This window comes from Pedobacter suwonensis, assembly GCF_900111825.1.
GTDB lineage: Bacteria > Bacteroidota > Bacteroidia > Sphingobacteriales > Sphingobacteriaceae > Pedobacter > Pedobacter suwonensis.
The window spans coordinates 1-115343 of sequence record NZ_FOJM01000012.1; the positions used below are offsets into that span (position 1 = coordinate 1).

The window sequence follows — 115343 nt, forward strand, 5'->3', positions numbered from 1 at the left end:
AAGGTAGTTCGCTATCTGATTGCTTCGCTGGTCTAGTTCGGCATAGCTCATCACCTGTTCTTCATCCCTCAATGCCACAGCATCAGGTGTTTTACCTGCCTGCCGAGAGAATAAATCAAGGATGGTCAGCTCATCCGGATAAGCAACTTCCGTAGCATTAAAACCATAAAGCAACGCCTCCTGCTCACCCGAACCCAATACTGCACCTATCCCTATACCCCCCTCTGGTTCCCTTAACATCAGCTCCAGGATCCGGTGGTAATAAACCATAAACCGTTCAACCATATCACCGCTCACAAAATTACTCTGGTAACATAAAGAAAGGTTAAGCCCGCCTCCGGTACGGTCGACATTCAGGTTGAACAGCGAGTTGTTCCTCGTTTCACCCATAACGGCTTCACCACCATCAGCACCTTCCTGTTCAGATAAGGCCGAGCCACCACCATCACTCAGCTCTTCATGCTCCAAAGCATCGTAAACATGGAAATCCACATAATTGAACAGCACATCGGTGATCGGGTTCTGCTCACCGGCCGACTCTTTCAACGCTGACACGATCTTCGAAAAAGATAAACGCTCATAAGCTTTCTGACCGTTCAGCTTTGTATTGATCCCCTCTACAAAAGAAAGCCAGCTCCCCTCACCAGGAACAGTGACCCTAAAAGGTACCGTGTTTAAAAAACAGCCCAGGATCTTGTCACCGTCCTCCAAAGCTGGCCGGTTGTTCGTTACCATCCCAACCGTCAGGTCGTTATCATAGCTCAGCATATACAGACCATACACAAAGGCCGAAAAACAAAGTGCTCGTACACTCACCCCCGAAGAATGGTTCCAGGCGTTTAAACCCGCAAGCAGGCTTTCATCCAAACGCGAATAGTGTGTCCGGTAAACCAATTCCTCTTCCACAGAAGAAAATGAAAAACGTTTATAACCCTTCAGCTCATCCTGCCAGTAAGACCGCAAAACCGCATCCCGGGATGCAAGTTCCTGATCGATCACAAAGTCAAGGTAACTGTGCGCTAAGCCCGAAGGGCGGAAACCAGGATCCGATGAAAGGCTCACCAGTGTATTATGGAGTTCTGTATTAAAAGAGGCCTCACTCCAGCCGTCAATAATCGCATGGTGGCAAACCAGGCATAAGCAGCTCCGCCCATCCCCAAGACGGAAAACAAGCAGCCGGAACAGCCCCGACAGTCCAAGCCCAAACGGCTCATCCCTGTCCCGCTCCAGTGCCTCACGGATAAAAGCCTGCTGGGCTGGCACAGACAGACTGCAAAGGTCATGGTGGCGGATATCGGCAACACCCTGTGAAAAAACAACCTGTAACAGTTCAGCACCATCACCCTGGTAAAAACCGGTCCTCAGAATCGAATGCTTATCGATCAGGAGCGCCAACGCATGGTCCAGCAGCGAAAGGTAAGCATCAGGGTAGCGCACCACATGCACCATCTGGTCATGGTAAAGCCCGCGTTCTTTCATCGAATGGTAAAGCATGCCCTTCTGGATATCACTGGCAGGGTAAACCGCGGTGACCATGGAGGCATCCAGCGAAGGGTTTGAAGCCAAAAAGGACAAACGGAGACCGGCATAGGCAGACAGCAGTTCCTCAACCGCATCCTCTTCTTCTACCAAAGCAGATACAGGTACCAGCCTCGGGCCAAGCTCTGCAACACTCTGGTAGGTAAACAGGTCGGCAATGCTCATCTTCAAACCCAGCTCACGGTTGATCCGGCTAACCAGTTTCAGCGCCAGCATCGAATCACCCCCAAGACTGAAAAAGTTACTGTTCAGCCCAACTTCATCAACCTGGAGTACCGAAGACCAGATCCGGCACAGCGCAATATCAGCTGCACGCCCGGGGGCAACATACAAACCGTCACCATGGTAGACCGGGGCAGGAAGTGCCTTACGGTCCACCTTCCCGTTTACCGTCTGGGGAATAAAATCAACCTGCACAAAGTGCGAAGGAACCATATAATCGGGCAGCAGCCCCGAAAGGTAAGCGCGTATCCCGGACAGGTCTATCTCCTGCAGACCAACCAGGTAGGCACACAGGGAAAGGTTGTTCCCATCATCCTCCCGTACAATTACAACCGCATCGGAAACCAGCTCATGTTCCAGCAAACGCCCCTCTATCTCGCCAAGCTCGATCCGGTGACCACGGATTTTAACCTGGTGGTCAATACGCCCGATGTATTCCAGTTCCCCGTTCGGGCCCTGGCGGCAAAGGTCGCCTGTACGGTAAAGCCGTTCACCCGCACGGTAGGGGTTGTCCACAAAACGGGAAGCGGTCAGCTCCGGACGGTTCAGGTAACCACGGGAAACCCCAGCCCCCCCGACATAAAGCTCACCGCTTACCCCACGGGCTACCAGACGGCGCGATCCATCAAAAATATATGCAGACAGTGTGGGGATAGGCACCCCGATATTGCTCACATTGCCACGGATGTCTTCTGCAGTGATCAGCTTATAGGTTACATGGACCGTAGTCTCGGTGATCCCGAACATATTCACCAGCAGGATATCGCTGTATTTTGCATACCAGTCTGCAAGCTTTAAGGGTTTAAGTGCCTCCCCGCCAAAAATAATATACCGCAGCCGCAATGCCCCGGGCGCCAGCCCGGATGCCGATTCTGCAGCAATCAGGTTATAAAATGCCGATGGGGTCTGGTTCAGTACCGTAACACCCTGCTTAACCAGCAACGAAAGGTATGCGGAAGGGTCGCGGGCAACCATTTTGGAAACCATAACCAGTTTGCCCCCGTAAAGCAGCGCACCGTACATCTCCCAAACACTGAAATCAAAATACGGGTTGTGGAACATCGTCCAGACATCTTCGGCACCGAAATCAAACAAAGGATCCTCATGGAAGAACAAACGCACCACATTCCTGTGCTCTACCAGCACCCCCTTGGGGTAACCCGTAGTACCGGATGTATAAATCACATAGCAAAGATCCTCAGGCTGGTTTACCAAGGGCAGCCTTTCGTCTGTGCTTTCCTCCTGCCCCAGCACATCCTGCACAACCAACGTTTCTATCCCATGTGCCACTTTATAACCGGCAGAGGTAACCAGCAGCAGGACAGCTTTACTGTCGTCCAGCAGGTAACTGATCCGGTCTGCAGGATAATCAAGGTCCATCGGAAGGTAGGCTCCACCGGCTTTGAGGATACCCAGCATACCGATAACGGTTTCATGGCTCCGCCCGGTTAACAGGCCTACAATGCTGTTGCGCCCAACACCATGTGTACGCAGCACATGTGCCAAACGGTTGCTCAAACGGTCAAGCTCACGATAACTCAGCTCCAAATCATTGTCAACCAATGCAATACGATCCGGACACAAATTAACCTGCTCCTCAAAACAACCTGTAACACTAGCCGATAAGGGATAACTAACTGTGGAATGATTAAATCCTGAAAGTAATTTTTCTTCTTCCGCAGCATCCATATAATGAAGATCAGCGATCTTTTCATTTCGAGGATTTACAATGGATTCAAATAGCATGGTTAAATGCGTAATCATCATCTGCACGGTTTCAGGTGCCAGCAGTTCCGTATGATAATTAAAATCTATGGCAATCGTTTCACCTGTTGTAACACATAATAACAAAGAGTAGTGAGTTTGCTCCTTGTTATGTATATTTTCAATTTTGAGATCCGTTTCCGCTTCCGTTATAGAACTGACAGGATAATTTTCAAAAACAAGCAAACTGTCGAAAAAATCTTCATCAAATCCGGTAATTGCCCGGATATCCGATAAAGGTGTATGGCTGTATTCGCGGGAAACAGCATGCTCTTCCTGTATGGTTGCCAACCAGTTGATGATATTTGAATCATTCTCTACTGTAATACAAACCGGGATCGTATTGATGTATAAACCCACACGGTCTTCAACATCATGAATTTCAGCTACCCGGCCAGAAACAGTCGTGCCAAAAACAATCCGGCTTGTTCCCGTATATCTTGAGAGGAGATAAGCCCATGCACCCTGAATAATAGTATTTAAAGTCAGGTGATTACGCTTTGCGAAATCCTCAAGTCCCTGCGCCAGGTCTTTCCCTGCAACGAATGGCGTGAGCTGATTTCCCAGCTGTTTATTTCTAAGCGCTGTTTGATGTATAAAAGGAATTAGGGTTGGCGATTCCAGCCCTGCCAAATAATGTGACCAGTGTTTGGCCGCATCGGTTTTGCTAATTTTTGCCTGATGCATGATCAGGTCTTTAAAATAATCTACCCTAAACGAACCAGATAAAGATTCGCCTGACCTGAACTGTTTATATAAAATAAGGAATTCTTTAATCAAAACGGACATAGACCATCCATCCAATATAATATGGTGGTTCGTCCATACCATTTTTACCCGGCCTTCAGCCAGTAAAATAAGGCTGATACGCATTAATGGTGGATGCTCCAGATCAAAAGGTTGTTGGCTATCTTCCTTCAGAAAATTATTTAATGCCTCTTCAAGAACTTCTCCTTTTAAACTGCTGTAGTCAACAATATTCAATGGCAGCTTGGCATTTTGAAATACACACTGCACCGGTTCATCAAATACATTATAAAAAAAAACTGTTCTTAATATACTGTGCCTGGCAATCAGCTGTTTCCATGCATTTTCAAAGTCGCCTATCCCCAGTCCGTTCACAAAGTCGCAAGCGAACTGAACGATGTAAGCCGCAGAATCTTCCTGGTATAAACTATGAAAAAGAATACCGCTTTGTAAAGGACTAAGCTTGTATATATCCTCCAATTCGGGCTTTTCTTTGATAAAAGCATCAAAAGCGGGATAATCTGTTACTTTATCAAGGCCGTAATCTGATGGCGTTTTTACCGGTATATCTATTGAACAGCAATGGTCTATAATTTCATTCAGATAATCACTGTACCTGCTCACCAGAAATTCAACAACAGAATCGTCATAAAGTGATGTATCGTAACTCCATACTAAATTAAGATGTCCTTCTGCAATGTTTATACTGACTTCCATCGCATTCAGGTTATGATTGTCGGGGCTATTGTTTTTTCCGGCATATTCAGAAGCAAGGCTAACGAATTCGTTTCCATTCATCGCTGCATCAAAATTCCCCAAATAGTTAAAAATCAGTTGCCCAAAATCAGCATGAAGAAATTCTTCTATTTCTGCATTTCCACTCAGGTAACGCAACACGCCATAACCTATACCTTTATTAGGAATATTGCGTATCTGTTCCTTTAACCGGATTATAAAAGCAGATAAAGATTCTCCACCTTCCTTAAACAGTTTAACAGGAAATATAGTGGTAAACCATCCAACTGTTTTACTTAAGTCAGCATTTTCAAATAGAGATTCCCGGCCATGCCCCTCAAGGGCAAGTACAAATTCACTTCTTTCGGCCCATTCACAAATAACCAGTGTTAAGGCACAAAGAAGTAAGTCATTTATTTCTGTATGGTAAGCCTGGTTAGCCTGGTGCAACAAACGCTGCGTTTGCGAACCAAAAAACTTAAGTTTAATACTGGCGTACCCAGGAGTAAGGCTATTCGCAGGGGAACCAGCTGGCAAGGGTTCAAATTCTTCTAAAATACCCTTCCAATAAGCAAATTCATCGCGAAGTACAGGTGATTCAGCATAATCATGAAGAAGCTTTCCCCATTGTCTGTAAGAAGTGGTTTTCGATCTTGGATTTATTCTTTTCCCCAGCGCAATTTTTCTCAACATGACACACAGATCATCCACAATAATCCGCCAGGAAACACCATCTACAGCCAGGTGGTGCACAACCAAAAATAAGCGGTTAAACTCTTCTTCATCGGGCGATTTAATAAATACCATCCGAACAAGTATCCCTTCTGTTACTGATAATTTTTGGTGGTAAAATTCACACAGCTCAGAAACATCATAACTGAATTTAATACTGTCTGATAAATCATTGATATCGGGCACGGGCATGTAATCTCCGTAAGATTGGATTGGCGCCTCATTCTCAGAAAAAGTATACCTGAACCTTAAGGCATCGTGCTGATTAATTAACTGATCAAGACATGCAGCTAAAGAAGCACTGTCTACTGATTTATTTAAGTTTAGCAGAAGTGACTGATTAAAATGGTTTACATTCCTGAAATCAGCTTCAAAAAAATATTTCTGTATAGGGAGTAAAGAAGCGCTTCCCGCTAACCGTCCTTGTTCACTCCATATTAAACTATTTTGATTTAACTGTTCCGCTAACCTTGAAATCGTCTGGTAATCGAAAACATCCTTAACCCTAAAGATTAATCCGGCTTCCTTCGCCCTGCTCACAAATTGAATGGCTATGATTGAATCTCCCCCGAGTTCAAAAAAGTTGGTATGAATACCAACTTCCTTAATATTCAATAATTGGCACCATAGCATAGCCAGTTTTTCTTCAATAGGATTTGTTGGTGCAGCATAACCTTTTGTTAACAGGGATGACAGATTAGGATCTGGCAGGGCTGACCGGTCTATTTTATTACTCGATGTTAGCGGGAATTCTGCCATCCTAATGTACAATGATGGCAGCATGTACTGAGGCAGAATTGATTTCAAATGGTCATATAAAGCACTTTCATGCCATTCTGTATCAGCGATTACGTAGGCTACAATTTTTTTATTTTCCTGTTCATCGGCATGGATTTTTACCACAGCCTGGTTAATTGTCTCATATCGCTCCAATGCAGCTTCTATTTCGCCTAATTCAATTCTGTATCCCCTTATTTTTACCTGATGATCTATCCTGCCGACATATTCAATATTGCCATCAGGGAGCCATTTTGCAAGATCTCCGGTACGGTATAAAACAGGACAATCTGCTTTTTCACTTTCAAAAGGATTTGGGATGAATCGTTCAGCTGTCAGCTCTGGTCGGTTAAGATAGCCCCTGGCTACCTGTATTCCGCCTGTACATAATTCACCCGTAACACCTATTGGAGCAGGCTGATTATTCTCATCCAGTATATAAATCTTTACATTATCAAGTGGTTTACCGATTGTGCTTTTATAACCATCTATAATAGGATGATCAGACATGGTAATATAAACGGAACTCTCTGTAGGTCCGTAACCATTAATTACAGTAACTCCTTTTTCCTGCAAAAGTGCTGTCAGCTTAATATTGATGACCTCTCCGGCTGAAATAATCGTCTTTAAAGAGAAAAGATGATCAATTAAAAGTACCTGGTAAGAAGGAGGAATTGTTGCTATGGTAATTTCATATTTTCGGATGAAATCCTTCATATCATCCATTGATAATTGGGTACTCCTGGTTGGAATACAAAGTTTTGCTCCTGCGCCTAATGTTGAAAACAGCTCTGCACAAAAAATATCGAAAGTGGCTGCAGCAAATTGCAGCACATGGTCTTCGGTATTTAGTTTCAAAATCCGGATTTGCCCTGCCGCCAGGTTATAAATACCTCCGTGTTCGATCATAACCCCTTTGGGTTTGCCGGTTGTTCCTGAAGTATAGATAATGTAGGCTAAATCCGACTGATGAGTAACAATCCCTGGCTTCTCCTCTGAAAACTTATTTTTTCTGGCAACAAAATCCCTGATAACCGAATCGTCGATTATAATTTCACACTGACTGTCTGATAATATATAAGCGATTCTTTCTTCCGGAAAATCGGGGTCAATGGGGACATACGCTGCGCCAGCTTTCAATATGGCCATAATTGCTGTAATTAACCATTCACTTCTGGGTAATTTTACGGCAACAAGGCTATCCTTCTTAAAACTTTTGTTTGCCAAAAGGTAATTCGCAAACTGATTGGTTAACAGGTGAAGATCCTTATAACTTAATATGGCCTGCTCATAAACTACAGCTATAGCATCAGGAACAATTTCAGCCTGTTGCTGAAATAAATCAATCACCGTTTCAGTTTTGCTAAAGCTAATCCTGGTATCATTGAATGCGGATAACAACTGATTTTTTTCAGCAGAGGAGAGCATCTCTAATTTTCCTATGGGAACATCTGTCTTTTCACAGATAGAAGAAAGGAGCTGCAGGTAATGTTGCCCCATATTTTCTATAGTTGATGGCAGGAACAGATCTGTACAATATTCCAGAACAAACTGAAGGTCATCGGGTAACTCGTTTACAGACAAGGTCAGATCAAACCGGGAAACAGGGTAAGCATAAGGTTCTGCCGAACAATCCAGATTTCCAATAAGAAGATCCTGCATATTTTCCTGATGCTGAAAGACGAACATCACCTGGAAAAGCGGGCTACGGCTTTTATCACGCTGTTGCTGAATTTTTCTGACCACCTTTGCAAAAGGAACATCCTGGTTTTGATAAGCCTGAAGCGTTAGCGTTTTAACTTCATTTAAGAGTTCTTCAAACGTCATTTCGCCACTTAGCTTTGTTCTCATCACCACCGTATTTACAAAAAAGCCAATCAGCGTATCCAGTTCTGGTAATGCGCGGTTTGCAACTGGTGTTCCAACCGCAATATCTGTTTGATTGGTATGACGATAAAGCAAGACATTAAAAGCACTTAACAGTAACATATTCATGGATACGCCCTGTTTCCTGGCCAGCACACGAAGTTTTTCTGTTAAAACCGCATCTGTTTTCAGGAACAATTTCATACCATTCGAACTTTGTTCGGCTGGACGCGGAAAATCAGTTGGCAGTTTAAGCGTGCTTAAATTTTTAAGCTGCTTTTGCCAATAGGTTAATTTATCTTCAATGTTTTCTGCCGTAAATGTTTGTCTTTGCCATACCGCATAATCGGTGTATTGTAACTTAAGTTCATTCAGTACAGGCAGGTTCCCAGCAATTTTAGCTGTGTAAATCTCTTTCAACTCCTGCACCAATAAAGGGATGGACCATCCATCACAGGCAATATGGTGGATAACCAGGGATAATAAATATTCGTCAGGCCCGACCGGACATATAGCGGCCCTGAGCATATGATCACGGCCCAGATCAAAAGGTTGCCGAATAAATGAATGCAGGTAATGATTTAGCTCGCCTGGTTGCTGATCTCCATCAATGCTTAGCTTCCAACTGTCTTCGGGAAGCAATTCCTGGTAAGGGCGGCCATCAGATTCCATAAATACTGTTCTTAAGCTCTCATGTCGGTTAACGATCATATTCAGCGCATCACCCATGGTTTCAGTAGCAACTGCCCCCTTAAGCCTTAAAACCAACGGAATGTGATAGTGCGAGCTACTTTCAAACTGATCTATAAACCAGAGATCTTCCTGTGTAAAAGAAAGTGGCAATTTATAACCAGGCACCCTGCTAATTGGCGCTATCTTTTCCCGGAGTGCATTGTCTTGAAAACGATCAGATTCAGTGGATAAAAATGCCTTAATTTCGTCTTTATGGCTTTTAATAAGCTCTAGAAATGATGGTTCAATAGTTACATCTTTAACAGTAGAAATCATCAGTTTACCTTCTTTTAAGAAGATAGAGATTCCCTGTTTTCCAGCCTTACCAAGTAGTGAAATAATATGTTCAATCTTGCCAGAGCTAACATTTAATTCATTTATCATTTTTTAAAGCTCAATAGTGTTTACATCCTCCTGTACATTCAGTATTTTTGCCGACTGCAATACCTCAAGGTACTCGCTCAACTTTTCGATAGTTCCCAGTTGAAAAAACAGGGTTATTGAAATATTAGCAGAAAATTCATTGCTTATTTCCGATAAAACGCGCATAGCCATCAGTGAATGCCCACCCAGTGCAAAAAAGTTATCGCGAACGCCTACCTTATCTGTTTTTAATAAATCTTTCCAAATCCTGGTCAGTCTTAATTCTATTTCAGTTTCCGGCGCTTTAAAAACACCTGTTGAGGATGGCGCGGCCATCGCATGCAACTGTCCCTTATCAATTTTACCATTCAGGGTTAATGGGAAATCATCTACCCTGACCATTATTGACGGTACCATGTAAAAAGGGAGGATATTTTTTAACTGATCGCTTAATGAATCGGTCTCCAACCAGTTTTGAAGTTTTACGAATGCGGCCAGATACTTATCACCATTATATTCCTTAACTAATACAACTGCACGTTCAACACCGGCCAGTTGTCCCAGCAATACTTCAATTTCAGCAGGTTCAATACGATAGCCCCTTATTTTTACCTGGTCATCTATCCGCCCGAGAAATTCAATATTTCCATCAGGCAACCAGCGTACAAGATCTCCGGTACGGTATAAAAAAGGATATTCATGGGCTTTACTAAACCTATCCGGAATAAATTTCTGTGTGGTCAGTTCGGGCTGGTTCAGGTAGCTCTGTGCCACCTGCACACCGCCAATCAGCAATTCACCGGCTACCCCGCTTGGCTGTAACTGATGATGCTGATCTACAATATACAAACAGGTATTCGCGATCGGTTTCCCTATTGGAATATGATGGGTATAATTTGATACTGGTTCTAATTTGATTGCTGTAACTTCGATCGAAGCTTCAGTAGGTCCATAAAAATTATACAAATGTGTTTTCTTAAATACTTCCTGAAAAGCATTAACCGTAGCGATTTTAAGCTCTTCCCCGCTGCAAATAACAGCATTCAGGCTCCGGCATTTTTGTTCATCTGCCCTTAACAAAAATACATCAAGCATGGAAGGCACAAAGTGAATAATACTTACCTGATGTTTTTCAATAAGTTCCTGAAGATAATCAGCGTCTTTATGCCCTTCAGGTTTAGCCATCACGATCACTGCACCACAAAGGAGCGCAGATAACAGTTCCCAAACAGACACATCAAAGCAAAATGTTGTTTTTTGCAGGATGATATCCCCTGCGGTCAGGCTTAAATAATCCTGCATCCACAGCAGTCTGTTAAGTATCCCCGAGTGACGGATTTGTACGCCCTTTGGTTTTCCGGTTGTGCCGGATGTATAAATGGTGTAAGCCAGGTATTCGGGTAATACCACAACGGCTACCTCATCATCAGTGTATGATGTAAGCAATCCCGGATCATCAACGGCAAAACATTCTATGGAATTCTCCAGATTCAATACTTCCATCACCGCCATAGTACTCAGCAATAGCGACGCGCCCGTGTCATCGAGAATAAAGTGAATTCTGCCAGCAGGAAACTCAGGATCAACAGGTACGTAGGCGGCACCTGTTTTTAATACACCAAGAATTGCAATAACCATTTCAAAAGAGCGTTCAAGGCAAATTGGAACAAGCATACCATTTGATACTCCTTTCTCGATCAGGAATCTTGCAAGTTTGTTCGATCGCCTGTCCAGTTCCTTGTAAGTAATTGATTGTTCCTCAAAGATCAAAGCTGTTGCATCAGGGCTTCTTTTTACCTGTTTACAGAAAAGATTGATCGCCGTTTTTTCTTCTTTATAATCGGCAACGGCACCCTTTCCGATATGAAGTAATTCCTCCCTTTCCGCTCCCGACAAAATATTCAGTTCACTTATTTTATGGTCAGGTGTGTCCGCTATCGACCTGATTAGCTGAACATAATGGTTCAACATCCGCTTAATGGTATCTTCACTAAAAAGATCAGTGAAATAATTAATCGCTATTTCTGTACCCGCCGTGCCCGGGGTAACTTCAAATGTCAGTTCAAATTTAGTAAGGTCACGGTCCAGCCATTCTGGCGTTCCATTCCAGTCTTCAAATTTCAACTGTTGTATGGGTTCATTTTCAAGGATAAACATGACCTGGAATAATGGACTATAACTAAAGTCGCGTTCTATTACCAGCCTGTCTATTACTTTTTCAAATGGTACATCCTGGTGCTCATAGGCTTCCAGTGTCGTATCTTTGATCTGCTGAATAAGTGCTTCAAAAGACATCTCATCACTGAGTTCTGATCGTAAAGCAACCGTATTTGCAAAGAAACCAATCATATGTGCTGTTTCCAGTTGCTCCCGGTTGGCCACAGGCGTACCGATACAAATGTCATTCTGGGCAGAATAACGATATAACAGCACTTTCAGAACAGCTAAATACGTCATGAACAAAGAACATCCCTGTGCACCTGATAAATCTGCAATCGCCCTACTCAGAGACTGATCCAACATGATTTTATATTCACCACCCTTATAGGAAATTTGTCCCGGTCTTACAAAATTGGCTGGCAAATTCAACGGAAGCACGCCCTTTAATTTATTTTCCCAGTAGATAAGACCTTTCTCCAGTAGCTCCCCATTTAAATAGGTCTGCTGCCATAAGCTGTAATCTGAATAGGTGAACTGAAGTTCAGAAAGTTGGTGAGGGGTATTTAATTTAACGGAGCTGTATAAAGATGATAATTCCTTTAAAAAGACAACTGCCGACCATCCATCAAATGAAATATGGTGAAGAACGATGACCAGTTTTTGAAATCCGCCAGCATTTCTCAGTAATCTGACCCTGATCATATGATCCTGCGAGAGATCAAAAGACTCCTTTGCATACCCATTGATGAGTTGACTGGTTTCTTCAGTAGCTAAGCCCTGAATATCTTTTACGGCAAAATCATCCCACGAATTTTCAGGAAGAACAACCTGAAATGGTACACCTCCTGAAGACCTGATCACTGTTCTTAAAGGCTCATGCCTGTTAATTAATAAAGAAAGGCTTTGAAAAAGCACATCCGGATCCAGTGCTCCATCAATTTTTAATACAAGGGGTAAATGATAATGTTTAGATCCGTCCATCTGATCTAAAAACCATAATCTTTCCTGCCCAAATGATAAAGGAAGCCGGGCTGGTTTCTCTACTGCTTTTGAAATCCGTGCTACGTTGTTTCTTTCCAGATTTCCGATATAAGCCGCAAGAGACTTTATATTTTTATATTCAAAAAAAGCATTAATGGATAGCGATACGGCCAGTTCATTTTTCAATCTGCTAATCAGTCGAATTGCGGTAAGAGAGTGGCCACCAAGTACAAAAAAATCATCATTTAGCCCAACCTTCTCTACACCAAGTACTTCTTCCCAGATAGAAGCCAGCTTTTTTTCCACAACCGTAAGCGGTGGCAGGTAAGACTGGGCTTTCACATTACCGCGGGGATCAGGAAGTAATTTTAAAGCGGGTTTTCCATTAATTGTAAGTGGGATTTTTTCAATAACAATATAGTTTGATGGCACCATATAAGCCGGTAGCCTTTGTGCCAGGAAATATTTTAGTTTCTCCTGATCAATTTCAGACGCCGAAGTATAGTAGCAACATAAATTTTTTCCGTCGGTATGATCATATGCAACTACAACAGCGTTATTTACCAACGGATGGGCCAATATATGGTTTTCGATATCCCCTGGTTCGATGCGATATCCCCTGATCTTTACCTGACTATCAGCTCTCCCAATGTATTCCAGATCACCTGATGACATTCTAACAGCTAAGTCACCGGTTTTATACAACCTCTCTCCTTCTACAAAAGGATGCATGATAAATTTTTCATCAGTCAAGTCTTCACGGTGAAGATAACCTCTGGCCAAACCAGCTCCTGAAATATACAGTTCTCCTGTAACGCCTTCAGGCACTAAATTCATTTTTTTATCTAACAAATAAATCTTTGTATGGTCAATTGCCCGTCCTATAGGCACGGCTTCGGAGATAATTGAGGGATTAAACTCATAAATCATACAGCCAACAGTTGCCTCTGTAGGACCGTATTCGTTATAGATAGTGGCTTTACCTTTAAATTTTGTATAAATATCGGCCGCCAGCCCGGTTTCCAGTTGTTCTCCTCCTATGATCAGTACTTTTGTATGCTTTTCATCTACATCAAACGCTCCATCTCTCACCAGTTTCAAATGAGAGGGGGTAAATTTGATGATATCACAATCCTCATCAATGATGATTTTTTTCAAAAGGATATCTATAGCATCATCCTTATAAACGATGATTTTTCCACCAGTTACCAGAGGGATAAAAATAGAGGTAATCGTCAGGTCAAAAGAAATAGAGGTATACAGAGGGCAATTACGTTTTTCTCCCCGGGCATATTTTTTTACCGCCCAGGAAATGTAGTTTAATAGCGCAGCATGTTCGATCATTACGCCTTTAGGATCACCTGTAGAACCTGAAGTATAGATCACATAAGCAAGATCACAGCTTCTGGCCAATTTCAGCGTCGGCATTTGCGGATATTTATGCTCATCAAATTCCAGATCTGCTATAAACACAGTTCCATCATAGAAATCATTTTCAAGAACATAGTATGCTTCTGAAACCAATAGTTTACTACGGGAGCTGGTGAGTATGGCTGCTTTTCTGTCTGCCGGATAATCAGGGTCAATTGGGATAAATGCAGCGCCGGATTTTAAGATCCCGAGAATACTGATGATCAGCCAGTCATTTCTTTCCAAAATAACCCCCACAATATCGTTGGCTACGATCTGATAATCCTCAATGAGCTGATTGGCGAAGCGATCTGATAACCTGTCCAGTTCTTCGTAAGTTAACGTTCTGTTGTCTGCACAAACAGCTGTGGCTAACGGATTTAAACTCACTTGTTTCCTAAACAGATTCAATATTGTTTCCGCTGTATCCTGATCTGCCTTTGCATCATGATGATGGCATAGCAGGTTTTGCTTTTCCTCGTCTGTAAGGTAATTAAAAGTCTGGGCGTCCTGTTCAGGGTGGTTGATAATTGCGCAAATAACCTGGTTAAAGTGAGCAGCAAACCTTTTCACAAAACCTTCATGAAGCAGCTGGCTTTGCCAGATCACCTCTATTTCAAGCTGTTCTTTAAAGAAAACGTGAATCACAACAGGTATCCCTGTGTCACCATAAGCTGATCTGAGTTTGATCTCAAACTCTTTATTGTAATTTATTGCTTCAATATCCAAAGGATAGTTTTCAATAACAAGAATGGAATCGAATAAGGTATCGGAAGGATTAAGGGAAAGCAGTGTTTTAATATCGCTGTAAGAGGTACTGCTATATTCGGCTCTGTCTAACAGTTCATGATTAACTTTTTTGACAACATCCATCAGAGATGTGCCATCTGTTGTGCTTACCCTGAGCGGAATTGTATTGATAAAATTCCCCATTACATCCCCACTGCCTTTAACCGATGAGCTTCTGTTTGAAACAGGAGTGCCGAAAGCGATGTCTGCAGTGTCTTTATATCTTTGAAGTAAAAGCCCGTATGCAGCGTAAACTACCGATGCTTTTGTGATCCGGCTGGATGCAGAAAACTTATCCAGGGCCTCAATAGGATGTTTTGAAATGTATGTGCTTAGCTTTTCATTAAATACTCCAGGCAAAGACTTTAGACTAAACACAGGTGTTATCTCATAGTTATGGAGATAACTTGACCAGAAAGATTCAGATAAGGCCTTATTATCTTTATGCTTTAATTCCTGAAAAACGTGTTTATAAGAAATCTTATCTCCTGTATCAGCATCCAGGTTATGATAAAGTGTAAATAATTCTTTTAGCAGGATACCGGTACTCCAACCATCATACAGAATATGATGATGGGTGATATTAAGAATATATTCCTGCAGCGAAAGCTTAACCAAAGTAATCCGGAAAGGCGTTTTTCTCAAATCAAATTTCGCATGCCTGTCCTGGGCAATAATATCAGCAGATAACTGCCCGATAGCAGAAATTTCATGCGATGAAATATCAATAAAAGAAAAATCCAGATCAGATTCTTTAAGGATGATTTGCAACGGCACTTTTGATTTTTCCCACTCAAAAACCGACCGGAGGACTTCGTGCTGCTGCTGCACAAGCTTAAAAGCCTTTTGCAGCTTGCCGGTATTCAATTCCCCCCGAATATTAAAAGATAATTGGATATTATACAAATTCTCACCGGTATCATGAAGGAAATGAAATAGCATTCCTTTTTGAATATCACTTAGCTCCAGAATATCCTGGACATTTGCTTTTTTAATTTTTCCTTCCATATAAATTCTGTTGGGGATTATTTAATCAAAGAGTGAATCAAGTTCATTCTGATCAATTGCAACTGCATCAAAATCAGAAGGGCTAAAATGTACGTCGTTTTCATTTCTGGTATGTTCCAGAATCAGGTTCAGGTATTGATTAAAAGAATCCAGTAAAATGGTCATTGTAGACACTTTATGCGCTTCTGTATTAAAGGCCATTTCGGTATGAAGGCTGCCATTCATAATCATTAGATTAAAATCAAGCTTAGCCGTTAACTGATTCCCTGGTGCTGTATCTTCAGTATGATAATCCCCTGTATAACCAAAAAGATCATTATCGAATTCGGCATCAAAATTCCCGAGATAATTGAATCTCACTTCCGAAATCTTATTAGCAAACTCATTATCAGCAGCATGCCTTAAAATCCCATACCCGATTCCATCATCCGGAATGGCCCTGATCTGTTCCTTAATATTTTTAATCTGGCTTCCAATACCTGAATCTCCAGTCTCGAGTATTAAAGGATACATAGCAGTAAACCAGCCAATTGTACGGGAAAAATCAGCGAACTCAACATTTCTTCCATGATTTTCCATTTCAATCACAACCTGCGTTTTACCAGTCCAGTTTTTAAGCGCAAGTGCTATAGCAGTCAGCAAAAGCATCTGCGTATCAGTCTTGTATGGTCTGTTTGCTTTTCCGGTTAAAAAAGCGGTCTCTTCCTGCTCAAGAATACAATTAACCTTTCCTTTAGTACCTATTGTCCATTGATCAGTTTCAAAGTCAAGAGGGACAGAAAATGTAGCACTTTCCTGTATCTTCCAGTATTCTTCCTGTTCCTTGTATTTCGGGATGTTTCGAATCTTATCCCAATCTATGGATACTGTGGTTTTCGAAGGCAATAGTACTTGTTGCTGAGTCTGTAACTGATTATACAACGTATACAGATCATCCAGAAAAATTCTCCATGATACCCCGTCAATAACCAGGTGATGTGCTGTAATAAACAAAAAATCGTTAGTAGAATAATCGCTAAAAACAGCTGCTTTTATCAGTAAAGAGGTTTCCAGATGAAAATTACTTTTTAAACTCATCAGTAAGCCTGGTTCAGCCACCCGCTCGATAAGAAAGGCCTGATTCAGGTGTTTATCATTAATAAAAGGTATTTGTTTTTCGCCGGCATAATTCGATCTTAATCCATCGTGATGGGCAATCAGATACTGGAATGCTTCTTCCAGCAGTTTTATATCTGCTTTTTTCTTAAACTTCAGCACAACTGACTGGTTAAAAAATTCGGGAGTTTTAAATTGCTGTCCAAAAAACCAGGAAGCTATAGGCGTTAATCCTTTAACCGTTTCATCGTTATTTTGCAGCTTCTGGTCTACAGTTATTTCAACGTATTTACTATTTTTACTTATTTCCTGAACTGTTTGATAGGTGAGGATTTTTTTTGCCTCGACTTTGATTCCCTTCTCCAATAAGCGCGAGGCTATCTGGACTGCCTTGATAGAGTCTCCTCCCACTTCAAAGAAATTATCTGTTATTGAAAAATTATTCTGGCGTAAAACTTTTTCCCACACTTCCAATATGGCGCTTTCCATTGGAGTTGTTGCTCCATGTTTTACCTTCACACTTTGTTCCTGTATATCGGATTTTTGCAGTGCCTGGTAATCAATTTTACCGTTTTTTGTTAATGGAATGGCATTCAAAACGATAAAACGCGCCGGCACCATATAGTGTGGCAACTTTAATGACAGGAAATCCCGGAGCGCATTTGCTGCTACCGGATCATTAATATCTTTGCATACAAAGAAAGCACTTAAAATTTTCGCAGAACCACTATCGGTTAGTACAACAACAGCATCGCTTATATTTTCATGGGAAGCTAAATGAAATTCTATTTCTGATGGTTCTATTCTATAGCCGTTAATTTTAACCTGTGAATCTGTTCTGCCAACATATTCAAGCAAACCACCGTCTATCTGTCTGACAAGGTCACCTGTTTTATACATCAGCTCCCCATCTAAAAAAGGGTTAGCGATAAATTTTTCGTGGGTTAACACTTCATTGAATAAATATCCCTGTGCAAGGCCTTCTCCTGAAATGTACAACTCTGCAATAACACCCTCAGGTACAGGCATTAAATATTTATCGAGAATATACAATCTTGTATGGGGAATAGGAATGCCTATTGGCACTGACAGATACTTTTCTTCAGGATGATAACGATGAATCATACATCCCACAGTTGCTTCTGTAGGGCCATATTCATTAAATAATTCAACATTGCCATTAAACTTATAAAAAATATCTCTTGCAAGCTGGCTATCAAAATTCTCTCCTCCAACAATGAATTTTCTGAGTTTGCGCTTCATTGCCATGGGTTCATGCAAAGGCAACTCTCTTAAAATACGGAGATGAGATGGCGTAAGCTTTACTACTCCTGCCTTATTGTCTTTAACAATCTTTTCAATCAACATTTCGCCGTCTCCATCTCGATAAATGATGATCTGATTACCGGTAATGAGCGGCACAAAAACAGATGTTAAGGTAAGGTCAAATGAAACAGATGTAAATAATGGAAAATCAAGCTCTTCAGTACCAACATAAGTTTCAGCAGCCCAGGTTATATAATTAAATAAGGAATAGTGTGCAATCATTACCCCTTTAGGATCTCCTGTTGTTCCGGATGTATATAAAATATAGGCCAGGTTTTTAGTTTCCGGCTCCTCGTTTCCATTGGTATGTTGATTGAATATTATACCATGCTCTTTATTGATAATAAAGCGGGCTTTACTGTTTTGAAGCAGGTAATTTATCCTTTCTTCAGGAAGTTCCGGATCTATAGGTACAAATATTCCTCCGGCTTTCATTACTGCCAGCAAACTAATTACAAAATCCGCTGATCCACCCAATTGGATACCAACAACATCATTTGTTTTAAATCCTTTTCGTTCCAGCATTTTTACCTGCCTGCTGACCGCTTCGGCCAGCGCAGAATAGGTCATTTCATTTTCATTATCTGAAATGGCAATATGATTAGCCTTCGTATTGAATTGTAATTCAATTAAAGGCCATATGCTATTATTTTGACGGAATGATTCTTTTGAAAAATGGCTTTCATCAGGGTATTTTTTTTCACCGCTTATCATACGCAGTGCCGTTACCTGCTTAAAGGGATCTTTCAAAATTTCAGCGACAAGGTTTTTGAAATGATCTGCAATGCGTAAAGCCGTTTCCTTCTTAAACAGGCTTTTTGAATATTCAAGAAAGCAGGTAAGGTTATCCCCTCCTTTGTAATGAATTTCCATCGAAAGATCAAATTTTGAAATCTCCGGATCGAAGAAATAAGTCGCGCTTAAACTTTCCCGTCCACCTATCTTTTCCAGATCGATTTCTTGGAACATAAACATGGTGTCGAAAAGCGGGTTTCTACCAGCATCCTGTTTGACATTCATTTTGTGGATTAGGTAGTCAAATGGATAAACCTGATGACTCAGGCCAGCGTTGGTTGAATTCGTTACGCTTTCAAGATATTCAATAAATCCCTTTCCTTCCATCAATGGACCTTTCAGCGCCAGATTATTTACAAACATGCCTTGCAGATGCTGTAAATCAGGATGGTTCCTGCCGGCAACCGGTATACCTACGATCAGTTCCTGTTGTCCGGAATATTTAAAAAGCAGTATTCTGTATATAGCAAGTAAAAGTGCATGAAGCGTTGACTTGTTAGTCAGCGCAAGTTTTTTTAAAGCCGGAACAACTTCACCTTCCAATTGAAATTTAACCCTGCCTCCATTTGTATCAAAAATCACGGGTCGTTGAAAATCTGTCGCCATTTGCAATACAGGAAGCTCACCTTTAAGGTGATCCAACCAGTACTTTTCGTGATTGGTCAGATCCATGGCAGAAACTTCCTTAACCGCATAATCTTTATACCCAATGGGTAATTCTTCCAATTCATGACCATGATAGAGAAGAAACAATTCGTTAAGGAACATATAAACAGACAATCCGTCAGAAATAATATGATGAAAATCTGTGAACAACAGGTATCCTGAAGCCATTTTAATCAGCTCTATTCGAAACAATGGCCCCGATGTGAGATCAAAAGGCTTTACCATACCTCTAAGCAATTCTTCAATAAGCTCATCTTTAGCTGCCTTCTTAACCTTTAGCGTAAATACTATATCTCCGTTAATCTTAAACTCTGGTTCATCAGTAAACAGAAAGGTCATTCTTAGCGAATCGTGCTTGGTAATCAGTTGATTTACTGCCTTCTCTATTTTTTCCGGATCAGGTTCTTCTGCCAGACTGAAAGCAGATGGCAGATTATAAGCCAATGAACTTTTATCCATTGCCCAGGCAAAATAAAGTCGCCGCTGAACCGGAGAAACAGGATAAGAAGGATATTCTGGCGCTACCGGGATAGGATGATATTCTTTTAGTGCAGAAGAGCCAATGACCATGGCCAGCTCTTTTATCGTTCTTTTTTTATAAATAACCTCAAATGAAAGCTCTACATTAAACTCTTTTAGCACATTCATCCCAAATTCGGCTGCCCTTAAAGAATTACCACCTATGGCAAAGAAATCATGTGTTATACCGAAATTCACGCTACCCAGTAGTGATTTCCATATGGTTAATAAGCGATGCTCAATTACTGTCTCAGCAGGAACAATCTTTTCATCAGTCGCCGTATTTAACATTGAAACTAATGAGGCCCCTATTGCTTTGTATGTACCCTGTATATAAAACTCAATTAACCTGAATCTTTGTAATTTTCCACTGGTAGTTCTAGGAATATCCTTAACCGGTATAATGCTGTCCAGCTCGATCCCTGTTTTACTGTTAACATACGCTTTGACTTCGTGGTAAATCGGTACAAATTTATCGAGTGCACCACGATGGAAAATAAATGCGATTATTTCATTTTTTTGAGCTGAATGATTAAAAAACCCGGCAATAACAATTTTATTAAGTTCTATTCCTTTAACAGAGTGGGCGATATTTTCAATATCATGCGGATAATAATTTTGACCGTTAATGAAAATAACGTCTTTAGATCTTCCTGTAATATATAACGATCCGTTCATGATAAAACCAAGGTCGCCGGTATCAAGCCAACCGCCTGGCTGCACAACTTTATCCGTTTCCTCTTCGTTATTATAATAACCAGCGGTAACACTTGCGCCCTTAATGTAAATCTTACCTATTACCTGATCTTTAAGCGGTAAACCATGAGGATCAGCAATTATTATACTAAAGCTCTCAATAGCCTTACCAACATTAACAATCGGTACGGCATGATGGTCTGAACGATTTACAATCAAGATTTCATCCCCTGCTTTCATTTGGGTTCTATCCAGGTAACATGTAATTACCTCATCTTCCAACTCAGAAATGGAAACTGCCAGTGTAGCCTCGGCCAAGCCATAAACCGGACGGATCCTATTTTCTTTTAAACCATAATCGGCAAGAAACTCAGAAAAATCATGGCAGAGTTTTTCAGATATGGGTTCTGCTCCATTATAAATAAGCCGTACGGCTTTTAAATCCCACTTAGCCGCTTCAACTTCTGTACAGTGCTTAAGTACATACTTATAGCCAAAATTTGGAGAACAGAGGATACTTACAGCATGTTTAGTTGCTTTATCCAGCCATAAGGATGGTCTTCTAACAAAAGCATCTGTAGGGATCAGGTAGTGATTAACCTGCATGAACAAAGGATTAAGGTGAAAGCCAATCATTCCCATATCATGGGTTAATGGCATCCAGCTCAACATCGTATCAGTAGCTGAATACGCTGCAGCTTTACTGATAGCCGCTATATTTGTAAGTAAATTCTGGTGTGTTAAAATAATGCCCTTCGGATAACCGGTTGATCCGGAAGAAAACTGAAGAAATGCAATATCATCTTCCTGACATTCAAATATAACAGCGGCTTTATCTGACGAATAAATATCAGCAATTGCTATACTACTTTTTTCTACATCAAGATATGAAGATGCCAAACCATTTTGTTCGGCAAAGATTTTCAATTTTTCTAAAACCGAAGCGCTGGCAATTAGGTATGGTTTTTTTAAAACTGTCCAGACCTGAAACAATTTTTTCTTATGATCATCTTTCTGTCCGATAGATAAAGGAACAGGTATTATTCCTCCGAGGATGCAGGCCCAGAAAACAATGAGGTATGTCTTATTGTCTTCCACCTGCAGAATCATTTCATTACCGCCTTCTACACCTTCTGCCTGAAAAAATGAAAGAACTTTAAGTGCTTCCGCATAAAGTTGATTATAAGATAAGAAATCTTCTTTTATACTGTCTTCAATAAAAGTCACACCAATTGATTTCAATGCTGCACAACGCTGCAGCATTCGGACAAGAGTTCTTTCTGACATATAATATTTAAGCCTTAACTAAAGCAGTTAGAAATATGATAATTAAAAGGGGAATAAGATTTAAGTTCATGTTTTTGAAATGATTATAAAATCATCGTCCGGGGAAACAAGAACAACCGTGAATTGATTAGAATACCGTTTAACAAGGGTAATTCGAGGTCCGCTAAGGAAAAAGTTTACAGCTCTGCTGAAAGCAGTCACAAAACGGCTTTGATACTAATAAATACTGCAATAAACAATATTCAGACTACAATAATATGTAAGACAATTATAACTTATTAATGTGTAAAAAACAATATTTTTAAGTATTATATATTAAATACATAAATCAATTAATATACACACACATATTTTTATTTTCCGAATTAATAAAAATGATATTAAATGATAATTAAATCTGTGCTATCTATTTATTAATACATAAAAATTAAACCATATACAATCGGCATCACGCTTACAAGATCTGATATAGTATTGAAAATAAACGTCAAATGTTATTTATAATACAAGTACCTAATGCTTTAATCCCTTAAAACATTTTATTTATTTTTAAATCAAGAAGGCTAATGGTTTATTTATTATATATTAGCGTAGTAATGAAAATGCATAATTTACATAAAATAAGCGATGAAGAACTTGTTAATCTTCTTACAAAAGACAATCAAAAAGCTTTTACTGAGATTTATAATCGCTATGCATTAAACCTGGCGGACTTTGCAATTTCAAAACTTAACCAGGTAGAAGACGCCCAGGACATCATACACGACTTATTCATTAAACTATGGGAAGGACGTCGTTCTTTAATCATTACCGCTAATCTTAAAACCTATCTTTTCACTTTAGTCCGCTATAAGGTAATTGACAAAATACGTCATAATATTACACGAAGAGAATATGCAAGTACTGCTCAGCGTATCGCTGACTACTTCGACCATGGAACAAATCAGCAACTGGAAGTCAGAGAACTAAATCTTCTACTTCAAAACTCGCTGAAAGAAATGCCACCAAGGGTACAGCAAATTTATCAGCTAAGCCGTCATCAACATCATTCTGTTGCTGAAATTGCAAAATCCCTTAACATATCCACACAAACCGTTAAGAACCAATTATCTAAAGCCCTTAAACATCTAAAAAAATCAATAGGTAATGTGATCATTATCATTGCTATCTTAATCAATAACAGTTTATAATCCTAACCCAATTTAAAGGGTAGCAATTATTTTTCATTTTCATGTAGTACTACCACCATACTTATCCGACTACTGGTAAATCTGAAAAGAATGAATTATCAGGATATTAAATTGTTGCTGGATCGATACCAGAAAGGAGCAACAACAGAGCACGAAAATGAAGTTATAGAGAAATGGTTCGTAGAAACCAAACATCAGAATGCGCAATGGAATCAGCTAAATAAAACTGATAAAGAGGAATGGAAAGATAATCTTTATAAAAAGATTTTACAAACTGCTCAATTAGATGAACCAAAAAAAATAATATATCCCGCAACCCTAACCAAAAAAAACTATCGATTTCAGGCGGCTGCTGCAATTTTATTCTTCATCTTTCTTGGTGTATTTTTCTTCAAGGCTTCATATAAACCTGCAACGCTTACCGCATTGAATGTTCCAAAAAATCAAAAACAACAAATAAAACTCAGTGATGGAAGTATAGTATGGATAAATGCAGATTCTAAATTAAGTTATCCTAAATCTTTTAATCAGAACAAAAGAGAGGTTTACCTGGAAGGTGAGGCTTATTTTGATGTTCATCATGATATAAAAAAGCCTTTCATAGTACATACAGCTACACTTAAAACAACGGTACTGGGAACCGCATTCAATATCAATACCAGAAATAACGCCGATAAAATTGTCATTACCGTAACGAGAGGCAAAGTAAGTGTTAGTGACGGCAGCCGGGTGATAGGCATTATAACACCAAATAGCCAGATTAGCTTTAATAAAAATAACCATCAGTATATGCTGCATGAAGTAAACGCAAAAGAAGTAATTGCATGGCAGGAAAGTGACCTGCATTTTGATGAGATTACCTTCGAACAGGCCGCTCAAATGCTTCAAAAACGATTTAAAATTTCTATTAGGTTCAATAATGAGAAACTGAAAAAATGCCAGTTTTCCGGAATTGCATTAAAAGATAAAAGTTTAAACGAAATCCTTAATGTAATCTGCGCATTCAATAAAGCTACCTACCATTACGACACCGAAAAAAACATCATTATTGATGGTAAAGGATGTGATTAGCCCCGCATAAGTCCTTATTAAATTTATACAATATACAATTAACTTACATACACAGATGCGCAGCAGTTTATTTATTCTTATCATTACCATTATAGGCCTAAGTACATTAGTTGCCCCTCCGCTAAAAGGACAGGATATTTCTACTGAAAAAGTAACGCTGGGACTTCTAAATGAAAATCTTTTATCTGCAATAAAAAAAATTGAAGGCCAAAGCAGTTTCAGATTTTTTTACAGAAAATCTGCCATCGACAGTATTACCACGCTTTCTATTTCATCGGGAACACGTACAATCGAAAACACATTAATAGAATTACTTAAAAATTCAGCATTATCTTTCCGCCAGATAGATAAAAATATTTTACTCGAAAAAAGTAGTCCTCAAACCAATTATGTTATTCAGGGAAGGGTAAGCAGTACAGGGCGTAAGCCAGTGGTTTTTGCATCAATTAATATCAAAAAAATCAATTCGGATAAGATTATACAATCTACTTTAACCGATAGTGCAGGATATTTTCAATTAAAGATCTCTCAAAAGGGAGATTATCAGATTAGTATCTCATCCATAGAAACGCTTCCTTTTTCAATAAAAGTATCATTAGGAGAACAACAAAATATTACATTACCCGAAGTTACCCTTCCTCCTATTGTTAATAATCTCAAAGAAGTTGTTATAGCAGGAAAAAAAGTATACATGGAACAACGATTAGACCGCACAATAATTAATGTAGGTGCATTGATTTCAAACGATGGAGCCAATGCTTTAGAAGTGCTCGAAAAATCACCTGGTGTGGTTGTTGATGGAAATGGCAATATTAGTTTCAAAGGGAAATCTGGTGTTACGGTTTTTATAGACGGTAAACCTACGTATTTATCCGGAAGTAATCTTTCGAGTTACCTCAAATCACTTCCCTCATCTGCACTGGACCAGATTGAATTAATGGATAACCCTCCTGCAAAATATGATGCAGCAGGAAACTCCGGGGTAATTAACATTAAGACAAAAAAGTCAAAAGCCCAGGGATTTAACGGTGCTTTCTCCTCAAGTTTGGGCCAGGCACATTATACACAGAACAGTGAAAGTTTGAATTTAAACTACCGCGTTAATAAAATAAATTTCTTTTCTAATGCCTCTTACAACCTGAATCAAAACTACCGAAAATTAGATTTAGACAGAAATTATTTTAATAACAATGGAAATCTTAATTCAGTTTTTGAACAAACGCAATATATCAAAAGCAGAACCCATGCAATAAACTTAAAGCTTGGCATGGATTACTACTCATCACCCAAAACAACATGGGGGATAGTATTTATAGGCTCGGCTTCCCCGGGCAAAACAGATAATCCTTCTATTAATCAATTACTGAATCAAAATCGCCAGATTGATTCCATCATCACAGCTGATAATAAGAGCAAAAATCGCTTTTACAATACAGGTGTCAATCTAAACTACAGCCATCAGTTCGATAGCCTGGGCAAACAACTAACATTTGACCTGGACTATTTAAATTATAATTCACGTATTGATCAATCTTTTATCAATCAATCATTTTCATCAAATGGAATGCTTGCAAATATCCAGACAATTTCAAGTAATTTACCTACCAATATTAACATTTGGTCTGCAAAAGCAGATTATTCCCATCCTTTAGGTAAAGATGCTAAACTTGAAGCAGGTATAAAAAGCAGTTATGTAAACACTGATAATGAAGCCAATTACTTCAACCAGATAAATGAAACACTTACAACTAACTATAACCTAACGAATCATTTTCTTTATAAAGAAAACATTAATGCAGTGTATGCAAATTTCACCAAAAAATTCAAAAGACTATCTCTGCAACTAGGCTTACGTGCAGAAAACACCAACGCAAAAGGTAATCAAATAGGTAACCCAACGCGTCAGGATTCATCATTTGTTAGAAACTATACTAATTTATTTCCTACAGCATATTTTTCCTACAAACTCGATACTTTAGGAAAAAATGTCTTGATTGCTTCTTACGGCAGAAGAATACGCAGACCTTATTATCAGGACTTGAATCCCTTTATTACAATTTCCGACAAATTCACCTACTCTTCAGGGAATCCATTTTTAAAGCCGCAATATTCTGACAATTACAAATTATCTTATAATTATAAAAGCATATTTACTGTTGCACTTTATTATAATCGCATCAGTGATATTCAAAATGAAGTGATCAGACAGGAAGGAAACATTTTCATTGACGGGACTGGAAATATTGGCAGAGCCACCTTCCTTGGAGCATCGGTAAATATTGGGTTGCAACCAAATGACTGGTGGTTCTTTAACACCTATATCCAGGTATTCCGTAATAACTTTAAAGGACAGTTATTTTCCACTTATCTTGATCAGTCTTCCACTTTTGGAGAACTCAATTTAACAAGTCAATTCACTTTACAAAAGGGCTGGAGCGCAGAAATCAGTGGTTTTTATATCACCAGACGGGTAAATGGACAGTTTATCAATTACGCCAATGGTCAATTGAACGCTGGTATTCAGAAAAAAATATTCAATAATAAGGGATCAATTAAGTTCAATGCAAGAGATATTCTCAAGACCTACAGAGCTGATGGATTAACAAACTTCATCCCAAATGCTACTTCTTCTTTTAGGAACAGGTTCAATTCACAGGTATTTACGCTTGGATTCACTTATAATTTTGGCGGACCTAGTGGTGCAGAGAAAAAGCGTAAAACCGGAAGTGCAGACATTGAGAAAGACCGTATAAAAACACAATAATATAGAAATCCCATGAAAAATTTATTAACACTTGTATTGCTGCTACCAATTATTGTAAGTGCTCAGAAAGTTGTTTTTCCGACAGATAGTGTAACAAACCTGGTCTCGTATTCTTTTACAGCACAGGTACCGGAAACCGCTCAAAATATTCTTTTTAACCGTGCAAAAAACTGGTTTGATCAAGAAAATAAATCCGGCCAGCTTCTTTCTGTACAGGAGCGGGAGGAAGCTGGCCTATTATCCTCAAAAAAAAACCTTATCAGAAAATATAGCTACAATACAACAGATACCATACCCATCGCTTACCAGATAGAATTTACAGTAAGGTTGATAGCACAAAACAACATATATAAGATAATTTTAACTGATTACAGTACTAAAACCACTATCCTAGACATCACATCTGTTGCTCCTATAGAAGAAGTTTTTTCTTTAAACAGGCAAAAGAAAACCAGAAGTACTCTGCCTAATAAAGATGAACAGGAAACGCTTAGAATCAGAAATGACCTAGCCAAATTCGTTGATGAATCAAGCAAGGATTGTATTTCAAAATTAAAAACAGCAATGGCGCAATAAAGCGACTGTAAGTAATATAACTTATCAACAAGATGATTCAAAAGTAGTAAAAAGCATTTATTTCAACTTGACTAAAATCTATAATTTTGATCCATATTTTCTGATTGAGGACAGATTAACTTCAATAGATACAAATTGATTAATGCCATGAATTTTAACGGCAAATCTTGATTTGCTACTTTTTTTAAAAACAATACCTTTTAGTCCATTAAATGCACCATCAGTTATTTCGACAAGATCGCCAGCCTCTATATGCTGTTCTACAGTCATTCCGGGAACAACTATCATTTTTTTTATTATATCTATTTCATTTTCCGAAATGGTGACAGGACTTCCATTGGAAGAAACGTAGCGTGACACGCCGTACACATTTAAAGCCTGATATTTGGTTTTATCATCGGCATACACGAATATGTAGTTGGGAAATAATGGTATTTCAACGGTTTTTTTCCTGTCACTCCATTTCCTAGTTACCTTGTGTACAGGCAGGAAACATGTAATATCTAATTGTGAGAACATATTTCTAACCTTCTTTTCATAATTTGGGTATGTGTAGATAACATACCACTTGGCAGTAGTGACATAAAAAATACTCATATAAAAAATTAAATGTTTTAATCTAAACTGCTTAAAATATCATAATAGTGCTTAAATCATACCAATTATGTATATCAAAGCATTCAGAAAAATCATAGGGATATAGATGTTTAGCAATCGCTATACTTGTTCTAGCACGGCAATATGCCCGAAATATTTTCAATTTCACGAATTTCTATTTAACTAAGCCAACAAGGAATAACAGATACAGATTCCGGAACCGAACGCAAACAAATGCATTAATAAAAAGGCTTATGTTTTAAGATTAGTTACATAAAAATACTTTAGGGTCGGATACAACTGGAGCTAAAACCGGATAATCACTTTTTCAAATTAAAATCAAACCATAGACAACCGTGACAATAATATTTCAATCGGCAAGTAAATCAATTTTGGCACTCAGATTATCGAGGCGCAGGGATACCCAAAGGTTAATTTATTTCCTCACTAATAGCTTCTAGATGTGATATAAACGTAGATTTTCTCTTTTTTTTCGATCCGATTTCCTGCTTTCATTTTTCTCGATAACATATTCGATCTCAAGCTCGCCAAGCTGTGAGTTAACTTTCTTGTTGAATATAGGTTTTGTATAATCAACATACCTTGTCTTTGCAAATTCATTCATAAATACTATTGAAATTTTAAGAATCTATATCATTATTATTCAATTCCTAAATTACTATAAATCAAGCACGAAAACATATCGAAGGTTACAAATTACACCAAACAAACTACAAACTATGTAAACCCATATTTTATTTATGTAAAATTTATTTATATATTTCAATACTACATTTATAAATAAATAACACATTTAACTAATAACAATTTAGTAAATTAAATTATACAATAAATACATATAAAACATTATAAGAATATTATGGTTGTTATGAGATATTGATAATGTTTCAGCAATATAAAGAGAGGGTTTAAAAAACTATTCAAGAAGATTTTGGTAATAAGATTAAAGTAGTCCAAATCTCGATAATAAACCTAATGGCAAACAGAGAATTTGAAGCCAACTCTATTGGCTATAAACATGTTATAAATTCGGATAATTAAAATCTAAAATTATGTAAACTATTTCGCTATATACCATCAACAATAAATTTAACCAATATGAAAGTTCTCAAATCAATAAATAAATCTATTAAAGAAAATTAAACCAGTAAAATCTACGTACAAACACCAATTACAACGTTAAAAGTTTTAATAAATTTATGATAAAATCCTGCTATATAATTGATGATGAACAACATGCAATTGAAATTCTTTCGGAATATATAAAACAGACCCCTGGACTCAAGCTAATAGGCACCGAAACCAATCCCTTAATAGCGTTAAATAAAATTTCCAAAAAAGAAATTGAGCCAGATATTACCTTTCTTGATATTAATATGCCTGAACTTTCAGGTATAGAATTATCTTATCTAATTAAAGGTAAATCAGAAATTATATTTTCAACAGCATTTAAAAGCTATGCCCACCAAGCTTATGATGCAAATGCAGTCGACTACCTACTTAAGCCATTTAGATATGAACGATTTCTTCAAAGTCTTGACAAAATTTATTCGAAGATCAATGCAACTTCAGCTGGTCATCAAAATAATTTTAAGTTCATTCAGATAGATAACAATAAAAATCATTTAAAAATAAACATGGATGAAATAACCTATATCCAGGGACTAAGCAATTATATCAGGGTTCATACGCAATCAGAAAAAGCTTACACAATATACACTAGCTTAAAATACATACTTGGAAAACTAGATCCACATTTATTTTTTCGTTCACATAAATCTTTTATAATTAATTTAAAATATGTTGAAGTTATCATTGGAGATGAAATCGTAATTAAAGGCAATAAAACAATTCCTATTGGAGGCTTTTTCAGAAAGGATTTAATGAGCAAAGTAAGTGTTGATTTATTTAATTAAGATATTTTGTTTGCTCAAAAAGAAAATAATGAGACCCTTCTGCACAAACTCTCCACTTAGGAAAAACAGAACAATTAACTCAATTTATGATAGATAGCTTAATGATTGAAACGGGAAATTCATCAAGTATAAAAACCTGCTAACCAACAATTCGGCTTAAACAAAATTATTACAGCCCTATTGAAGCTGGCTAGATTGCATTTTATTTCATTTATGATAAAATATTACTATCAGAAGGCAAAAAAATACTTACTTTCAGAGGGACTAAATCGATTTTGATATTTACCTCTAAGCCACTTATCGATTTTACCGCCACATGGCATTTGTAATTTTGAGAAATATTCACTTCTTGCAATAAATATTCATCATTTTTGATCATTGCTTTGTTTTCTATAATTTCAAATGATTTCAAATCAACCCCGGTCAAACCTTCGCCACACGCCTTTAATGCGGCCTCTTTTTCTGTCCAATAACTAAAAAATTCGCTTTGTTTATTATGGGCTGAATTTATCCTGTTCCATTCCGAAATGGTCATTTGACTTCTAAAATCCTCTATATCAATATCCTGCATCAATTCTACATCAACACCAATATTTCCATTTGTGCTCAATGCACATACCACCAAATCTCCAGAATGAGATATATTGAAATCTAAAGCCATATTTTTTAAATATGGCTTTCCATGTTTATTATTAAGCAAATCAACATCTTTTGCATTACGGCTAAATTTTTTTAATCCCTCCAAAAGAAGTAACCTACCCAGTAACGATAGCTGAGCATCCTCCCACTTTCTGAATTTTGAAACTTTATATTGAAAATCATCAGAAAAATTATGTAAAGTATATTTCAATAATCTTTGATGAATATCCCTTTCGATATATGTGTATAATAAAGTTATCACACTCTCTGCTCCGTGAAATCTAAATACTATTTAAAATAAGAAATAAATATTTCATTACCGTTTTAACGCTAATATTATCTCACATCCAAGATTTCTTAGCCAACATTTATCATGATATTAATTTTAGAAACTAAGCTTAACTCATAAAAACCAGTTTAACAATTTTTAATAGTTAAGAATAATTCAGCTAATGTAAAAAGTAATTTAAATTTTTATATTTCCTATGTCAATTTGCATATTTAATTGTGTAAACCAAAATTTATTTAACTAAAGTTGTCATACCCATATATATTTATCACCAACCTGCTATGGAATTATACAGTTATAGACAAATAAAGCCTTAAAACAAAAAATGGCGACAAAAAGCAAAGACTAAACAAACATTTTAATTAGGAAACACTTGGGTCGGTTAAGCGATGATGTTAAGGAAAAAATATTTAGCGAAGTTAAATCTGGCAAAATTAGCCTGCGAACAGCAAGCAATAAGTACTGTAATCTTAAAGCACTATAGAACTTTGGCTTGACAAGCGTAATTTAGCTATCTTGCTAGAAGCTAAGACTTCAAATTTACTTTCAGCAATTAACAAAAACTAAGACACATAATCTTCAAGAAAGGATTGATGAGCTGATCAAAGCCCTGCCGACGTTCAACTTAAGAATGTCGGTTTAGAAGCTATGATCGAAGTGCTGAATTACTCTTATCAAATTTCACTTCTGATCATCGTCCCAACAAATCATAGCTAATCTGTATTACCTTTTCTTATAGATAACAGGTAGCTGGCGGTCTTATTTCGAAATTTTCAAAGCCGCCAATACGCATCAAATCTTCGATAAATAATACACTAATGAATCATCTTGTCAAGTGCACCTCACGAGACAAATCAGTTTCTACACTGTTTGTCTCGTTTTTTATTTCACGTAATTCGTTTGTGATTAAATATATACCCTCAACCCTTTTATCTATTTGAGATTTTTGATAACCATCTTCATGAGACATCTGGTTTTTCGACAAAACTGCCGCTACGAAAAATTGGTTAAAAAATTACAAAGACTGAGGTATTCGGGCTTGAGAGAGGTTGTAGCCAAATTTGGCAAAAAGCTAAGCCCAGGAAGTATGCAGTTGCAGTTCATGCGATTATAAAAGATGTTTTTCATCTATCGCGCCTGTCATTATTCTAACCATTGATGCACAATGATTTGCGTGCAAAAATACAAATCACGATAGAAAATTCAGATAAATTACTGGACAGATATGAAACTTAGGGCTTTTTTCAGGAAAAACCGCTTAAGGGTATCTGAACGCTTGATTCCGGGATAAAAGGAAAGATCTCTTTAACCGGGCTCAGGAACGATTTGAGACCACAATAACATGCTTCAGTTAAAAACCTCCTTAAATAGCCGAAACCAAATAAGAGAACTGATGTTAGTTTAACAGGCTATTGAGCCGGAGAAAGATCCTCTATTGACAACTGTACGTTAAGCCCTACAATATTGAAAATACATTTACATATCGCCTCCATTAACCTTAATATGATTTTATCGGCTATATCCGCCTGCTCTATTAATATTGGTTTTCTGAACGCTTCTGGAGCGCTTTACAGCTGCAAAGCGAGCGCCTTAATAAACGACGGCCGGTTATTCCATCCTTTTTTGTGTCTTATCCCTTTATATAAACAGCTAAGATGAATGAATATATCATATTAATGCTGATAGCGGGCATTGCCAGTATTGGTATGGCTTTTATTCCATCCATAGCCGGTAAAATAGGCATATCGTATTCTATTGTTTATGTAGCTATAGGTGCCTTGATTTATTGGGTATGGCCGGCAGCCCTGCCCTCCCCGCTTCCACAAAAAGATAACAGCCTGGTGGTTCATTTCACCGAGCTTATTGTAATCATCTCGTTAATGGGAACCGGCATCAAGATAGACAGAAGTTTTTCATTCAGGAAATGGTCTACAACACTAAGGTTGATTTTTATCGCTATGCTCCTTGCCATATCCATCTCAGCCTTACTGGGCGTTTTTGTGCTGGGTTTAAGCCTTTCAGCCGCATTATTGCTCGCGGCAGTGCTAGCCCCGACAGATCCGGTGCTTGCCGCCGATGTACAGGTTGGCCCGCCTAATGAGCGTGGTAAATCTGAATCGCGCTTTGCGCTAACCTCAGAGGCGGGGCTAAATGACGGACTGGCATTTCCTTTTACCTGGCTGGCTATTGTAGTGGCTTCACAAGGTATCGATGCTTCTTCTTTATGGCATTGGAGCTGGTATTACCTTTTATATAAAACAATCGGAGGTTTGATCATAGGCTGGCTTTGCGGCAAATTAGTTGGATTTCTGGTATTCTCTATTTCCGAAAAATATCGGTTGTTAAAAGCTTCTGACGGTTTCCTTGCGATATCACTTACCCTATTCACCTATGCCATTACCGAATCGTTACATGCGTATGGTTTCATTGCAGTATTTATTGCTGGCCTAACCCTCAGGCACTATGAAAAAGAACATAAATATCATCAACAATTGCATTCATTCACCGATCAGATGGAACGTATGCTGCTTGCTGTGTTGCTCATCTTTTTTGGCGGATCCCTGGTTGGGGGAATACTCGCTCCATTGACCCTGAAAATGGCTTTAGTTTCACTTGGCATTGTTGTGCTGGTACGGCCGATTGCCTGCTATCTGGCCCTTTTAGGAAACTCTACCGCTTTGAAGGAAAAACTCGCGATCAGTTTCTTTGGTATACGCGGGATGGGATCTATATATTATCTGGCCTTTGCTCTAGGTGAAGTAAACTTTGAGCAACAGGATGTACTCTGGGCCATTGTAGCCTTTACCATTTTGATTTCCATTATTCTTCACGGGCTCACCGCAAAACCTGTAATGGAGGATATCAATAGCAAAAAGGGATAAACAGACCTAGTGTTTCCTGATCTTGGCTCAAAAAAGACTGTACTGATTGGGAACTATTGATGCCGAGGCTTACGATAGCAACTGCTATTTTAGGAACATTAGTTCCATTCTTCAGCGCTAAAGATTTTCTTTTATTAGTAATCATTAAGGTGCATATGGTGTTTATTCCAAATACTCACAATTGAATCATTATATCTTTCAACGCAGACAAAAACATCTTGAATCTGCTTTATTTACTGCGGCTGAATCTGCTAGGTAGCAGCTGTTTCATCAGCACCAATTGTTGCCCTATCAATTTTGACCATCCTGATGTTAAATTGAATAACACATATTATGCTATCACTTCAAATCAAACTCAACTGAATATCATGCCGTGAAACTATTAACAGAGCACAATTGTTAGTGATAGTAAATATGAACAATGAGTGAAAAACATTCTACAGGTGCCCCGGGAGACCACCTGGCCAATGAACGTACTTTTTTAGCCTGGATCAGGACCAGTATAGCAGTTATGGGTTTTGGATTTGTGGTGGTTAAATTCTCCTTATTCATCAAGCAGATCTCGTTAGCCCTTGGAACTAAAGTTTCTGTGCACCAGACCGGCGATTCGAGAAAGATTGGGATATTGTTGGTTGCGCTTGGTACCATCACCATTATACTATCGTTTTTAAGGTATCAGAAAACAAAGTATCAACTGGAAAAAGGGCTTTATTATCATTCTACAATGTTCATTAAGGCAATTACCGTAATGATCTTTGCTGCCAGTATCGCGCTGCTTATTTATCTGACAAATGCTATTTCCTAAAACGTTATCTTGTTTTCCAGCGATTAAAACTCTAGCTACCATCTTGAACGTATTGCTCGTGCCATACTCTTCTGTTTGTATGATATATAAGGATAAAAAATTTGCCGGACGGCTTATATCCGTCCGGCTGTGCGTTAAAGTGTCTCGCCATTTTTAATCTCATCGTTGGCAGGCGAAATGATCTCTGTACCGGCTTTGATCGCACCAAAAACCTCAGTCATGGCTGTGCCTTTCATTCCTTCTTTAATGTCAACGAGCAAGGCTTTTCCGTTCTTCACTTCTACGATATACTTTCGTTCGGTAGACCGTACAATAGCGGAGTTGGGCACCAGTAACGAAGTAGCACCTGATTTTAGCGGAATCTCTACCTCAGCGTACATTCCAGCCTTCAGCCTGTTATCTTTATTGGCTACATCAATTTCCACAATTTCCTGGCGCATATTGCCCAAAGAATTTGCAGAGCGGCTGATCTTTGCCCGATGCTCCTCCCCTGGCAAGGCATTAAAATAAAACCTCATCATCTGGCTTAAATCTACTTTATCAACATAATCTTCAGGGATGGACACTTCAAGCCGCATGTGGGTCAGGTCTTGCAAAACCAACATTGGCAGATCAGAAGATTTCCCTGCTGATACCAACGCTCCGGGTGACACATTTCTGTCAACTATTACGCCGTCAAATGGGGCATATACCTTTAAGTAATCTTGCATGGTACGTACAGAAGATACATTAAATCGTTCGGCCTCCACAATGGCCTTATCTCCTTTCATCCTTGAAAGTGCATTATCAAGCTCCAAGGGGGATACAGAACCTGCTTCCTTTGCAGCTTCTTTTAACCTCCGGTATTTTTCACTGCTTGCGGATGCCGTTTCACGAGCCTGAAGGTAACGGGAATTTACTGACTGTAACTGGGATTCGAGTTCTGGTGCCTCCAAGATCATCAAGAGCTGACCTTTGGTCACTTTTGATCCTAAGTCGACCAATATGGCCTTCACAAAGCCATTGGCCTTTGGGAAAATGTTTACCTGATTACAGGGTTTTAACGTTCCGGGTATGCGGGTGTAACTGGAAAGGGCCTCTTCTGCTACCCTGGCTGTTTCGTATTTAGCGTCTTTGCCCTCTTTTGCCTTACTGATATCTACTGGTTTCTGGTTACCACTACAGGCGGCCAGCAAACCAATTATGATGATGAGCGAATAAATCCGGTTTTCATATTGTTTAATTAAAGTTTTGTTTTTTTTGACATGAGGGTCGGTTCTGTCAAACTGCTATCTTACGGTATCCAGGCGAGAAACTGCGGAAAGATGAATAATGCTGTAAGGTTAGGAAAAAATAGCCTACCAAGAACAACTCTTCTCAGCGGAAGCATTAGGAACTATTTAATTATCCATCTAAATGTATTAACTTAGCAATAGTAATTTAATAATTAAGACATGAGGGTATTAATTGCTGAGGACGACGAGTTGATGCTTAGGATAGTTGAATTTCGTTTAAAAAAAGATGGGCATGAGGTTGTTCTTGCTCGTGACGGAAATGATGCATTGCAAAAAGTAGAGGATTATGAACCTGACCTGATTATTTCTGACGTAATGATGCCTTATCGTTCAGGGCTGGAAATTGTAGCGGCAGTAAAAGAAAAACACCAGACACCTATAATAATTCTTTCTGGAATGGGGCACGAGGATATGGTACTTGAAGCCTTTCGTTTAGGTGCGGACGACTATTTAACAAAGCCGTTTAGCCCTAGTGAACTTTCTGTACGGATAAAACGGTTTGGAGTTGTTAAAAGATGATCTATTTTGAAATCCTCCTATCCGTTTTCCTAGGGCTTGCGACCTTCTTGATCACATTTCTTTCTTTTTATTTATTTATTCGTAAAATCTGGAGAAGAGCATATCTGAAGTGGGACAGGATGATAGATATGTTACTTCGTAAAGCTATATTTTTTCATGAGGGCAATAATGGCCAACTGACCTCAATTCCAATAACTCGACGATTGAAGGACAATTTAAACAACAGGAGATTTTCTAATCGGTTGGTAAAAAAAATTATCTTAGCAAAGCGTAATGTATCGGGACAATATGGAGATAACCTTCGCCAATTATACATTCAGCTTGGTTTGGATAAAAAAGCACTTCGCTTATTGGAAAGCCGTAAATGGCACTTGCAGGCTTATGCCATTCAGCAGATCGGAACGATGGGTCTCAAAGAGCATCTTGCCCGGGTATACCGTTATACCAACTGCAAAAATAACCTAATTCGTATGGAGGCACAAATTGCCGTACTGAATCTTATCGGGTTCGAGGGGCTTCGTTTTCTTGATATCATCTCTTATCAAATAACAGATTGGCAACAAATCAGACTTTTAAAAGAATTATCGACAGTACCACAAACTGAATTAACGGGGATAGACAAATGGCTAAGCTCCGAAAATGCGAGCGTTACCATTTTTGCGCTTAAACTGGCCCGAAATTATCGCAGGTACGAGCTTTATGAAAACATCGTGAGTTGCCTTGACCATAACAACCCCAATGTTCGTAAGCAGGCGATTGCGACATTAACCGACATATATGTAGAAAACACATCTGAAGTGCTGCTGGCCAGGTTCGAAAGGGAAACTTATCAAAATCAAATAGCCATCATGAATGCAATAGCAGTTATTGGAGATGTGCAAAATGTTTCCACTTTGCTTAGTTATCTGGATACTGAGAAGGCCCAGATGAAATTTGCGGTTGCACGTGCCATTATTAATGGAAATAAAACTGGTCTGGAATGCCTTGTAAATGATCAAAGATCGAAAACTTACCCGCTAATAGACATGATTCCTCAATTAAAAACCGAAATTAGATAGTGAGCTGGCAGTCATTTTTAGTAGATATTTTTACTTATGGGTTATTAGCCTATTCAGTATCGCTTTTATCTTGCTACTTGCTTTTCGCAGGGTTCTCGATTGGGGAAATTCGTAATTATCTGCGTAAAAATAGTTTTACAGATTATGGGGTACTAGCTGGCTCAACACAGGCTCCCAGTATTAGTATATTAGCACCAGCCTATAATGAAGGGGCAAACATTATTGAGAATGTTCGGTCCTTGCTATCCATAAATTACACCAATCTTGAAGTAATTATTATTAATGATGGGAGTAAAGATGATTCACTGGCGAAGCTGATTGAAGCTTATCATCTTTATAAGGCTGACTTTTTTATTGACGGCCAGATTGAAACGAAAGAAGTAAAAGGCGTTTACAGAAGCAGAAAGATAGTTTATAAAAAGTTAATCGTTGTTGACAAACAAAATGGCGGAAAGGCAGATGCCTTAAATGTTGGCATAAACGTTTCAAACAACAACTATATTGTTTGCATCGATGTCGATTGCATTTTAGAGCAGGATGCAATTCTCAAGCTAGCAAAACCCTTTTTAGAAAACACTAAAGAACGTGTTATTGCAACGGGTGGGGTGATTCGGATTGCCAACAGTTGCATTGTTGAAAACGGACGTTTGCTCAAAGTTAAGCTTCCCAGACAGTTTCTACCGCGTGTTCAGACGCTGGAATATATTCGGGCCTTTTTACTAGGTAGGATGGCCTGGAGTCGTTTAAACGGTTTGCTGCTTATATCAGGAGCTTTTGGGGCATTCGATAAAGACATTGTGATTAAGTGCGGAGGGTATAATCATAAAACAGTAGGCGAAGATATGGAGTTGGTAGTAAGAATGAGGCGATACATGCAGGAAAATAGGATTCCGCACAAAGTGAGTTTTATCCCCGATCCACTATGCTGGACAGAGGCGCCATCTACCTTTAAAATACTTGGGCGACAGCGAAATCGATGGACCCGTGGCACAATAGAGACTCTTCAGATGCATAAAATCATGTTTTTAAATCCGAAATATGGCATTTTGGGCATGCTTAGCTATCCCTATTGGTTATTCTTCGAATTTTTAGCTCCCTTAGTGGAATTTTTCGGATTTATCGCCTTTATAATCTTTGCCTGCTTCGGACTGATCCAATGGTCATTTTTTTTCGGCTTATTGCTTTTCATATTTAGCTTCGGATTTTTGTATTCAGTTTTTGCAATATTAATGGAAGTGTTCACTTACAATCAATACAAAACAAACAAAAACCTGCTACTTTTAATTCTAACAGCCTTTTTGGAACCATTAATTTTTCATCCGTTTGTAGTATGGTCTGCTGTAAAGGGCAATATTGACTTACTGCGGAAAAAGAATTCCTGGGGAGAAATGACCCGGCAAGGATTTACAAAAGAAAAAGTTCAACAATGATTAATCGTTTTAAATCAGCAAGTCAGGTTTTCCTGCAAATCGCAATAGTTTGGCTTATTGCTTTAATTGTGATCAGAGCGGTGGAAGTTCTGGTTAATGGATTAATTCATCAATTTCCGGCTAATCTATGTAGCTTTATGTTATGGTCATGGCTTGCAGATATAAGCTTTTGGCTTAAATGGATAATCTTTGAACTGATTTTATTTATACCACTATTTTTTGTGAATCCCAGATTGGCAACAGTCAGCTTTAAAGTGTTCGTTGCTATTATTATTTTCATTCAATTGGCCCTTTGCACGTATTTCACTACTGCCCTGGTACCATTGGGAGCCGATTTTTACGGCTATTCTTTTGCCGATATAAAACAAACTGTTGGCGCTTCCGGCACGATAAAACTTCCTATAATGCTAAGTTTTGCAGGCATGATTATAGTATTAGTGATTGCACTTAATCAATTGCCAAAACACATCAAGGTTCCATTGTGGTTGGCCTGGTCCTTACCCATACTATCTGTTTTTTACTTAATGATCAATGGCGAAGAACATCTTTTCAAAAAAAACTTTGAAAACCTTTTTGTCAATAACCTTGCGTTAAACAAGGTCGATTACTTTTTTATCAGTTCTTATATTCATTTTTATCCCACAGACGAGGATTTGGATATTTATGCCGATTCCTATATTGGAGATTATGGCAATGATAGTACTGCATCCAATACCTTCACCTATCTGGGTGGATCGGAATACCCGTTTTATAGGAAAGCGAATGATACTGATGTGCTAACACCATTTTTTAATAAAGCGAAAAACAAACCAAATCTTGTAGTTATTATCATCGAGGGGCTTGGGCGCGCATTTACCAACGAAGGCGCTTATCTGGGAAATTTTACTCCTTTTATTGATTCATTATCCAATAAAGGTCTTTACTGGAGAAATTTTCTAAGTGCCGGTGGTCGCACGTTTGCAGTCCTGCCCTCTTTAATGGGATCTTTACCTTTCGGTAAAAATGGTTTTCTTGAACTTGGACAGCAAATGCCAGATCATCTTTCTTTGTACAGCTTGTTAAAATTTAATGGATACAAGACTTCATTCTATTATGGAGGTGACGCAACTTTTGATAATATGAACTTATTTCTTCAAAAGAACAGCGTTGATGAAATCAGAGACCTTAAGTCCTTTTCCGCGAACTATTCTAAACTGCCTGAAGAAAATGGTTTTTCCTGGGGATATGGAGATCAGGAGTTATATCAGTATTATCTGGCAAACACGTCTTCAAAAGCCACTAAACCACCGGAGTTAAACGTAATTTTAACGGTAACTACCCATAATCCTTTTCTTATTAATGAACAGGAAAGATACAATTTGAAATTCGAGCAGCGCATGGCTGATTTAGGATTTGATGAAACTAAGAAAGATAGTTATCGAAACTACAAACACCAGTATGGTACTATTTTATATGCGGACGATGCGCTAAGGCACTTTTTTAATAATTATAAAAAACGAGAAGATTACAATAGTACCATTTTTATAATTACAGGAGATCACCGTATGCCAGAGATCCCGATGAGTAACAAGATAGATCGCTATCATGTGCCATTGATTATTTATTCTCCGCTGTTAAAGCGTAGCGCGCAGTTCGCATCCATATCTACACATTTCGATGTGACTCCAAGCTTGCTTGCGTATCTTCATTCAGGCTATGGTTTAAACTTACCAGACGCTGCAAGCTGGCTCGGATCTGGGCTTGATACTGCCCGCTCATTTAGAAATGTTCACAGTTACCCCCTGGTACAGACCAAAACAGAGATGATTGATTTTATCCAAGGTCAGTACCACCTCAATGGTACATCCCTTTATCAAATAGGTGATAATATGCAAGAGGAGTTAGCAAGAGACGAAGTGAACTACAATAGAATAAAAAATGCCTTTGAGAACTTCAAGCGAAAGAATGCCAGTTTGGATTCCAAGACTAGATTGCTGCCACCGTCCGTAATTCAAAAATATAGTCCGATAAAGAAATAGCTATTTGTTGTTGAATTCGCGTTCCTGTTCGAGGATAGTAGTCATCATCGGGCGATAGAAATTCCAAAAGAAACTGGATCGTTCCATTGGATCACTGGTGTTGTAAAACAGCCATTTGAAGGCACTAATTCCTTTAAAATAAGAGGTTGACAGGCTTACAGTATTGTCACAGAAATCTCCAGAAAAGTAATAAAAACGGTAATCGGCTTGCTTATGCATCAACACTGCAGGAAAAATAGCACTGAGGCCGTTCGCATTCAAAAGCGACTGCCCGCTTTGGTTAACATCTATTCGGAAGCTGGCAACCTGTGTGTTTATTGCCTTATCTGGTTGAATGACGTCAAACCAGAATGGATATTTAATTTCTTCAGGCAAACCCAGCACTTTTTGTCCGTATTCACCACTGATAATATGTGGCATTGGATTCTTCAGGTCCCGGCCATCCTCTAGGATGATGACCTTGTCTTGATCGCTGACCAAAGCAACACCCGACTTTTTAAAAGGCCAGTTGTTGTTATTTGCAAGTTTATAATTGTTAATAAGCCACCTGGGCAGCTCTTTATTTCTTGCTGTATCAAGGCTTTCAAAAAAGCGACCTGTCCAGCCGGTCCAACGCATTGCAAACATATTCTCGAATTGCTTTCTGGTTTCTTTGCCTGTTGGACTTCCAATACTATTAAATTCTGTGATAATGAGTTTTCTTTTCTGCTTCATCTGCTTTAACAACTCAATATCCTGACCGCTCATCCCTCCATAAACCATTCCTGATCGCTCATTATTATTCTTTTTAGCATACCATTCATTTCGATAAATGCCGTAGGTATCTGTAAAATAAACCAGGTTAATGTCTTCGCTTAATTGATGTAATTGATCATTATTAAAACGCTCCAATCCCTTAAGCCGAAATTTTTCTTGCGCCAATGGAAAGAAGCCAAAATAATCGTGGTCAATTTTATATAACTTGCTTGCTGTTTTTGTTAGTTTCTCATGATTTAGCACCCATAAGAAAGAGATATGTTCCTGCCCGTCGGATGTGAGAACTGTTTTATCGATTATAGCTGCAACCATTTTGGTTTTGGGCTTTAAATACCAGCAGAACCACATCATTAATGGAATGCTGGCGATAATAGCCAGGGTAATCCATATTTTTTTTGTCCTTTTTGTCATCAGAAACGTCTTATATAGCCAATCCCGAGATCAAATTGATTGCCTTTGGTATTAGGCCTATATTCCTGGTGCTCCAATCCCAGGTTAACGATGATAACATTAAGCGATTTAAATGCTTTCCTATAACCAAGCGTAATATTGTTAGAGCGTAGCTTATAAGTCGTGTTTCCAATTAAAACATTATTTTGGGGATCGTCTGGCGATAAACCAGTACCCATGCGAAGGCTAAAATAATCATCAGCGCCACCGAAATAGTACCGGGTGGTGAAAGCAAACGATTGAGATACCTGATCGTTTGAAGGAGTTAAAAAAGTCCAAAAATTAAACCAAAAGCTTTTGTAATATTTCCCTATTGATGCCGTGTAGCTCCAGGTTGATTCGCCAAAGGTTAAATAACGAAATCCAGCTTCCGCTTCAAAGCTTTCGGGCAGGTTCGCATACAATGAAAAGCCTGCACGGTAGTGAGGGAACACACCCACGTCGCTAGAATAACCGCCACTAATATAGGCCTGAAAGGTACCTGATATGCGGGGATATGCGTCTACCTCAAACTGAAGGCCATTGCGGTTAAAACGATTGGCATAGTTTACTCTTCCGGTAATAGAACCCAATTTGGTTTGCCTGCTATAATCCATATTCACAATGTGCCAAGGATTATCGAATTGTTTATCGAAGTATACAAAATCGTAATTGAGCCCTATTCTGTTTTTAGAAGAATTTTCCCGTACTCTTACGGCTAGTGTACGTGCCTCGGTTAGCTTTGGTGATCGTTTTAAGACCTCTTCAATAGTAATGTTTGCTTCTTTCCATTTTTTTAAACTGTTAAGTATTTTAGCTTTCAACAACAGAAAATCGTCGTCTGAAGGATAGAATGTAAGACCTTTATTTACATTGAGCAACGCTTTTTCATTATTGTCTTCCCAAAATTCGAGAGTAGCATTAGCCAGCTGAGCATCTTTGTTGTCAGGATGTTTTACTAAGACCAGAGCGAAAGCTTGCCTCGCACTATCTGGCTCCTTGGTCCAGCTGTAAAGCCTACCTAAAAAAATCCTGACGTCGGCATAATCCGGACTTTTAGCCAGTGCCTTCTTGCTAAGTGCAATGGCTTTAGGGTAGTCTTTTGATTCGAATGCAGCGGTCCTTGCTTGGGTAAACAGCTCGTCTGCACTGCCATCCTGCGCTTGTAACAATTTCGAGAATAGTAGACCTGAGAATAGCAATAAATAAAATTTGGGCTTCATGATAGTAAAATTAGATTTTAGCAAACTAAAAATTACGACTGGCGTTGAGGAAGTTCAATTCGGAAGACTGTTCCCCGTCCCTTTTCAGATGTGATGAACATTTCACCATTCAGTTTATCAATTAGGTGTTTTACCAAAGATAAGCCAAATCCGTAACCTTTTTCACCCGCTGTTCCTTGCGTTGTGCCGATGCCTCCTGTTAAAATTTGACCAATCTCGTCTTCACTTATTCCCACGCCGCTGTCGGCTACAACGATTTTTAAAATATTAGCATCCCGTTTAAATACCAAGTCAAGATCTACAGTTATTGTACCACCTGGAGGAGTAAATTTCACCGCATTTGAAATCAGGTTTCCATTAATCTGCAGCAGCTTGTTTTTTGAAAACACTATATTTTTTTTGTCCGGATTAATATTGATATTTAGCTTGATCTTTTTGTAAGTTGCCTGTGGTTCGTAAAGCTCCAGAAGTTTGGCGCGAAAGCTGCTCAGGTCAAACTCGTTGATGCCTGGGGCTTTCACTTCGTCATTATCGGAAAGTATATCATCGGCAAGATCCAAAAGTGATTTGCTTCCACTATGAATCAATTTGATAAACTCAATCACCTGATCAAAATTGGCACTTTTTCCCTGCTCAGTAATAATTTCAGATAAACCTATTATCCCCGCAATTGGTCCCCTAATGTCATGAGCGACTTTTTTTTTCGATTCACTGGCATCTTTTAATTTATTTTGTAACAACTCCATTGTCTGATAGGTTTTTACCCTATTCATGATCTCTAAAGCGATGATCTTCAGCAATTCAATCTTCTCGGGGCTCAAGATTTTCAATCCGCGATCCAAAACACATAGAGCACCAATGTTTAACCCATCATTATCCCTAAGTGGCACCCCAAAATAATAGCGAAGCGACAATGGAGCACCAACATAAAAATTTTTATTAAAGCGGTCATCTGCCGAAAGATCAGGTACTTCAAACTGGTCCGTTTGTGTAATGGTGTATTGGCACACAGATTCTTCCCTTGTCATCTGCTGTAAATCAAGACCGTGACTGCCTACTGTCCACTGTGTATAGGCATCGATGAGGTTGACTAATGAAATTTCTGTACCGGCTACCTTAGCGGCAAGGTGGGTAAGATCTTTAAAGCTTTCATTCATACTTCCGTAGTCTATATCGAAATCTGACAATTTTAAAAGCCGCTCGGGTTCATTATATGGTACAGGATAATTTAATTCAGACATATTTTACTTATAATTTAAATGACAATTTATTCTACGTACACGTAGTACTGCTCTATAGAAAACATACCCAAGATACGATTTTGCCTATAAAAATTCGTAAATACAACTTAAATGTTTTCTTAGTTAGAATCTTATTATTACTTTTTCATAAGACAATTAAAAACCTAGATGCAAATACTCAATCATAAGCTGAAGGATCGCTTTTATATATTGAAACAGTGAAGCTACGGCAATTTCAAAACTGTTTCTGAAGACTTAAAAATACCAAAATACAACTATTGAATCGACCTTGTCCAACTATACCTGAAAGCATGATTAAAGCTTGAAAAAGTAATAAAAAGCTCGATGTTATCACCTGCACCAAATCAATTTTAAATATCCTATTGGTAAAATTTTTTGCAGGTTTTACCGAATTTCCTGCAAACAATATAACGGGAATCCAGTTTTTTACTGGTGAACAATCTGAGCTGACATTCTTGGCCATGGAAAAGAGATATAAGATTTTGCGGCTTATCTTGGGTGATCAGCTTAACATACAGCATTCGTGGTTTAAAAAACCATCGCCCGATACGCTGCATGTATTGATGGAAGTAAAAACAGAAACCGATTATGTTTGGCACCACATCCAGAAAGCATGTGCTTTTTTTGCAGCAATGGAAAATTTCGCTGAATTGCTGAATAGTAAAAAAATTGAAACCATTTACCTTCGACTTGATGACCCGAAGAACAAACAAAATTTTTCAGATAACCTGAACGATTTAATAGAAAAGTTTGACGTAAAAGAATTTCATTATCAGTTGCCCGATGAGTATCGGCTAGATCAGGAACTAAACAATTTCTGCAAAAGCCTGTCAATTAATCACTGCGCTTTTGATACAGAACATTTTTACACCAGCAGAACCGAGCTGGCGGATTTCTTTTCCGGGAAAAAAGAATTGTTAATGGAAAGTTTCTACCGGGCAATGCGCACAAAACACCACATATTGTTAGATGATGACCATGATCCGGTAGGCGGCAAATGGAATTTTGATGAGGAAAACCGGAAGAAACTTCCCAAAAACCACAAACCAAACCCTCCGCTGTTATTTGATAACGATGTAAGGCAACAATATAATAGAATAAGTGCTACGAAGATAAAAACTATCGGTAATATTAATCCAAAACATCTCCTTTGGCCTGTAAACAGAGATCAGTCTTTAAAACTGCTACATTATTTCTGTGAAAACTGTCTCCCACTATTTGGCACCTTTCAGGATGCCATGCAAACCAACGAATGGTCTCTTTATCATTCGCGTTTATCATTTAGCATGAATACCAAACTTATTTCTCCGGTTGAAGTGGTCAGTTCAGCGATTAAATATTGGAAGGAAAATAAGAAATCGACCACAATGAATCAGATAGAGGGATTCATCAGGCAGATTTTAGGCTGGCGTGAATACATGAGGGGTATTTATTGGATGAAAATGCCCGAATTTGAAAAAATGAATTTCTTTGACCACAAAAGGAAACTTCCTGAATGGTACTGGACGGGAAAAACGGAGATGAACTGTTTAAAGCATTCCATTAATCAGTCTCTTGAATATGCCTACGCACATCATATTCAGCGTTTAATGATCACAGGAAATTTTGCGCTGCTTGCCGGCATCGATCCGGATGAGGTCGATTTTTGGTATCTGGGTATCTACATCGATGCAATACAATGGGTAGAAATTACCAATACAAGGGGAATGAGCCAATATGCAGATGGCGGCATTATCGGCTCCAAACCCTATACTGCCACTGCGAATTATATCCATAAAATGAGCAATTATTGCGATAATTGTAAGTACGACCGCAATGAAAAAACCGGAGAAAATTCCTGTCCGTTTAACAGCCTGTATTGGGACTTTCATGACAGAAACAGGGCTAAACTTGGCAAGAACCACAGGCTTTCTATGGTTTACCGGATCTGGGATAAAATGAATCCTGATTTGAGATCTGAAGTGCTGACAAGAGCAGACTTTGTCTTAAAAAATCTCAATAATCTCTGATATATTTGGAAGTACTTTACATGATATACAGTAAAATAGTTCGCCGCTTAATTCAATATGCCGTTAATTACTTTAGGGGTAGCGAGTTACATTTTATCTAATCATTCGCATACTTCCAGAACTTTTACGTATTTATTAAATATTAAGATATTTTTAATAAATTAACCACGTTTTATATAACAGTCGTTTTAGCTTTTAAGTGGATTTAAATTTAAGACGCTTAAAGGCAGGATCTATACGAATTTAGATGTATAAATTTACACTTGAAAAGGAGCAGGAATTACTTGGCCGTCTTTTATTAGATGACGAACAGGCCTTTGCTACTCTTTTTAACAGTTATAGAAATAAACTCTATGGTTTTATTTTTGGAATAACGGGATCAAGCGAAATTGCGAAAGACATTGTCCAAGACGTTTTTTTAAAGATCTGGAAAACACGCCATAATGCCCACAAAGTAGAAAATTTCAATGCATTGGTTTACCGCATGGCTAAAAATGCCGCTCTCGATCAACTAAAGCGGGCTTCGCGCGAGTCAACAGCCCTTTCAACCCTTAGCTTGGTTTCTGACGGGCGTACGTCCAGCGATCCGTTTGAGGATATGAAAGCGACAGAAATTCAATTGAAATATGAACTTGCACTAAAGAAATTACCTAGGCAACAGCGTATGGTCTATGAATTACGTCATATTGAAGGTGAAGACTACGGAGAAATCGCAAAAAAACTTAATCTTTCTATTCCAACTATCCGAAGTCACTTCAGAAATGCACTAAATACTTTAAAAGGAAGCCTATTTTCGTTCTTGCTAATAATATTATTCCGCTTGTAAACTAAAAATATAAAAATATTTATTTTTCTTTTGCACATTCTTACCACTTCGTCGTCTTACAATTAAAAACGCACTAAAAATTACGCTCAATTAATTGTTATGTATGTCGAAAAATAGAATAAAAGCTTTACTAGCTAAATATGTAGATCGCAAGTGTGATGAAAAAGAGCTGGAAGAGTTATTTGCGCTGCTGAATGTATTAGACCGACAAAAGTTAGACGAACTGCTAAACGATATTTGGCTGGAATATGAGTCTGACCAGGAACTCCCTGAAGAAGATGCGCAACAAATCCTGAATTCAATTTTAGTTAAGCGCAGCAGGTTCACCCTTCGTTATGTCGCTATAGCAGCATCTGTGCTCATCTGCGTTTTTGCAGGCACCTATCTGTTATTGAATTCGAGAAAATCCAATCCTGTTGAGCAGTCTGTTAATCTGGAAATTAAACCAGGTAGCAATAAGGCCGAACTGCTGATGGCAAATGGTAAAAAGGTAGTACTTGGCAGTGGCCTTCAAAAAATTGAGATCCCCAATACTGATCTGGTACTTCAACAGGATTCAAACGGATCGTTGACTTATCACAGGGGCGCAAATACATCACTTGCAAAAATGTCCTATGATACCCTGCGGACGCCAAAAGGTGGTGTTTACCAGATTAACTTGAGCGATGGCACCAAAATCTGGCTCAATACTTCAAGTGCAATCAGATTTCCTGAAAAATTTGCGAACAACAAACGCGATGTAGAACTTCTTTATGGTGAAGCGTATTTTGAAGTGAAACATAGGCCAGATGCTCCATTCACAGTTAAAACAGCTGCCGGGGTAGTTCGGGACCTTGGAACCAGTTTTAACATCAACAGCGCATCTAATAATGGCCATGTTGCCGCCACTTTACTAGAGGGCGCTATCGAAGTGGAGTCGGGCGGGCAATTTAAAAAGATAAAACCTGGTCAACAGGCCTTATTCAGTAAAAAGAAAATTGTGGTTAACGATGTAGACGCTGAGAACATGATTGCCTGGAAAGACGGCTATTTTATGTTTGATGAACCGATGGAAAGTGCCATGAATAAAATTGCCATGTGGTATGATGTAAAGGTTGAATACCAGGATGAAGCGCTAAAAAGCATCCCGGTTCTGGCCACTATTACACGCCACGGAAATATTAAAAATGTGCTGCGGATTTTAGAAATGACCAAAAAGGTCCGCTTTAATGTGCAGGGAAGAACAATCAAGGTTGCGCATTTTACACCATAAACCAATACCAATTAATTATCAACCACCAAACCAAACTTAACTAAACCAAACCACATGAAGAGTAACTAATTTCCACCATTTAAAAGAGAAAAAGGAGTGCTGGAACACCCCTTTTGAAACTCTTAAATCTTTCCGATCAGATCGGAAATGAACGTTTCTTACCAGATAATTCACGATTTAAAAGAATGTAAATGTATAAAATTTCTTCGATAGATTTTATGCAGCTTCCACGCTGCGCGCATAAAATTTTAAGGCTTATGAAGCTAACTTTTACCCTCCTACTGATCTCGCTTTTACATGTAAGCGCATCCAGTTTAGCACAAAATATTACCCTCAATCAAAAAAAAATTGCCTTAGTAAAGGTGTTCAGGGAAATCCGGTCACAAACCGGGTATAGTTCTGTTTGGGCAGATGTGGGCGAGAAGAACAAAATTATAAATGTCAGTTTCACTAACGCCCCCCTGGAAACTGCCCTTAAACAAATACTTGCCCAAACCAATCTTTCCTACAGCATTGATAAAGAGAGCAAAGCAATTCTAATCTTCAACAAACCGATTGCAGCAATTGCTAAGCCCACAGCGTTGATTGATGTAAAAGGTATTGTGCTAAACATGTTAAAACAACCATTGATGGGCGCCACCGTTAAGGTTAAAAACAGTAATACTTCCGTACAAACTGCGGCTGACGGCTCATTTCGTTTGGCCGGTATTGCCAGTGATGCGGTTTTAATGATCTCTTATGTAGGCTATGCAGTTAAAGAGATCAATGCATCGCCAGATATGGGAACCATTCAGCTCGAATTTGCATCTAATGAGCTGGAATCAGTAAATGTGACCTTTTCAACAGGGTATCAAACACTGTCAAGAGAACGGAGTGCAGGTTCATTTTCAAAGCCCAGCCTGGCTGTTATGAACGAGAGATCAGGCAGTACAAATGTATTACAACGGCTGGATGGTTTAGTACCCGGCTTAGCCGTAAATAATGCTCCTGATGCGGGCAACAATCCTTTTTTAATTCGTGGTTTATCATCCATTAACTCCAACAGAGGCCCGCTCGTAGTTTTAGACGGTGTACAGGTACCCGATAATGCTATTCAAAACATCAATATGCAGGATGTGGCAGATATCACTGTACTTAAAGATGCAACTTCTTCCTCTATATGGGGTGCCAAAGCGGCTAATGGTGTAATTGTAATTACTACAAAAAAAGGATCTGCAGATGAAAAATTAAAAATTGACTATGATGGCTATCACAATTTTCAGGGCATGCCAGATCTGAACTACATCCAGAAGATGAACAGTAGCCAGTTTATTGCTGCAGCAAGGGAACTATTCCCTCAATATGTTAGCAGCAATTCCTTTAATTCAGTTCAATTGATTGCACCCGTTACCCCCCATCTGCAATACCAATATGATGCAAACCGGGGTTTAATAAGCCAGGCCCAGGCGAATACAAAATTAGATAGCCTGGCTGGGATTGACAATCGCGATCAGCTTAAACAATATTTCTACAGGCAGGCTGCAACCACCAACCATACCATCTCTGTAGCAGGAGGTAGTAAAGTCCATTCTTTCTATGGCTCTGCCAATTATATTGGAATAGTTAACAATATACCCGGCCAAACAGATGATCAGTATAAAATTAATCTGCGCCAGGACTTTAAATTCAGCAAACGCCTTCAGGTTTACCTCATTACCGACTTTACGAACAGGCTTACCAGGAGTAATAATATAACCGTTCCAGGTTTAGATCTGGTTCCCTATCAGCTATTTGCCGATCCATCTGGAAATCCGTTGACTGTTAACCATATGGGGGATTATAGCGATGATGTACGCAAAGACTATCAGTCAAGAAGCCGGATCAATCTTGATTACTCCCCTTTACAGGAGATCGAAAATGGATATACCAAAGGTAATGCATTATCTACAAGGGTTGTAGGGGGCGTAACATTAGAGATTATAAAAGGGCTTCGATATGAAGGGACATTTGGCTATAACATTAATTCCTTTAAAAATCGCGTGGAACTGGATCAAAACAGTTATGCCGTGAGAAATGAGGTAATGACTTTTACCCAGGCGCCTACTGTGAACAGTACCCCTATCTATAATGTGCCCGCTTTTGGTGGTAGGTTAACTGCTACCGATGAACTGCTTAAAAGCTGGACCATCAGAAATCAGTTTTTATACGATCACAGCTGGCTTGAAAAGCATCAATTGACGGTTATGGCAGGACAGGAAGCGACAAGCATTTCGCCACTTTCAACAACAAGTATTTACCGGGGCTGGGATGATCAGCTTCAGGTAGCAAGACCTGTAAATTATCAGTTATTAGGTGAGGGTATCACGGGAACAGTACCAGGAGGAACAAGGACATTAGCCAACAATGTAACCGGTGGCGAAGGTATAATAAGCCGTACATCCTCTTATTTTGCCAATCTAGGTTACACATTTAACCGGAAGTACACCCTAAACAGCAGTATCCGTATAGATAAAAGTAATTTGTTCGGCTTTGACCGTTCAGCCCAGAACAGGCCAGTGTGGAGTGTTGGTGCGAAGTGGGCACTTGGGAGAGAAGATTTCATCAAACCGGTTAATTGGCTAAGCCGATTGGATTTAAGGCTCACTTACGGTATTACGGGTAATGCCCCGACTCCGGGTACGGCGGCATCATGGGATATTTTACGTGCTGAAACCAATGTTAATTATCCAAACGGCATTGGCCTGATCATTAATGCACCTGCAAACAAAAAACTGACCTGGGAACTGACCAAAAACTATAATCTGGGTATGGATTTTGAAATCCTGAATGGCATATTTTTCGGTTCGATAGATGCTTATCTCAGAAAAACAAATGATTTGATCGGCAACCTGACAACTGCTCCGCTAACAGGCTTTGCGTCAGTGATCGGGAACTTTGGCGATCTGCAAAACAAGGGTTTGGATGTCTCGCTCGGTTCGCTAAACATCAGCAATAGCAATTTCACCTGGAGTACCTCATTTAATTTGGGTTATAATAAAAATAAGATATCGAGGCTTGCGAACGCTACACCGATTACTACAGGCCCAGGCATGATCAATACCAGATTCCTGGATGGTTATCCTTCTTTTGCAGTATTTGCCTACAATTATGCAGGTTTAAATACTTCAGGAGATCCCCAGGTTAAACTTGCCGATGGAACGGTTACCTCAAACCCGACAGCGACTATGGCTCAGGATGTATTGTACATGGGAACTTCACAACCTGTTTACAGCGGTGGCTTTTCCAATAAATTCCGCTATAAAAACCTCACATTGGGCATTAACATCATTTACAACGGTGGAAACGTCATGTTTCGCGATGTAAATACATTCTGGTCGGGCGTACCTTATTTAAATTATATGACCAGTGAGTTTGCCGAGCGTTGGAAGACAGCTGGCGACGAAAATAAGACTAACATTCCCAGATATGCTGCCACAAGCGCAATCAGTGGCAATAGAAACACCAACTATTACACCTACTCAAATAGCAATGTGTTTAACGCCTCTTTCGCAAAGGTCCGGGATATCACATTAGCTTATGATATTAGAGGTGGAATAATCAAAAAGCTACATGCACAGGCCATAACGTTCAGGGCACAGGTTTCTAACTTAATGTTGTGGAAAGCCAATGATTTGGGGATCGATCCTGAATTCCAGTCTTTAGGAAATGTTGGTGCAACGCAAACGGCAGGCAACACCGGTGCGACAAGAAATCTGCGCACCGGACAGGGAACAATAACACTAGGTGCCCATATCACACTTTAAACAGAATTAACAGTTATGAAACTTACAACGAAATACTTTTTAACGCCATTGGTGGCCTGTATAGTGCTTTTATCGGGCTCCTGCAAAAAAGACTTTTTGGAAATACAGCCTAAAGGATCACTGATAGCAAAAACAACAAATGATTATGAACAGATCCTGAATGGTTTGTATTTGCAAAATACCGTTTCCGCTTCCATATATCTTGGAGACGATATTGCATTGCAAAATAGCTATTTGGATGGAGTACCCTTAAGGGTTCAACGCCTGTTTAGGTATGAAGACAGGGTTTACGAGCAAAACGAACTCCCTCAGGAAATTACCGCAGCTACGGGTTACATCCAAAGACTATACCTTTTTAACAAGATTATCAATGAGGTGACAACATCTACGCAAGGAACAGATCAGCAGAAAAAGCAGTTATTGGCTGAAGCGAAAGTTGGAAGGGCCATTTGCAATCTGGCCTTTTTAAATGATTTTTCACTCCCTTACAACCCTGCATCGGCTGCAACTGATTTGGGGATTCCTCTTATTACTGCAGCCGATGTTACCCAAACATCCTTTACCAGGGCAACAGTAAAAGAGTGTTATACTGCAATCATAAAAGATTTAACAGAAGCCTTTCCAGGCCTCGGACCAGTTGTGCATCGCAGAAGGCTATCTAAAATGGCTGCCGAATTCTTTCTCACCAGAGTATATATGAATATGCTTGATTTTTCTTCCGCTAAAACACATATTGATGGCGCATTCGCAGAATTGTCTAAATCAACCATACCGCTCTCACTTTACGACTACAATACTGTTTTGGATGAAAATGCAGCTGGTTCCTGGTTTCCGCTCAACTTCCTGGGTGCGTTAAGCAATCTGCCTCTTGCAGCAAACAACAGCCAGGTCATTTATAATATTTCTACCACAGTCTGGAATTTCAATTTTGCTGATTGTCCGGTTTTCACGCCTCAGGTGGCTACCCTTTACGGTGATGATGATAAAAGATTACTGCTTTATTCAGACATGGAGATGTTTGGCGACCTGATTTACCCCAAAAAAGTACGTCGTTATCCGAATTTCTTTCTGGATATCGGGCCGTCGCTGCCCGAAATGTATTTAATGCGTGCAGAAATCAAGGCTCGGGAAAATGATCTGAGCGGCGCAAAGGCAGATGTTGAGGCCTTGCGGTTGAAAAGAATGACTGCTGCAGCTGCGAGCGTGCCGGCAAACGTAGCTTCCAACCAGCAAGCCATGGTTAGATTTATTCTAGACGAACGCATCAGGGAATTTGCCCTTTCGGGTTTGCGTTGGTTAGATATGCGTCGTCTTTCAGTGGATCCGATTTATAAGGATCACATTAATCCTAACCACTATCTATTGGATGCAGATGGCAGCATTTTAAAAACTTATACACTGACCCCAAAACGCTATGCGATGAAATTCGGGGAACTTATGGTCAATCAAAATCAGGGATTAGCAGATAATCAATAAATCATTCCACCTGGGCGGCCCTTAGGCTGCCCAATATTACACATCAATTAAATAACAGTTATGAAAATCAACAAATTAATAAACTGCTTTACCGCTTTAAGCATGATGCTGATTATCAGCTATGGAGCTAAAGCACAACAGCCTAATCCTTTGGCTGAAAAATATGAAGAATTTACGCTTATTGGCAAAGTACAGGATCAGGAAAAATTTTATAAGGACTTAATAAAGAAAATACCTGAAACGGAGAAAAACAGAAAAATTTACGACCGCATTAAAGGTGTAATAGCCATTAACTGGCTTCATGATGAAAATTTAGAAAAGTTCAAACATTATGACAAGTCAGTTAAAGATGGTTTATCGTTATTTGAATTAACCAACATTCTTGAAAAGTGGTTAGATGAGCAAAAACACCTGGAATGGGTTGATGTAATTTCCAAACAATATATTAAAGATATTGAAAACGGATTGCGTAAGGATGATTTTGAACATGCACACGAACTTTTACTGGAAATTTCAGCTACGGTAGATTGTATCAACGGTGATAAAAGTTCTGCATTAGCAAAAATCAACGAAGCACTTAAAGATGCTAAAATGAGGAACATGAATTACTTTAAAGATTCGAAGCCAAATTTCATCAGTCGTTATGCATTCATTTTAGATGCAAATGGCCAAACGCAAAAGGCAATTGATACATTAACCGTTTCCGTTAAAGAAGCAGAATCTAATCCTAAACTTTTATCTACGCTTAAAACCATCTGTGCCAAAATAAATGGAGAAGACAATGCTACGAAATATGTCACTTCATTACAGGACGAGGCGTACCAGCACTATTATAAGGCGCTTGAAAGCAAATGGGATCCAATTGGCAAACCTGCGCCAACCATTGCCATTACCAAATTAAATGGTCAGGAATTTAAAGTATCTGATTACAAAGGAAAAATCATGGTAGTCGATTTTTGGAGCACCACCTGTACGCCCTGTAAAGCCTGCTTTCCTGCTTTCGAAAGAATAGTTGCAGACTATAAAAATGAACCATTTCAACTATTTGTAGCCGGAATAGCTGAGGACAAAGAAACCCAGCAAAAATATGTCGACAAATCCAAACTGACTTTAGATGTATTGAGAGATCCCGATATGGAATTCTACAAAGCAATTGGTGCTAAAGGCACACCGCATAAGTTTATCATCGATCCTAAAGGAATAATAAGAATGGAAGGAATTGGCTACGCTGGCTCCACAGATCGGGAATATTATGAATTAAAAGCAATGGTAGAAATCACTAAAAAGCATGCTGCCGACAATAACTAATATCAATATGAAAAAAAATATCATTCTGCTGTTACTCTGCTCGTTTTTCACAATAAAAGGATTCGGGCAAATCTACCACCCCATCAAATGGAGTTATGCGGCCAAAAAAACAGGTAAAAATGAAGCGGTTGTATATGTAAAAGCCACCTTAGAAAAAGGCTGGCACTTATACTCACAGTATGTAGAAAAAGGTGGTCCGCAACCGACAAAATTTACATTTGAAAAATCAGATGGCTATACCGTCGTAGGTTATACAAAAGAACCTCAGGCCATTGTGCGCTTAGAGCCCACTTTTATGATGGAAGTCGGATTTTTCGAAAATTCAGTCATCTTTCAGCAAAAAGTAAAGCTAAAAGGCAAAACAGCAACTGTTAAAGGAAAAGTTAAATTTATGGTGTGTAACGACAAGATGTGCCTTCCGCCGGATGAAGTCGATTTTACCATTAACATCAATTAATATCCAGAACGATACAATAAAAATATGAAACGATTAATGATCATCGCCTTATCCATACTACAATTGAGTGCTTTTGCACAGGGCGGAAAAAATACTTTTACCATCACAGGAAAATATGGTGAATTTAATGCACCGGTAAAGGCCTATTTAGACTATACTTTAAATGGCAAAGATATTACCGATTCGGTTATATTGAAAAACGGGGCATTTAAATTCACCGGCACAGCGACTTCTTCGCCAGTTTCAGCCGAACTGAGTTTTGACACAAAAGGTGTTGGTAGAGATAAAAGCCTGGAGCGCGGTACCGTAATTTTAGAACCTGGTAAAATAATGGTCGCTATTAAAGAAGGAAGTTCTTTTGACGGATTAGAAGTAACCGGTACACCTATGAACAATGATTATACCGAATTTAATAATCTTGTGGACGAATCGCTGGCAAAGATGTCTCCGGGAGATAAGGCTTTCATGGAAGGAAAATCAAATCAGCAAAACACGCCTGATTTTGAGGATAAGCTGGAAGAATTCAAAAAAAGATATAGCAAACTAACAAACGAAGCTTATGCAAAATTCGTAAGAACCCACCCTGATTCTGATCTTGCGCTCAACCTGATGTCGAAATTAGCTTATGACGGTGAATACGCTGAAGTAAAATCTCTATTTGATGGTTTTTCTGACAGGATTAAGAAAAGTACTAAAGGTATAAACTTTGCTAAAACCTTGCTTCAGATGAAAGCTACAGCCATTGGACAAACGGCACCTGATTTTGAGTTGGCTGATACAGAAGGAAAATCGGTAAAACTTTCTTCTTTTAAGGGTAAATACGTTTTATTAGACTTCTGGGCGTCATGGTGTGGCCCTTGCAGGGCAGAAAACCCAAACCTGCTCAGGATTTATAACAAATTCAAAGATCAAAACTTTACCGTAGTTGGTGTATCGCTCGATAAGCCAGAAGCAAAGAATCTATGGCTGGCTGCGATAAAGAACGATGGTTTACCATGGCTGCAACTATCTGATCTTAAGGCCTGGGATAGTACCGCAGCAAAATTGTACGGCGTTAGCGCCATACCGCAGAATTTCCTGATTGATCCCAATGGAAAAATTGTAGGCAAAACTTTAGTTGGAAAAGGACTTGAGCATAAACTCATTGAAATGATTGGTCAGCCTTCACATTAAGATTAAGGATTTTTAGCAATTAACATCTTTCTAGCTGCGTACAGACGCTGTATCAGAAATGATTTTTTAGATTTTTAGCAGAATAATATTTTGAAAGGTCGTCATTCCCAATTTAATTGGAAATCTTAATGCTATCGCAAAGCGCTTTAAGATTCCCGCCTGCGCGGGAATGACTAAAATTAAAATAAAATTTCGGGTTTAAATGTTAGATTTTACTTCTGATACAGCCTTTTTATATTTTCAACCGTGTATAATGTCTAATAAACCAATTCAATGCCTCATTTTTATTTGATTCTTTATAAGCCAGTACCACCTCTGTATTAATGGGAATATCGCTGATTTCAATAAAAGATACGTTCAATTGTCCGTATTGCTTTTTTAACGACAGTGGCAAAATAGATACACCCAGACCCGCCTCTACCAATTGTAGTATAGAATGTACATTGTTAGCCTCGTGTGTAATATCCGGACTAAAGCCCAACCTATGGCAAATCTCTACAAGTTTCTGGTTATACTGTGGTGCAAATGTTTTATTAAAGAAAATAAACGGGCTCGTCCTTAAAAAATCTGCGAGTTCATGTTCATTGCCTATTTTATGTGTTCCTAAAGGGGTAACCACCACAAAAGGATCAAAAAACAAAGATTCTACTTTCAATTTTTCAGACAATACAGGAGCTCTCAAAATCCCAACATCTAAATCGCCATGTTCCAGCGCTTTAATCTGCGCCAGTGTAGGTACTTCAAACAAACTCGTTTTTAAGTAGGGAAATTCCTGATGCATCAACTTTAAAATTTCGGCAAGCTGCGACTGATAAACTGAACTGATGTAACCGATCTTAAATTCGCCGCTAACACCTTCATGGATTTTACGCACCACTTCTTTACTTTCTTCAAGCCTGGTAAACAAGTTATCTACTTCATTCTTAAAATATTTACCGGCATTTGTTAACGCAACCCGCTTATTATTCCGGATAAACAACTTTACGCCGAGTTCTTCTTCCAACTCTTTAATCTGCCTGCTTAAAGGCGGCTGTGAAATAAAGAGTTTCGTTGCTGCCTTGGTAAAGTGCAGTTCTTCTGCAACAGTTTTAAAATATGACAAATGTCTGAGCTCCATATCTACAATACTTATAAGGTATTAATTTATGCTAAAATTGATATTTTACAAATATGATCAACTAAGGTAACTTTGCAAAAAACTAAAAACAATGAATAAAGATTATTCGCATAAAGCAACAAACGATGAGATAAAAACAAGGTTCGACAGTGATGTAGAACGTTTCTCTAATTTAGAAAGCGGCCAGCAAACCACTATTGATGCCCCCCTTACCATGGAACTTTGCACCGAAGCTGCCAAATACATTAATTCAACCGCTACAGAACTGTTGGATATTGGCTGTGGTGCTGGTAATTATACATTGAAAATGCTCAATAAAATCCCAAACCTAAACTGTACCTTAAACGATTTAAGCCTACCTATGTTAACACGCGCAAAAGCTCGGATATCGGCGCAAACCACTGGAAAAATAACGCTAATACAGGATGATATGCGAAACCTGGATTTGCCCTACAACCATTTCGATATTGTACTGGCCGCGGCTACATTTCATCATTTACGTACCGATGCCGATTGGGAACTTGTTTTCACTAAGATTTACCAGGCTTTAAAACCCGGTGGCAGTATCTGGATTTCAGACCTCATTGCGCACGATTCAGTGTTGATCGACAAACTTTTTCAGGATCAATACGGAGCATACCTGAAAACACTTGGCGGTGAAGCATACAAACAAAAAGTATTAGATTATATTGAATATGAAGATACCCCGCGTTCGGTTAATTATCAGCTGGCTTTGTTAAAAAAAGTTGGGTTTACCACGACCGAGATCCTCCACAAGAACGCTTGTTTTGCAGCATTCGGTGCGATAAAATAAAAGATGCCTGCGATTTTCCAAAAACGATCTATTACATCTTTATTAAACCTTAATGATTTATTTAAGCAAAAGATCATGTTTTATTTTAAATCAGTCCCCCCTATTGAATTAGGCATAGCCGGGCTTGAAATTTTTACTTAACGCAATTAATTCGTCAAGGTTAATCAGATTGGGATCTGCTGACTGTCGCCTTAAGAGGTTGATCGGAACCGTTATAATACCATTTGTAGTACGCAATACGCAATTTTCATCATTAGCATTTGAAGATACGTAATCGCCGATTCCGGAGTCGATTTCAGATAAACGGATTAGTAATTCGTAGTAGATATAAAGCGGAAAATTCACAGCGCAAAGTTAATGCAATAAAACGCGAATGTTTAATTATTGTTACGTTAACATTAAATAAGCCTAAAATGATAATTTAACACCGGGAACCATTCTTTCCAGGCCTATATTTGGTAGATTATGCTAACTTGAAAATTAATGCCGGGTTAACAATAGTAATTTTAAGTTTGTTCTAAAACCAGGAAAGGCAATGACCACGTCCATAACAAACTTAAATAAAACAACTTATCAGTTTATTTATATAGTTATTCTATTTTTAACTATCCTGTCGGGCTGCAAAAAAAGCAGTCAAAAACCTGATTATCCAATAGGAAGCAACGAGCATATCAACACCTGGATACTTGATAGCCTTAAACGATATTATTATTGGAATGACCAATTGCCTGCCTATCCGAATCTCAGTTTGGCACCAAAAGATTTTTTTAATTCCATCCGCAACTCGTCGGATCGTTTTTCATACATCACTATCCCTAATGACCCCGCCACTGCAATACCAGGCAACAGAAATTTTGGTTTTGATTATACCGTGGTGAGTGACCAAAACAGTTCAAAAGCTATCGGAATTATTAAAGTGGTACTAAATGACTCTCCGGCTTCGAGGGCCGGTTTAAAACGTGGAGATTATATCAGTAAAATTAACGGCAAAACAATAACGGTTGATAATGCACAGGTTTTGCAAACTGAAATATTAAATAGCGATCACTTTTCTTTGGGTTTAGCTGAACTGAAAAACAATATCTGGGCAGACACCCGCACTGTTCAGTTAAATAAAAGTATCATACTCGATCAGCGTGAGATCAGCAAGGTGATAGAAAGTGATGGAAAAAAAATCGGTTACCTGTATTTTCTGGATTTTAATGGTGGTTTGGCCAGTTCGCTTACTGCTGCCTTTAGTAATTTTAGATCAGAAAGCATCGCTGAACTCATTCTCGACCTCCGTTATAACGCAGGTGGCCAGGTAGCAGAAGCAGCCGGCTTATGCGCTATGATTGCTAAAAATGTATCTTTCAATAAACCCTTTATTATCTACAAAGGCAATAAAAACGGAGGCACCAAAACCGAATCAATCGGGACTGCAGCTACATTCGATGGCACTTTAAATTTTAACGCCATCTTGCAGCAAAACCTTGGCTTAAGCCGGGTTTATATCCTATCAACAGCAGCCACCGCATCTGCTTCAGAAGTCATGATTAATAATCTTAAACCTTTCATTCAGGTGATACTGATCGGCGAAAAAACAAGGGGAAAAGATGAAGCGTCATTTAGGATCTTTGATAACCGAAGCCCTAAACAGGTAAACTGGGAAATACACCCGATTGTTTATAAACTTTTTAACGCACAGGGCATTGGCGGTTACAGCACAGGCATTGCCCCCGATATCAAGGTTAATGAAATGGATAATCTGCCTTTGCTTCAACCTGGCGATACTGCAGATCCATTGGTGAGAGCAGCAATTGCTGCCATAACCGGTAAGGCTATCAAAACTTCTACTGTGATAAATAATGTATTGACTAGCAGCTTTCAGCCTGACCGTGTATTAATGGATTCGAGGACGTTGTCTGCACAGCAAAGCATAGTCATCAGCCATCAGTTAAGGTGATAGAAAAGGTTTTCATTGCGTTAACATTAACTTTATACGCAACTACTAACTTGCCTACATAAACGCTACTTATGGAACAGTTGGAAGATTTTAAAAATGCAAAACTCCTCAATGCAGTAAAAGCTGGCGATTCTGCCGCTTTCAATGAAATTTACCATCAGTATCGAAAAAAAATATATGGTTATGCCTACCATTTTAGCCGTAACAGTGAAGAAGCCGAAGAACTTACCCAGGATGTTTTTGTAAGGCTTTGGGAAAACCGATCAAAAATTGATATACAAAAGAATTTTGAGGCATTTCTTTATACCCTTATCCGTAATAATTTTCTTTCTATACTTCGTAAAAAAGCCAGAGAGAAGGCTTATAGCAACGAAAACCTTAAATGTGAGCCATCTTTCAATACCATAGAAGAGGAACTCAATGCCAAAGAAACGAAACAAATTGTAAATAAAGTGATAGAAAGTCTTTCTCCGCAGGTTAAAAAAATATATTTATTGAGTCGTAACGACCACCATACCCACGAAGAAATTTCGCAACTGATGGGCATCTCTAAAAACACGGTAAACAACCACCTCAAAAAATCACTTGGCACTTTGCGGAAATACTTCAGCACCTATTCCCCGGAAACGATATTATCATTGGCTATAGTGATCTTTTGTTGAAGGTTGCCCCATAAGAAAAGTACTTATGGCTACCTGCATGGTTTCTGAATATACTCTGCCAATTGATCATTATTAAATTCATTTACATTCTCCCATCTTAATTTTCTTTAGCGAGGATGCCTCCCGTTAGGTCACCGTTGACGAGCAAAAAAAAATGCGATGGTGACAAGAAAAAAGCCTTCTTATAATAACGTTTATACAAGCAGCTCATCGTTAATATATCTTGCTACTATATAAGCGCATATAAGTTTTAAGCGTTATCATCATTTTCAGGCAAGAGCGGCGATGAATACCTGCATAAATCAATCGAGGAGATTTACTTTTAGTTAAATCCTAAAATTATTTCTCAGGATAACAAGCAAATAAAACTGCCTAATAACTGCCCCTATTCGCTTTTTAAAATAAATTTCATTTTCCGATAGCTATATCACCACGCTCGTGCATATATACATTAGTGCGCAGCGCTAAAGCTTACAAATAATAAAGTGAAAGAAAACATTAAAATACTATTTGAATATTACTTAGCAGGTAAAACCACTCCAGAGCAAGAAAAAATGTTAATGGAGTACCTTGCTGACCCAGAGAACGCCGATAGTGAATTTTATGGTATAATGGAAAGCGCGTGGACAGCAAAAACAACAGAAACCGATTACTCTTTAACTGCTGTTAACGGACTTACAGAAATATGGGAAAAAGTAGAAAAACGCCGATCTAAAAGCAGATTATTCTCACCACTATTAAAATATGCTGCGGCAGTTATCGTCATTATTTCTGCATCGCTTGGCTGGTATCTGTACCGGAACGTACAACAAGCTACACAAACATCGATCACCTTTTTAAGTAAAACCACTCAAAAGGGTGAAAGACTAAAGTTGATTTTACCTGATAGTTCTGTTGTATACCTTGGTGCCGAAAGCAGGCTAACCTGGCCATCCCGGTTCGTAAAAGGTAATTTAAGAAATATCCAGCTGGAAGGAGAAGCTTTTTTTGAAGTAAAACATGATACCACCAGCCCATTTATCGTACAGAGCGGAGAGATGCAGACCAGGGTTTTGGGTACTTCATTCAACATTTATGCTTATCCTGAAGATGAAACTTTCAGCGTCGCTGTTCGTACCGGTAAAGTAGGCGTTTCGGAGAACAGTACCGGAAAATTAAGGCAACTTTCGCTACTTACTCCCGGAATGAAATTATCATATCATTTGAAAGCACATCACTATGATATCCGTAACGAACGTATCAGCGAAATTAATGCATGGATTAAGAACAGATTTGCCTTTAAAGATGTAAGCCTGGCTAATATGTTCCAGTCACTGGAAAGATATTACAATGTCCGTTTCGAACTGAAAACCAATAAATTAAACGATTGCAGGTACAATGCCACATTTACCAGCAAAAGCATCAGCGATATAATGGAAGAAATCCGGATCATGAGCGGCAAAAAAATGAGATATAAAATAGACAATGCAAACAAAATAATAACCGTATGGGGGGAGGGCTGTCAATGATGAGTTAGCAAAATGCTATAGCGCGGCAAAAGGTGCAAAAAACCAGATTTATACCTACAAAAAACAGATTAAACCTCTTTACATCAACAAGGGGCCGGATTGCTCGAACAATCCAGCTCCTAAAACAAAAGTTTTTAACCCGTGAAAATTAAAAAACATCTTGAACCTATGAAAATAGGAATTTATGAATATATAAAAGAATATATTATCAATTTAGATTACCGCCCTTTGGTAACCTTCATCATACTATCTACTTTTTTATTTAACGAGGCAGTGGCAAACAGTTTTGCACAAACGCCAAAAGAAGGCATACTGAGCATTAAGATAGTTGAAATGGGCATTCCTGATGCGCTTTCATTGCTCGAAGAAAAAGCAGGCTTGTCAATCAATTATAATAAATCGATTTTCAGCAAAAACGGGAAAGTAAGCCTCGAAGTAAAAAACATGGCCATTGAGCTGATCTTAAAAAAAATACTTTCAGGAACCAGAGTAGCCTACCGGTTTGCTGATGCCAATACCATATTGCTATATAAACTTCCGGATCTGGTAAAACCAGGAAACATATCAGGAAAGGTTTTTGACGAAAAAGGTGAAACCCTGCCCGGTGCATCTGTTAAAATTAACGAAACGGGCAAAGCTACACAAACGGCCAGCGATGGTAGTTACACATTAACTGCCGAACCCGGAAAATATACAGTAGAAATTAGTTATATATCTTTCATTACACAACGCATAAGTGATGTAGAAGTCAGGGCAGATAAAAGCACACCGCTTAACATTGCCCTAAAACCCGATGCAAAAGGTTTGCAAGATGTGGTGATAACCGCCAGCTATAAAAAAGCTTCCGTTGAAGGCTTACTGACCCGTCAGAAAAACGCTGCTGAAATGAGCAATGGAATTAGTGCCGACCAGATTTCCAGAACACCGGATAAAAACATTGGTGAAAGTTTGAAACGCATTAGCGGGGTAAATTCGGTAGACAATAAAATGGTACTGGTACGCGGCATAGGTGAACGTTATAACACTGCACAGCTGGATGGGATTACGCTACCTAGTACAGAGGCACAAACCCGTAACTTCTCTTTCGATTTAATTCCCTCGAACCTGGTTGATAACGTTGTGGTGAGTAAAACCGTTACGCCTGATATGAATAGCAGTTTCGGGGGTGGGTTAATACAGATCAATACCAAAGATATCCCTACCGAGAACTTTATGTCGTTTACAGCAGGTACTTCGTATAATGATCAAAGCACAGGAAAAGATTTTTTAAGTCATAAGCGAGGCAAATACGATTATTTTGGGTTTGATGATGGAAGAAGAAATTTTCCGGTCGGTTTAGAACATACTGAACGTACAACGGCACCCAACAATACGCTTACAGACGAGCAGTACCAGCAAATGCTGATTGCTCAAAGCCAGAAATTCGTCAATGATAATTTCACGATGTACAGGTACAAAACGGCACCATCTCAAAATTATCAGTTTACCATAGGCAGAACCATAGGCATTGATACTACAAATAATAAAAAACTGGGTTTTACCACATCATTAAGCTACCGCAACAACCAGAATATCAATACCATTGAACAACAAACAAGAGGTGAATGGAATATCAATACGCCAAATACCGGTGCGAAATATATGTTCAACACCACTTTAGCAGCCATGTTAAATGTAGGTTTACAGCTTGAGAAAAACAGATTTAGTTTCCGCAACACCTATACACACATTTACAATAACGACCTATTTAGAACCATTGGTTATGATGCTGATAATGGATCTGAATTCTTTGCCAATGGCCGAAAACCAAATGCTATTGTTGAAGCTGACGATCCTACGTACACCGACCTGTTACAGAATAAACTCAATGGCCAGCACCAGGCAGGCAAAGTAAAGCTGGAATGGAATTTATCGCGTACATCAATAGACCGTAAAGAGAAGGATTTGAGTATTAGCACCCAAAACTTGCAGCAATTTGGTAATGATTATGAATATTTTTACCAGGCAAGCGGCCAAAGGGAAGGTTATATCAAACCTACCTCAAGACATAACTACAGCAATAATGAACACCATCTTGCCTGGGGTGGCGATGCAAGTATGCCTTTCAAAATTGGCTCACTAAATAACACGGTAAAAACGGGGTATTTTGGTATACACAAAGAAGGTTCCTTAAACTGGGAAATCGCATCACTGGTCCGTAATGCATCGATACCCGATAGCCTGAAATTCATCTCTATCGCCCAAATGATTGATCCTGCCAAAATTGGCAATAATGGCTACAATTATTTTATTAACCCATACTTTTTAAACGGCTATAAAGGTAAAAGTACCACCCAGGCGGCGTATATGATGCTTGATAACCGTCTTGCTGAAAAATTACGTTTGGTATGGGGCCTAAGAGCAGAGTACTTCAAATATACCGAACTCCGCAACGACCTCAATGTTAGGGGAGTGAGCGGTTTCGCACTTCCATCTGAGAAAAAATGGCGTTGGTTACCTTCGGCTAATCTTACCTATAGCCCTACAAAAGAGATTAACATCAGGGCCGCTTTTTCAAATGCTGTAGTAAGGCCCGAACTAATGGATAACAGTCAGTTCTTTAGATACGACCCGATGTTTGATGCCCAGTTTGGGAACGAGGGTTTAGCCAGTACCCAAATTAAAAATTACGATCTTAAATTTGAATGGTTCCCCGGCTTGGGCGAAATCATCTCGGCAAGTGCCTTTTATAAAAAATTCGATCAACCCGTAGAAGTGGTTTACAGCATCTCAAACGGAGGCGGTTTTTATTATATCAAAAATTCTGATCAAGCCAAAGTTTATGGATTGGAACTGGAGTTGAGGAAAAACCTGGGTTTCATCAATAACAATACCCTGCTTTCAAGATTAACGCTTTACGGCAACCTTACCTTACAAACAGCCAATGTAGTTGGGACCTACAAAACTACCGGTACCAATGGCGAAAGTGTTATAGTAAGTGCCAAAGCCAAAAGGAACATGTATGGGCAGGCACCTTACCTGATCAATGCCGGGCTACAGTATCTGGACGAGCATTTTGGCTTCAACCTGGCCTATAATAAATCTGGGCGCAAAACAACTTTGGTTAGTCCGGAACTGAATAACATTGAATATGAAAACCCGCGCGACCAGATTGATGCACAGATTAGTTATAAGTTTTATAAAAACAGGTTCGAAGTAAAAGTCAATGCCGCGAATTTACTCAACAGGGCCTCGCTGATTTATAGAAATACCGCAAGTTACGAAGCCAACCCCGATTACCAGCCGGGTTCAGACTACAGCAATAAGTTGCGATTGAAACCAGGTTTTACCAACAACCTGGATGATGGAGACCAGGTGATGTTTTCGCAAAAATTTGGCCGCACCTACAGCACCTCTATTACCTACAATTTTTAGAACGACCATGAAAAACAGTTTTTATAAGGTTAAACCATTTAACAGGAAAGGAGGAAATTTATTTCCTGCATAGCCAAAAAAAACGAAAGGTTATATCAGAACCCTTCGTTTAAACCGATCATTTGCAGTGGAACGGCCAATCAGGAAAACCTGAAATATTTTTAAATCTACTGTTAAAAACCCAGGGTAGCTAACAGCTTTACTTAGTTAAATCTATATGAACAGCTAAGATATAAAAAAACATCATATTTAGGTATATCAGGCTTTTATTTCCTTAAAAACCAACAAATAACTTGTCTGTAAACCTAAATAACCTTGAAAAAAATCAACCTAAAAAACATGGATCGTAACAATAAGATCCTATGAAAAACAAAAAATGACAATGAAAAATTTTAAAAATTTAATCGGTCTTTTATCAATTGTTGCTGTTTCATTTACAGCTTGTAAAAAAAACGAAGGTGGTGCTGATGCATTCGGTAACCGCAGCACTTCAGCAGCAGATTATTCACAATCATCCTTGCCGGTTGTGGCTGTTAGCGGAGACATTACCAGCTCTGTTACCTGGACCGCAGGAAACGTTTACGAATTAAGCGGTGTAGTAACGGTTAGAAATGGTGCAACTTTAACCATCCAACCAGGTACTTATATCAAAGCTTCGGTAAATACTCCAGGTGTACAAAATGGTGTATTGGTTATTGCCAAAGATGGTTACATCAATGCAGTAGGTACAGCAGAAAATCCAATTGTATTCACCAGCCGTTACCTTTTAGATGGTGATGCCAGTACAACTGGTAAACCAGGCGACTTTGGCGGAGCCATTATTTTAGGTAATGCCAGAATCAACGTTGGTGATAAACTGATAGAAGGTTTAGCTGACAATCCTAAATTCCATTACGGAGGTACAAATGACGAAGATAACCGAGGTACTTTCCAATATGTGCGTATTGAGTATGCAGGTTTCCAGTTGGCTCCAAACATCGAAGTTAACGGTTTAACTTTAGGTGGCGTGGGCAGTGGCACAACGATCGATCATGTACAGGTTTCTTATGGTCTGGATGACGGATTTGAGTTTTTTGGTGGTACAGTTAGTCCAAGTAATTTAATTGCGCTGGCTTCTGATGACGACCAGTTTGATTTCGATAACGGTTTTACCGGTATACTAAGCGACTGTGTGGCCATTGCCGATAAAAATTCTACACACAGTACGAGTGGAGGCAACAGCGATTCAAACGGTATCGAATCTGATAACAATGCACCTGCGGAAGATGGTACGTTTAGCTTAACCCCTAAAACACATCCAACCTTACAAAATGTAAGCATTTTCGGAACTGAAAATAAAAACGGTATTTCTGGTTTAGGCTACCGTAACGGTATCCGCGAGCGCAGAGGTTCTGAAGTAAGCTTAATTAGTGTGATTGTTTCTGGTTACAATACCGGTATCGCTTTCGACAGTGATGCCAATGCAAGTCTTTCAGATATTTCTTCTACTTCTGTTCATGGTTTCAACAATTCAATCACAGCTGCCGTTGGTGCTTATGCTGATGGTGGTGGCAATACTTTGGTAGTAAATGCAACCAACGCCAGTACTTTCGGTGTTGCGCAACCATGGTATAACACTCCGGGTTCTCCTGCTACAGTTACACTTCCGAGCTGGGCTTCAGGTTGGTCAAAACTTGTATTTTAATTTTTTCTTAATAGAAAGAGACTATGCTGTTCGGCATAGTCTCTTATAATAAAACAGGATAACGCTGTTTTAAATGATAATTAACCTTTATATGAAACTTAAAATATTTGCCTTTTTTTTCCTTTCGGCCATCGCCACATTAAGTTTATCCTGTCGTAAGGCAGAACTACTCCAACCCGAACCGGTTAAAATTGTTCAGTTAAATGTTACAGGTGCAAGTAGTGTTGAGCTGGAGTACCTGTATAAAGACAGCGTAATTGCCGCACCACCTGCGGGGGGCATCAACGTAAAAACCCTGCTTACCGTTAAAGATCAGCACGCTGATTTGAAAATCAGAAAAAAAGGTTCAACGGAGATATTACTCTCCAGAACGATAACGGTAGCACCGTTCGATCAGTACATCAGTATTTTTTATGATGGCACTAAAATATACAACAGTTCCATTTCATTACTCATCAAAGGCTACGCACTGGCGGGTGAACTCGAATTTTTAATAGATGGAAATGTATTTTTATCCGGCACCGGTTCGATAAATAACACCTCCCCTATCCTGATTGATAAAGGTACAAAGAGAGAAATAACGGTACGCAAAAAAGGCGAAACCGATATTCTGCTTGCTAAAACGATCGATGCAACCAGCAATAGCCAAAGCATAAATTTCTTTTACGATGGAATCAAAATTGTTGATAATGTAAGCCTTAACCCGCCTGTAAATCCTGCAAATATGATGGTTAGTGCAAAGTTCGAGACTTTATTTGCACCACAATTTAAAAATGTTGATGTAGACCTCGTTTTCTACACCAGGCTTAAACCCCAATCTACCGCAGCGTATGCTACCGCCGGAACAAAGGTACAGCCCGAACTTAGGCTTACTTTGCTTAAAGATGGTACTTTTAACCAGATAGAACTTCCACCACTACCAGATGCCAATTATATATATAGTTTTGATATTGTTGAAAAAGGCACCGATAATGTACCCTACACCACAACCAGCGCGCCTTTTGTATTAGCCGCCTATCCCTTTAAACCTAACCAGGGCCGTTATGGGGAAATTAATTTTGAAGCCGGCAAGTCGAGGTTGTTTGTTATCAACGATACTAAAAATATTTTAGCAAATACAAGAAGTACCTATTTTTCCGGTAAAGTAACCGACCTTTCTCAATATTTCAAATAACATTAACATGTTCATTCTTTAAAAAAAGGAGGAAACCAAAGCAAACTGCAACGGTGATCTCCTTTTTCTTTATTGAAATTAAAGAACCAGCATCCCGATACTAACATTTTTTTTGCTACAGCGCTACCACCCGATATATCTGATTATTGCTGTAATTATCTAAAGGTAATCACATTATTTCATAGCTTTACCCAGCAAACCATACAACAGAATGAAATTAATGATGTCACTTATCGGATGGTCTGGAGTAGTATTTTGTACGCTGGCATACCTTTTTTTAAGTATGAAATTAATCCGGTCGGATTCGTTCTCTTTTCAGGCCCTAAATATATTGGGTGGCTTGTGTTTAGCCGTAACTGCTTTAGATACGCACGATTTACCCAATGCTGCTGCCAATGTACTCTGGATGTCTATTGGCTTATTTGCTTTGGGTCGCCAGTTAAAAAAACGTGATCAGAAGACGCCTTAGTCGGAGGTATGCAAAGCAGATCATAAGCTTTCTGCTTATAATAGGCTAATCGCTCCGAATAAGCTTTTTTATCATTTTCCAGCGAAAGATAAAAGTAAGCCCCGTCAACCATTACAAAAATGAAATCGGCTGCAACCTTTGGGTCGTTTACATTTGTAATGGACTGCGCATTGCACTGTTCAATCAGCTGTGCAAGTCCTTTGCGCAACGAATCCAGAATTAGCTTATACTTTTGCTTGATTTTTTTCTCCCTAAACGCCAAAGCGTAAAAAGTATAAAATAAACCGTCATCAAAAAGCAGGTTCCATTTTTTAGAAAACAGCATTTCAATCGTACTTTGCAAATCGCTTAAGGATGCTTTCTCTTTATTCTTTACGGTATAGATCAGTAAATACCGGTCAAGTATGTGGTCGATCAATTCGTAAGTGAGTCCTTCCTTGGTTTCAAAATAATGAATAATAAGGCTCGGGTTAATATCCATCACCTTTGCAATCTTGGCTATGGAGGTATTTTCGTAGCCCTCTTTTTTGGCCACCTGGTAAAATACCTTTATAATTTCCTGTCTCCTTGTCTCTTTTAGGCTTTTACGTCCCATTGTGCAGCTAATTTAATGGGGCAAACTAATCAAAAGCGGTTGGATTCTGCAAATTTATTTTACTAAATATATTGAATGAACGTTCAATTAATATATTAATTGAACGTTAACCTATCCTTAATATGATATGCTCAATTTAGCACTGCTGAAAAGAGCTTATCATTCCAAATCAAACAACTAAATATTAAGAAAATGAAAAAAAGGCTACTCTGGATATTCATGCTATTGATTCTGTCTACAAGCGGCTTTGCACAAGGGATCGCAATAAAAGGCGTGGTTACTGATGCAAAGACAGGAGAAACGCTCCCCGCCGTAAACATTACTGTAAAAGGGACAAACCTGCATATCGCCACCAACAGTAATGGTATTTATACCTTAAGTAATGTAAAACCTGATGCCACACTTATCTTTTCCTACATTGGCTACAAGCAACAGGAAATTTTGGTTAGTGGCCGGGCAAAAATCGATATTTCTTTATCTCCTGACTTTGCCAACCTAGATGAGGTAATGGTTGTTGGTTTTGGAACCAAGAAAAAAATCAATGTTGCCGGCGCAATTGATCAGATTTCTGGCAAGCAGCTTGAGTCGAGACCTGTAAGCAACGTATTACAGGGCTTACAGGGCATCAGTCCCGGACTCAATATTACTTACGCAGGCGGCGCGCCAGGCAGTGTACCCAACATCAATATCAGGGGCTATACTTCCATTAATGGTGGCTCGCCATTAATTGTTATCGATGGTATTCCTGCTACCAGCACTGATGATATGTTGCGCTTAACCCCTAGCGATATTACTTCGTTTACCGTATTGCGCGATGCGGCATCGGCAGCCATTTATGGCGCACGTGCTGCATTCGGTGTGATTCTGATTACCACTAAACAAGGTGTTGCTGGTAATAATACCATTAGTTACAATACTTTCCAATCATGGGCAAAGCCAACCTTACTACCCAGGCCGGTGACCGATCCCTATATTTTTTCGAGGGTATTAGAAACTGCTACAGATAACACTCCATGGGATTATGTAAATTATTCTGACGAGTATTACCGCTGGGCGAAAGAAAGATCGGATAACCCTGCTATAGCCGATACCCGGTTAAATCCAACCGACCCTACCAAGTGGGCCTATATGGGCAGTAACGACTGGTATGAATATTTTTTTAATCACTCGAGTTTATCTAAAAGCCATACTCTTACTTTTTCTGGTGGAGCTGCGGTAAACGAAAAGCCCTTAACCTACTACCTCTCTGCAGATTATACCAGAGATAATGGGTTAAATAAACTGACTGCAGATTACTGGGACCGTTATGGACTGAGGTCAAAAGTGGGTTTTTCTCCACTTTCGTGGCTTAAAATAGATAATAACCTGAATATTTATCAAACTAAACGGGCACTTCCTAACGGAAACATTACCGACCTGTATTACCTGATGCCTACCGACGTAGCTACGAATCCTGATGGCACATGGGCGAATACCGCTGCCGGAAAACTGGCTGCAAAACTTGTAGATGGAGGAAATAACCTTCAAAATATGTTTGGTTTTCAAAATATTACAAGTGCAACTGCTTTATTTTTAAAAGGTGATCTTCAGGTAAACGCTGACGCTTCTTTTAAACGTGAACTCTGGAAAACGCATAATGACAGTAAAAAATACAAAATCGGCTATGGTCCGAATGATATCCGAGAAGAAGGTGGTACCGGTTCAGTAACCGAAAACAATGGTTACCTGTTTAATAACGCATTTAATATCTATAGCACCTATAAAAAGACGCTTGGCGACCATTTTTTCAGTGCAATGGTAGGTTTTAATAGCGAAGATTACAGCTATTCTACCGTAAACGCGAGTAAAGACATTCTGATTTCTTCTTCTCTACCGTACCTATCGCTCACCAGTGGAACGGCTACTGCTAGTGCAGGTTATTCCGCTTATGCTACCAATAGTGCATTTTCAAGATTAAATTACACGTACAAAAACAGGTACATCCTGGAAGCTACAGGAAGGTACGATGGTTCATCGCGGTTCCCTGTAAATAGGCGCTGGGGATTCTTTCCTTCAGCTTCTTTGGCCTGGATAGCAAGTGGAGAAGATTTCTTTAAGATACTATCGCCTGTAGTATCTACCTTTAAACTTCGAACCTCATATGGAGAACTTGGAAATCAGGGTGCTCTTCCAAACGATAACGTAGCAAACTTTGGTTATATCCAATCACTTGTAACTGGTACTTCTGGTTATTTAATTGGAGGAAATGGCCAGAACCAGGTGATCAATGGTGCCCCTGGATTAAACGTAGACCCACGAACCTATACATGGGAAAGAATATCTACCTTAAATATGGGTACCGATATTGGTCTGTTGAACGATAAACTTTCTTTCACTTTCGATTATTATATCCGTGATACCAAAGGCATGCTTACTGCAGGACAAGAACTTCCAGGGGTGTTAGGCACGGGTGTACCACGCCAAAATTCAGCAGATCTTCGTACCAAAGGATGGGAGCTTTCAGTAACTTACCGAGACAGGTTTGAACTGGGTTCAAAACCTTTCAGCTTTGATACTAAAATATTCCTGGCCGATTCTAAAGCTAAAATTACCAGATTTAAAAATGATCAGAACCTCTTTTCCAATTACCGCGAGGGGCAGACACTCGGAGAGATCTGGGGATTACAGAATGACGGGGTTTTCCGGAGTAAAGCAGAAATTGCTGCTTTAGATGAATCTGCCATTATTCCATGGGGTGCACTTTCCATTGTTGAGGGATGGCCAAAATATGTTGACCTTGATGGAAATAAGAAAATTGAAAGGGGTTTAAGTTCAAACGATCCGAAAGATTTAAAAATTATCGGTAACAGTGCTGACCGTTATACGATCGGTGCCAATCTGAATATGGATTGGGGTGGTTTTGATGTTTCTGTATTTTTGCAGGGCGTATTAAAAAGAGATTTTTATCCTCATCACTATCTTTTCTGGGGGCCTTACCAGCAGCCGTATGCCAACGTTTATCCATGGAACCTTGATTTTTACCGTGGAGCAGCTGATTCGCCGGAACAAAGAGCCAAACACTCCGCTTCATATATCGCCGCGGGCCTTGCTGATGCCAATACCGATTCTCAATATCCGGTATTACAATCTTGGCTTGCCGATGCCAATTATGGATCGGGTTTAGATATTCCCCAGACTAAATATTTACTAAACGGTGCTTACCTGAGGATCAAAAACGTATCGTTTGGTTATACCTTACCAGTTCAGTGGACCAAAAAGTTTCATGTAAACCGTCTTCGCGTATTTGTGACCGGAGAAAACCTGTATGAGTTCTCTTCTATCAAGAAATTTATTGATCCTGAAGCGGTTAACCAGGGACCAAGTGCCTGGGCATATCCTTATCAACGGAGATATGCCTTCGGTTTAAACCTCGATTTTTAATTTTTGGATCTATCATAATTAAATCATTAGAAAATGAAAAAGTATATATATATCGTGTTTATTGCAGTTGCAGGTATGCTCGCAGCCTGTAAAAAAGCCGGGCTTGATCGTTTCCCTCAAACCTCCGTCTCCCCTGGCCTCTTTTTTAACACAGAAAGTGATCTTTCGCTCTATGTAAATGGCCTACTTTCGCAGCCAGACCGCAGTACTTACCTTAATGATCAGAGTACGGATAACGTATCCACTACAGCAGCAGTTGAGATAAAAAATATTATGGGAGGCAACGCGACCGCCCAAAACATTACCACTGGCTGGAGCTGGAGCAGGTTAAGAAACATTAACTATTTTCTAGAGAATTGTGGAAAAGCACAGGTTTCTGCTGCCGTTAAAAACCACTACGCAGGTTTAGCCAGGTATTACCGCGCTGAATTCTATTTAGATAAAGTTAAGCGTTTCTCTGACGTACCCTGGTATTCAGGTACATTGGAACCTGGTGATGATGCACTCTACAAAGCCCGGGATCCAAGGACGTTGATTGCCGACAGTATCATGGCAGATCTGGATTTTGCCTATAAAAATGTGAGGGAAAGTGTCCCGGTAGGTACTCCGGGAAAATGGGCAGTGGCCACTTTATATGCACGGGCAGCACTTTATGAGGGCACTTATCGTAAATACCATAACGAACTCAATTTAAGCAGTTCAGCAAATGCATTTTTAGAAACTGCAGCAAGAATTTCAGGAGAAATCATCGCCAGCAAAAAGTTTAACATTTACAACACCGGAAAACCGGAACAGGATTATGCAACACTTTTCTCCAGTCAGGATTTAACAGCCAATAGCGAGGTCATTTTAGTCAACATCTTTGACCTGAGTAAAAACAAAAGCCAGAATGTAAATTCTACCGTCTTTGGCGATTATGAGCAGGCACCAGCCAAGAACCTGTTAGAAACTTACTTAATGAAAGATGGAACGAGGTTTACAGATGTAGCAAACTACACGCAGCTGGGTTTTGTGGCAGAATTTAAAAACCGCGATCCGCGGATGTCGCAAACAATGGTTTACCCGGGCTGGATCAGGGTACCCGATGCTACCCCCTATATCCAGCGTTTAAACAAAAATTTTACAGGTTATCATCAGTTGAAAGGTTATGTAAACAGCACTGATAACGCGATCTTAAACGGTGTAGATTTTCCGGTATACCGCTATGCAGAAATCCTGTTAACTTATGCTGAAGCACTTGCTGAATTGGGTACCTTAACGCAGGCCCAACTCGATCAATCGATAAATCTTCTTCGTAAAAGAGCGGGGTTGCCCGATCTCAACCTGGCAACGGCTAATGCCAATCCAGATCCGGCATTGCAATTACAGTATCCGAATGTCACCGCTAACGCAGGTGTTATACTCGAAATCAGGAGGGAACGCAGGGTAGAATATGCTTTTGAAAACATGCGCTTTGATGATTTAATGCGTTGGAAGGTAGGCAAACTACTTACCACAAGCCCCCAAGGCATGTATTTTGCCGGATTGGGCAAATACGACCTTACCGGTGACGGCGTTGATGATATTATTCTGATTGACAGAACGGCAACGATCCCTGGTGAAGACCAGAAAGAAAAAAATTCGCTTGGGGTAAAACTTATTTATTACCGTGCAGGACTTATCGGTACTGATGCAACGGTTTATTTGAAGAATGGCAACAACGGCGGTAATATCGTAACAGAAAATGTGACCAGAAACTTCGAAGAACCCAAATTCTATTACCGCCCTATCCCGCAGCAACAAGTCATCCTGAATCCTAAACTGAAACAAATTTTTGGCTGGTAATGATGGCAGAAATAACGAGAAGGTCTTTAATAAAGGCAATAGGAATATCGGCAGGAACGGCATTTTCGGGCGCGTTGCCAGGTCTGGCTTCTGAAACGCTTACAGATAAACCGAAAGGTAAGAAGCTGGTGCTTACTGTGCCACACATTACTGATGTTCATATCCGTGCAGGAGAAAATGCCCCGCTACGATTCAAAGCATGTTTAAATCAGATAATCAGCAAACATAAAGTTGATTTCTTCTTAAACGGAGGAGATTCCATTAATGATGCTTCTTATGATAATGTGGTACGCAATCAGGTAACTGAACAATGGGATATTTGGGATGAATGCACTAAGGTGATCGATAAATACAAAATATACAGTTGTATTGGCAATCATGATATCTGGTGGAAAGCGCCTGCAACAGACGATGAAATGTATGGAAAGAACTATGTGGTAAAACGGCTGAAAATTCCTAATCGTTATTACAGTTTCTCTAAAAAAAACTGGCACTTTATTATCCTTGACGGCAACAACAGCAAAATTTCTCTTGATGATGAACAGTATAACTGGCTTGAGCAGGAATTAAAAAACCTGCCTGCCGGCACACCTACGCTGATCATGTCACACTATCCGATCCTGGGCACCACCCACGTATTGGTTGGCGGCGGACATTCGGATTGTAAAAAACTGAAGAATCTCTTCTACAAACATCGCGATAAGGTAAAAATCTGCCTGAGCGGACACAACCATCTCTCTGATCAAACGGTATACAATGGTGTGCAATACTGCTGCAATGGAGCCATGAGTGGCTTTTGGTGGGGCAAAGGCGATGCAGAATCAGTAGGCCCCGGTTATTACCAGGAAACGCCACCCGGATATGCTATACTTAAAATGTACGATGATGGAACAGTTGAAAACGAATATTTCTCAAACACTTTCTAATCATAAAACGATGTTATTAAGGACATTTATTTTTGCCTGCTTTTTTTCTTTATCACTATCATCACTTGCTCAAAACAGGCCACGAAAAGTGGTTTATGTTATCGCCGATGGCATCCCTGCCGATGTAATAGAACGATTGGAATTACCTAACTTCAAAAAAATCATCTCTGCAGGATCCTATTCGCGCATGCATGTGGGCGGAGATAAAGCAAGTTATAACGAAACACCAACCATATCTGCTGTAGGTTACAATAGCTTGCTTACCGGCACCTGGGTAAACAAGCATAACGTACCCGATAATGACATCAAGGCTCCAAATTATAATTATCAGCATATTTTCAGGCTTTTCAAAAATCAATACCCTGATAAAAAAACAGCTATTTTTTCCAGCTGGACTGACAACCGAACCAAACTGCTTGGCGATGGCCTTCCCGAAACCGGAAACTTTAAACCCGATTTTGTAGCTGATGGTTTTGAGTTAGATACTGTCCGCTTTAAACATGATAAAAAAGCTGACTATATGCATTTTATTGATGAGGAAGTGGTTAAACGAGCTGCTAATACCATTCATGATCAAGCACCGGATCTATCATGGGTATACCTGGAATATACGGATGATATGGGCCATCGCTATGGTGATAGTCCGGAGTTTTATAAGGCTGTTGAGATGCTGGACAAACAAATGGGCCAAATTTGGGATGCCATTAATTACCGTCAACAGCGATTTAAAGAAGATTGGCTGATTGTAATTACAACTGATCACGGACGCGATGAAAAAACAGGTCGCGGACATGGCGGACAATCGGATCGTCAGCGTTCTACCTGGATGGTAAGTAATTATAAAAACCTGAATACTCATGCGCAATACTTCGATCTTAGTATAGTAGATATTATGCCTTCCATTGCTGATTATCTGAATATAAAACTTCCAAAAAGTGTAGAACAGGAAATTGATGGTACTTCATTTATTGGCCCGGTATCCATATCCGCACTCAAGGCAAATTATGTGCAAAACCACTTAGACATCACCTGGAAGGCGTTGGAAAAGAAGGGAAAAGTAAAAATTTGGCTGGCAACCACTAATGCCTTTAAAACTGGCGGAAAAGATGATTATCATCTATTGGGAGAGGTTGACGTTAATCAGCAACATTACCTGGCCGACCTTAATAACTATCCATCCCCTTACTATAAACTAGTGGTTGAAGCACCAGACAATACGCTTAACAAGTGGATAAGTGTTAAATAATTAATTTCATTCCGAAAAATTCATATTCTTAAGCCCTATGCCTGATCTTAAGCGATCAGCTATAGGGCTTTTTTATTACTTGTAGCGCTTATCCTAATTGCTTACATAACAAAATTTGTCCTTAGATTTTAAATATTCGTACTTTTAAACCAATTTTTAGGAGCTTTAGACCTTTTTTGAAAGCGGTTCCTGATCGAAATTTGTATCATAAATTTCATCAAAGCGGAATCATCAATAATTTGATTTGGCTGATCACCAACCCAGATTCATTAAAGTGGCTAAATATACCATCACATCAACCCCTGCAGGTTTAAAAACTGCCCTTCTACGGCTTATTATTTATGGTGCACTCATTTACCTGCTTGCCGAATTTCTTAAATGGAATGTAAAACAGGAAGCAGCAAGCAATAAATTCAGTGAAGATTCTGCGGTAGAATATGTTCAAAGCATTTTGCTCCTTTTAAGTTCAACCGTTTTTCTCTACACCTCTTTTAAATACAGATCCTTATTCCCACTTTCCTTCGCGCTATTTGCTTTTATGATGGCTTCGTTGATCCGGGAACAGGATGCTTTTTTGGACGAACATGTTTATGATGGTGCATGGCAAACCGGTGCATTCAGTCTCCTTATCCTGGCAAGTCTCCTTATTTACAGAAAGAAAGCCATATTTTTCTCCAACTTAAACAATTTTGTACACCAGTTCTCTTTTGGAATTTTATTATCAGGTATTGTAACAACCTATATTTTTGCGCGCCTGTACGGAAGGAAAGTTTTCTGGATGGCCGTTATGGAAACACAGTACGTCCGTGATGTTAAAAATGTATCCGAAGAGTCGCTCGAACTCTTTGGCTATGCACTTATTCTTATTGCAAGTGTAGAGTTTTATCTATTTGCCCATGCAAAAAACATTGAAATAGAATTAAAAACACACCAGGCTCAATCCTCATTTCCTATTTCTGCTTAATTTGAATTAAAACGAACATCCTATTTACCAATGACGGCTACCATTTTGGCTACAAGTTGTTTTAATTTGGTGTAGCGCATTAATAAATTAAAAAAAATGATGCCCAAAAGCGCACAGGTTAATCCAGCCAAAACATCGAGCGTATAATGATGACTGGTATAAACTGCCGAAAACCAGATGCCCAGCATTACGGTAAAGAAGAAAATATTAATTTTTCCCAAATGATTTTTCAAACCATAATAAACCACAATAACCGGATATGATGAGTGCAACGATGGCATGGCCGCAAATACATTAGAACCTTTGCTGTATATTCCATGAAAAAGTGTAATCCCAAAGTAATGGTCAAAACGGGCCAGGCCGGCGGTATTACCGGCTGTTTTCGCTACAAAGCCGAAACCGTGTTCCTGCACATACCACGGTGGAGCAGCCGGGAAAGCATAGTAAACCACAAAACCCAGCAGATTTACCCAAACAAAGGTGAGCGAGAACCGAACAAACTGTTCTTTATTCTTAAAAAAAAGATAGGTAGCAAATGCCAATGGAACAGGTACCCACATCAGGTAGAAAAACCCCGTCAATACGTCTAAAAACGGGGTACTGTTTATCTTCCAGTATTCGTTCGGTGTTAGTATTGCTCCGTGGTAATTAATGCCAAAAGTTTTCCTTTCCAAATCATATAAATCTTTAATATGCACCGTATTAAACAGATAGTTTGGAAAGGCTTTCATGTAATCAAACAGGATCCAGTATACGATAAATATAGAAAAACCGAGGATAAACTTTCTGGTTCCCCTTGATAAATAGAACAAGGCATTAAAGATAAAAATCAGCACCAGCTGATCAGTTTTAAAGCCAACCAGCAGTATTGATAACAATAGATATCCAACAGATATAGCAACTGTCAGATAAATATTACGGATATCATAAAAATTGTTTTTAAGCAATGATTGTTGCTGCATACTACTTTTTATCAAAGTTAGACCTGAAAATGTGGTCCCAAAAAGTCCAGCTTACCCCATAACCTTTGGTCGAGTCGGAATAATGGTGAAGCATGTGATGCTGCTTTAGTTTTTTCCAGAAACCACTTTTAAAATTTGCATGGTGAAGCGCGTAATGTACCATATCGTAAAACAGATAACCGATCATAAACCCTGAAAAAAACGGATAAACTTTGGTATCGGGCAATAACCAGTCGAAAAGAAAGTAAAAGCCTAGAGCCATTGGAATACTGGCAGAGGGCGGCATCACCAGCCTTTTGGCATCATTTGGGTAATCATGATGTACCCCATGGAAAATAAAATGGATTTTCTTACCCCATTCAACTTCAGGTTCAAAATGAAAAACATACCGATGGAGCACGTATTCGGTGATGGTCCAGATGCCCAGGCCGAGCAAAAACCATCCTGTAAAACTTAAAGCCGTCATGTTTATTTCCCAGAGTGCTTTCCAAAACAGAAAGGCAATAACCGGAACATATACGATTAATGGTACGTAAAACTGAACTTTTGATAGACGCTCTAAAAAGTCGTTTTTAAACATCCTGATGGATGCGGTTGAATTGGAAACAAAATTCTTTTTCATTGTAATTATTTAATTGGCTTTCAGCTCCACTCATTTAATCGTCATCCTGAACTTGTTTCAGGATCTTTATGCTAACTATCCGCTAAAAGTCTTCGACTCCTCTCAGACATAGAAACTTCCGTCATTCTGAACTTCGTTGCACTACCATTTACTCTATTTCGAAATCACTTACTAACGATCGAATTATGAGACTATGCATTCCATCCAGCTAGGCCATACCGCCGAATCTACGTTCTACTTAAATCCGGCCTAACAAATTTTTCGGGTTCCACTGACCAGGCCTTGCCGCTGGCTTTGAAAGAAAAATTTTCAGCCGGCATTTTTTGTTACTTTTTGATGTCAAAAAGTAAGAGCCCCTCGGCGGCGGTGAGCCGAGGCAAGACTGCGCCATAGAACAAAAAAACACAATTGTATGTCACTCATATTGATTTTTACACCATAAATTATCCCTCAGAATGACAATCTGGAATTGCAATAGTCTTAAAGGACTTGGCATTACGATTCCCAATCAAGTTGGGAATGACGATCTATCTCAAACCTTAATCCTTTCTACTAATACTTTCGACGGCTCCGAAGCATCATAACCTTTAATTTCAACATATTTCACATTAGGAAACCAGAATGTGCCCCCTTCAATCCGAAGGAATATCCGTTCCAGCTGCATTTTCTTATTGTTGATTGTCGCAAAAACATGATATTTCTTATCAACAGCAGATTTATTCAGGTACATCGGCAGCTTTTTATGTGAAGTAAACCGCAATTCAAACTGGCCATTGCCTAAGTTTTTGCTAATAATGCCATAAGCGAATTTCCGCTGTATATAACTCAGTTCTTTTTTTTCACCCTGATCTCCGTAACGCATCCAAAATACATTTACAGGTTGTTCTTTATTCACTTCTCCATGTTTATCTACATTTAACTGGCAAATGATGGTATTGGTATTCGGATCGCGCTGCAAGTAAAATAATTGATTGCTAATGTCTTTTGGTACCGGAAAACTGATCGGGGAAGGATCTGCCCCCTGCGCATTCGCAGGCAACGAAATCATCCCGGTTAAACCTACCATAAAAACTAAACCTGCAATTAATGCCGCCTTATTATTTCCTTTTCTTTCCTTAAATTCTTGTGCTTCCAGGCCTCTTTTGGCCTCTTGAAGACGTTTAATAGCCGTAATATTGGTCAATACCGCCATTACAGTAATGGGCATGGTAAAAATCGACATGGTTTCGAATACATGGAAAGAAATTCCCGGCACATATAACTTATAATTACCACCGATAAAATGACCTGCAATACCGCAGAAGATGGCAAAAACGCCAATGGTCACTACCCGCTCCGGTCGCTGCATTAAACCGCCTTTACACTCCACTCCTAATCCTTCTGCCCTTGCACGCGTGTAACTCACCATCATCGAACCAATTAATGCAATAAAAGCAAACAATGAACTTAAAAAGTAATGATGTGCCACCAGGTAATAACAGATACCCAAAAACATAATCATTTCGCTATAACGATCGAGTACCGAATCGTACAAAGCGCCAAACTTCGAACTCATGTTCCCTAGTCGCGCCACCTGGCCATCGAGCATGTCGAAAAGACCAGCAAAAAGCACCAGTGCACCTCCCCAACCAATGTAAGACATGTCGCCTCGGTTAGATTTTTCTGCACCAAGCACAAAAATAACGGCCACGCCAATATTTAAAATTAAACCTATGGTAGTGACGGCATTAGGTGTTAAACCCATTTTGATCAATCCCTTTACAAAAGGATTAATGACTTTATAAATGCCCTGTTGCAGGCTGTCTCTCAGATTTTTTTCCATAGCTTATTTTAAAAATCAAATTTTACCCTTGCCCTGATCCCCCATTCCGAAACTTCCGGATTATTGAGGTAACTGAAGCGTTTTACCAGATCTACCCGCAATAACTTAAAGATGTTAGCCACACCGATACTGCCTTCCATATAGGGTGTATTGCCCAATGCATAAGTTCTTTGTGAACCGTTCTCATAAACCGGAAGCTGGTATAATCCGGTTTGAAAATTCGGATTATTCTCATTCCGCAAGCCACCATACAGGGCTTTGAATGAGAACACTTCCCTCAACTTCAATTTCTTGATCAACGGCATTTTATTAAAAAAGAAGCCATTAAAATTATGATCGATATTAATGCTTACGTAATGATCACTCACAAACTCCAGAAAGTTCATTAAGTTGTATGAGTTAAGCTGATAAGCATAAGTTTGATTGGCACGGTGGATATCCAGCAAAGGAAAAGGCACTTTTCCGGCAATGTAGCTACCCTCTACCGTTACATCGCTATAACCCAGCTGCGATAAATAAAAACGTTTATCGATGCTTCCCAGCAGGTTGTGATAATTGTATTCGCCGCCTAAAACGCCTTTCAAACCCGCGGTGTAACGGATATTAAATACGGGATAACGATCGGCAATGGGCACTCGGTATATTTTCCCCTGGTAAAATTTCTCATTCGGGGCGTACCTTAACTGAACAGAAACTTCACTGGTGGTTAACCGGTTTACCAACTGGTTATTTGTATTCAGGTAACTTAAACCGCCGGCCGGTGTCTGGCTCCATTTTTTGAAACCCAGGTTATACGAAAAGTGATTTTCGAACTCCTTTACATAATCCAAACGATAGAAATCGTTATACAACAGCATATCGTTTACGCCACGTTTAAACGAGAGCAGGAAATTATCTTCCTGTACAAACTGCAACTCTTGTCCGGGTATTTTAGTATCGCGCTGAAAACTGGCCCTCACATACTGTTGAGGGAATGCGTAGATCGATTTATTGTTCAGTGAATAAGTACCGGAAAGGAAAAACTTCCATTTCTCATCTTTAATGCCATAAGCCAGATAGTTTTCGAAATAGTAACGTTTGCTCAATTCTGGAGTGGTTCGGCCACCGAACCGTAGCCTTAAACCTTCTACATTGTTAAAACTGTAAAAGGTGTTTACCGGACCTATTTCATAGGGGCCAAGATTCTGATAACCTGCAAATAAAAGGGTCACGATTTTCATGGTCCGCTTGAAAGATGGCAGATTTTGCAGCGTATCAATATTGCTGTAAATCTTCAGCTGGTTCTTCGAAATGGTATCTAACCGGTTATTCTCCCAAAATTTATCGTCTTTTTTTGCCGCATCAGCCAGTACTACGCTGCTTTTCCCTTGAAAAATCGTATCCGGCAGCACCGTATCATACCGGTAATTTTTAAAAGTAACCGAACGCTCGCCTGTAAAGCCAATACCTTTGGTTTTACCAATGCCGAAATCGGCCAGTAAACTGCTTTTGCTCAAACTGTATTTACCTTTATCGTTCTGTTCAAAATTCAGATCGATTTTAAGTGCACGTACAAAATTGAGGTTAATATTTTTGTTTACCCCGAAAGAGGCTCCTGTAACCGCATAATGCCTATCATTGGTCACGTAAATCTTCCCTTCGAACAACATATCGCCGGTATTACGCGGGGTAAAAGACAGTTCTATTATTTCAGGTTTCTGTGTTTTAATGGTATCGGTAATGAAAAACTTATAAAAATTAGGCGCACCATCTGCAATAGGACTCAAAAACTCATTACTGATCACGGAGATATTATTCTTATAAATATCAATATCCTGATACATCCTGTCGAAATAGGATTTCATTCCTTTATTATCAATGTATCGGCTATCAAACTGGACCTGTTTTTCTCCGATTATAATCGTTTTGTTCTTTTCCGGATCTTTACTCAGGTAATGATCGGCCAGTTGCTCCCGAATATAAATCGGAAGAAGATTTTTCCCTCCAATTAATGTCGAATCCTGCTCCTGAAACAGAAACTGATAATTCTTAAACATCCTTTTATTCTTAAACTTATCTGATACATTGCTCAGTGAGAAGAGCATTTTTTCATATTGCCTGAAAGAAGCAGTATTATAACTTTTAATGCGGTTTTCATCTTTATGCGCAATTACCTGGCGGATCAATTCCACCGCGGGATTATCTTTATTTCGATACTTTGTCTTTTTACCGCCCACCACAACCACTTCATCCAAGACTCTCGAATCGGGTACCATGGCAATATCCAGTTCCTGCGTTGCGGATGGAACAGTATTTTTAAGAACACTACGATAACCAACATAGTTGAAACTGATCTCATTTTGTGGGTTTGGAGAAACAAGTAAATATTTCCCGTTTACATCGGTCTGTGTACCAATCTGGGTATCTTTAAAGAAAACCGAAACATTGGGCAGCGTTTCTTTGGTTACGGCATCGCGTACCGTACCAGATACAACAGTTCTTTGGCCAAAGGCATTTACCTGCAAAATAAAACAGAGCGTAACGAATAATAAAAATGAATAAATCGGTTTCATTTAATTTGAAAAAATAAACTGCTTTTGCATGATATAATTGTAGCTGATACCCGTTAAAACGGAGCTCAAGACTTTGGCGAGTACGTAATTGAGATTAAAAAAATGCGTGAGCATAAATACCCCCGAGGTTACAATGATCAGGTTGCCAGCCCATACCAAAATATATTTTAATATCTGCCACCTAATGGCTGTAGATTCACTTTCAAAAACCCATTTACGGTTTACGTAAAAGTTAACGGCACCACCTGCTACCGTGCCTGTTATACTGGCTGCCAGGTACCACCATCCTAAAAGATTTACGGCCATAATAGTCACACCGAAATCTGTTGCCGAGGCCACTAACGATGATGCCTGTGCTTTGAGGAAAGTAAACATCAGGTTTAAAATATTGCTAAAACAACGATGAGTTGCAGTATAATATTCGCATAAATTCCAGCCAGCACATCGTCAGCCATTACCCCCCAACCACCAGGCAGCTCTTCTAATCTGCGGATGCCAAATGGTTTAAGAATATCAAAAAACCTAAAAAGAATAAGACCGATCAGGGTATATTGCCATTTTAAAGGTATAAGCAGTAATGTAATGCACATTCCGGCAACTTCATCAATTACTACCCGGTTGTGGTCTTTACCCCAAATCTCCTCTACCCTATCGGCACTCATTACCCCAATCATTACAATGAACATGGTAAAAAGTATAGGCCATAGATATGGATTGGTATAAGGGCCCTGGGAAAGGTGCCAGCAAATACACGTTGCTATTGCAGCGTAAGTACCGGCACCTTTACCGATGTAGCCAATGCCCAAAGCCGTTGAAAGAAATTTGTGGATAAACACTATACTGTTTCTATCAGTTCTTCTTCGTAATCCTGACCTAAATGGGTAATCAATTCTTCACCCATAATGTAACGCAGGGTATTCTGAAGTTTCATTAACTGTTTAAAAATGTCGTTTTCTGCAGGGACACCCGGGATTGTTTGTGGCGATTTCAGGTAGAATGATAACCATTCCTGAATGCCCGACATATTTGCACGTTTAGCCAGATCGATAAACAGCGCAAGATCTAATACTATCGGTGCGGCCAAAATCGAATCGCGGCAAAGGAAATTAATTTTGATCTGCATTTTGTAACCCAACCAACCGAAAATATCGATGTTATCCCAGCTCTCTTTGTTATCACCGTGAGGCGGATAGTAGTTGATCCTGATTTTGTGGTACATGTCGCCGTACAGATCATGATTGAGCTCCGGTTTAAAGATATCTTCCAGTACACCCAGTTTTGATACTTCTTTGGTTTTGAAGTTATCCGGATCATCTAACACCAAACCATCTCGGTTACCCAGAATATTATCAGAAAACCAACCGTTTACACCTAACGAACGTGCCGCTAAACCAGGTGCCAAAATGGTTTTCATCAAGGTTTGACCGGTTTTAAAATCTTTACCGGCAATTGGGGTATTGGTTTCTTTAGCCAGTTCGATCAAAGCAGGAATATCTACCGTTAAGTTTGGCGCACCGTTAGCAAAAGGAATTCCCAATTTTAACGCCGCGTAAGCATAAATCATACTTGGCGCGATACGTAGATCGTTGTCTCTTAAACCCTGCTCAAAAGCGGCAAGTGATTCGTGAACTTCTGATGGTTCGAAATAAATTTCGGTAGAGCCACACCAAACAAGTACAATACGGTCGCAGTTGTTTGCAGCTTTAAAGTTTTTGATATCTTCCATTACAGCTAAAGCCAGTTCATAACGGTTATCGATATCTTTTACATATTTGCCATCCAGGTTTTTTACGTAGTTTCTGTCGAAAGCAGCGCGCATCGGTTTAATGGCCTGTAATTCTTCGCGTACATCGCGCAAAAGGTTGGCATCCAATACGCGGGCGTTTAAAGCAGCTTCGTAAACATTATCCTCGTAAACATCCCAGCCACCGAAAACCAAATCTTCCAGATTGGCCAGAGGAACAAAATCTTTTATTTTTGGCTCCTTTTTTTCTGTTCTTTTACCTAAACGGATCGTACCCATCTGCGTTAAAGAACCGATCGGCTTTGAGATGCCTTTTTTAATTGCAGCAACTCCGGCGATCATGGTTGTTGCTACGGCGCCTAATCCCGGCATTAATATTCCCAGCTTACCTTCAGCTGCTTTTACTTGTTCTTTCATTCTATTTTATTTAAAATCTTATAACCAATTGTTTTTACGGTACCAGTTGATGGTTTCATTTAGTCCCTGTTCCAGGCCAAACCGGGGGGCAAAACCAAAATCATTCTGAATATTTTTAATGTCGCAGCCCCAGTTAGGCGCCGTGAGTTCTTTTATCTTATCTACATTTAAGGCGGGTATTTTATTAAACATGCCATATAAATGCTCCATCGACCAGGCCAAACCTTTAATCAATGGCACAGGTACATTTAACCTTATTGTTTTTTTGCCTAAGGCTTTCCTTGCATAATGAGCAAGCGATGAACGCTTGTATACTGCCCCATCTGATATATTATAAGCCCTGCCCACCACATAAGAAGCAAGTACCTTAATGATAAGGTCGGCAAGATCGGTCGCATACACGAAACTGAGTTCCTGTTCCTGCTTGCCAATGTAAAGCTCCAGCCCAGCCTTGATGGTTTTGATCAGTATGAAAATATCTTTCTCCCGAGGACCATAAACCGCAGTGGGCCTGATTATAATTAAGGGCAAATCCGAAATCTGGGCAAGGTATGTTTCGGCTAATGCTTTGCTGATCCCATAACTGGTTACCGGATTTGAAGCACCATTATCCGTTAGCCTTTCATTTTTTTGCTTTAAAGGTCCCAGTGCCGCCAAACTGCTGATGAATACAAACTTCTTGATGCGATGTGTGGATCTTGAAGCAGCTACCGCCAAATTCCTGGTATAGGTGGCGTTAATTTTATTGTAATCGCTTAATTTTTTTGCCTTGGTTACTGCAGCAGCATGTACAATATAATCGTACTTTTTCTCTTCAATATTCTCTTTCAGCAAATAGATCGATTCAAAATCTAGATCTACATAATTGATCTCAAAATCTTTAAGATGACCTGCAGTTGTACTGTTACGTACATTGGCAAATACTTCCAGATTATTGGCCAAAGCAGATTTAATGAGGTGATAACCCACAAATCCCGTTGCTCCCGTTATCAACACCCGCTTTTTCATATCGCTTTCTCTAAAATTCTGTATTTCCGGTATAACTTTCCACCGATATCTTCAATGGGTTTATTGATCAGCTCGTTATGGTCTAAAGTCCAGCTTGCCTCTGCATATTTCATCTTTTTAGCTTCAAAATGTCTGATAATCCGTCCATATAAACAGGCTTCGATCCCCATTTTACGGTAACCATCTACCACGCCAAGCAATAAAATACGGATCCCATCAATTTTCTTTTTGTTGGCTAAAAGTTTGATCAACCCTGTTGGGAACAGTCTTCCGCGTTTAATTTTGATCAAAATCTGGTTGATATCGGGTATTGCTAGAGCAAAACCTATAATCTTGCCATGTTGCTCGGCCAGGATGCAAAATTCAGGATCAAGAATGAGTTTTAAATCGTTTGCCGTGTAGTCAAACTCTTTATCCGTCATCGGTACAAAACCCAGGTTTTTATCCCAAGCTTTGTTGTATACCTCTCTTACCGCATTACAATCCTCCTTGAATTTCTTCATGTTGATTTTGCGGAGGATAATGTCATTCCGTTTCAAACGTTCCTCAATCCTGTCCATCAGTTTCACCGACCGGTCGCTATAATTGCCAGCGGTGTACCGGTAGGCCCTTAAATCAACATTTTTCTGAAACCCAATCTGTTCCAAAAGCGGCAGATAGTACCGGGCATTATAAGGCATCATGGCTACCGGAGGGCCGTCGAAACCTTCTATGAGCAAGCCGCATACTTCATTGGTAGAAAAATTTACCGGTCCTAAAACTTTGGTCAATCCCTTTTGCTTTAACCAATCCTGTGCTGCTTCAAAAAGCTGTTTAGCTACTGTGGCATCGTTGATACAATCAAAAAAACCAAAAAAGCCATCAGTCGATTCATAGACCTTATTATGATTGGTATTGTTGATGGCGGCAATCCGCCCAACTATTTTACCTTCATCATAAAGCAAAAAGAGCTGTATTTCAGAATGTTCGTAAAAAGGATGTTTTCCAGGGCTAAGCAGATCGCGCTGGGCAATAAAAAGTTCGGGCACATAATTTACATCGCCCGCATACAAATCGTGCGGAAAATCTACAAACGCAGCCAATGCTTTTTTACCGGAAACCTTTACCAGTTCTCTCATGATTGGCTCCCGACTAATTCTACATTAACGGACTTAAAAGCTGCACTTAGCTTGGCTATGGCCGATTCAATCTGATCGAAAGTGTGCGTAGCCATCAAAGAAAACCTGATCAAAGATGAATCTGACGGAACAGCCGGCGAAACTACCGGATTAACGAAAACCCCGTTTTGCTGAAGGATATTCGTAATCATAAAGGTTTTGGTGTTATCGCGGATGTAAATGGGTATAATCGGACTGTTGCTGTGCCCGATATCGAAACCGGCATCAAGCAGAAGTTTCTTCGCATATTCGGTATTGGCCCAAAGCTGATCAATCCGTTCAGGTTCCGCTTCAATGATATCCAACGCAGCAATCACGCTGGCCACAGCTGATGGCGGCATACTGGCGCTGAACATGAGTGAACGGGCACGGTGTTTAATATATTCGATGGTTTCGGTATTACCGGCAATGAATCCGCCCAATGAGGCCAGCGATTTGCTAAAAGTGCCCATAATCAGGTCTACATCCTCAGTGAGATTGAAATGAGATGCTGTTCCCGATCCATTAAAACCGATTACACCGAGGCTGTGTGCATCATCCATCATAATATTGGCGCCAAATTCGTTGGCTATTTCCACCATTTCAGGAAGATTAACCAGATCACCTTCCATGCTGAAAATACCGTCGGAAACAATCAGTTTCGCAGCATCTTCAGGTAAACGGCTCAGTTTGCGACGAAGATCCTGCATATCATTATGCGCATATTTAATCGTGCGCGAAAAGGCCAAACGGCTACCATCAATAATAGAGGCATGATCATACTCATCCAGCAGCAGATAATCGTTACGATCTAACAAACAAGATATTACACCTAAGTTGACCTGAAAACCGGTACTAAAAAGTACTGCAGCTTCTTTACCTACATATTCGGCCAGGCGGTTCTCCAGTTCGAGGTGGATATCGAGCGAACCGTTCAGAAACCGCGATCCCGCACAGCCGGTTCCGTATTTTTCTATCGCTGCTTTAGCGGCTTCTTTTATTTTGGGATGGTTGGTTAAACCCAAATAGGAATTTGAACCAAACATGAGTACTTTTTCCCCATTGATTACTACCTCGGTGTCCTGACCAGATGCTATCGACCTGAAATAAGGATATAATCCTTTTTCTTTTATCACCGCTGCATCCTTAAAAGAGGCAATTCTATCTTGTAATTTTTTACGCATGCTGAACACTTATATTCTTCAGTTTTTTAAAACCCGTTCTGAAACATTGATCTGCAACCTGAATGCTACTTGTAGAAATTAAAATCAACAGCGTAGATTAAGGCAACATTAACCAAATGATTTGATCACACAATTTTAGTGCGTAAGTGAAGCCAAAAAAAGGTTCAAATGTGGGATATATTGGTCAAAATGTTGGATAGGCAAAATGTGACATTTAGATGAATTGACTAATTGACATTCTGACTTTTATTATAAAATAGTAAAAAGGTTAAAAAGTAGACTAAAAAGCGCTTAAATAACATAAATAACTGTTTTAAAGCATTTTAATTTATTTAAATTATTAATCAAAAACGTAAAAATCAATCAGAAATTAGTCATTTAAAAAAAATATTCTTGCAAAATTAATTCTGAACATTACATTTGCGAGATCAAAAATCCGATAGATAAGGGGGCAAAAACTATCCAAATAGGGTGGATGAAATTGTGGTGCAAAAGATGATTGGATCTGTTAAGAAATGATTAAAAATACGGAACAATTTTTATGCAAGAAGATTTACTCACCAAAACTTTTTCTGAAAAAGACCATGAGGAAGCGCTGTCTTTAAATGATGGTCTGATGGCTAAAATCCATCATAGCACAGATCCCAATTATTGCAGTTCCGAGCCGTTCCGCGTATCAAGTTATGCGCTAATCCTGATCACTAAAGGGAAAATGAACCTCAGGATAAATTTTACAGAACATGTATTAAACCAAAGGGATATTCTACTTATTTTTCCGCATGCTGTTTATGAAATAAGAGATAACAGCGAGGTTTCATTTATCAGTATTCATTTTAGCAAAAGTTATTTAAAAACCAGAGGGGTATTTTTTAACAGTGGCGAAGCTTACAGAATGTTCCAGACCGATCCTATCCATAAATTTTCATTATCAAAAGAAGAGCATACATTCATTTATTATGACATGCTTGCCATACACAAAAAACTGAATGTACCTAAAGATACGCCTCAGATTAAAAACATTGTTCACAACAGCTTTTTAGAACTCTTGTATGATATTTTTCTGTTAAAGCACAAACAGAAAGATGCAATGCCTTTTGTGCATGATAGCAAAACAGAGCTTACGAACCGGTTTTTATCGCTGGTATCAGAAAATTTCAAAAAGGAAAAGCGTGTAATTTATTATGCCAACCGCTTACGCATTACACCCAGGCATTTATCACAAGTAGTGAAACATGTAACGGATAGAACAGCGGGAGAAATCATTGATGAAATGGTCATCAGGGAGGCGAAATTATTACTAACGAGCCACAGAATGAATATTTCGGAAGTAGCCATGGAACTGCGTTTTAGCAATTCCTCTTTTTTTGGTAAATATTTTAAAAAGCAGACGGGAGTTACCCCGTCTGAATATAAATTATCGAATAATATTGCGGTTTAAGATTTAACCACAGATATAAAATCCCTGTAGATCCGTGTATATCTTTGGCTTAAATCAATTGGATTACTTCGAAAGGTATTTATTGCTAACATACCCCTGGATCTCTTCGTAACTTACCAAACTCCATTCCCCGTCACGGGATATTTCTGCAACATGTTCGCCCTTTAAAATCACCGGGATCTTTTTTATCTTTTCTGAGGTAACGGATGGCCCGGTTCTAAAATTTAAAGCAGTTGTTGTACGATAAAGGTTTGGAACCACTACCGGCGGCCTGTCCAAAATCACATAACCGTTCCTTTGTTCGCCGGCAATCATTTTAGCCTGTAATTGTTGCCAGGTATAACCATAATCGTGCTGTAAATGTGGGCCATCTTTAAAGCTTACCCAATCACCACCCCATTCCCAGCCATTGGCCTTAAAAACATTAACCACTTCCATCCAATCGCTACGCCCATCCTGATCATAATCTTTAACCATATTCCATGAGGTATCTTTTCCATCAATAACCAGCACAAAATCAAGTGCTAAACCGTAATTATGTATCGATTGACCAGCTTTTGCATTGGTAACAATATTACCCATAGGCTTGCTGGCCGATCTACCATCAGGGTTTACTACCGTTCGGCCAAGATTATATAAATCCTGTTGCTCTTTAAATGTTCTGAGGGTTGCAGTTATCCGCGGTTTAGATCTTCCCGTTAATTTAGCTTCCGCCTGAGAAAAGGTACTTATTGCCAGTTCCCTTAAATCGGGATGCAATAGCTGAATTTTTGTTTGGCTTGGTTTGTCCATGATGAGTTTGTTAATTAAGTTTTACGATAATTTATTAATAACAACTTAATAATCAATTAAATATACACAAAAATCAAGTTAAAAACGACAAGCCATATTCGTATATCAATAAAAAAAGGAAAAATACTTAATATTAGTTAGCTACAATTGTCATTATAAGTGGGGCTTGCTCATGTCTACCGGAACACAGTGAAGTGGAGATATCTATCTTGAGACAGATTTCCCGACTCAGCTGCAATCCACTCGAAAGGACGGAATGGTTAAGAATAACCCCTTAATAATGATCATTTCTAAGTGTGAGTCTATCGAAGATCTTGACTATACGAAAAAAAATTGGCCTTCTACAGGTTCGGGGCGGTAATTGTTTCTCCTAAACTTAACCCCATTGATTACCCGCCTGCAACGGGCAGGGTTTATATCAACAGGGCAAACCATTCACCATCACAAAAATAATTTTACCACAGATAGAAAGGATGCACACAGATATGAAAATCCATGTTTATCCGTGTTCATCTGTGATTAAAAAAGCTTAACTTAACTACACCGCTCACCAGCTTGCAGTGGACGGGGTTTATGTCAACACCATATTAGTACCATTCATCACCCCTACACGCAATCTAAGCGGAATGCGGGTTTCCTTCAAATTGTCAGACCGGAACTTAACCAACCCAACCGCTTCTCCAATTGCTTTACAAAAAATAAATGTTAATGTTATGGATTTGCAATAGTCAATTTTTTACCCGCTATATCCTCCCATCTATAAAAGTGAAAGGTTTTATCATCGCTCATGGCGACGAGTAAACCATGCCTAAAATCTTTATTTAGTGGAACTGAAACCACATCAATACCATCTGTTTGATTAGCTGAATATTTTATAGTGGTTAATAGCGGATGCGGATGGACCGTATTTTTCCTGGCCACCCGGTCATATACTTTTAACTGCCCGGCACCCTGATCAGACACCAGGATATATCCTTTATTGCCTGGTGTTTTATAAATGGCGATACCCTCATTGTCCACGGCAAAATCGCCTTGTCCAAACAATGCCAGTTCTTTATTTCCTTTGGCCGGATCTGCATAATACTTGCGTACGCCTACCTGCTCATCGCAATAATAAACAAAGCCCAATTCGTTATCAACGGCAATAGCTTCGATTTCTTTTTTCCCGCTATACAATCCAAATTTCCGCACTAAATCTGCTTTGACATTACCCTTTCCGTCATCTGTCAATTCATATTGCCAAAGATAACCTCCATTTTTAGGGCCGGTTTTACGGCCTACAATGGCATAAATTTTTCCAGCAGGATCGGTATACATCGAAATTCCCATCAAATCACGGTACTCTGCTCCTGTTTCACCCACAAAAACCGGAATTCCGCCATTGTCAATTGCCTTCATATCCGGCAGCGAAAAGATACGCAGTTTATGGGTATAACGCTCAGTTGTCACTGCAATATCTATCTTTTTTCCAGCCAACTGCAAACCATAGGCAATATCCACATTATCAGGTCGCTTTAAACCCTTAACCGTTTTGGATTGGATGATTTTACCTTTCAGATCGAAAACATACAGGCCACCATTCGTATCTTTATCGGTACCAATTACCAAAGATTGCGCAGGATCGTTTGGGTTTACCCAGATTGCAGGATCATCGGTATCAAAATCGACAGGGTCAGATACATATAAGGGTTTTACGACTGTACTATTTCCATTTTGCGCACCTCCTTTACAAGAAATGGCCAGGCTTAAAACCGCAAAAGCGGTAAACTTTAAAATATGGTTGTATTTCATTTTTATATTTTAGTTCCGTATGCACCAACAAATGTAGATGGTGAAGGCGAGATATAGGTAATTCCGTTTTTCATTACAATGCCGGCTTTGTGATGACGGTTAAAGTTAGTGATGCCTTTGCCTAAAGCGGGTGAGTTACCCTGCAGGTGAAAATCCCATGCGGTATTGAAATCGGCATTGGTAACTGCCGTGTTTAAAGGATAATTCACAAATTTAGGATCATTTGCACCGGCCACATTGCTGATCACATCGTTTTTACCACCTACAATATCGCCTGTTGGCTGAAACTGATTTACAGTGGCCTGATCAAAACCATAATACCAGTTATTGCCATAAGCCGAACGGCTATCTTCAGGTTTTTTCGGATCTCTTTTTACGCCAAAACGGGTATTGGCAAAAAGGTTATTATACAGATCGGCACGTACGGTACTTTCCAGCCAGATTGATCCGCCTTTGGCGGTTGGCCTTCTCCAACCTGTATTCACCATGGTATTGTTATACGCAATAATATAGGTTTGCGGTGTTTTATCTCCTGTATTGGATAATTTTAAGGCATTGGTATTGGTGCTATAAACCAGATTATAAGCGATATCTGCTAAACAGCCGGATTTAAAATTCATGGCTTCCCCTCCTGTCACACCCGTAGTATAAAACACATTATTGGCAAAAATAATCTTCCCGCCTTCAATGTAGGTACAATCTTCCTGAAGGTTCCTGAAAATGCTGTTCTGAACCACTAATTTGCCATTGGCATTGGCAAACCAGAGTGCGGGCAGATTTTCTCCGGCCTTGGCCTTATAAAGCCCCATTTTTACGGATGTGGAAGCGTCCGAAGTAGTGGAGCCAGCATATTCGAGGATTACATGATCAAGCACCAGTTCATCGCACGTTGGCCCGGCCAAAATACCGCCCCAAAGTTTTCCGAATTTTTTTGATGCAGTTTTATAAAATTCATTTACCGTAAACCTGATTGGATTTTCTGCAGTCCCAAGTGCATACAGGTTACCTTTTATCACTATCTCTGGTTTAGCAACCGTGTCCATCAGCACCGTTACCCCTTCTTCAATAGTCAGGGTTTTCCCTTCCGGGATGACAATATCGCCTTTAATTACCTGTGTACTGCCTTTTGCCCAAACCCCGGAAACCTCCCCGATTGCCGAACCATCAATAACAGTGGTATCTACATCTATATTGGCTTTTTTACATCCTGCCAGGGCTAGCACAACAAGGATTAATAATTTAAAAATCTGATTTGATTTCATGTCTTTGTTTCTTAAAATGCTATTAATTAAACTTATACCTAAAGCCAACAACATAATTCTGGCCGTAATAATCGCTCCTGATCAAGGTATTTCCGTTTTTAACCAAATCTTCCTTGATATCGTTATTTGCGGGATTTGTACCTTTTATAAATAGTTTTGTCGGGGTATTTAAAATGTTATTGGCTTTTACAAAAACACTTATTCCGCCTTTAAAACGCTTCTCTGCAGCGGCATCTACCTGGATAAATCCTTCCTGCCATAAATCGTTGTTTAAGAATTGCGAAACCGTGTTGATCCGTGGCCCCGTATAGGCACCTGCAACCTGAGCATCCCAGCCTTTTTTAGTGTCTTTAAACAATATAGACAGGTTAGCAATATGTGCCGACTGACCATAAAGCGGACGCTCCTGATTCACATTTGCGGGCTCTGTATCTCCGGTAGTGTTATTGATTACCCTGGTGGTTTTAGTGGTATTAATACGCGAATGGGTATAAGTATAATTGGCCTTCACCCCTATTTTACTAAAATATTTGATGTAATCTACCTCAGCTCCGTAGTTATTGGCCGTACCAAAGTTGCCCGGGCTGTAATAAATATCCTGACCGCGAACGGCATCGGCTTGAAAAGTATATTCAATTGGATTTTTTATCCTTTTATAGAAAGCACCAACCAATAATTGCTCGGAAGCGCCGGGAAAAAGCTCGTACCTTAAATCGAAGTTATCAGCCAGAGCACGTTGCAAATTAGGATTACCACGTTCCTGAAATTCTTCATTTACCACTTTTCCAGGTACAATTTCATAAAAACCCGGGCGGTTAAGCGCCTTATAATAAGAAGCATGTAACTGTGCTTTTTCCGTTAAGAAATATTTTGCGGTTAAACTCGGCAATACATCGGTGTAAACCTGGTTTCCTTTTGGAAAAGATTCTCCTGCGGCAAAATGAAGGTGATAACCCTGATTGGTATGCTCTACTCTTGCACCACCAATTACTTCTAATTTAGCTGAATTATATTTAAACATTCCATAACCGGAAGTGGTTTGTTCCGTGGCATCGTAGGTAAGGGAATTGGCTACAGCACCGGTTGGATTGCTTACCACCAGGTTCAGATCGGTATAATTTTGGAAATTTACACCGTAAACATCATTTGCATGATCTGCGGCCTGGGCCATATTATAGTTATTAAAGAAGCTGCTTCTTTGCTTATCGCGGTATAAACCTCCAGCCATAACATCCAATTTATGCTTACCTGCTAAAACATGGTAGGTCAGATCCAGATAACCTGCCACATCCTCGTCGGTATTACGCTCCCACCTGCGGGTAACCGGGTTGGTATTCACCAAGCTGGTGCGTTTGCGCTGGAAATTCTGTTCCAACCCATTTAAACTGATACTGGTATTTTCAGGCATATCATTTTTGGCAGAAGAATAAACAGCCGACCACTGCACCGTAAATTTATCATTAAAAAACTGATGGTCGCCATGCAGCGTTGAATTGTAAATCTGCTGCTCAGTTAAACGGCTACGGGTATCGAAAACCAACTGTGCATTTCCTGCTGTTGGATCATAATCTTTATTATAAGTAGTAGTTACGGCATCCCTAACCTGCTGGTTTTTCAGGTTAACATATACATTGTAAAAACTGATCTGGTGGTTTTTGTTAAAAACATAATCAACTTTCCCGTGCAAACCTGTACGTTGTTGCTGCTCCGAAAATTCACGGTAACTTTTACTGGTAATGGTGGCATAAGCATCTGTACCAACAACGGAATTATTATAGAAGGTACTATTGCTTCCGCGATAGGTATTTTGATAACTTCCTGCTAACACTACGCCTAATTTGTTATCCAAAAAGCGTTTACTTAAAGATAAACTTCCGATTAGATTAGGTGCAGGGTTTTTATATTTATAATCAAGCGTTCCTTTGGTAAAATCGTTCTGTGTAGCATTATAGGTTCTGCCGTTTATTTCATAAGGCGATTTATAACTGATATCCGAAGCATTGTAGCTGGTAAACTTACGATCGAAAAACAACTGGCTATAACCAGTAGCAACATTGGCATTTACCTGCAACAAACCCGGTGCATTTTTCATCACCATATTAATCGCACCGCCAATAGCATCGCCCTCTAAATTTGGGGTAAGGGTTTTGTACACCTCTAAACGATCGAGTAAATCAGCAGGAAAAAGGTCGAGCGGAACATAACGGTATTTATTATCCGGACTAGGGATTTTAACACCATTGACTAATGTATAGTTATAGCGTTTATCCATCCCCCTTAATATCGCGTACTGTCCATCGCCGTTGCTGTTGCGCTCTATGGATACACCCGAAATACGTTGCATCACATTCGCCACTGTCAGATCCGGTGAAATTTCAATCGCCCTGCCTGATACGATGTTCATCAGTTGTGGCGCATTTTTTTCTAAGCGTCTTGCCCCCTGATCAGTAGAACTAACCGTATTGGATTTAATGGTAATATCGTCAAGGATTTTCGAATCACTTTCCATGTAAAACTTTAAGTGATCGTTATCTTCTTTCAGGATCACGAATGTTTTTTCGATGGTTTTGTACGTAACATAGCTTATGCTGATTTTAGCCGTACCAACTTTAACATCCTTAAATTCGAAAGTACCGTCTAATCCGGTATTGGTTATGCGCCTTGGATTTTCTAAAACCACTGTTGCACCTACAATGGCCTCGCCGGTTTGCTTATAGTAAACATGGCCCTTTAATTTTGTGGCATGAACTGTGCCTGCACAAAAAAGAAGTAAAAACAGAATTTGTAATGGTTTATTCATTGCGTTTGGTCTTGTCTTTTTATTATCGACAGGGCAAAGATGTACACGCCAGATTACATCAGAAAATGTTAAGGGTTACATAAAGGCAACAGCGTTACAACAGGCATATACCAAAAAGCAACAAAAAGAAACAAACGACTGTAAATAAGACAATTAAACACATTAAAAAGCGCCGTTATGCTTTTATTATCGTTACATTAACGAATTGTTAAGCCCTAAAAACCATTAAAAACAGGCAATAGATAGCCATCGATGTAACGGTTATAAGGCCTGGATAAACGCGGATAAATTATTGCCTTGAGCCAGATTTAGCTTTTTCCTTAACCTATATCTTGATACCCTTAAGCTATCTGTAGATATACCGAGCAAGGTGGCAATGTCTCCCGAATCAAGATTCATTTTTAACAACGCGATTAGGCGCATATCTGCTGAGGTAAGCTCCTGACTATATTTTTTAAGGCTTTCCAGAAATTGATGGTGTACCTGCTCAAAAGCCGCCGTAAATTCCTTCCAGTTGCTCTCGTGGTTAAAGCTCTGGTTAATCTCGGTTAGGATCTGGCTCATCTGCTTTTTCTGATCGCGTTTATCCTCTTTCACCATCGCCTGCAAGGTACTTCTGAGGTTTTCCAGAAATTGGTTATGCTTAATCAGATTTAAAGTATGAGTAGATAACTCCCTGCTTTTTACCTCCAGTAATTGTTTCAGATTTTGTTCTTCGAGCTGAAGATTTTTGAGTTCAAGGCTGGTCATATCGTGTTCTATGGCCTTTTGCTTTGCCAGCATCTGTTGATCTTTTAACTTTAAACGTTGCCTGCTGAAAATCACAAAACCCAAAACAACCAATAATATCACCACAATGGCAGAAGAAAAAGCAATAATCCGGTTTACCTTCCGGTCGTTTTTTAATCGGATAATTTCATCCGATTTTTTATTGATATCGTAAAGTACCTGCAAAAATGCGGCCTGCCTGGCGCCATCTACCGAATACAGATCAATTGTATATTTATAACCAAGTTTTACATAATGATAGGCGCTGTCCATATTGTTCAATAATTCATAGGCTTTTCCTAAATCTCTGCAGCAGGAACTTAACTGATAAATATTGCCCATTTTTTCGGCAAGTTTTAGAGCCGTTTCGGTTTGCACAATACTTTCCTTATACCGACCGGTTTTACGCAAAATATCGCCTAAATTGTTAATGACCTCAATACTTCCCAGCTTATTCCGGTCTTTTTGATATAAATCCAGTGACTGTTTAAAATGTACGTAAGCGGAATCGTAACGCTCCAGATCTTCATATATGCTCCCGAAGTTTTCGTGTATTTTTGCAGCTTCGCTTTTATTGTTAAGGTTTTCGGTTATTTTTAAAGCCAGTTTTTGATAATAAAACGCACTATCATAAAGCTGCCTTTTTTCGTACAACTGCCCAATATTGCCCAATACTGTTACCTGTCCGGTTAAATTATTCAATCTTTTATAGAGATCAATAGCTTTACGATAGCTATTCATGGCCTTATCTTTCTGTTTCATATAATAGTAAAGCACGCCGGCATCATTAAGATTGGCTGCCAATAACAATGGTTGATTGGCATTACCAAATATCTTATCTGCTTTTAAAAAGAACTCTAATGATTGACTAAAATGGCCTTGTGTATAACAAATCTTTCCCATTTGCTGCAAACATTTGCCTTCTAATAACTCATCATTATCGTCAATAGCTTTAGCATAGATCCTCTTTAATTGAGCCAGGGCTGTAGTCGGATCTTTTTGATTCTGTGCAATAATCGATTCAAACCGATCTTCCCGGGCGTTTGCATTGGAAATCAAGACAACAAAAAATATAAGTAAACCAATGTGTTTAATCATCTTAAAAGCAATTATCAGGCAATATGGAGCAAAGAAAAGATACCGGTGTTAACTTAAAGTTAAGCGAAGTCTCAGGTGATATAATTAAGGTGCTTCACGGAATCTTTTTCGCTTTGAGTTCTAAGTGATATTAACTGTTTACGTGTCAGATGGTAACATCTGACACCACCGATCATAAGCTGTTTATATTTTGCCACGGAAACACGGACTGACACGGAGGATTTCACTATTTTCATAGCAGTGGTTTGTGTCCGCATGGACCATTTTCATTTTATTGCCGTTATTTATTGCAGTGGTCTATGTCCCCACAGGCTACCTGAGTGATCAGAACAAAAAACAGGTATTAGATGAACATGAATTAGCTAAACCCGACCGGCAACGTTATCCTGGTTTAGGAATTATTGTATTTAGTGATAAATTTCCAGGATTAAGCAAAGGGCGGGACTAGCCTAACCGAAGCACACCACCGTGGTCTGTATCCTTATCGCCGTGGTCTGTGTCCCCACAGACCACCTAAAAAATCAGAAAAATACAAGGATTCGATAAATCGAAAGGCCTCTGTTAACTAAACCCCTGCCCGTTGCAGGCCTATCGTGTGTACACATCTCTGTTAGCCATTATTTGTTCTTTAGCACTTAGTTCTAAGACGATCGTCATGCTGAATTTATTTTACAAGTAGAAATATGGTTTTCGATTGCCTTGTAGCTACTTCGTGGTCAGCATCTTTCATACTATTAATCCCGTTGATTAAGAAAAATTATTTTTCAACAAAAATATTGTTTTCCCACTCTATGCCGCGGGGGCATGGTACTTTGGAGCGCCAAAGTACCCAAAGCGCTTTGTCAATCCAGCTAGGAGCCTTTCACACAACCACACTCACATCAAAAAAACAGCGGCACTTCGTTTTGTGTTCAATTCTCTTTAACAATTAAATTAGTATTATGAACACAAAACCACTGCGTTTAAGGTTTGGTAATGCTATTTGTTCTTTCCTGCAACTGTTTTTTTGATAGCTCAGGCTCTTGGGATTGACGGCGTTCTTCGGTAAAACCTGTAATCTATTAAAGCAAGCTAGCAAAGCGTTTAAAAAAACAAACTAAAAGATGTGTCCACACGATAGTTTGCTGGCGGGGCGAGCGACAGCGTTATCCCGGTTTAAACTTTATTTCATTTACCAGCTAATCTACCGGGATTAAGCAGAGGGCGGGGCTAAAGTAACCACTGCCATGGGCCGTGTCTGCATGAACCATTTTTATTTTAACGCTACCGCCATAGTTCCATTTAGCATACTGATTACAAGTACTGAAACATCAGTCTTACAACCAATCCTATTAAAAGGTTTGATTTTAATTTTTTAAATGTAACTTTGTTGCATTGAAGCATTCGAAATATAAATATCGCCGCGAAATTTTTTCCCGCATATGGGCGATCTTGTTATTAGGGTTATTTCTTAATGCTACACTGGTCGAAAGTCTGCACCACCACGCAGCGAAACATACCGTGCACAATACATCGCATTCAAAATACAACGAGCAACTTGTTTCGGCAAAGTTAACCTGTAAACTCTGCGAAGTACTGAAACACCAATCGCACTTTTTCGATCGCCCTTTACCGCTGGCATTTCTTTTACCTATAAATAAACCAGGTGTTAGACCCAGTGTTTTCCTCATAAAGCAACCTGTTGTTTACATTCTATCTTTTAGCAATAAAGGGCCGCCAAGTTTAATGGCCTAACCTCAAAATCAGGTTTACTTTATTTATCCGACAAATTTATTTTGTTTAATGTGCAGCTGTATTCGGCATGCGCCTATATTTCCTATATATTTTATGCTTCAAGCTATTTCATTATCTAAAAATTATGGAGCTTACAAGGCTCTGAACCAACTTAATTTAACCGTTAAGGCCGGCGAGGTTTTTTGCCTTTTGGGCCAAAATGGTGCCGGAAAAACGACCACTATTAATTTATTTCTTGGTTTTATTGAACCAAGCGCGGGTAAAATTTTAATCGATGGCAAAGCGCTGGATGCGCATGATCACGAGCGCCGCAAACACCTTGCCTACATTCCTGAAGTGGTGATGCTTTACGGTAACCTTTCGGCCATAGAGAACCTTGATTACTTTTCAAAACTTGCAGGTTTTAATTATGAAACCAGGAGTTTGACCAATTTTCTAAATCAATGTGGTTTACAAGAATCGGCTCATCATAAACACCTGTCCGGTTTCAGCAAGGGGATGCGCCAGAAAGTCGGTATTGCGATTGCCCTGGCTAAAAACGCGAAAATTATTTTAATGGATGAACCAACAAGTGGCTTAGATCCAAAAGCCACCGCCGAATTTACCCTATTGGTTAAACAATTGGCTGCAGAAGGTAAATCTATTTTAATGGCTACGCATGATATTTTTAATGCCGTAAATGTAGGCTCGCACATCGGTATTATGAAACAGGGCGAATTAATCCATACCCTTAAAGCAAGCGAAATTAACGCAACCGACCTGCAGGAACTATACTTACAAACCATATAAATAAATCAAATCCATTTCATGCACCCAAAACATAAGGCACTTTATGGTGTCGCTACATTTTTTTTACTCTTCCTGCTCAATCTGGTAAGCATTCAAGCCATTGCCCAGATCAAAGTAAGCGGTAAAGTAATTAATACAGAACGTCAAAACATTTACAAAGCCACCATTAAATTTAAAAATGGCAAAGATCAATTAAATACAATGAGCGATTCTTTAGGGAATTTCTCGCTTATTTTACCTAAAACAGCTAGTTATGCGGTTACGGTTAGTGCCATTGGTTATAGCAGTTTTAGCCGCATATATCCTATAAACCAGACAGGCAATTTAAATCTTGATGCCATTGTATTGCAAACTTTAAATGAAGAACTACAAACCGTTGAAGTTATAGGCACCAATGGCAAGAAATATTACGGTAATTATTCCTTTTCAGCCACAAAAACGGCCACTTTAAACAAAGACATTCCACAGGCTATTTCTTCGGTTTCGAAAGAATTAATTGCCGACAGGCAGGCTGCTGTACTAGCTGATGCCATCAAAAACGTAACCAGTGTATCGCAAAGCAGTTATTACAACCAATTCTCCATCAGGGGGATCAACCAAAATGAAGAAGGTGCCATCATTAACGGCATGCGTACCCGCCAATTTTATTTTAACCAACCATTAACCAACAACCTGGAACGGATTGAGGTGATAAAAGGTCCGGCAAGTGCTACTTTTTCGAGTGTAGACCCGGGTGGAAGTATTAACCTGGTGACAAAAAAGCCGCTGGCAGAAGACCGCAGGGAGATCAGCATTTCGGCCGGAAGTTTTAGTACGATACGTGGCGCATTAGATTTTACAGGCCCCTTAAATGCGGAAAAAACCTTGCTTTACCGGCTGAATCTTGGATATGAAGACAGCAAAAGTTTCAGGGACCTCCAGTACAGAAAGGGTTATATAATCGCCCCTTCGTTCTCGTACATCCCGAATGAGCGTACCAGTTTAAACGTAGAGGCTGTGCTGAACAACAGCAATTCGAGATTGGACCGTGGCCAGGCTATTTTTGGCGCCATTGCCGGGCAAACCGATTTAAAAAGCACCCCCATCAGTTTTAATATGGGTGCCAGCAACGACCGTTTTAACACTCAGGATTTAATGTTGATGACCAATTTTTCTCATCGCTTTAACCAGGATATAGTATTTAATGTGGCTTATATGAAGCAAAACTGGAATGAAGATCTTTTGGAACATCGTACCACCAATGCTTTTGGTGTTGATGAAAACAATCAACCGATCCCCACCCTTGCTGCTATGCGGGCAGTTCAGCGCCAGCAAAAGTGGAGTACCGATAATTTAAGTACATATTTCAGTATAAACGCCAATACATTTCACTTAAACCATAAAATGGTAATCGGCTACGACCGGATCAATACCCAGAAACTACGTGGCGGCGGCGAAAATGCGGCACAGGGTTACCGCCTAAAAGATGGTACCATTGCCAGCAGGTATGACCCGGCAAAAAAAGACCTCTATTTATTTAAAATGGTAAATGGGGTGAATGCACCTGTACCTAATGTTGAGCATTTCAACCTTGCCAACCCGAGTTATACGATCAAAAATTTAAGCGATTATATTTTTACCAAAACTGAAATACCCCCGGCCTATAATTTAGTTAATGCGGTTTATTTTCAGGACCAGATCAGATACCGTAGACTCACGTTAACCCTGGGCCTGAGACAGGAATGGTACCAGGATTACAGCAATTACAAACTGGCAACAGAAAAGAAGATCGATCAGCAGAAGCTTTTACCGAGAGTTGGGCTAACCTATGCGGTGACCGATAACATTAACCTTTATGGAACTTATTTACAGGGTTACCAACCACAGGGCAATACCACTTCACTGGTTATTGTACCGCCACCTGCAGGCACAAACTTTAAACCCTTAACCAGCGACTTAAAAGAAATCGGCGCAAAATCAGAATGGTTGAATAAAAGTTTAATGGTTAACGTTTCGGTTTTTGAAATTAACCAGAAAAACCTGTTGATGAATGCAAACGACCCGCTGGATGTGAACCGTTTAATTGAACGTGGCGCACAGCGCAGCCGCGGATTTGAGTTTGAAGCTTCAGGTTTCATCAGCAGAAACTGGCAGTTTAATGCGGGCTATAGTTATGTAGATGCTATTATTATGGATGATTTCAACCCGGCTTTGATTGGTCAACGGGTGCAGAACACGCCAAAGCACAGTGCCAGTTTGTGGACACGTTATAATTTTGAAACTCAAAAATTGAAGGGCCTTGGTTTTGGTGCAGGTTTACAATACAGCGGCACTAAACTTCCATTATACATCAGGGATTTTACACTACCAGCCTATACCCTTGTTGATGCCGCAGCTTATTATTCGCCGGCCGGCTCAAAGGTGCAGTTGGCCTTAAATGTAAATAACATCTTAAATAAAACCTATTGGGTAGGTGCGCAAAACTACCTGCGTCTTTTCCCTGGCACGCCAAGAAATGTAATGTTTAACGTAACCTATAGAATATAATGTCGGGTAGAATAAGCACTATCGCAAAACAAACATTTAAAGCCGCATTTAACAATAAAGCAACATTAGCCTTAACACTTTTATTGGGCTTATCACTCTGTTTGGCTACTTATGTTGGCTGGCAAAACTTTAAAATGCAAAATAATCAACGGCTCCATTATAAAGCGATGGTAAGGGCGCAATGGTTAGCCAAACCAGATAAACACCCACACCGGATGGCGCACTATGGCTACCTCGCCTTTCGTGAAAAACATGAACTCAGTTTCTTCGATTTTGGCATAGAAAGTTTTGCGGGGGTATCTATTTTTTTAGAGGCACACAAACAGAATACCGTTAATTTTAGCGAAGCAGGTTTTACAAACGGTATGTTAAGCTTTGGCGAAATCAGTGTAGCCATGGTGTTACAATTGTTGGTGCCTTTACTCATTTTCTTTTTAGGTTATAACAGTATATCGGCCGAACGTGAATCGGGTACCTTAAAAATCCTGTTGTGCCAGGACGTTAGCTGGAGACAGCTTCTTTGGGGGAAAACTATGGGAATTATCGGCGTGTGTCTCTCTATATTTATTCCGCTTATCCTGCTCACCATCTTGTTATGGGCATCATTAAGTCATTGGCAAATCAGTATGGATTCAGCCTTACGTCTGTTACTCCTGGTTTTAACTTATGCCATCTATTTTTTCATCATGTCGGCCGTTACGGTTTTGGTTTCTGCCTTTGCCCGCAGTTCTAAATCCGCTTTGATTACCTTATTGGCCTTCTGGATATTTTTTATGGTGATTATGCCACGCATTACCCAGGCGGTTGGGGTAAAGATCCATCCTTCGCCGTCTAAAATAGAATTTGCCGATGCCATTGCGACAGAAGTTCATCAGCAGGGTGATAGCCATGATCCTAACGACCCACATTACGCGGCCATTAAGGATTCGCTACTGAAAGCTTATGCCGTAGATGATGTTAAAAAACTTCCTTTTAACTACGGTGGCTATATTATGGCTGAAGGTGAAAAGATTACTTCAAAAATTTACAGTAGCCACCAGAATGAACTGAACAAAATTTTCAAAAAACAGAACAGCATGACTACAATCACGGGTTTCTTAAACCCTTATTTATCATTGAAAAATATTTCGATGGCTTTAACCGCATCTGATTTTAACACCTACGTCGATTTTCAGCATCAGGCAGAAGCTTACCGCTATCAGCTCGCTCAAAAGATGAATAAGCTACAGATTGAGAAAATCAGCAACATTAAACCTGGGGATGAAGAGAAACCGCTAGCCATTAGTAAGTCCAACTGGGCAGAACAACCCGATTTTAATTATCATTTTAAAACATTAGATACTGTTCTGTCAGATGAGCTACTAGCGCTGAGTGCCTTAACCTTTTGGTTATTGGTTACGGTTATTTTGCTCCAATATTCAACCAAATGGCTTAAAACGATATAGCAATACGCATGAAAAAAAATAGATATCAGCTCGAATTTAAATTGTTTTTTAGGAGCAGTTCTTCCTGGATTGGCATCTTTGTGCTTCTTATAACAGGTTTTGCCGGCCTGTATTTCGGCAAAACTTTCATTGCCAGGCAAGAAGCTGTAATTGAAAAAGCGGCCATATTGCAAAAGAAAAATACCCTTAAAAATATCGAGCATTTCGGCGATGATATTGGCCTGTTATTTTTCCATAATAAGTTTACACTGGCCAACGCACCTGATAATTGGGCGGCCTTTGCCAACGGACAGCGCGATATAAACCCCTACTTAATTTCGGTAACCATGTTGGGCCTTGAAGGCCAGCTTTATGACACCGATATTAATAATCCGGTCAGCCTGCTGCTAGGCAACATGGATCTTAGTTTCGTATTTATCTTTTTGTTTCCGTTGGTTATTACTGCCTTCACCTACAACCTCCTTTCAGAACAAAAAGAAAGTGGGATATGGTCGCTTTTAAGGGCGCAAACCAACCAATCTTTCCAGGTTATCTGGCAAAAATTTTTAGTTAGGGTTGCAGTGATTTTTAGCGTTGCACTATTGCTGTTATTGGCAGCGATGTTTTACCTGGCATTGCCGCAAGACGTAACCTTCCTTTCGGTTACCGTACTTATTTTACTCTACCTGAGCTTTTGGTTTGCTGTTTCCTTTTTCTTCATCTCTTTAGGTAAGTCTTCAAATTTTAATGCCTCAGCGCTGATAGCCGTGTGGGTACTGCTCTGCATCGTTATTCCGGCATCATTTAATCTTTTTTTAACGCGAAAATACCCGGTACCTGAGGCCTTGCAAAATGTAATTAACCAACGCGAAGGCTATCATGAAAAGTGGGATATGGCTAAAGACGTAACCATGAAACCCTTTTTTAAACATTATCCCCAATTGAAGAAATATCCGTTTCCTGAAAAGAAAACCTTTAGCTGGTATTGGTATTATGCCATGCAGCAAATGGGTGATGACCAGGCATTTGCAAGCAGGCTGGCCATCGAAAAGAAATTAGCCAGCAGGCAGGATTTTACAGATATTTTTGCCTTTTTCCTGCCTACTATACAAACGCAGCTCGGATTAAACAAAATGGCAGGATCAGACCTTGCTACACATCTTGAATTTCAACAGGCGGTCAGAAAATACCACGAGCAGATCCGCTTGCATTTTTATCCGGCAATCTTCCTTAATCGAGATGTTAACGATACCGATATTAAAGATTATAAACTGGAAAAATATAACCGTCAACAGATTCCGCATGTATGGATTAATATGCTTTCGGTATCATTGCTCACCATGGTTATGATTGGCGCAACAGCTTTAAATTTGAAAAGATTCAACAGTTAGCCTGCTAATAAAAAGTCCTTTCAACTGGAGCCATCCCGTTTTTCCTCGGCGGCGAAATGCCCACCTATGCGGCGGGCGGGGAGAAATCTACTTATTAAGATTTTAGGCTTCTTTACACCCGATTATTATTGATAGCCTCCCATAGAAAGTGTCGTCATACCAACGACTAAAGCGCAGTCTCGAACACCCGGCAGAGAAATCTATCCTGATAGATTTCTCGACTGCGTTGCACTCCGCTCGAAATGACGCAAGCTTTATGGAGAAAACAAATGCCGGTAAACTATTGACCAATATACCAATGGCTAATGAACCATTACCTCTCTACAGCGGATAAGCAGTTTCACTTTTTGGTTCGGAAAGTACAAAGTAGCTCTGAACAGTCGTAATATTAGGCAGTGTAGCCAGTTTATTCCGTAAAAATTCGTGATAGGCATCCATATCTTTAGTGGCAATACGGAGAATAAAGTCATGCGCCCCCGTCATCTGCAGGCATTCCATTACTTCTCCAAACTTAGACACCTCGGTTTCAAATTCGATCAGGGTTTTGGCAGTATGTTCTTTCAGCAGTACGTGAGAGAAAGCAATCAGGTTTCTATTGATCTTTTTCCGGTCAAGAATCGCCACCACTCTTTTAATATAACCCTGCTCCTTTAATCTCCTTATACGTTCGTGTATGGTTGCTATCGATTTATGCAGCTTCAAAGAGATTTCTTTATGGGTTAAGGCGGCATCATGCTGCAACAATTTTAATATTTCGATGTCAACCTGATCTAAATCGCCATGTACCATATACGCTGATGAATGAAAAAAAATATAACAGACCTTTAAAAAAATAGCCTAAACTGAAATAAAAATCAAATAAAGACAAAAATATCAAAAAATTTCCGAAAAAATCGACTTGTATTGATCCAAATCAGAATAATACAGAGTTTTACCGAAATTTAATTAGTTAAAAATTTACTTTAATTGATTTAAAAAATCTCCATGAAAGCATTAACCGCTAATGAATTAACAATTTCCAATATGGGAAAATTTGAACATTTATCACTTCTGGTTGGTAACACCCCAATGCTGGAGCTTACTTATACGTATCGTGGAAGTTTGGGCAAAATTTACGTTAAATGTGAACACTATAACCTAACCGGCAGTATCAAAGACAGGATGGCGCTTTATACCCTCAAAAAAGCTTATGCTGAAGGTAAAATTAAAGCCGGCGACCGGATAGTGGAGGCGACGAGCGGTAATACCGGAATTGCATTTTCAGCAATAGGTAAAGCTTTAGGCCACCCGGTAACCATCATTATGCCCAATTGGCTGAGCAAAGAGCGCATGGATATTATTAAAAGTTTAGGTGCTGAAATTATTTTGGTGAGCAAAGAAGAAGGCGGATTTATCGGTAGCATTAAACTTGCAGAAGAAATGGCCACAAAAGACCCAAATATCTTTTTACCAAAACAGTTTGAAAATATTGCCAATCCGGAAGCACACGAACAGACCACTGGGAAGGAAATCTGGGGGCAACTGCAATTAAAAAACATATCGCCCGATGCTTTTGTTGCCGGCGTAGGCACCGGAGGAACCATTATGGGGGTCGGCAATTTTTTAAGAAAGCAAAATGCTGATATTAAAATACATCCCCTTGAGCCTGCAGAATCTCCAACTTTAACTACAGGTTATAAAGTAGGCAGCCATAGAATCCAGGGCATTTCTGATGAGTTTATTCCTGAAATTGTTAAACTGAATGAACTGGACGAAGTGGTGCAAGTAAACGATGGCGATGCCATACTCATGGCGCAAAAACTGGCAGAAAAACTTGGTTTAGCTGTAGGTATATCATCAGGAGCCAATGTGATAGGTGCCATCAAACAACAGCAAAAAATGGGAACTGACAGTTGTGTAGTCACCATTTTTTCTGATAGCAACAAAAAATATTTAAGTACCGATTTAATGAAGCAGGAACCTGTTAAGGCTGGATACATTACCCCTGAAGTAGATTTTCTGGATTACCAGGCCTTTAGCAGATTACAAAACCACCATAACCAATAATTTAATAACCACAACATGAAAAAAATCACCTTTTTGTTATGTGCCGTATGCCTGATTAACCTTGGCGCATATAGCCAGATCTTAAAACCCGTAACCTGGAGTTACGCTGCAAAAAAAACCGGCCCAAATACCGCTACTGTTTTTATTAAAGCTACTATAGACCAGGGCTGGCACCTCTACTCGCAATTTGTTAAAGATGGTGGTCCTGTTAAAACAACCTTTACCTTTCCAACAGCTGCTGCTTACACATTGATTGGCAAAACGATCGAGCCAAAAGCAATAACCAAGTTCGAACCTACTTTTAAAATGGAGGTGAGCTACTTCGAAAAATCTGTCGTTTTTCAACAAAAAGTAAAGCTGAAAGGTAAAACGGCAACCATTAAAGGTAATGTAGAATTTATGGTATGCGACGATAAACAATGTTTGCCGCCAGAACAGGTTGACTTTAGTATTCCTGTAAAATAAGCGAAAACAAGCATATGACATCCTTAAAAAAAATCTGTCTTGGATTGCTGTTCTGTGGTGCCATATCCTTAAACGGATATGCACAAGACAGCTCCGGTACCGATGATCTTACCTTTACAGAGATTAAACCTGAGACGACTGACAGTATCATCAAAGCAACTGATACAGTTGTTAAAACAGCACCAGCGGCGCCAAACAAGGCTGATCAAACTGTTGCACCATCGAAAGAAGAACACAAAACGTTATGGGGTATTTTTATTGCGGGCTTTGTTGGCGGTTTAGCTGCCCTGTTGATGCCTTGCATTTTCCCTATGCTGCCGCTTACGGTAAGTTTTTTCACTAAAGGTTCAGAAAAAGGAAAGGCCTTTCAACGCGCGGCGTTATACGGCTTTTTTATTATTCTCATTTATGTGGTACTGGGCCTTTTGGTTACCGTAATTTTTGGTGCAGATGCCTTAAACAGTTTATCTACCAATGGGATATTCAACTTCTTTTTCTTCTTATTGCTTGTTGCTTTCGCAGCTTCGTTTTTAGGTGCATTCGAAATTACCCTACCCTCTTCATGGGTAAATAAAATGGATGCCAATTCTGATAAAGGAGGCGTAGCAGGCTTATTTTTTATGGCCGGAACGCTGGCCCTGGTATCATTCTCGTGTACTGGTCCAATTATTGGCACTTTATTGGTACAGGCCGCAACAACCGGCGCCTTATTAGGCCCGGCCGTAGGCATGTTTGGCTTTTCCTTAGCCCTGGCCATCCCTTTTGCCCTGTTCGCCTTATTTCCGTCTGCAATGAACAAGCTGCCAAAATCTGGTGGTTGGTTAAACAGTGTTAAAGTTGTGCTTGGCTTTCTTGAACTTGCATTTGCTTTAAAATTTCTAAGTAATGTAGACCTGGCCTACCATTGGGAATGGTTTGACCGCGAAATATTTTTAAGCCTTTGGATCGTTATTTTTGGGATGATGGGCATCTATCTTCTGGGTAAGCTAAGGTTTTCGCATGATAGCCCATTGGCATTTATCTCCGTACCGAGGCTTTTTCTGGCTACCATAGTATTGGCTTTTACCATTTACCTGATCCCGGGCATGTGGGGCGCGCCGTTAAAGAGCATTTCTGCTTTTCTTCCACCGCAGGAAACCCAGGATTTTGATCTGTATACCGCCAGTTTACTAGGCGGAAAACAAACTGCAACAAATGATGGTCCGCATAAATATGCAGATAAATTCCATGCACCTTTAAAGCTGAATGTTTATTTCGATTATGATGAAGGTATGGCCGCAGCAAAAAAGCTGAACAAACCTGTAATGATCGATTTTACCGGCCATGCCTGTGTAAACTGCAGAAAAATGGAAGCCAACGTTTGGCCGGACAAGGATGTGTACAAAATGCTAAGCAATGATTATGTATTGATCCAGTTGTACGTAGATGATAAAACGGAGTTGGCTCCTGCTGATGTAGCAGTTACACCCGAAGGTAAAAAACTTACCACCATCGGTAAAAAATGGAGCGACTTGCAAGCCAGGAAATTCCAATCCAATTCACAGCCGTTTTATGTACTGCTCGATCCAAAAACAGAAGCACTATTGGCACCGCCGCAAGGTGCTGATTATGAGATAGAAAATTATAAAAAATTCTTACTCAGTGGTTTAAACGCTTTCCACTAAACAGATAGAAATAAAAGTGTTGAATTTAATTTTAGTTAATGATGTAAAAGGACAGTACCGGATGGTCTGTCCTTTTTTTTTAATTTAGGCTTTTGAACTGAGCCATGACTACTTTTACAGGAACTGTCAGTAGAGTTAAGCGCAGCGTCTCTACGGATTTAGTGATAAGATTAAGTCCCAAACTCAACTGATAAAAACAAGTCAGAGACTTTTTTCCATTAAAAGTCCAAAAAGCATATTGAAATTAACGGAGAGATTTTGGAAGAACGATTATCGAATATTTGAATTTGTTAGCGGGCAGCCTGATGAATATCATTTTTTTTATTTACTTTAAACCTGGAAGTTACAGTCTCAAACAAACGTCATAAATACCACATGTACCTCTTAAAAAAAGCTTGCTTTTTCATCGGTTTAGCCGTTTTCACCTATACCGCAAACGCTCAGTCAAAAGCTAATATTCAGGTTAATTTCGATAAGAACATAGCACCTATGCAACCCATATGGGCCTGGTTTGGTTACGATGAACCAAATTATACCTATATGAAAGACGGACGAAAGTTGCTCACCGAAATCTCGAAATTAAGCACGGTTCCGGTGTATGTACGTACCCATAATCTGCTCACATCCGGAGATGGAACCCCTGCTTTAAAATGGGGATCTACCAATGCTTACACCGAAGATTTGAAAGGTAATCCGGTTTATAACTGGAAAATTGTCGATCAGATTTTCGATACTTACGTAAAAAGAGGTATGAAACCTTTGGCGCAGATCGGTTTTATGCCAGAGGCATTGTCGATCAAGCCTTTTCCTTACCAGCATAAATGGAAACCTGGCGCACGTTACGACGAAATTTTAACAGGTTGGGCCTACCCCCCAAAAGATTATAAAAAATGGGGCAACCTGGTATATGAATGGGTTAAACATTGTGTAGAACGTTACGGCAAGGCAGAGGTAGAAAGCTGGTATTGGGAAGTATGGAATGAACCCGATGGCGCCTATTGGAAAGGTACACAGGCTGAATTCTTTAAACTTTATGATTACGCTGCCGATGGGCTGAAAAGGGCTTTACCCACTGCAAAAATTGGCGGTGCCAATGTAACCGGTGGTGGCACCAGGTTTTTAGATGCTTTTATCAAACATTGCTTAACCGATACCAATTACGTAACCGGTAAAATCGGTTCACCTTTAGATGCTGTATTGTTTCATGCTAAAGGATCACCCCGCGTAGTTGATGGAACTGTTGTAATGAATGTAAGGGCGCAGCTCCGTAATATCGATGCCAATTACAAGATCATCCGTAAATATCCTCAACTTAAAAATATACCTGTTATTATTGGCGAATCTGATCCCGAAGGCTGTGCCGCCTGTGGTATGAGTACCAATCCAGAAAATGCCTATCGCAATGGCACCATGTATTCGAGTTATACTGCAGCTTCTTTTGCCAGGCTTTATGAACTTACAGACAAATATAACATTAACCTATTGGGCGCTGTTACCTGGTCGTTCGAATTTGAAAACCAGCCTTGGTTTGCGGGCTTTCGGGATCTAGCAACCAACGGCGTAGATAAACCTGTATTAAATGTGTTCAGGATGTTTGGCCAGATGAAAGGAAACCGTGTAGAGACCATAAGCAATCGGATGTACAATTTAAATTCCATCCTCGATTCGAGTATCAGAAAAACGCAGACGGATATTGGGGCTTTAGCCACCAAAGCAGATAGAACAGCTGCTGTTATCATTTGGAATTACCACGACGAAGATAAAACTGGAACGAAAGAAACTGTTTCCATCTCGTTAAATCAACTGCCTGCAAAAACAGTAAACATCACCCAATATCTTATCGATACTGATAATAGCAATGCTTATACCGAATGGAAAAAAATGGGTTCGCCACAAAATCCGGATGCAAAACAGATTGCAACATTGGAAAAATCCGGTCAACTTAAAATGATGGGTAAACCCACCAAATTCAATACAGGCAACGGTCCATTTGAGATGGAATTGGCGAGACAGGGAGTAGCCTTTTTAAAGTTGGAATGGTAGATCACCCTGAGTTAATCTAATCACTTGGTCTGCAGCTCACAGACCATTTCCATCTATCGGTTCGATATTTAATCTGCTTCATTCAATGAGCATGGAATAATAGTTGACGCTCGTCGGTGCGGCAGCAGCCAATATAAAAGATTCTTCAGTCCGCTGAGAATGACCTGATTTATAGGCTATATTCTTTCTTCCAAACCTGCTTATTACCACTGTAAATCGCTTCGTTGCACATGGCCACACATATAGCTGCCTGAGTTCCGGTATTGATGTTTGATGCCGGTTCTGTTTTTGAAGTGATCGACTTATAAAATTCATCAAGCGCATAGTTTGTACCATCTATGGTGGGCTTATCCAAAATCGGGATTCCGCCGTCTTTATTAACGACAATTTTGGTTGCACCTGTTACGCCATCAACAATACCCAATTTTTTTTTGGTGCGCGCTTCAGGGTAAAATAAGCCGGTATTGGTCAGCAGAGAAACCGAACCGTTCGTACCTTTTATTTTAAACAGGTAACCATCATGCGCGTTGCCACAAGTGGCCCCAAAGTTGCCAATCATACCTTTCTCATCATACCTCAGTATGGCCTGAATGTTATCATAAGTTTCGCGGCCATCTTTAAAAACATCTATCCCTCCCGAGCCCATAATTTCATCAGGCTGGGTTTCGAAAGCCCAGTTAATAAAATCGATCTGGTGAGAAAGCAGCTCAGCAGCCAAACCACCGGAATACTCCTTATACATTCTCCAATTGATTTTTCGTTCTAAAGCCGGATCCGGAACAGCCCTGCGCCAATTCCCATTACGGTCCCAACGGCAATCAATCTGGCTAACCTTACCCAAATAACCACTCTGAATCATCTCTTTTACCTTGAAATATAATGGCGAATAACG

At 39.5% G+C, this 115343-nt stretch carries 70 protein-coding genes (1 of these 70 running past the window's edge); 41 read left to right on the forward strand and 29 right to left on the reverse strand.

Annotated elements, in window-relative coordinates:
- The 3 genes from BM107_RS15760 to BM107_RS15770 all read right to left on the reverse strand — a co-directional run.
- The coding region (locus BM107_RS15760) for a non-ribosomal peptide synthetase (protein ID WP_139222298.1) at positions 1–9498 on the reverse strand (9498 nt) is incomplete at its 3' end.
- Between the two features lie 3 nt (positions 9499–9501).
- Positions 9502–15825, reverse strand: a complete 6324-nt coding sequence (locus BM107_RS15765) for a non-ribosomal peptide synthetase (protein WP_090985045.1) — start codon at positions 15823–15825, stop codon at positions 9502–9504.
- A 21-nt stretch (positions 15826–15846) separates the two neighbouring features.
- On the reverse strand, positions 15847–22209 hold the full coding sequence (locus BM107_RS15770) for a non-ribosomal peptide synthetase (protein WP_090985047.1): 6363 nt from the start codon (positions 22207–22209) through the stop codon (positions 15847–15849).
- 566 nt (positions 22210–22775) lie between these two features.
- Here BM107_RS15770 and BM107_RS15775 point away from each other — a divergent pair.
- The 4 genes from BM107_RS15775 (at position 22776) to BM107_RS15790 (ending at position 27810) form a co-directional block, all read left to right on the forward strand.
- Positions 22776–23399 carry an RNA polymerase sigma factor gene (locus tag BM107_RS15775; protein ID WP_090985049.1) on the forward strand — a complete coding sequence of 208 codons (624 nt, stop codon included), beginning with the start codon at positions 22776–22778 and terminating at the stop codon, positions 23397–23399.
- 90 nt (positions 23400–23489) lie between these two features.
- A complete protein-coding gene (locus BM107_RS15780; RefSeq protein WP_090985052.1) occupies positions 23490–24470 on the forward strand; it encodes a FecR family protein in 981 nt (326 codons plus the stop codon).
- 55 nt (positions 24471–24525) lie between these two features.
- A complete protein-coding gene (locus BM107_RS15785) occupies positions 24526–27234 on the forward strand; it encodes a TonB-dependent receptor (protein ID WP_090985054.1) in 2709 nt (902 codons plus the stop codon).
- Positions 27235–27246: 12 nt separating this feature from the next.
- Positions 27247–27810: a DUF4468 domain-containing protein gene (locus BM107_RS15790; RefSeq protein ID WP_090985056.1), complete on the forward strand. Its 564-nt coding sequence runs from the start codon at positions 27247–27249 to the stop codon at positions 27808–27810.
- 78 nt (positions 27811–27888) lie between these two features.
- Here the strand turns inward: BM107_RS15790 and BM107_RS15795 are convergent, their stop codons facing one another.
- Positions 27889–28407 (reverse strand): UpxY family transcription antiterminator, encoded by a 519-nt coding sequence (locus BM107_RS15795; protein WP_090985057.1) that lies wholly within the window; start codon positions 28405–28407, stop codon positions 27889–27891.
- A gap of 1220 nt (positions 28408–29627) precedes the next feature.
- Here BM107_RS15795 and BM107_RS15800 point away from each other — a divergent pair.
- Positions 29628–30344, forward strand: a complete 717-nt coding sequence (locus BM107_RS15800; RefSeq protein WP_090985058.1) for a LytR/AlgR family response regulator transcription factor — start codon at positions 29628–29630, stop codon at positions 30342–30344.
- A gap of 211 nt (positions 30345–30555) precedes the next feature.
- Here BM107_RS15800 and BM107_RS15805 read toward each other — a convergent pair whose 3' ends face one another.
- The gene (locus tag BM107_RS15805; protein ID WP_134204849.1) at positions 30556–31194 is read right to left on the reverse strand and encodes a 4'-phosphopantetheinyl transferase family protein; all 639 of its coding nucleotides are present in this window, start codon (positions 31192–31194) and stop codon (positions 30556–30558) included.
- A 1733-nt stretch (positions 31195–32927) separates the two neighbouring features.
- Between BM107_RS15805 and BM107_RS15810 the strand changes: the two genes are divergently transcribed.
- Together BM107_RS15810 and BM107_RS15815 are read left to right on the forward strand one after the other, a co-directional pair.
- Positions 32928–34154 (forward strand): cation:proton antiporter, encoded by a 1227-nt coding sequence (locus BM107_RS15810; RefSeq protein ID WP_090985062.1) that lies wholly within the window; start codon positions 32928–32930, stop codon positions 34152–34154.
- 421 nt (positions 34155–34575) lie between these two features.
- Positions 34576–34959 (forward strand): YidH family protein, encoded by a 384-nt coding sequence (locus BM107_RS15815; RefSeq protein WP_090985064.1) that lies wholly within the window; start codon positions 34576–34578, stop codon positions 34957–34959.
- Positions 34960–35093: 134 nt separating this feature from the next.
- Here BM107_RS15815 and BM107_RS15820 read toward each other — a convergent pair whose 3' ends face one another.
- Positions 35094–36134 (reverse strand): efflux RND transporter periplasmic adaptor subunit, encoded by a 1041-nt coding sequence (locus BM107_RS15820; RefSeq protein ID WP_244278831.1) that lies wholly within the window; start codon positions 36132–36134, stop codon positions 35094–35096.
- 258 nt (positions 36135–36392) lie between these two features.
- Here BM107_RS15820 and BM107_RS15825 point away from each other — a divergent pair, with 258 nt between their 5' ends.
- The 4 genes from BM107_RS15825 to BM107_RS15840 all read left to right on the forward strand — a co-directional run bounded on the left by BM107_RS15825 (position 36393) and on the right by BM107_RS15840 (position 41258).
- Positions 36393–36752, forward strand: coding sequence for a response regulator transcription factor (locus BM107_RS15825; protein ID WP_090985069.1), 360 nt, complete (start codon positions 36393–36395; stop codon positions 36750–36752).
- A gap of 242 nt (positions 36753–36994) precedes the next feature.
- On the forward strand, positions 36995–37810 hold the full coding sequence (locus BM107_RS15830) for a HEAT repeat domain-containing protein (RefSeq protein ID WP_090985071.1): 816 nt from the start codon (positions 36995–36997) through the stop codon (positions 37808–37810).
- On the forward strand, positions 37810–39240 hold the full coding sequence (locus BM107_RS15835) for a glycosyltransferase family 2 protein (RefSeq protein ID WP_090985073.1): 1431 nt from the start codon (positions 37810–37812) through the stop codon (positions 39238–39240). Before BM107_RS15830 ends, BM107_RS15835 begins: the two co-directional genes overlap by 1 nt.
- Positions 39237–41258 carry an LTA synthase family protein gene (locus tag BM107_RS15840; RefSeq protein WP_090985075.1) on the forward strand — a complete coding sequence of 674 codons (2022 nt, stop codon included), beginning with the start codon at positions 39237–39239 and terminating at the stop codon, positions 41256–41258. The genes BM107_RS15835 and BM107_RS15840 overlap by 4 nt, the downstream gene beginning before the upstream one ends.
- Here BM107_RS15840 and BM107_RS15845 read toward each other — a convergent pair whose 3' ends face one another.
- From BM107_RS15845 to BM107_RS15855, 3 genes are read right to left on the reverse strand one after another with little or no spacing between them, the layout of a single operon-like run.
- Entirely contained in the window at positions 41259–42425 is a 1167-nt protein-coding gene (locus BM107_RS15845) for a hypothetical protein (protein ID WP_090985077.1), read from the reverse strand.
- Positions 42425–43666 carry a YaiO family outer membrane beta-barrel protein gene (locus BM107_RS15850; protein WP_090985079.1) on the reverse strand — a complete coding sequence of 414 codons (1242 nt, stop codon included), beginning with the start codon at positions 43664–43666 and terminating at the stop codon, positions 42425–42427. Before BM107_RS15850 ends, BM107_RS15845 begins: the two co-directional genes overlap by 1 nt.
- 32 nt (positions 43667–43698) lie before the next feature.
- Positions 43699–44907, reverse strand: coding sequence for a GAF domain-containing sensor histidine kinase (locus BM107_RS15855; RefSeq protein ID WP_090985080.1), 1209 nt, complete (start codon positions 44905–44907; stop codon positions 43699–43701).
- Positions 44908–45389: 482 nt separating this feature from the next.
- On the opposite strand from BM107_RS15855, the gene BM107_RS15865 reads away from it, so the two are divergent.
- The 8 genes from BM107_RS15865 to BM107_RS15900 all read left to right on the forward strand — a co-directional run bounded on the left by BM107_RS15865 (position 45390) and on the right by BM107_RS15900 (position 57211).
- Positions 45390–46937, forward strand: a complete 1548-nt coding sequence (locus BM107_RS15865) for a cryptochrome/photolyase family protein (RefSeq protein WP_090985084.1) — start codon at positions 45390–45392, stop codon at positions 46935–46937.
- Positions 46938–47184: 247 nt separating this feature from the next.
- Positions 47185–47763 carry an RNA polymerase sigma factor gene (locus tag BM107_RS15870; RefSeq protein WP_090985086.1) on the forward strand — a complete coding sequence of 193 codons (579 nt, stop codon included), beginning with the start codon at positions 47185–47187 and terminating at the stop codon, positions 47761–47763.
- A gap of 103 nt (positions 47764–47866) precedes the next feature.
- Entirely contained in the window at positions 47867–49015 is a 1149-nt protein-coding gene (locus BM107_RS15875) for a FecR family protein (RefSeq protein ID WP_090985088.1), read from the forward strand.
- A 257-nt stretch (positions 49016–49272) separates the two neighbouring features.
- The gene (locus tag BM107_RS15880; RefSeq protein WP_159435255.1) at positions 49273–52797 is read left to right on the forward strand and encodes a SusC/RagA family TonB-linked outer membrane protein; all 3525 of its coding nucleotides are present in this window, start codon (positions 49273–49275) and stop codon (positions 52795–52797) included.
- A gap of 15 nt (positions 52798–52812) precedes the next feature.
- Positions 52813–54273 carry a RagB/SusD family nutrient uptake outer membrane protein gene (locus BM107_RS15885; protein ID WP_090985092.1) on the forward strand — a complete coding sequence of 487 codons (1461 nt, stop codon included), beginning with the start codon at positions 52813–52815 and terminating at the stop codon, positions 54271–54273.
- A 60-nt stretch (positions 54274–54333) separates the two neighbouring features.
- Positions 54334–55581 (forward strand): TlpA family protein disulfide reductase, encoded by a 1248-nt coding sequence (locus tag BM107_RS15890; protein ID WP_090985094.1) that lies wholly within the window; start codon positions 54334–54336, stop codon positions 55579–55581.
- A 7-nt stretch (positions 55582–55588) separates the two neighbouring features.
- Complete coding sequence (locus BM107_RS15895; protein ID WP_090985333.1) at positions 55589–56038, forward strand: protein-disulfide reductase DsbD domain-containing protein; 450 nt, start codon at positions 55589–55591, stop codon at positions 56036–56038.
- Positions 56039–56062: 24 nt separating this feature from the next.
- Positions 56063–57211 (forward strand): TlpA disulfide reductase family protein, encoded by a 1149-nt coding sequence (locus BM107_RS15900; protein WP_090985096.1) that lies wholly within the window; start codon positions 56063–56065, stop codon positions 57209–57211.
- A gap of 232 nt (positions 57212–57443) precedes the next feature.
- On the opposite strand, the gene BM107_RS15905 is transcribed toward BM107_RS15900, so the two are convergent.
- Complete coding sequence (locus tag BM107_RS15905; RefSeq protein WP_090985098.1) at positions 57444–58328, reverse strand: LysR family transcriptional regulator; 885 nt, start codon at positions 58326–58328, stop codon at positions 57444–57446.
- A gap of 91 nt (positions 58329–58419) precedes the next feature.
- Here BM107_RS15905 and BM107_RS15910 point away from each other — a divergent pair, with 91 nt between their 5' ends.
- Positions 58420–59142 carry a class I SAM-dependent methyltransferase gene (locus BM107_RS15910; RefSeq protein WP_090985100.1) on the forward strand — a complete coding sequence of 241 codons (723 nt, stop codon included), beginning with the start codon at positions 58420–58422 and terminating at the stop codon, positions 59140–59142.
- Positions 59143–59250: 108 nt separating this feature from the next.
- Here BM107_RS15910 and BM107_RS15915 read toward each other — a convergent pair whose 3' ends face one another.
- Positions 59251–59487, reverse strand: a complete 237-nt coding sequence (locus BM107_RS15915; protein ID WP_090985101.1) for a hypothetical protein — start codon at positions 59485–59487, stop codon at positions 59251–59253.
- 190 nt (positions 59488–59677) lie between these two features.
- Here BM107_RS15915 and BM107_RS15920 point away from each other — a divergent pair, with 190 nt between their 5' ends.
- From BM107_RS15920 to BM107_RS24520, 7 genes are all read left to right on the forward strand, one after another.
- A complete protein-coding gene (locus BM107_RS15920; protein ID WP_090985103.1) occupies positions 59678–61087 on the forward strand; it encodes a S41 family peptidase in 1410 nt (469 codons plus the stop codon).
- Between the two features lie 71 nt (positions 61088–61158).
- Positions 61159–61749 (forward strand): RNA polymerase sigma factor, encoded by a 591-nt coding sequence (locus BM107_RS15925; RefSeq protein ID WP_090985105.1) that lies wholly within the window; start codon positions 61159–61161, stop codon positions 61747–61749.
- A gap of 485 nt (positions 61750–62234) precedes the next feature.
- Positions 62235–63257, forward strand: coding sequence for a FecR family protein (locus BM107_RS15930; RefSeq protein ID WP_090985107.1), 1023 nt, complete (start codon positions 62235–62237; stop codon positions 63255–63257).
- Between the two features lie 168 nt (positions 63258–63425).
- On the forward strand, positions 63426–66671 hold the full coding sequence (locus BM107_RS15935) for a TonB-dependent receptor (protein WP_090985108.1): 3246 nt from the start codon (positions 63426–63428) through the stop codon (positions 66669–66671).
- Between the two features lie 382 nt (positions 66672–67053).
- Positions 67054–68355, forward strand: coding sequence for a hypothetical protein (locus tag BM107_RS15940; protein WP_090985110.1), 1302 nt, complete (start codon positions 67054–67056; stop codon positions 68353–68355).
- A 91-nt stretch (positions 68356–68446) separates the two neighbouring features.
- A complete protein-coding gene (locus BM107_RS15945; protein ID WP_090985113.1) occupies positions 68447–69529 on the forward strand; it encodes a hypothetical protein in 1083 nt (360 codons plus the stop codon).
- A gap of 220 nt (positions 69530–69749) precedes the next feature.
- Entirely contained in the window at positions 69750–69998 is a 249-nt protein-coding gene (locus tag BM107_RS24520; RefSeq protein ID WP_208864397.1) for a CBU_0592 family membrane protein, read from the forward strand.
- On the opposite strand, the gene BM107_RS15950 is transcribed toward BM107_RS24520, so the two are convergent.
- Positions 69940–70593: a TetR family transcriptional regulator gene (locus BM107_RS15950; RefSeq protein WP_090985115.1), complete on the reverse strand. Its 654-nt coding sequence runs from the start codon at positions 70591–70593 to the stop codon at positions 69940–69942. The two genes, BM107_RS24520 and BM107_RS15950, sit on opposite strands and share 59 nt — an antisense overlap.
- Before the next feature lie 192 nt (positions 70594–70785).
- Here BM107_RS15950 and BM107_RS15955 point away from each other — a divergent pair, with 192 nt between their 5' ends.
- The 5 genes from BM107_RS15955 (at position 70786) to BM107_RS15975 (ending at position 78973) form a co-directional block, all read left to right on the forward strand.
- Positions 70786–74013 (forward strand): SusC/RagA family TonB-linked outer membrane protein, encoded by a 3228-nt coding sequence (locus tag BM107_RS15955; protein ID WP_090985117.1) that lies wholly within the window; start codon positions 70786–70788, stop codon positions 74011–74013.
- Between the two features lie 33 nt (positions 74014–74046).
- Complete coding sequence (locus BM107_RS15960) at positions 74047–75837, forward strand: RagB/SusD family nutrient uptake outer membrane protein (RefSeq protein WP_090985119.1); 1791 nt, start codon at positions 74047–74049, stop codon at positions 75835–75837.
- A complete protein-coding gene (locus BM107_RS15965) occupies positions 75837–76763 on the forward strand; it encodes a metallophosphoesterase family protein (RefSeq protein ID WP_244278832.1) in 927 nt (308 codons plus the stop codon). Before BM107_RS15960 ends, BM107_RS15965 begins: the two co-directional genes overlap by 1 nt.
- On the forward strand, positions 76723–78009 hold the full coding sequence (locus BM107_RS15970) for an alkaline phosphatase family protein (protein ID WP_244278833.1): 1287 nt from the start codon (positions 76723–76725) through the stop codon (positions 78007–78009). Before BM107_RS15965 ends, BM107_RS15970 begins: the two co-directional genes overlap by 41 nt.
- A gap of 244 nt (positions 78010–78253) precedes the next feature.
- Complete coding sequence (locus BM107_RS15975) at positions 78254–78973, forward strand: hypothetical protein (protein WP_090985121.1); 720 nt, start codon at positions 78254–78256, stop codon at positions 78971–78973.
- A gap of 20 nt (positions 78974–78993) precedes the next feature.
- Here the strand turns inward: BM107_RS15975 and BM107_RS15980 are convergent, their stop codons facing one another.
- The 10 genes from BM107_RS15980 to spt all read right to left on the reverse strand — a co-directional run bounded on the left by BM107_RS15980 (position 78994) and on the right by spt (position 90420).
- Positions 78994–79935 (reverse strand): phosphatase PAP2 family protein, encoded by a 942-nt coding sequence (locus BM107_RS15980; RefSeq protein ID WP_090985123.1) that lies wholly within the window; start codon positions 79933–79935, stop codon positions 78994–78996.
- Position 79936: 1 nt separating this feature from the next.
- Complete coding sequence (locus BM107_RS15985) at positions 79937–80557, reverse strand: sterol desaturase family protein (protein WP_090985125.1); 621 nt, start codon at positions 80555–80557, stop codon at positions 79937–79939.
- A gap of 532 nt (positions 80558–81089) precedes the next feature.
- Positions 81090–82379 (reverse strand): DUF4833 domain-containing protein, encoded by a 1290-nt coding sequence (locus BM107_RS15990; RefSeq protein WP_090985127.1) that lies wholly within the window; start codon positions 82377–82379, stop codon positions 81090–81092.
- An 8-nt stretch (positions 82380–82387) separates the two neighbouring features.
- The gene (locus tag BM107_RS15995; RefSeq protein WP_090985129.1) at positions 82388–84931 is read right to left on the reverse strand and encodes a DUF5686 and carboxypeptidase-like regulatory domain-containing protein; all 2544 of its coding nucleotides are present in this window, start codon (positions 84929–84931) and stop codon (positions 82388–82390) included.
- Positions 84932–85306 carry a GtrA family protein gene (locus tag BM107_RS16000; protein WP_090985131.1) on the reverse strand — a complete coding sequence of 125 codons (375 nt, stop codon included), beginning with the start codon at positions 85304–85306 and terminating at the stop codon, positions 84932–84934. It abuts the gene before it with no gap.
- Between the two features lie 5 nt (positions 85307–85311).
- Positions 85312–85767, reverse strand: a complete 456-nt coding sequence (locus tag BM107_RS16005; protein ID WP_244278834.1) for a phosphatidylglycerophosphatase A family protein — start codon at positions 85765–85767, stop codon at positions 85312–85314.
- Positions 85767–87092, reverse strand: coding sequence for an inositol-3-phosphate synthase (locus tag BM107_RS16010; protein ID WP_090985135.1), 1326 nt, complete (start codon positions 87090–87092; stop codon positions 85767–85769). The genes BM107_RS16005 and BM107_RS16010 overlap by 1 nt, the downstream gene beginning before the upstream one ends.
- 18 nt (positions 87093–87110) lie before the next feature.
- Positions 87111–88100, reverse strand: a complete 990-nt coding sequence (locus tag BM107_RS16015) for an NAD-dependent epimerase/dehydratase family protein (RefSeq protein WP_090985137.1) — start codon at positions 88098–88100, stop codon at positions 87111–87113.
- A complete protein-coding gene (locus tag BM107_RS16020) occupies positions 88097–89218 on the reverse strand; it encodes a hypothetical protein (protein ID WP_090985139.1) in 1122 nt (373 codons plus the stop codon). The genes BM107_RS16015 and BM107_RS16020 overlap by 4 nt, the downstream gene beginning before the upstream one ends.
- The gene (spt, locus tag BM107_RS16025) at positions 89215–90420 is read right to left on the reverse strand and encodes a serine palmitoyltransferase (RefSeq protein WP_090985141.1); all 1206 of its coding nucleotides are present in this window, start codon (positions 90418–90420) and stop codon (positions 89215–89217) included. The genes BM107_RS16020 and spt overlap by 4 nt, the downstream gene beginning before the upstream one ends.
- Positions 90421–90961: 541 nt before the next feature.
- Between spt and BM107_RS16030 the strand changes: the two genes are divergently transcribed.
- Positions 90962–91858: an AraC family transcriptional regulator gene (locus tag BM107_RS16030; RefSeq protein ID WP_090985143.1), complete on the forward strand. Its 897-nt coding sequence runs from the start codon at positions 90962–90964 to the stop codon at positions 91856–91858.
- A gap of 63 nt (positions 91859–91921) precedes the next feature.
- Here the strand turns inward: BM107_RS16030 and BM107_RS16035 are convergent, their stop codons facing one another.
- From BM107_RS16035 to BM107_RS16055, 5 genes are all read right to left on the reverse strand, one after another.
- Positions 91922–92650, reverse strand: coding sequence for a M15 family metallopeptidase (locus tag BM107_RS16035; RefSeq protein WP_090985144.1), 729 nt, complete (start codon positions 92648–92650; stop codon positions 91922–91924).
- Between the two features lie 711 nt (positions 92651–93361).
- On the reverse strand, positions 93362–94441 hold the full coding sequence (locus BM107_RS16040; RefSeq protein WP_090985147.1) for a phytase: 1080 nt from the start codon (positions 94439–94441) through the stop codon (positions 93362–93364).
- 2 nt (positions 94442–94443) lie between these two features.
- Positions 94444–95703, reverse strand: a complete 1260-nt coding sequence (locus BM107_RS16045; protein ID WP_090985339.1) for a hypothetical protein — start codon at positions 95701–95703, stop codon at positions 94444–94446.
- A 22-nt stretch (positions 95704–95725) separates the two neighbouring features.
- The gene (locus BM107_RS16050) at positions 95726–98503 is read right to left on the reverse strand and encodes a TonB-dependent receptor (protein ID WP_090985149.1); all 2778 of its coding nucleotides are present in this window, start codon (positions 98501–98503) and stop codon (positions 95726–95728) included.
- A 261-nt stretch (positions 98504–98764) separates the two neighbouring features.
- Complete coding sequence (locus BM107_RS16055) at positions 98765–100369, reverse strand: tetratricopeptide repeat protein (protein WP_090985151.1); 1605 nt, start codon at positions 100367–100369, stop codon at positions 98765–98767.
- Positions 100370–102196: 1827 nt separating this feature from the next.
- Here BM107_RS16055 and BM107_RS16070 point away from each other — a divergent pair.
- From BM107_RS16070 to BM107_RS16085, 4 genes are read left to right on the forward strand one after another with little or no spacing between them, the layout of a single operon-like run.
- Entirely contained in the window at positions 102197–102892 is a 696-nt protein-coding gene (locus tag BM107_RS16070; RefSeq protein WP_090985157.1) for an ABC transporter ATP-binding protein, read from the forward strand.
- Between the two features lie 18 nt (positions 102893–102910).
- Positions 102911–105418, forward strand: a complete 2508-nt coding sequence (locus BM107_RS16075; RefSeq protein WP_090985159.1) for a TonB-dependent siderophore receptor — start codon at positions 102911–102913, stop codon at positions 105416–105418.
- Positions 105418–106863, forward strand: a complete 1446-nt coding sequence (locus BM107_RS16080) for an ABC transporter permease (protein ID WP_090985161.1) — start codon at positions 105418–105420, stop codon at positions 106861–106863. The genes BM107_RS16075 and BM107_RS16080 overlap by 1 nt, the downstream gene beginning before the upstream one ends.
- A gap of 8 nt (positions 106864–106871) precedes the next feature.
- Entirely contained in the window at positions 106872–108233 is a 1362-nt protein-coding gene (locus BM107_RS16085) for a DUF3526 domain-containing protein (RefSeq protein ID WP_090985163.1), read from the forward strand.
- 321 nt (positions 108234–108554) lie between these two features.
- On the opposite strand, the gene BM107_RS16090 is transcribed toward BM107_RS16085, so the two are convergent.
- On the reverse strand, positions 108555–109022 hold the full coding sequence (locus BM107_RS16090; protein WP_090985165.1) for an Lrp/AsnC family transcriptional regulator: 468 nt from the start codon (positions 109020–109022) through the stop codon (positions 108555–108557).
- A 195-nt stretch (positions 109023–109217) separates the two neighbouring features.
- Here BM107_RS16090 and BM107_RS16095 point away from each other — a divergent pair, with 195 nt between their 5' ends.
- The 4 genes from BM107_RS16095 (at position 109218) to BM107_RS16110 (ending at position 114451) form a co-directional block, all read left to right on the forward strand.
- Positions 109218–110279 (forward strand): PLP-dependent cysteine synthase family protein, encoded by a 1062-nt coding sequence (locus tag BM107_RS16095; protein WP_090985167.1) that lies wholly within the window; start codon positions 109218–109220, stop codon positions 110277–110279.
- 15 nt (positions 110280–110294) lie between these two features.
- Positions 110295–110744 carry a protein-disulfide reductase DsbD domain-containing protein gene (locus BM107_RS16100; RefSeq protein ID WP_090985170.1) on the forward strand — a complete coding sequence of 150 codons (450 nt, stop codon included), beginning with the start codon at positions 110295–110297 and terminating at the stop codon, positions 110742–110744.
- 14 nt (positions 110745–110758) lie between these two features.
- Positions 110759–112408, forward strand: a complete 1650-nt coding sequence (locus tag BM107_RS16105; RefSeq protein WP_090985172.1) for a protein-disulfide reductase DsbD family protein — start codon at positions 110759–110761, stop codon at positions 112406–112408.
- Between the two features lie 375 nt (positions 112409–112783).
- Positions 112784–114451 carry a GH39 family glycosyl hydrolase gene (locus tag BM107_RS16110; RefSeq protein WP_090985174.1) on the forward strand — a complete coding sequence of 556 codons (1668 nt, stop codon included), beginning with the start codon at positions 112784–112786 and terminating at the stop codon, positions 114449–114451.
- A 169-nt stretch (positions 114452–114620) separates the two neighbouring features.
- Here the strand turns inward: BM107_RS16110 and BM107_RS16115 are convergent, their stop codons facing one another.
- Positions 114621–115343, reverse strand: partial view of a Gfo/Idh/MocA family protein gene (locus BM107_RS16115; protein WP_090985176.1) — the 3' portion only. Its footprint extends 471 nt past the window's final position; only the last 723 of its 1194 coding nucleotides appear in the window; its start codon lies beyond the right edge, outside the window; its stop codon occupies positions 114621–114623.

Bases quoted from the DNA above. Each gene is read 5' to 3' on its own strand.
- BM107_RS15765 (WP_090985045.1), bottom strand. From the start codon at position 15,825: ATGGAAGGAAAAATTAAAAAAGCAAATGTCCAGGATATTCTGGAGCTA.
- BM107_RS15770 (WP_090985047.1), bottom strand. From the start codon at position 22,209: ATGTCAGAAAGAACTCTTGTCCGAATGCTGCAGCGTTGTGCAGCATTG.
- BM107_RS15775 (WP_090985049.1), top strand. From the start codon at position 22,776: ATGGTTTATTTATTATATATTAGCGTAGTAATGAAAATGCATAATTTA.
- BM107_RS15780 (WP_090985052.1), top strand. From the start codon at position 23,490: ATGAATTATCAGGATATTAAATTGTTGCTGGATCGATACCAGAAAGGA.
- BM107_RS15785 (WP_090985054.1), top strand. From the start codon at position 24,526: ATGCGCAGCAGTTTATTTATTCTTATCATTACCATTATAGGCCTAAGT.
- BM107_RS15790 (WP_090985056.1), top strand. From the start codon at position 27,247: ATGAAAAATTTATTAACACTTGTATTGCTGCTACCAATTATTGTAAGT.
- BM107_RS15795 (WP_090985057.1), bottom strand. From the start codon at position 28,407: ATGAGTATTTTTTATGTCACTACTGCCAAGTGGTATGTTATCTACACA.
- BM107_RS15800 (WP_090985058.1), top strand. From the start codon at position 29,628: ATGATAAAATCCTGCTATATAATTGATGATGAACAACATGCAATTGAA.
- BM107_RS15810 (WP_090985062.1), top strand. From the start codon at position 32,928: ATGAATGAATATATCATATTAATGCTGATAGCGGGCATTGCCAGTATT.
- BM107_RS15815 (WP_090985064.1), top strand. From the start codon at position 34,576: ATGAGTGAAAAACATTCTACAGGTGCCCCGGGAGACCACCTGGCCAAT.
- BM107_RS15825 (WP_090985069.1), top strand. From the start codon at position 36,393: ATGAGGGTATTAATTGCTGAGGACGACGAGTTGATGCTTAGGATAGTT.
- BM107_RS15840 (WP_090985075.1), top strand. From the start codon at position 39,237: ATGATTAATCGTTTTAAATCAGCAAGTCAGGTTTTCCTGCAAATCGCA.
- BM107_RS15845 (WP_090985077.1), bottom strand. From the start codon at position 42,425: ATGACAAAAAGGACAAAAAAAATATGGATTACCCTGGCTATTATCGCC.
- BM107_RS15850 (WP_090985079.1), bottom strand. From the start codon at position 43,666: ATGAAGCCCAAATTTTATTTATTGCTATTCTCAGGTCTACTATTCTCG.
- BM107_RS15855 (WP_090985080.1), bottom strand. From the start codon at position 44,907: ATGTCTGAATTAAATTATCCTGTACCATATAATGAACCCGAGCGGCTT.
- BM107_RS15865 (WP_090985084.1), top strand. From the start codon at position 45,390: ATGGAAAAGAGATATAAGATTTTGCGGCTTATCTTGGGTGATCAGCTT.
- BM107_RS15870 (WP_090985086.1), top strand. From the start codon at position 47,185: ATGTATAAATTTACACTTGAAAAGGAGCAGGAATTACTTGGCCGTCTT.
- BM107_RS15875 (WP_090985088.1), top strand. From the start codon at position 47,867: ATGTCGAAAAATAGAATAAAAGCTTTACTAGCTAAATATGTAGATCGC.
- BM107_RS15880 (WP_159435255.1), top strand. From the start codon at position 49,273: ATGAAGCTAACTTTTACCCTCCTACTGATCTCGCTTTTACATGTAAGC.
- BM107_RS15885 (WP_090985092.1), top strand. From the start codon at position 52,813: ATGAAACTTACAACGAAATACTTTTTAACGCCATTGGTGGCCTGTATA.
- BM107_RS15890 (WP_090985094.1), top strand. From the start codon at position 54,334: ATGAAAATCAACAAATTAATAAACTGCTTTACCGCTTTAAGCATGATG.
- BM107_RS15895 (WP_090985333.1), top strand. From the start codon at position 55,589: ATGAAAAAAAATATCATTCTGCTGTTACTCTGCTCGTTTTTCACAATA.
- BM107_RS15900 (WP_090985096.1), top strand. From the start codon at position 56,063: ATGAAACGATTAATGATCATCGCCTTATCCATACTACAATTGAGTGCT.
- BM107_RS15905 (WP_090985098.1), bottom strand. From the start codon at position 58,328: ATGGAGCTCAGACATTTGTCATATTTTAAAACTGTTGCAGAAGAACTG.
- BM107_RS15910 (WP_090985100.1), top strand. From the start codon at position 58,420: ATGAATAAAGATTATTCGCATAAAGCAACAAACGATGAGATAAAAACA.
- BM107_RS15920 (WP_090985103.1), top strand. From the start codon at position 59,678: ATGACCACGTCCATAACAAACTTAAATAAAACAACTTATCAGTTTATT.
- BM107_RS15925 (WP_090985105.1), top strand. From the start codon at position 61,159: ATGGAACAGTTGGAAGATTTTAAAAATGCAAAACTCCTCAATGCAGTA.
- BM107_RS15935 (WP_090985108.1), top strand. From the start codon at position 63,426: ATGAAAATAGGAATTTATGAATATATAAAAGAATATATTATCAATTTA.
- BM107_RS15940 (WP_090985110.1), top strand. From the start codon at position 67,054: ATGAAAAATTTTAAAAATTTAATCGGTCTTTTATCAATTGTTGCTGTT.
- BM107_RS15945 (WP_090985113.1), top strand. From the start codon at position 68,447: ATGAAACTTAAAATATTTGCCTTTTTTTTCCTTTCGGCCATCGCCACA.
- BM107_RS24520 (WP_208864397.1), top strand. From the start codon at position 69,750: ATGATGTCACTTATCGGATGGTCTGGAGTAGTATTTTGTACGCTGGCA.
- BM107_RS15950 (WP_090985115.1), bottom strand. From the start codon at position 70,593: ATGGGACGTAAAAGCCTAAAAGAGACAAGGAGACAGGAAATTATAAAG.
- BM107_RS15955 (WP_090985117.1), top strand. From the start codon at position 70,786: ATGAAAAAAAGGCTACTCTGGATATTCATGCTATTGATTCTGTCTACA.
- BM107_RS15960 (WP_090985119.1), top strand. From the start codon at position 74,047: ATGAAAAAGTATATATATATCGTGTTTATTGCAGTTGCAGGTATGCTC.
- BM107_RS15965 (WP_244278832.1), top strand. From the start codon at position 75,837: ATGATGGCAGAAATAACGAGAAGGTCTTTAATAAAGGCAATAGGAATA.
- BM107_RS15970 (WP_244278833.1), top strand. From the start codon at position 76,723: ATGGAACAGTTGAAAACGAATATTTCTCAAACACTTTCTAATCATAAA.
- BM107_RS15980 (WP_090985123.1), bottom strand. From the start codon at position 79,935: ATGCAGCAACAATCATTGCTTAAAAACAATTTTTATGATATCCGTAAT.
- BM107_RS15985 (WP_090985125.1), bottom strand. From the start codon at position 80,557: ATGAAAAAGAATTTTGTTTCCAATTCAACCGCATCCATCAGGATGTTT.
- BM107_RS15990 (WP_090985127.1), bottom strand. From the start codon at position 82,379: ATGGAAAAAAATCTGAGAGACAGCCTGCAACAGGGCATTTATAAAGTC.
- BM107_RS15995 (WP_090985129.1), bottom strand. From the start codon at position 84,931: ATGAAACCGATTTATTCATTTTTATTATTCGTTACGCTCTGTTTTATT.
- BM107_RS16000 (WP_090985131.1), bottom strand. From the start codon at position 85,306: ATGTTTACTTTCCTCAAAGCACAGGCATCATCGTTAGTGGCCTCGGCA.
- BM107_RS16010 (WP_090985135.1), bottom strand. From the start codon at position 87,092: ATGAAAGAACAAGTAAAAGCAGCTGAAGGTAAGCTGGGAATATTAATG.
- BM107_RS16015 (WP_090985137.1), bottom strand. From the start codon at position 88,100: ATGAAAAAGCGGGTGTTGATAACGGGAGCAACGGGATTTGTGGGTTAT.
- BM107_RS16020 (WP_090985139.1), bottom strand. From the start codon at position 89,218: ATGAGAGAACTGGTAAAGGTTTCCGGTAAAAAAGCATTGGCTGCGTTT.
- spt (WP_090985141.1), bottom strand. From the start codon at position 90,420: ATGCGTAAAAAATTACAAGATAGAATTGCCTCTTTTAAGGATGCAGCG.
- BM107_RS16030 (WP_090985143.1), top strand. From the start codon at position 90,962: ATGCAAGAAGATTTACTCACCAAAACTTTTTCTGAAAAAGACCATGAG.
- BM107_RS16035 (WP_090985144.1), bottom strand. From the start codon at position 92,650: ATGGACAAACCAAGCCAAACAAAAATTCAGCTATTGCATCCCGATTTA.
- BM107_RS16040 (WP_090985147.1), bottom strand. From the start codon at position 94,441: ATGAAATACAACCATATTTTAAAGTTTACCGCTTTTGCGGTTTTAAGC.
- BM107_RS16045 (WP_090985339.1), bottom strand. From the start codon at position 95,703: ATGAAATCAAATCAGATTTTTAAATTATTAATCCTTGTTGTGCTAGCC.
- BM107_RS16050 (WP_090985149.1), bottom strand. From the start codon at position 98,503: ATGAATAAACCATTACAAATTCTGTTTTTACTTCTTTTTTGTGCAGGC.
- BM107_RS16055 (WP_090985151.1), bottom strand. From the start codon at position 100,369: ATGATTAAACACATTGGTTTACTTATATTTTTTGTTGTCTTGATTTCC.
- BM107_RS16070 (WP_090985157.1), top strand. From the start codon at position 102,197: ATGCTTCAAGCTATTTCATTATCTAAAAATTATGGAGCTTACAAGGCT.
- BM107_RS16075 (WP_090985159.1), top strand. From the start codon at position 102,911: ATGCACCCAAAACATAAGGCACTTTATGGTGTCGCTACATTTTTTTTA.
- BM107_RS16080 (WP_090985161.1), top strand. From the start codon at position 105,418: ATGTCGGGTAGAATAAGCACTATCGCAAAACAAACATTTAAAGCCGCA.
- BM107_RS16085 (WP_090985163.1), top strand. From the start codon at position 106,872: ATGAAAAAAAATAGATATCAGCTCGAATTTAAATTGTTTTTTAGGAGC.
- BM107_RS16090 (WP_090985165.1), bottom strand. From the start codon at position 109,022: ATGGTACATGGCGATTTAGATCAGGTTGACATCGAAATATTAAAATTG.
- BM107_RS16095 (WP_090985167.1), top strand. From the start codon at position 109,218: ATGAAAGCATTAACCGCTAATGAATTAACAATTTCCAATATGGGAAAA.
- BM107_RS16100 (WP_090985170.1), top strand. From the start codon at position 110,295: ATGAAAAAAATCACCTTTTTGTTATGTGCCGTATGCCTGATTAACCTT.
- BM107_RS16105 (WP_090985172.1), top strand. From the start codon at position 110,759: ATGACATCCTTAAAAAAAATCTGTCTTGGATTGCTGTTCTGTGGTGCC.
- BM107_RS16110 (WP_090985174.1), top strand. From the start codon at position 112,784: ATGTACCTCTTAAAAAAAGCTTGCTTTTTCATCGGTTTAGCCGTTTTC.